Genomic DNA, 113,730 nt, shown 5'->3' with positions numbered 1-113,730 from the left:
AGAAGCTGCTCACCCCCGGAGACGGCGAAGCTACGGCAATCTGAGGACACACACTTGTGGAGGAGGTGTGATGTGCACCGTCTTCTGATGTGAGGTCTTGGGAGCGAGCCTATGTCTCACGTGACGTGCAGCACCTTGTCTAAACGAACGGTTTGCGGAAGCCGCGCCGCAGCAACGGGCATCCCCACGAACGGCCACTATGGGCCGCGTTCTTTCGCTGCGCCTGCATTCGCTGCGCAGGAAGCGAATGTCGGTGATGGGCTCTTCGCGTCGATGCTGCGCCGACTGCTGACCGTCCGCTTTCGTCAATCTAGCAAACCCGAGAGGCAGACTGCCTGATAGAAAAGGCAGAGCTATGTGCCACAGAACATCGGGTGCCAGGGGGCAGATAGTCCTGCCTTCAGTGGTGGGGAAAATTGCGTGAAATCAGTGGGGCCTTTTCCCGATGCGAAGGCATGCTTGCCTTTCCTGTCACAAAGGTTTGCCTCTGATGAGTTGCAGCCCAATCTCTGCCCCGTGTTCCAAACTGGTCCGACATGTCGCGGCGCTCCTTCCTGTTCCGCCAGTGGCGAAGCCATCGCTGCTTTTCACTTTGGATGACCTCATGTCATCCGAAGGGCAAAGCAGGGTGGGCGCAGCCCGACCTGCGGCCGGACGGCGATCAGACACACGGGGCCGGAGCGGTGAAATTGGGAGGGACCCGCGCGCTTGCGCGTGGGAGGAACCGGATTTCTCCGTGGAGGCTGACGCGCAGCGGCACCAGAGCCCGTGTTCGGATCGCCGGCCGGATGGCAGGCGGAAAAATGAAATGAAAGATCGTCAGCCGTGCCAGAGCGAAGCGGCGGCGCGGCTGTCTTCTGGATCAGCGATCGCGGTGCCCGCGATCACCATATCTCTGAAAAAAGCAGCCTCTCGACTGCCAGGCAGCATCGACGCGAAGAGCCCATAGCGGCCCTTTGCGGTCGGTCGAGACGCTCTCGGCGATGCAGTGCGGCTTCCCCAAACCGGCCGCTCATACTTGCCGCAGCGAAATCGACAGGGCAATGTCGCTGATAGCGGGACGAAGCAGCCGCTCGCGGATGCGAACGGCTACGTAAGTGCAACCTCCCCTTAGCGTCACGGCCAGACAGGTGCCCCGTCCAATCCTGCCGTCTCAGCAAGCCCACAAATCAGGTTCGCATTCTGCACCGCGTGTCCAGCGGCTCCCTTACCGAGGTTGTCGACCACGCCCATCGCAATGACCAAATTCCGCTCCGGGTCGGCTGCATAGCTGACAAAAGAGAGGTTTGAACCAGTAGCCCATTTGGTCTGTGGCGGCCTGTCGGTCACTCGGACGAACGGCCTGTCCGCATAAAAACTCCGGGCCGCGTCCATGCACTGCTCAGTGGTCGCAGTGCCCCGGCAGTAGATGGTGACGAGCACGCCTCGGGTCATCGGCACCAGATGCGGTGTAAACACCAACCCGGCAGCGCTGCCACCGCTGAGTTGCTCAATGGTCTTGGCAATTTCGGGCATGTGGACGTGCTTGAGCAGGCCATAGGGCTGCAGGTTCTCATTGCTTTCTGCATAGCCGAACTTGCTATCACCACCGCCCCGGCCTGCGCCGGAAATGCCCGTCTTGGCGTCGATGATGATGTTGCCGGGCTCGATGAGCTTGTGGGTGAGCAGCGGCGCCAGCGCATTCAGCGTCGCGGCAGGAAAACACCCAGGGTTGGCAATGCGGCGCCGGTTCTTGATCTGGTCAGGCCAGACGTCGGCCAGTCCATAGCCCCAACCCTCGACATAGCGGTGGTCGCCTCCAATATCGACGATCTTCATCTGCTCAGGAACACGCGCCAGCGCCTCGGCCGAGGTGCCCGTGGGCAGCGAGGCAAAGAGCACGTCGAGTTTTGGCAGGGCGGCAAGGTCCCACTTCTCGATCACCAGATCAGCAAGCTTGTCCGGCACGCCGGGGAAGCGATCCATCAACCGACTGCCAGCACTACCCTCACCTGCAGCGTAGACCAGCTCGAACGACGGGTGGCTGGCGATCAGGCGAAGCGCTTCGCCGCCGCCGAAACCGCTGATGCCGACAATGCCGACGCGAATGCTCATGGTAGTGTCCTCTTCAAGCTTGAGAAAATAAAAGCCCCCGAAGCCGACGGCTGCGGGGGCTCAGGAAAGCGGGTCGGATCTGCTCTTGGAGGAGTGGGCTATATAGCGAGTCCGCTAATACAGCACAGGACGCTGATCGACGCGCAGCCTAAGAGCCGCCGCATGGGGGCGCTGCGTCGGCGTCGATCAAAAAGGGTCTGGCTCCTGAGCATGCCTTGAGAAATGTCGCTATCGCCCATCACAGTCAAGCCGCTTGACTGTTCCGCTGATGCCGCAAAGCGATTGTCTGATTTTAGGGTGGAATGACCGCTTGGGGCTCTTCGCGTCGATGCTGCCGGCCCTGGTGCCGCGAACGGCGCGGGCCTTCAAGGCTAACTTAGGCGGCGGCGTTGGCTGGATATTTGCTTCAGCATCAGCGGCAGGCGAGTTGACCACAGGAACGCGAAGACACCAACAAATGCAGTAGCACTGGCGAGACCCTTCATTAGATAGGTGTTGAAGATGACGCCCTTGCCAGAACTCATCCAGGCGAAGGCCAGTGCCAAACCCAACGCACCAAAGTAAATCCAGAAGAATATGAGCTGCCCACTCGCCAAGGTGTCTTCATCTTGTCGCACAACGTTTGTCATACGACTTGCCTCCCCGTCCGCGCCCGCAACCCTTTCAGAGACCGCGAATGGCGAATTTAGAACCGCAATAACAGCAAGTGAGACACCGACAAAAATGGATATGATGGTTGCAAGCAAGCTAACGACGCCTGAAAACTTCTCAGGGTTCGTCCACGCCGAAAACCCCGCACAAGTGGCAGCGCCAAGAGAGATAAAGAACCATATGACAGCACCACGGCTAATCATCCCGTCACCTTAACAGGTTCGCAGCGGATAGGTCCTTGTAATATTGCTCAAGTGCCTTTTTCGCGTGGTCAAATGAGAAGCTATTTGCATGGCGCGGTAGTAGAACGATTTTTGATTTTCTTAGCATGGAGTTTGAAACTTTAGTTCCGTCTTCAAGCGTCAAGGTGAAGCGATCAACGGCATCGGCGTCAGCGAGTTCCACGCCAATGTCGGTAAGCCAATCATCCTTACGAACCTCATCCTTCTCAAACCGCCCGCGTTTCAAGACGATCTTCCCGATAGCGTTGGCCCGTCTTTTTACTTCCCCCCCATCGGCTGGCTTTCCGAAAATCATCTGGATGATTCGTGAGCCTGTATGCTCACGCTCTGAGACCGTGAGGTTTTCCATGAAGTTGTTGATTGAGAAGTCCACTTCGCTGACGCCAATTTCTTCGATGCGGCTAAGTGTGGTCTGATCTGGCACATCAGCTATCCTCAACTTCGTATCATTCGACAGGACGCCGCAGCTTTTCGCAAGCTCTAGCACGTTCGTTGCCAATGTTCCAGCTTTGTTCTTCAAGTTGCAAGCTAGGATATGGTTGCGAATGATGTAAAAGACCATTTCCTCTTTGAGAAACTCTTGCTTCTCTGGGTGGAAAAACTCCTCCACCGCCGCAGAAGGGTCCTTTGTTTCAAAGTTTATTACGCCTACAGCGGACTCTACCTCCAAAACCCTTAGGAAAATGCCTATGCCATCATGTGGTCTCTGGATGCTGGCGAAAAAGAACTTGGAGAAAAAATCAATATCAAGGAGACGGTTTTCAACATCGCCCAACTTTTCAAATGAGCGTTCCAGCACCTCTTCTAATGTGCTGTTAAAGCCGTCGTGAAAATACGCCCGTTGAAGCGAAAGAGTTTTTGACCTGTAAGACATTCATAACCCTAATGTGGCTCGAGGTTATCCTCCCCAAAAGGCTGCCGTGTAGCAATGCCTTTGTTGTCCAACAAGCGGTTCGTGTGGCTATGAGACCTCCCTTGGATACGTCAAAGAGAAGCCCCGGTCGGGTTAGTGGATGAGTGCGGCAACCTTCCTGACGCTGTTCAGGATGCCCCCGGCCAGATTGATCAGATCAGGCAAGTGACGGCGCCAGTGGTGCTGCGGTGTGAACGAACGGCCGCTTCTGCGTCCTGAATCTTCTGATTCACCACGTCGCGGGAGGGCTGCTTCCCGCCCGAGCGCCACGACTCGAAGCCTCAACTGTGGTATCCTCTCTTGGTCGGCGTGACCGAAGAAGGGTGGGTCAGGTGGACAGGAGGCGTTCTCATGTCCGTCGATCTTCTCCCCGCCCTTCGCTCTGCCCGCGTTGCCTGGAACAAGGGCCGCATTATCGGGCAGAAGCGCCCGCTCCTGCCGCGGCATGTCTGGTCAATCCGCGTCCGGCTTGAAATGGCGGACAACGCTCGTGACCTTGCGCTTTTCAACATAGCAGTCGACAGCAAGTTGCGCGGGTGCGACTTGGTCGCCCTTCGCGTCCGGGATGTCTTCGCAGCCGGGCGCATCAAGGAACGTGCCTCTATGATCCAGAGCAAGACGGGCAAGCCGGTCCGGTTCGAGATCACCGAGGTCACGCGCCAGTCCTTGGAGTGCTGGATCTTGGACCCCGAAATGATCGGCCTCGAGTTCCTTTGGCCGAGCCGGATCCACGGCAGCCCACACCTGTCGACGCGGCAGTATGCGCGGATCGTCCGGGGGTGGGTCATATCTTTGGGTCTGGAGCCGAGCGCCTACGGAACCCATTCGATGAGGCGCACGAAGGTGGCGCAGATCTACAAGAAGACGGGCAACCTTCGGGCGGTGCAACTGCTGCTGGGCCATACGACAATGGACAGCACTGTCCGCTACCTTGGTGTCGACATTGAGGACGCACTGTTACTGTCAGAGGGGATCGACCTTTAGCCCTCCTATCGACCGGCATCTTCCGTGCCGGTCGGCCCATTCTGGCCGGTCGGGACGGCATTCTTGCCGCCGTGCAGCTTCCCAGGAGCAGACGTTCGTGTCTGCCGCAGCGCAATTGACCATGCACAGTCTGCTCTGCTGGACCATACAGTCGTTCGCTGCACCTGCAGCCCTATATGGAAGCGTCAGGCAAGGTCGGGTCCTTTAGAGCAGCAACAGACTTACGGAACTGCAGCATTTCCCTGCTAATTCGGCTTGAAAGGCTTCTTCTTCAGCATGTCCTTCACCCGCCAACGTGAACAGGGCGCGGCGATCGCAGCCGCCGCGCCCTGTTCACAGCTGCTGGGCAGTTGGACGGAAGATGATTTCGTTGACGTCCACATCCTCGGGCTGGCTGATCGCGAAGGCAGCCATGCGTGCGAAGCTGTCGGAGGGGATGCCGACTTGCCCGACGTAGTCACTGTTCGCGGCCTTCACCGCGGGGTCGGAGATCTGCTCCAGCAATTCGGTCCTGACCGCTCCGGGGCAGAGGATCGTGGAGCGGATGTTGTAAGGCTTCACCTCCTGGCGCAGGCCTTCGCAGATCGCGCGGACCGCGTGTTTCGTCCCGGAGTAGACTGCGGATGCCGGAAAGACGRGGTGGCCCGCCACAGAGGATGTGGTGATGAACTGCCCTGATGCCTGCGTCTTCATATGCGGCAGGGCCGCGGCGATTCCGTGCAGGACACCCTTGATGTTGACGTCGATCATCCGGCTCCATTCGTCCACCTTCAGGCTTTCAATGGCGGAAAGTGGCATGATGCCCGCATTGTTGATCATCACGTCGATACGGCCAAAGCGGCCGACTGCGCCGTTCACCAGCGCCTGAACGTCCTCGAGACGGGTAACATCGGTGGTCTGTGCCAGCGCTTCGCCACCGGCGGAGGTAATCTCGGACACCAGCGCGTCCAGCCTTTCGATCCGGCGGGCACCGAGGACCACTTTGGCGCCTTGCTGCGCCAGGTGCCGTGCCGCCGCCTCGCCCATGCCGCTGGAGGCGCCGGTAATGACGATGACTTTATCCTGGACGTTATTGCTCATTTTCAGTTTCCGAATGGGTGTTGGAACAGCGGAAGCGACCCGGCCGTCCTGTCTTGTGATGGCTTTTCGGAAATGGGCTTGCCTGAAGCATTGCCTCAGGCAGATGCGGGTGGTGGTCAGTCCGCAGCCTCAATCCGCACGGTGACGGGGTCGGCATTGTCGAACATCGACACGTCGTCCAGCACCTGGCCCAGGATCACGATCCCTGGAGAGGGGACCCGCCCATCGCGATAGTAGATGACGAAATCGCGGGAACTCCACAGCCCGAGCGTCCCTGTCGAAAAATCGCGCTGACGATCGCCTGCAGGAAGGGCTTGCGGCAGATCGCCGGTCTTTTCCTGACGTAGATGGTCAGTCATGGCCAAGTCCAGCGGCAGCATCGCCAGCAGCGCCTGCGCAGCGGGGCTGTCGTTCAGCTCTGCCATGACCGAACTCTGCGGGCTGGTGATGCGGATGATGTCCTGGGCCATGGCGGGCAAACCTGCGCAAAGGGTGAGGGTCAGGGAAAGCGTGGTGCAGCGAAGCATCTGCGGTCCTCTCGATGTTTGGGGTCAGCAGCCCGACGATTGCGGGACCTGATCGTGCGCAACGTGTTCCATCCAGGTCGTCCCAACGCCATCCAGGCTTTCGAGAAAGGCCAGATGGGCCATGCCCTGATCCGAGGTGGCTCCGTGCCAATGCCGCACCTCGGGCGGGATCTGGACGATATCGCCCGGACCGGCGGTGAGGACATCCTGCCCTTCGGACTGGATCAGCGCGCACCCTTGCGTGATATACAGCGTCTGGCCCAGAGGGTGGCTGTGCCAGGCGGTGCGGGCGCCGGGCTGAAACGTCACCAGCGCGCCGCTGACCCGGGCATCACCCGGCGCTTCGAACGACGGGCCGACGGTGACGCTGCCGGTGAAGGTCTCGGCTGCGGCCTCAAAGGTCTCGCCACCCGCGCGCACGATGGAGATGCTGTCCGGCGTTTCCACTGCGGCCTCGTCGGTGGCGATGTCGCCGCGGGCCTCGAAGACCTGCCGCATAGGCGTTAGCGCCGAAAAGCTGCGCGGCCAGCCCGCGTAATAGGCCAGCTGATGGGGGATCTCGGCGGCCTCCTCGAAGGTCAGGCCGTTGTCCATGGCGCGGTTCAAGTGGAAGGGCAGTTGTTCGGCCTGACCGTTTGCGATCAGCGCGGCCACCGTCACCAGGGACCGGTCGCGGGGCGCAAGGCCGGGGCGGCGCCACAGGTCGGCAAACAGCACCTGGTCCGTGGCATCGGCCAAGCCTGGCGACACCGGACGCGCGGTCTGGTCGACAGTGGCCAAGCGCGCAGCCTCGGCCTCGCTGTCATAGGGCAGCAGTTCGGGGTCCAGTGACACATCCGCGGCGATTCCGCGATTGGTCAGCACCGCCGCGATTTGGTCCAGCGCCTGCAGCGCCACGGGCCAACCTGCATAGAAGGCCAGATGCGTGACCAACTCCGACAGCTCCTCGGGGGTGACGCCGCTGTCCAGTGCGGTGGCAATATATCGGTCAAGCTGGTCCGCACGCCCCGTGGCGACGAGGGCCGAGACGGTCAGCAGCGACCGGTCGCGCGTCGTCAGCCGGTCCTGATCAGCCCAGAGCCGGTCGGCCAGAACGTCCTGGGTATAGCGGCCGAGTTGCGGGGCAATATGGGAGACCGCGTCAGGTGTGGCCGCTTCCTGCGCATTCAGGGGTAGTGCATAAAACGTGGCAAGGGTGATGGCATGGGGCAGACGTGTCATGTCGATCCTTTCTTCGATGCCGGGCGATCCGCCCCGCATCCGGCAGATTGGGTGGCGAAAATGGTCGTCGTTCAGGAATGGACAGGGGCGGCGCGTGGCCGCCCCCGTAGATCAGGCCAGATGGCTTGCAAAGAACTCGGCCAGTCGGTCGAAGGGAATGATGTCGGTCTGATCATAGAGATCGACGTGATCGGCACCGGGGATGACCATCAGTTCCTTCGGCTCGGCAGCGGCGGCAAAGGCATCTTCACTGAAATACAGCGAATGAGCGTTCTCGCCGGCGATCAGCAGCATCGGGCGGGGCGATATCTGGTCGATATAAGTCAGGATCGGCATGTTCATGAAGGACAGCGGGTTCGTGACCGTCCAGCCGGTGGTCGAGTTCACCGAGCGTTCGTGAAATCCACGTGGCGTCTTGTAGTAGTCGAAATACATCCGGATGACCGGATCATCGACGCCGTCCAGCGTCTCGGGCAGGCCGCCAGCCAATGTAGGGATGCCTGTCTCGGCATCGGTCCACCGCTGGCGGCTCATGTCGGTCAACGCCAGACTGCGCTGTTCCGGGGTCATCGCGTCGTCATATCCCCGCGCCATCACGCGGGTCATGTCATACATGCTGGTCGTGGCCACGGCCTTGACGCGCTTGTCCACGGCCACCGCATTCAGCGCCATGCCGGCAAAACCGCAGATGCCGATGATGCCGATCCGCTCGCGGTCGACCTCAGCGCGCAGGCCCAGGTAATCGACGGCGGCGCTGAAATCCTCGGTGTTGATGTCGGGAGATGCGACCTGGCGGGGCATCCCGCCGCTTTCGCCGACGAAGGACGGATCGAAGGCGATGGTGGCATAGCCACGCTCGGCCATGGTCTGGGCATACAGACCTGCCGACTGTTCCTTGACCGCGCCGAATGGTCCGGCGATCGCCAGCGCCGGCAGCGGGCCGGAGCGATCACGCGGCAGATACAGATCGCCCGACAAGGTGATGCCATAGCGGTTGGTGAAGGTGACCTTCTCATGGTCAATATTTTCGCTTTGCTGGAAGGTCTTGTCCCATGCGGCGTCGGTTTGGGCGGCGGCCCGGCCAGGCGCCATCGACACCGTCGTCAGGGCGGCCAGCCCCATTCCGGTCAACTGCATCAGCGCGCGGCGGTCGATTCCAGTTTTGGTCATGGCATGTCCTTTCGACAGGGTTGTTGGTCGCGGGAAAGCGAGGCGTTTCAGGATGCGGTGGTTTGGTTCGGCTTCATAAGGCCGCGGCCCGTGCCGATCAGCGCCAGTGCGGAGACAGCCAGGGCGACACTGCCGGCAAGAACCGCCTTGATGGAGATGCCATCCAGCAGCAGCCCGCCCAGCACCGCCCCCAGCATGATCGAGGCCTGGACCCCGGCGACCATCAGGCTGCCCCCGGCCTCGGGCGCGTCGTCCACGTTGCGCGCCATCCAGGTCATCCAGATCACCGACATGGCAGTGTTCATCGCACCCCAGATGGCCAGCAGGATGGCCGTGCCCACAACCGATCCGCCAAGGAACGGCAGCAGGATCGTGCAGGCGCCCATCACCAGCGCGGGCAGTTTCAACAGTGGCGCGATCCGGGGGCCGATCAGCCGGGCCGAGCCCCAGGTGCCCAGAAAGCCCGCGCCGCCCAGCACCAGCAGCAGGACCGACAGGTCGTCACATCGACCTGCGTCACCTGCTCCAGGAACGGGCGCAGATAGGTGAACATCATGAACGCCGACCCCCAGGACAACACTGCCGACAGCAGGCCGCGCGCGAAATAGGGGCGGCGCAGGACCGCCAGCAGCGAGCCGAAATCTCCGCGCTTTTCAGCGGGCAGCGACGGCAGGGCAGCAGCCAGCCACATCAGGTTCAGCGCGACGATGGGCACCAACGCCCAGAAGACCTCGCGCCATCCGAACAGGCCGCCCAGATAACTGCCCAACGGCGCGGCGAAGGCCGCCGCGATGGCCTGTCCGCCATACATTAGCGCCAGCGCGCGGGGCACATCATCCGCAGGCACCAGCCGCATGATGACCGCCGTCGCCAAGGCCCAGAACCCACCGATGCACAGCCCCAGCAGGGCGCGGCCGATGATCAGCACCGTGAAGTTCGGCGCCAGCGCGACCAGCACCAGCGACACCAGCATCAGCGCCGTGATGCCCAGCAGCACGCCCTTGCGGTTCAGCGTTCCCGCCACCGTGGTGATCAGCAGGCTGGCGATGACCGCGAACAACCCGCTGATCGAGATGGCCTGCCCGGTCTGCCCGGTGGTCGCGCCCAAGCCCTCGGCCATCGGCGTCAGCAGGCTGACCGGCATGAACTCCGACGCGATCAGCATGGCCACACACAAGGACATGGCCAGAACCGCACCCCATGCAGCACCCTGGGTGCTGGTGTCTTTCAATGTCATGTCCATGGGGTGTCCTGCGTCGGTCCGGGTTGGCAGGAACCTAGCCCCATGAGATCATCGCGATTAGCGGGCCAGTTCCGCATGGACTTATCGATGAGGTCGATTAGTCTGTGGCAAAGCCAGGCAAAGGGACATGATGCGCAAACCCGACTTCAACGACCTTGTCTGGTTCCAGGCCGTGGCCGAACTGCGCAGCTTTACCAAAGCCGCGGCCCGGATCGGCGTGGCCCAATCCACCCTTAGCCACACAATCCGGCAGCTAGAGGCGCGGATGGGCTTTCCCCTCCTGACGCGCACGACGCGCAACGTGGCCCTTACGGCAGCGGGCCAGCAGCTTCTGGACACCGTCACCCCCCGCCTTGCAGAGATCGAGGACGAGATCGCTGCATTGTCGGCCCTGCGCGACAAGCCGTCGGGGTCGCTCCGGCTGACCTTGTCCGACCATGCCTTCGATAGCGTGGTGTGGCCCAAGCTGAAGCCGATGCTGGCCGCCTATCCCGAGATCAGCGTCGAGTTCAGCCTCGACAGCAGCTTCCGCAATATCGTCGAGGAAGGTTTCGACGCCGGGGTCAGGCTGGGCGAGAGCATCGAGAAGGACATGATCGCCATACGCATCGGCGCGGACTGGCGACTGGTGGCGGTGGCCTCGCCCGATTACCTCGCCAGCCGCGGGATGCCCAGGCATCCGCAAGATCTGCTACGCCATAGCTGCATCAACATGCGCCATATCACCGCCGGTGGTCTCTACGCGTGGGAGTTTGAAAAGGACGGCCAGCCCCTGCGCGTGCGGGTGGATGGCCAGCTGACCTTCAACAACTCCTACGCGATGATCGATGCTGCCGTGGCTGGGCTGGGCATCGCTTATGTGCCCGAGAACATCGTCGCAGCGCAGTTGGAGGCAGGAACCCTTGTCCTGGCGCTGGACGAGTGGTCCCCGTTCTTTGAGGGGTATTACCTCTATTATCCAAGCCGACGTCAGAACATGCCGGTGTTCAAGGCGCTGACAGATGCGCTTAGGCACAAGGTTTGATGTGTCTACTCACATGTTTCCTGTCTGCGACGCCCAGGATGCATCTTCCTGCTCGATTGGACGTGCCCCAAACGCACTTTCACCTCATGGCGACAGGCTGGAGGTCAATTAGCCAATGTCGAAGTGACCAACTTAGAGATCCTCATAGCAACGCTGCTAAGCAGCATCTGCAAACTTTGAATGACCGCTTCGGGCTGTCTCTTGCCGCACCGGCAGTTTCTGCAGGTAGCCTGAGCGTCGGTGATGTGCTCGTGGCGTTGATACTGCCGCCGTTGCCGACAGGAGTCCTTCGCCCCCCCTTCAGTCGGTATCCTGCCGCTCCTGATGCCGGCTTGAGCGCAGACGCCGAGCCCGCGGGATGATATGCTTGCTTTGTCGACACTATCGAAGAAGGGCGGGCATGGCGGACAGGAGGTGTCATCATGTCAGTCGATCTTCTTCCCGCCGTCAGGCCTGCGCGCGTCAGTTGGAACAAGGGCCGCATTGTTGGTCAAAAGCGGCCGCTCCTGCCGCGGCACGTCTGGTCGATCCGGGTCAGGCTTGAGATGGCAGGCAATGCCCGCGATCTCGCACTGTTCAATATGGCGATCGACAGCAAGCTCCGCGGGTGCGACCTCGTGGCTTTGAAAGTCCGAGACGTTTTCGGGGCGGGGCACGTTAAGGAGCGCGCCTCGATGATCCAGAGCAAGACGGGAAAACCCGTCCGGTTCGAGATCACTGACACGACCCGTCAATCCCTGGACCGCTGGATCCGGAACCCCGAGATGATCGGGCTCGACTTCTTGTGGCCAAGCCGGATCCACGGAAGCGCGCACCTGTCGACACGGCAGTATGCCAGGATCGTCCGGGGCTGGGTCATGTCGCTTGGTCTGGAGCCGAGCGCCTACGGCACCCATTCGATGAGGCGCACCAAGGTTGCCCAGATCTACAAGAAGACTGGTAACCTGCGCGCTGTCCAGCTGCTGCTTGGCCACACTAAGATGGACAGCACGGTGCGCTATCTCGGGGTCGATATCGAGGATGCGCTGTCGCTGTCAGAGGCGATAGACCTGTAGCCATCCTATCGGCCGGGGCTTTCCGCCCCGGTCGGCCCATTGCGGACGGTCGACATACGCCAGGCGGCACAGTGCAGCTTCTCCAGACCGGACGTTGGTTCATGGCGTAAGCGACCACAAATACACCGTGTTTGTTTTGGGACTTTCAAGTCATTCGCCGCAAGCCCCACGGCCATGCGATCTAATCCCCATCCGAGAGGAAGTTGCCGCCGTCACGGCTACTTGTCAGTTCCAAGCAGTTCCCTGAGCTGTTCGACCTTTAGCCAAGGCCTAATTGTATGGATGGCCCGATGACAGTTCGGGCAGACCATTTTTAGGTCTGAAGGCTTTGTTTCCCCGCAGTGCTGAGGACTAGACAGCCACAGATCGTGGTGCGCTTCGATAATGCGGTCGCGCAGCTTTTTATCTCCAAAATACTCCTCCGGTTCGAAATCACACGCTTCGCAGAAAAGCCGCCCATGCTTGCGAATGAACCGCTTCTTAGCCTGCTCGACAACGGCCCGGCTCCGCTCGCGTGATTTGTGAAGCCTTTCAAGCAGAGGCCCTTCCAGGAAGCTTGACTCCTCCTCTTGGTCAAGGGACGAAAGCGTATCAGGAAGCAGAGCCCGCTCTTTCAGCGCGTAATATTGATCTTCAGTCAAATCGAGCGGGTAGAAACCCGGATGGGTAACCTTGTAGATATCTGACGGCATCGGGACCGGCTGCACGAGGACGTGCAGGTCCTGAGGCGCGACGGAAACCCGATAGTCGACAACCTCCTTCTTCAGCAGCTTCACAATCTGCTTGACGGATTTTCCACCATATCGAGATCCGAGGCTTTCGTCTTCGTTGAGTGCAAATAGCTCCTGAGCACGCCTTTGGAGAACCTGATCTGGCAATTCTGAGAGGCCAAAAGTTGCATTCTCAACAAAACCGATAATCATCGGAAGTGGCCTGGCATGCGTCCCGAGGACAAAATTAAAATGAGCCTTATCAAATCCGGCAGGAGTTCCTCTGAGATAAAGATGGTAGCGCCCGTCCTTCCAGACATCCTTAGCGAAATTCCAATCCTCGTGTCCTAGACCCTCCTTCCCGAGATAATCTTTTCCACCCATGCGGCCACCATGCGGCCGCTTCCAACCGAGGTCATTACCTGCCATCCGGATGTATCTGAAATTGCTCATGCCTAGTTTCCTAGCTGTTCGTTGCACTTGAGCCGCCTGACGCAATTGTCTGTCAAGAGCGAGGGGTGGTGGTGTTGGCTATACACCTTGAGGCGATCCCAGCAGCTAGAACGATTGGTTAGTTCGGGTTCTGAAGCATTCATGTTGCGACCGGCGCGTAGGAGCCGCCAGAAAGCTACGTTGCCCGCGGCCCTCTAGTATAGTTCGATGAGCAGGGGGGTTCACGTCCAGTAGTGATGGCGGACGGAACAATCTCCCACCACCGCTTCCACCTGATGGAGGACCTGCAGATGCTCACGACCCGCTACGACCTCATATGCTGGCCCAGCCTTGACGAGATCATACAGGTCTTCCGGAAAGATGCCAACTTCGCTGCCATCGGGGCAACAGACCAGTTGTCGCGGGCCGCGAGGACCGGGTAGCCCGGGTTCACGCCGAGCGACGGGACGCTCGTGTCCCTTACACGCCGCGCGTTCGATCTCGGCACATAGTATCTCTTCGACGAAACCTATGTCCAGAAGAAGCGCAAAGGACGAGAGAGGCCTAAATGAGAAAACAATCTCATTAGATTTTAAGCGACAACGATACAAGACTGCGCAAATGTCGTTACTATCCTGCATAGAGTTCGGGATCAGGGGGGGGGCATGCAGGTCAGGATGGTGCAGCACGCGGTTGGCCAGGGTGGACTGTTCAGTGGTGAACTGACGTCGCAGGGAAAGCCGCTGCGCTGGGTCTATGACTGCGGTTCGAACCAGAGGGACGCGCTACGACGGGAAATCAAGACGGTCACAGATGGTGGCGACATCGACATGTTGTTCCTGTCGCATCTTGACAGTGATCATGTCGGCGGTGTCGATGAACTTCTTAGCCAAATCAAGGTTCGCGAGGTCGTCCTCCCCTACCTCAACGAGAGTATATTACTGGCCATCATGGCACGGGATGCCTCGAGCGGCGCTTTGTCCGGCACGTTCATTGAAGCCACAAATGACTTTTCCGCGTGGTTCGGTAGCCGCGGCGTCGAGACTATCACCTTCGTAGGCGGAACTGCCGACGATGATGACGAAGACGGGCCGTTCCTGCCGTTCGATCCTAGTGACGACCGAGCTGGCGAGTGCTCTCCGAAATGGACTAGGCCGCCGGAAGCGGCGACCGAGTTGGTTCTCGATCCTATTCTGCATGGTTTGTCCGAGCGCGTCGCGATTATGCAAGCGCCGCCCGGCGCTGCCGTGCAATTGATGACACCGAAGGGTGCGCTCAACTGGGCACTGATACCCTACGTCCATCTACCGTCCGCAAAGCAGATGCGCGCGTTCGAGCAGGCGCTAGAGAATGCGTTCGGCACACCGCTCGATAAGAGGGCCATCGTCGCGAATGCCAAAAATTCCAGCGTTCGGGACAAATTGCGCGACTGCTATGACTCGCTGTGGCTGGACCACAATCTGATCACGATGACGCTCTATTGCGGTCCCGTAATCGCGCACCGCGGTGATGTGTCGCTTTCGAGCTTCCGTTACCATCCCCGCTGGAGGCATGAAGCCGGCGGCTGGATGCTGACCGGCGACGCCCATCTCGACGGCTTGCGGCGGCGCCAGCGCTTCTTAAACTACTACCGGCGTGTCACGCCGCTCACAAATGTGCTGATGCTTCCACATCATGGTGCGATCAACAATCACAGCGACCTGGTTCTAGATGCAATGCCCAACTTAATCGTCGGCTATGCTGCCGCAGGCCCGAATAGCTATGGTCATCCTCATAAGGACGTAAAGGATGCGGTCAACGGCCTCCCGCGGGCGCAGTTTCACCGAGTTTCCAAGCACTGCTCCCACCGGCTTAAGATAACCGTCGACGTTCCCTGAGCAACCGCCCCGGGGGGCTTAAGCTGCCTTGCATCAACCCGCGCACTCCTTTTTGGCCGACTAAGACACTCTCGCACGGAAAGCGCAAATTGATCGGCGGACGCGTTACCGAACTCTCGAGCGCGTAGAGATCTGCAGATCATTCATCGGAGCTCGGTTGCGCCCGGACTTACCATACCGCTCACGCTGCTCTGCGCTTAGTTCGGCGTTCTGAGCTGCTGCCGGTTTCGTGGACACGAAGATAAGATCGCGACCAAGGAACTGGAGAGTGGATATGACGAGACGAAAGTTCAGCCGTGAGTTCAAGACAGAGGCCGTGAGGCTGGTAACCGATCGGGGCGTAGCGGTGTCACAGGCCGCACGCGACCTCGACCTGTCCGAGAGTGTGCTGCGCCGCTGGATGAGGGAATTGAGCGCAGCCCCGGCTGCTGCATTTCCCGGGAATGAGCAGATGCGTGCCGATCTGGCCGAGATCGCCGCCCTGAAGAAAGAGGTCGTCCGGCTCCGGGCGGAGCGTGACATCCTCAAGAAGGCGACAGCTTTTTTCGCGCGCGAGGCGACATGAGGTTCGCCTTCATTGCCAAGCACCGGCACATTTGGCCGGTCAGTTGGCTCTGCGAGGCGCTGGAGGTTTCGCGCTCCGGCTTCCACGCTTGGATCAACCRCCCGACCAGCACCCGCGAGATCCATGATGCCAGGCTCGTCATGGCGATCGAGACGAGCTTCAAAGCCAGTGATCGAACCTATGGCGCGCGTCGCGTGTGGCGCGATCTTTTGGAAGAAGGACTGGCCTGTGGCCTGCACAGGATCGAGCGGCTGATGCGCTGCAACGCTTTCAGGGCACGGCCCCGGCGCCGTGGCAAGCCCAAGGACGATGGCGATCGCTCGGTCATTGCGGACAACATCCTGGATCGGGATTTCCAGGCAGATCGGCCAAACCAGAAGTGGCTGGCCGATTTCACATACATCTGGACTGCCGAGGGCTGGCTGTATGTCGCAGTCGTTCTCGACCTGTTTTCCCGCCGCGCGGTCGGTTGGTCCATGAAGGCAGATCGCGATGCGTCACTGGTCATGGATGCCCTGATGATGGCGGTCTGGCGCCGAGGGAAGGCTGACGCGCTCCTTCATCATTCCGACCAGGGATCCCAGTACACGAGCGAGCAGTTTCAGCGCCTGCTGGCGGACAACGGTATCACATGCTCAATGAGCAGAGCGGGCAATGTCTGGGACAACTCGGCGATGGAAAGTTTCTTCTCAACGCTGAAAACTGAACGCACCGCCCGAAAAGTGTATCGGACCCGAAATGAAGCCCGCGCCGATATCTTCGACTACATCGAACGCTTCTACAACCCGCGGCGGCGCCATTCGAAACTGGGCTATCTCAGCCCCATGGAGTTCGAGGCCCGCGCTATGCTAGCTTAACCTGCTGCCCACAAAACCGGTAGCAGCTCATCGCACCAACTTAACTCGTTACGATCGATGAAGATTATGCAGTTCAAAAAGCGCCATTCGTCGACCCTTGGCTTCCCGTGGCTCTCGGGAAAAAGCAGCTTCAGCCGCTCTATCTGCGCGTCGTTGTTCATTTCCACTACCCTCAGTTCGGGATCTTGAACCACGCAAATCGCGAAACCTCACCCAGACCAATAGGTTCTGACCCTAAATCAATGAAACAAAAAGGCTCGGCTGATGGATACGCTTTACTGCATGGCACCCATTCAACAATTTCTTCAATTTTACTTACGCAGGGTGCGCTGGATATGCACTCATGAATAGATAATGGCGTGTCGCATCGTAAAGTACGATATACCCCTGCTACTCAAAACCATATAATAATGATTATGACTCAAAATGAGGTGGTTTCGACCATTGCCTAGCACTACATTGCATCAGGATAACTCGTGCAGAATGCGTTCATCAAGACTTTCAACGGGCCGTTGCGAGACGAGTTTCTGTTCTCTGCCCTGACCAATGCCTGAGCCCAGATCATCGCCTAGAAAGAGGATTACAACCACCAAAGACTTCATCAGGCTCCTAGAAACATCCCACCATGAGAGTTTGCCGTGAAGATCAGACTGAAAGTGATGCCTACCTAGGCCCGAAAAGCATGCTCTTCCCCCTAGAAGCTGGGCCGTTCGAAGCTAGAGTTTTTGGCTAGCATTCCCTGGCTGGGAGAGGAGGTGCGAACGATGAAGGCATCGAGGTTCATGCAAGCGCAAGACAGGCGTTTGTCCTAAAGCAGGGTAAGGAAGGCACGCCGGTGGCCAAGGTTTGCCGCAAGGCCGGGATCAGCCAAGCGGCGTGTGAAAGCCAAACTGCGTGACGACCGTGCGGAAGCCGTTGGGCCGAACAATGTCTGGGACATGGACTTTGTCCATGACTAGCTGGCCTTAGGCAAGAAGCTGCGGATCCTGACCATCGTCAAAACCCATTCCCATTATTGCCCGGCGACGGACGTGCGCTAAACCTCTCGCGGCGAGGATGTGGTCCCGACCCTGGACCGGGTCTGTGCCCAGATCGGCTACCCCAGGACAATCGGGTCGACAATGGCAGCGAGTTCATCTTGCGCAACCTCGACCTGTGGGCTTGTGCCAACGAGGTTATTCTGGACGCCTCACGACCTGTGGAAGCGCCCCGCTACCGATGGTATGCCGTTGGAAGCCCTGCCACACCGGATCACGGGGGAGCTGCTGCTGGCCTAGCGGTATAAGGTTCTGGCCGATACCGCATCGGAACCCTGCTGATAAGCTATACCACCGAAGCGTTGATCAACTGGTCGCGGTCTCGCGATTTCTTCGTGCTGGACGACAGCGGACTGTCCCGGGGTGGCTTTTCATTGAAATAGCACAAGGCATACCGTTTCCTGCGGATCGATGAAGGCCGCTACTCGGTCGAGTAGCATGACGGCGAAAAGCAGGATGGCGAGCCTGTACAGCCGACCGCCCGCGGTAGGGCGGGCGTCACGGACATTCCGCTGGCGGTCATGGGACCGCAGGATCTGTCCGTATCACCTCAAGTGCCACCGCTGACCAGTGGAGCCCGCGCCGCGCTGACCGGCTGGACGCAGACTATCCGCACCAGCTTTACGTTAAGAGCAAAAAGAGGCTGGTCATCATCAACGGCGACGCGCCTGCAGATGTCTGCGCCGGGGTCGTCATCAGCTTCACCGCAAGCGGGAAGATCATGCACACGATGCCAAGTATGTCGGTCCGACGTGAACGGGCATCTAAGCGCATCAAACTGCGATCCTAGACGAGAGAAAAAACGCCGCGTCGGCGGCAGTATCAGCTATGGGACCTATCATGAGAGCCTACAGCACAAAAAAGTCCCACGGCAGAGCGGACCTGAGCAAGAATTTGCGCTCATCGCTCACAGAAGGGCCGGTGGGAACGACGGCATCTACTCTTTGACTATTGGCTTTCTTAACATTTTAGTAACTAGCCGTGAAGTACCATTAACAGCCCAAAATCATGAGGAGACTGCTGGAAATGACAAAAAGGTCGCTTATCGCATCGACCATGCTGTTCGCAGCTATTTCAAAAGGAGCTTTTGCAGAAGTTTCCTTGTCGGGCATCCTGACGGATGTTGAGGATGGGAACAGGTTCTTCACACGGCTTGGGGGTGAGGCTCAGGAAAATCTAACGCTCACTGGTCTTATAGAGGGCGTAGACTATGTACTGACAACCGCGCTGATTGATGCAGTTTCCGAAGAGGAGGTTGATAGTGCTGAGACTACTTTTACAGCCGAAAGCACAGAAATGGACCTGTCAGTTAATCTGTTGGTTCCCCGCAACGAGGGTGACCTAAATATTGACTATATCACCCGTAATACACTGCGCACCGTAGATGTTAAAGCTGCCTTGATCGATGTAAAGGGTGAAGCTGCCGATCCGGCCCGTGGCATTCAAGTGCATTCGATTCAACGTATGAATGTTATTTCGGTAGCGGATGCGTCGGACGGAAACGACCGTCTTCACAGCGACGGTGGTAAGGTCGAGGTAACGGTTGGATACGAAAATATGGTCGAAGGCTACAATTACACCATCTGGGGCCAGATGCTTACACCATCGGGTCAAAGCCGAGGCATCTTTGCGTCAATTGCGAAATTTGTACCGACCACTAAAGCAGGCGAACTCTCTCTAGTGTTTGACATTCCGCTTGGCCTCGATGGTACAAGTGTGACGCCAAGCGTGGGCATTTATCATCAGAACCGTATTGAGATCCGTGAAGATGGAAATCTCATCTGGCTGCTTGATGCTCCGAAACCGGTGATGATTGCCTCAGATACCGACCTGGACGACAGAGCTCTGATGATTGAGATCGGTGTGCCGTTTGGTGAGCACGACTACGCAGCGGACAACTAGCTATCAGCTGTAGCACTATCCCAAACACGAGTTGCACCAACCAAATCGTTCCGCAATTTTTTAGCAGCCTCCTAAGGCAGCTTTTTAATACGTGAAAGGCAGGCTTAATTGAAAGGAGTGAGCTGATTGCTCTCAAAACCGTTCTTAATAACCTAGACAACATTTTAGACACTCTTTGACCGTGTCAAGAAAATATAAAGACCACCAACTGAGGAACCAATAGTAATTTATGGGAAACGGGATGGACCGACGCCGGAGTTTCGGCGTGAAGTGGTGCGGCTGGCACTGAACAGTAGCCGGATGCGGCGGGAGATAGCGGAGAATCTGGGCATCCGGTTATAGACGCCGACGGGCGGGCTGCGCCGCCGCGACAATGCAGGCCGATCAGGACGTGATACCCGATCGCGCGATGGGGTCGGGCTTTGTTGTCGTGCCCACGCCAAGTCTTCAGGCTTTCCTGCGCATCCGCATGGCTCATGAGAATGCCATTGCTGCGCCACCGGTCCGAGCGACAATGGCGATAGCCGCAGCGCACCTGCGTTTCGCAGATTTCCCGGATCCTCAGGTCCAGTGCGGCCTGCCCGGTTTGGCGGGACTTGTCGTGGTAGCGCGACAGTTCAAGCGCAAAGTCTCACATGCCCGGCGGATCGAGACGGCCCAGTCTACCAACATCCCGTCGACGAGTTTCCGGGTACGGGCAGTATGAGCCAGCCGGCGCGACCGGTTTAAGCAAGCTGGCGAACGAGCTTTCGACGAATGACGTGCCTCACAACATCTCCCGGTCGAGGGTCAGGTTGGCAACGATCTTCTTGAGCCTTGTGTTCTCATTCGGCGCGGCGCTCGGACCCATGGCGCGTGCGCATCATTCCAGCGCCTCTCATCCGGCAGCGGAATGCCATGCCGTTTCTACCAGTTGAAATGGGTCGCCTGGCTGATCCCGGCCTTGCGGCAAACCTGGGCTACCGGCGTGCCTTCCTTATCTTGCTTCAGGACAAACGCCTGTGTTGCGCCTCTATGAACATCAATGCCTTTATAGTTCGCGCCTCCTCTCCCAGCCAGGGAATGCTAGCCAAAAACTCCAGATTCGAACGGCCCTGCTTCTAGGGGGAGGAGCAACTCGCAACGTCGTAAGCCGCAGCGTGAAACGCGAACTCAAGCCGCTGCACCTTGCCGAACAGGGTCAACAGTTCGGCGGAACGGGCTTCTGAAAGATCACGCCCAAAGGCATCCACCTTCTCCTTCAGCCATTGTGCTTGGGCGCGAAACTCCGGTGCCGCATGAAGGGCGATCCAGTCCTGACGCATGGGGTCGCTCAGCGCGGCGTCTCGATGCGCAGTGCACCATGTCCAGTACATCCACTCGGCGGCGAACATCGCGGTGATGATGTCGGCGAAATCGCCATCGCGGGCGATGGCCAGCATGCCGTCGCGGAACCCCGCCACACGCGGGTCGGCCTGCAGGGCCGGATCCGAAGCAAGTCCGCGGCGCGCATAGGCGTCGCGGAAATAGTCCATCTGCCCATGGGCCAGTGCATCCAGCGACGCAATCAGCTTGCGTCGGTCCTGCAGGTCGCCGGCCTTGGCGACCGCATAACCGAAGATCGCGATGGCAGTTTCGACGAACGCCCCCTCGATCAGCAGATAGCGGTCGAAGGCCGCGTCCGGCAGGGTGTCGGCCGCCAGATCGCGGACGAAGGGATGGGTGACCATCGCGTCGAACGCCGCGGCCTCCTCGGTCAGCATCCGCTCGGACAGGGTCACAGCCCCGCCTCGGCGGCGGCGACGAAGCGGCGGACACGTTCCGGCTCGACGGGATTCCACCAGACACCGCCCTCCTTCAGCGACGACGCCACGATCACGCCATTGGTCCGGCCCAGGATGGCCACGATATTGTCCTCGGTCACGCCCGAGCCGACTAGCAGCGGCAGATGCGTCGCCCCGCCGATCTCGTCGATCTCGTCCATGCTGGCGCTGTCGCCGGTGCGCTGGCCGGTGGCGATGATGCAGTCGCTGTCGAAAAAGCCCAGGTCGCGCGTCAGTTCGGGGATGGACCGGTCCGCCACGATGGCGTGGCTGCCGTGCTTTACATGCGCGTCGGTGAAGATGCGGACATGTTCGGCGCGCAGCAGCGACCTGTAGCGCAGCGCCTCTGCCGCGCGCCCCTCCATGAAGCCCTCGTTCGCGACATAGGCATTGGCCCATTGGTTCACGCGGATGAAATCGGCGCCCCCTGCCACGGCGGTTGCCAGCGCCGGAAGCGGGGCGTTCGCCAGCACGTTGATGCCGATGGGCAGGCCGAAGGCGCGCTTGATGCGGTCGGTCACGACGGACAGGAAGGCCGGGGTCTCGGGGCCGATGTCGTCGGGCTTGGAAAAGGGAATGTCGCCGTGATTTTCGACGATCAACCCGTGCATTCCCCCTTGCACCAGACGTTCCGCATCGCGCATGCAGATGTCGTAGATGTCGTCCATCGACGCACCGCGATACCGCGGCGCACCGGGAAAGGCAGGGCAATGAATCATTCCGATCAAGGCCTTGTCTCGTTCGAAGATGTCGCGGATGGCCCCTGCGGGTCGGTCGGAAATCAGTGTCATGGGTTGACCTTTCAAGAAAGCGGAGAGTGGTGATGAAGGCATTCGTGATCGGGAACGCGGCGCTGGACGAGACCGTGTCGGTCGACGACTTTCCCAGACCGGGTGCCTCGATCTTCGGGCAGGCGCTGTCGCAGGATCTGGGCGGCAAGGGGGTCAATCAGGCGGTTGCGATGGCCCGGACCGGGCTGGCATGTCACCTGATCGCCGCGGTGGGCCAGGACGCCCGCGGGCGCGAGATCGCGGCGCGCCTGGCGGCCGAGCCGGTGATGGCGCAGCTGATCGCCCTGCCCGGCGTGGCGACCGACAATTCGATCATCCTGATGGCCGGTCATGGTGAAAATGCCGTGATCACCACGCGTGCCGCGGCAGGAGCCATGACCCCGGACCACGCCATCGCCGCATTGGAAAAGGCCGCACCGGGCGATCTGCTGGTCCTGCAGGGCAATCTGGGTGCGGCGACGACCGGCGCGGCATTGCGCGCGGCCCGAGCGCGCGGGATGCGCACCGCGCTGAACCCCTCGCCCATGCAGGATTACGTGGCCGAACTGTGGCCTCTGGTCGATTGCGCCTTCGTCAACGAGGACGAGGCCGCGATGCTGGGGGGTGACGCGGCGCTGCTGGCGCAGGGCGTTGCCGAGGTCGTGCTGACGCTTGGGGCGCGCGGCGCGGCCCTTGTCCGTCCCGGCGCACGGATCGACGCGCCGGCATCCCCCTGCGTGGTCGTGGACACCACCGGGGCGGGCGACTGCTTCATGGCGGTGGCGCTGGCCTCGGCCGCGCTGCGGGGCGCACCCCTGGACGCGCGCGCGCTGCGCCATGCGGCCATCGCGGCGGCCTGGACGGTGGGACGCGCGGGCACCGTCAGCGCCTTTCCAGACACAGGCGCGATGCGCGCGATCCTGGCGGGCGACTGATCGGGTCACCGCGCGACCAGCCAACCGAACAGGTTCTTCCACAACGTGCCATAGCCCGGCCAATCGCAGAATTCGGGCGACAGCCAGTGCGGCCCCACATCAGACGTCCAGGCCGCCGTGCGCCCCTGCCCGTGCTGGCCCAGGACCAGCAGCGGATGGCCGCCCTGATCAAGGGGCAGGCGCGCCACGACGGTCGCGCCGTCGCGGACCATCACCTCGTTCACGCCCAGGATCGGCGGCCAGGCGGCGGGCATCTCCGCCATCACCGGATGGTCGGGCAGCAGGATGTCGGCCTGCGCACCTTCGGGGATCTCGACGCGGTCGTCCCAAGGGTGGCAGGTGACGGGCAGCGTGTCCTCGACCGCGGTGCCCCGCCAGCGCGCCCGACCGTCGATGCCCTGGAACGAGAAATACCCCCCGATCATCAGCAGGTTGCCCCCCTGCGCCACCCACTCCTTCAGCAGCCGCAGCCGGTTCGGCACGGTCCTGGACCGCAGCCAGACATCGGGCGGCAGCAGGAAGGTGTTCGCGCCGATGTCCGACAGGATGATGATATCATAGGGCGCCAGCCCCTCCATCGCGAAGGGGAACCCTTCGGCAGCGTCATGGGCGGTCATGTAGTCGATCTGGAAATCGCTGTCCTTCATCGCCTCCAGCAGGGGCGTCGCCCCGGTATGGAACCGGACCGAGCCGAACTGGTCAAAGCCCTTATAATGCGTTTCCGAGGTGGTCCAGCTTTCGCCCACCAGAAGCACGCGGGTTGTCATGGGTCGTTCCTTTCGCGAATGTCAGAAGGTGGCGTCGAAGACGCGGCGCGGGTTGGTCACCATCAGCCGGTCGCAGTCGGAGGCCGACAGGCCGTGTCGCATCAGGCGCGGCAGGAAATGGCGGGTCACGAATGCGTAGCCGTTGCCGCCATAGCGGGTCAGCATCATCTTGATGAACACGTCCTGCGACAGCAGGATGCGGTCCAGGAACCCCTGTTCGGCCAGGCTCAGGATGGCGCGGGCCACCTGGTCGTCCGACGGGCACTGCACCCCCTGATCGGCATAGAAGAAATCCATCCCGATCATGTCGAATTCGACAAAGGCCCCCCGCTGCGCCAGCGTCGCCTGATAGACCGGATCGTCATGCGAGGGGTTCATGTGGCACAGCACCGTGTGGCGCAGATCCCCGCCCTCGGATTCGACGACGTCCAGCACCCGGTGTCCAAGCCGGAACCAGCCCGGCAGATGCACCATCAGCGGCAGCCCGGTGCGCGCCTGCGCCCGCGCCGCGCCGCGGAGCGACTTCTCCTCCTCGGGCGTGAAATCGGACGACACGCCGATCTCTCCGATCAGGCCGATGCGGGCATCCGTGCCGTCGGTGCCGGTCAGTGCCTCGGCCACGATCTGGTCGGCGATGGCGTTAATGGACAGGCGCGCCACCGTGTCGGGCATGGAGCTGGCCAGGTAATAGCCCGCGCCCATCACGATGTTCAGCTCGGTCTCTGCCGCGATCCGGCGCAGGGTCGCGGGGTCGCGCCCGATGCCGCGGCAGGTCGGGTCCACCACGCTGCGCCCGCCCGCGGCGGTGAAGGCGCGCAGTTCTGCGATCGCTAGGTCGGGGTCGTCCAGCGCGATGTTGTGGCGGTTCACAAAGGGGTCCTGGCGCAGTTCGGACAAGATCTCGATGCCGACAGGGCTGTCGGCGAGATATTGCCGCGCCGGGTCCGTGGGCGCGTTCCACCAGCAGCGACAGTCGTTCTGCAGATGCTCGTGCATCAGCGTGTGGCCCAGATCGGCCGAGGGGATCGGGCCAGTGACGGTCATCACCCGGCCCGACCGGACATGGCAGGGGGACAGCTCGCTCATCCGCGCGCCCTCCCGAAGCGGAAGCCCCGGTCGAACAGCTTGGTGTTCAGCCAGATGGCGACCAGGATGATCGCGCCCGTCACGATCTGCGTGAAGAACGGAGAGATGTGCAACAGGATCAGCCCGTTGCCGATCACCGCGATGGTTATGGTGCCCAGGACGGTGCCCAACATCGAGGCCTTGCCGCCCATCAGCGACGTCCCGCCCAGCACCACCGCCGCGATCACCTGCAGCTCGAACCCCTGCGCCGCGTTCGACGACCCGGAGCCGAGCCGCGCGGCAATCAGCATCCCCGCCACGGCGGAGGCCAGCCCCGCCACCACATAGACCGAGGCCAGCACGCGTTTCGCGGGCATGCCCACGCGGCGCGCGGCCTCCATGTTGGATCCGACCGCGATAACCTGGCGGCCATATTGCGTGCGCAGCATCACGACAAAGCCCAGGCCCGCGATCAGCAAGGCGATCAGCGCAGGCACCGGAAAGCCCGCCAGCGTGCCGCGCCCCAGCCAGAAGAAACCCGGCACGTCGGTGATGGGGATCGAATAGCCCTCGGTCAGGTACAGCGCAAAGCCGCGCAGGATCGACAGACCCGCCAGTGTCACGATGAAGGCCGGGATGCCCTGGTACGAGATGAACCACCCCTGCACCGCGCCGACCCCCGCGCCCAAGGCCAGCATCAGTAGCACGACGACCGGCCAAGGCAGGCCCGCGCCGATGGCGATGGCGCAGACCGCGTTGACCAGTGCCACCTGCGATCCGACCGACAGGTCGATCCCGGCGGTGGTGATGACCATGGTCATGGCGACTGCCACGATCAGGATCGGTGCCGCCTGACGAAGGATGTTCAGCAGGTTGCCCGCGCTGAGAAAGGTCGAACTGGCCATCCCGAAGATGGCCATGCACAGCAGAAAGAACATCGCGATGGACAGGACCTGCGCATGTTCGCCCACGAAATCGGCCAGGGGCGACCCGGCCTTGCGTTCGGTATAGACAGCCATCAATGGCCTCCCTTGCCGACGATCAGGTCGACCAGTTCCTGAAGGTTCGTGTCGGGGGTCAGGCGTTCGGCGACCTTGGTGCCCTCGTACATGACGGCGATGCGGTCGCAGACGCGGAACAGGTCCTGCATCCGGTGCGTGACCAGCACCACCGCGACGCCGCGCGCCTTGACCCGGTTGATCAGGGCCAGCACGGCCTCGACCTCGGCCACGGCCAGGGCCGAGGTCGGCTCGTCCATGATCAGCACCTTGGGATCGAAGCTGGCGGCGCGTGCGATGGCGATGGCCTGGCGCTGACCGCCCGACAGCTTCTCCACCTTGGCGGTCAGGCGCGGGATGCGAATCTCCAGCGCCGCCAGCATGCGTTCGGCCTCGGCCAGCATGCGCGGCTGGTCCAGGAACGGGCCACGCTTCAGCTCGCGGCCCAGGAACAGGTTTCCGACGACATCGACGTGATCGCACAGCGACAGGTCCTGATAGACCATCTCGATCTTCTGCGCGCGCGCCTCGGACGGCGTGGAAAAGCGCACGGGCCTGCCGTCCAGCAGGATCTGCCCGCCATCCGGGACATAGGTGCCCGACATCACCTTGGACAGCGTGGACTTGCCGGCGGCATTGTCGCCGATCAGCCCAAGGCATTCGCCGGCGCGGATGTCCAGGTCCACCCCGCGCAGCGCCTGGTGCGACCCGAATGTCTTGGTGATGCCCTGCAGGGACAGGATCGCGGGGTGACCTGCAGGGGGATGATCCCCCTGCCTGAACTGATGGACCGCTGCGATCACTGGAACGCGGCCCGATAGGGTTCGACGTTCTCCTGCGTGACGATGGTAACGGGGACCGAGATCACCGGCTCGACCGTGCCGCCATCCGCCAGCGTGCCAAGCGCGGTCACGGCCGCCGCGCCCATGCCCGCCGGGTCCTGCTGGATCACCGCCTTGACATAGCCCGCATCGATCCCGGCAATCGCCTGTGCGGTCAGGTCCCAGCCATAGACGGCGATGTCGGCCTGCCGTCCCTGGCTTTCCACGGCTGCCACCGCGCCAAGCAGTGCGGGCTCTCCCGTCGCATAGATGGCGGTCAGGTCGGGGTTGGCGGTCATCAGGTTCTCGGCCGCCCCCAGGGCGGTGTCTTGCACGTTCTGGCCGTCCACCGTGCCCGCGATGCTGACCTTGGCGCTGTCCAGGGCACCCGTGAACCCGTCCATGCGCACGTTCTGGATGAACGAGTTCAGCGCGCCCACAATGCCCAAGGTGGACCCTTCGGGCAGCGCGTCGTTGACCACGGCCGCCAGGTCGGCGCCGGCCTGGGCGTTGTCCACGCCGATCTGGGCCGATTGCGGCCCTTCGGGCAGGATGGCGTCGATGGCCACGACCGGGATGCCGGCATCGACGGCCTGCTGGACCGCGGGCATGATGCCGTTCACGTCGATGGCCACGACGGCGATGCCGTCCACGCCCTCCTGGATATACGTCTCGATCGCGCTGTTCTGCGCCGCGGGATCGTTGTTCGCGTTGAAGATCAGCAGTTCGGCACCCGCGGCATCGGCGGCCTCCTGCGCGCCGCGGTTCATGTCGTTGAAGAACAGCGCCTGCTGGTTGATCTGGACCAGCGCAAAGGTCTTGCCGTCCTGCGCCAGCGCGGGCAGGGCCGCAGCGATCAGGCCGGTCGTCATCATCGCACCCAGGGTGCGGCGGGTCAGGGTCGTCATGGTCATTCCTCGCTGTTGGGGTTGCGGTGGAAGGGGCGGACCGGCGGCGCAACAGAGTTCCGCTCGATCAGCGTGACATCCAGCAGCACCTCTGACGGGTGATTGGCCAGATCGGCATTGTCCGTCGCCAGCAGCAGCTTCAGCGCGTGCTGGCCCAGGTCGCGGACAGGCTGACGCACCGCGGTCACGGCGGGTGCGAAAAGATGCAGCGGCCCCACGTCGTCGAACCCGACGACCGAGACCTCATGCGGAATGGGAATGCCGGCCTCTGCCAGAACCTCGTACAGGCCGATCAGCAGTTCGTCGGACGTGGCAAAGATGGCCGTCGGACGGGATGCCGGGTCCCGCGCGACGAAGGCCCGGCCGGCCGCGCGTCCGGCAGAGACGGTGTAAAGCCCGCTGATCCGGTCGATCGCATGATCCGGCCCCGACACCTCCGCGATCCCGGCAGAAAAGCCCTCGAAGCGGCGGGCGCCGCTGACCATCTCGTCGACGCCGCCGACGAACAGCACGTGCCGATGGCCCTGTTGCGCCAGATGACGCCCGGCCAGCCAGCCGCCGCGACGGTTGTCGCAGAAGATCTTGGGGGCGGTCGTGCCCACGACATCCTCGTCCACGACCACGCAGCGAGGAAGGTGGTTGATCTTCTGGGCCAGCCTGTCGGTGCCGGCATGGTTGGTGACGAAGATCAGCCCGTCGGCATGGCCGGTCCGCACCAGGTCAAGATAGGAGAGTTCGCGTTCCGGAGAGTTCAGCGTCGCATAAAGCGCCAGTGCCAACCCCATGTCGCTTGCTTCGGCCTCGACGGCGCCTACCAGCGCGGCAAAGAACGGGCTGGAGATGTCGGGAACGATCAGGGCGATCGTGTCCGACCGCCCGAGGCTCAGGCGCCGCGCATGGGGATTGGGCGTATAGTTCAGCGTGCGGATCGCCGCATCGATCAGGGACGCGGTCCGTTCGGGCAGTTCCAGAGAGCCGTTCAGATAGCGTGACACCGTCGCCTTGGAGACGCCAGCCGCTGTCGCAACATCCTGAAGATTGGCCAAGCGAGTTCCCCAAAAGCTTATAAAGCGGTTTAGTAAACTGGTTTATAAACCGACGATGCCGTGGTGATTTCAGTCTGTAAAGATAATTATGAAGGGTCGGCACATGTCGCCGGTTTTTTCAGCAGCACCCGATGTGCAAGTCGATCGTCGCTATCCTGCACGCCCTGTCCGGTACATGTCCTTGTTGCGATGCAACATTCCGGCGATGCCGTGTGCCGGGAACCGCCCGTGCGATCTTTGAGTGCACCTGAGGGTGACGGGCGCCATCCGTTGGACTGCGTGCTTTCGAACTTGGTCAGGCTCATGCGGTGCGCGTTGCGGGATGACGCCAGGCCGAAAATGGTGGTCATGCACTAGATCGGGCGCCCTGTCCGCGTCAGACGCACCCGATCTGCGTCACGACGACAACACCTCCGTTCCGCATCGAGAGACTGCAAGGTAACCTTGTCATCCCCGTCATGCGCAAGGTGTTACCACATGTCGCACTCCACCCTGAGGCAATCGGGTCCTTAAAGGATCGCCACCCCACGTTGCCGCACAGGCGATGGAGCAAATCTCATTCGATCCGGGAAATCCCCAAGGAATTCCGCACCGCGCACCATGCGCCTGCGCAGATTTCTCAGGAACGATGCGCCCGCGTAACGCTTGACCCCAGTATTTCAAGACCAAGAGGGCAAAGCATAAAAAGACTGGCACAGCATCTGGGCCTGCGGGTCGATCCCACGATCTTCTTCATATCCGCAGGCCTCAGCCTGATCTTCGTCGTCCTGCTGGTGGCGATGCCCGGTCCCATCGGGGCCGCGTTTTCCGTCAGCCGGGCCTGGATCGTGACCAACCTGGGCTGGTTCTTCATCCTTGCGGTGAACGTCTGGCTGGGCTTTCTGATCTATGCGGCGATGTCGCGCCACGGGCATATCCGTCTTGGGCCGCGCAACTCTCGGCCCGAATACTCCAACCTCTCGTGGTTCACGATGCTGTTCGCGGGCGGCATCGGCACGGTGCTGATGTTCTGGGGCGTGGCAGAGCCGATCAGCCATTATCAGTCGCCGCCCTTGCCGGGGGTCGAACCCTTCACCCTGGTCGCGGCTCAGGATGCCATCGCGATATCGCTCTATCACCTTGCGCTGCATACCTGGACGATCTTTGCCCTGCCCGGGCTGGCCTTCGCCTATTTCATTAACCGCTATGACCTGCCCGTCAGGGTCAGTTCCGTCTTCTACCCGCTGCTGCGCGAGGGGATCTATGGCCCCGTGGGCAAGACGATCGACATCGTCTCCATCCTGGGCACGCTGTTCGGGGTCGCGGTCTCGCTCGGCCTAGGCTCGTCGCAGGTCGCGGCGGGACTGTCGGCGCTGTTCGGCTGGTCGAACGACACCGGGTTGCGCCTTGCGATCCTGGGCAGCCTGACGATCGTCGCCACGATCTCGATCGTCGCCGGCCTGGACAAGGGGGTGAAGCTGCTGTCGAACGTCAACATCGGCATGGCCGTGGGCCTGATGCTGTTCGTGCTGGTGACCGGATCGACCCTGTTTCTTCTGCGCGGCGTCGTCGAGACGATCGGCCTGTACCTGTCCAACCTGCCACGCCTGGCCTTCTGGAACGACATGCTGCATGGCGGCGGGATGGATACCGGCGAATGGGGCTGGCAGGGCGACTGGACGGTGTTCTACTGGGCCTGGACGGTCACCTGGTCGCCCTTCATCGGCCTGTTCGTGGCGCGGATCTCCCGCGGGCGCACGGTCCGTGAATTCGTCTTCGGCGTCCTGCTGGCGCCGTCGCTGTTCACCGTCATCTGGTTCGCGATCTTCGGCTGGCAGGCGATGGCCATCGACGGACTGGGAGAGGCGGCGCGTGCCGCGATGGGCCCCGCCGCGGGCAGCATCAGCAACGCCGTCAGCGAATCCGTCCCGCTGGCGATGTTCGCCTTCTTTGCGGAACTGCCCTGGGCACCGCTGATGCAGGGGCTGGCCGTGCTGGTCGTGGCGATCTTCTTTGCCACCTCGTCGGATTCGGCGTCGCTGGTCGTGGACATGCTGTGCACGGGAACGGCGGAACCCGGACCCGTCCGCCAGCGCGTCTTCTGGGGCCTGGCCGAAGGCGCCATCGCCGGAACGCTGATCCTGCTGGCAGGAGAGGCCGGGCTGACGGCCCTGCAGGAGGTGATCACGGTCGTCGGGCTGCCGATCTTCCTGCTGGTTTCGATGATGATCCCGGCCCTGATCCGCGGATTCGCCGCAGAGGAGATCGACCACATCACGATCGGCAAGCGTCCCGCACTGAGCGAGTTCGACCCCGCCGCCACCGACGAGGCTGACGCCCCGGCCAGGTGACGGGTCGCCCCGTCCCCCGGCCGAACGCCCGCGGCTCAGTCGCGGGCGTTCGCCTTGCGCAGCCGCCACAGGCTGGCGCCCAGCACGATGATCGCCATGACGGCATCCGATTTGGGCGTCGGCGCATCCGTCGCGTCACGACCCGTCCCGGACAGGCCGATGGCCTTCTGGCCCGACGACGTGGCGGGCGTCCCGTGACCGGGCGGCGGGGTGTCGGCCTTGACGGCATCGCGCTGGCCCATCGGTTCGGGGGCACCCGTGGTCGTGTCCTCGGAGGTCTGCTGTTCGATCTCGGCGTTCAGCTCCGCTCCGGCCAGCACGATGAAGGCCGACAGCCACATCCAGGTCAGCAGCATGATGACCCCGCCCAACGTCCCGTACGTCTCGGTATAGTCGTCGAAGTTCTGGACATAGAGCGAGAACGCCGCCGTGCCCAGGATCCACAGGACCGTGGCCGCCACGGCACCGACGCTGACCCACCGCCACTTGGGATCGGCGCGCGACGGACCAAAGCGATAGATCGCCGCCAGCCCGATCATGGTCAGCACCGCCATCAGCGGCCATTTCAGCCATTCGGCGGCGGTCTCCAGCGTCGGTGACAGCGGCAGGAAGGCGATGACCGACGGCAGCACGATCAGCAGTGCGATCGCGACCGCCAGGCCCAGGATGGCGCATACCGTGATCAGAAGCGCGCTGAGATACAGCTTGATGAAGCCGCGCCCCTCCTCTTCGTCATAGGCGATGTTCAGCCCCTCCATCAGGGTCATGACGCCCTTCATGGCGCCATAGATCGCGATGGCCAGACCAAAGGCCGCGACCAAGCCGGTCGCCGTCTCATCGCCGCTGGTGACCTTCAGGACCTGTTCCTGCAGCACCGCCCCGGCGCTTTCCGGGATCAGGGCCATGACCGTGTCCAGCTGGCTGGCGATGTCGGCGGGGTCCAGCACCAGACCCGCGATCGAGATCAGCGCGGCAAGGGCCGGGAACACCGACAGCAGCGCATAGAACGCGATGCCCGCCGACACGACCGAAATGTGGTCGCTGGCGATCTCGGTCTTCACGCGAACAAGGATCTGCTTCCATTCCACCATGGAAAATCGTGTCGGAGAGGCTGTCCCCTTCTGGTCTGTCGAAAGGGTCGTCTTGGTACGGGGCACGTGGTTCTCCAGCGCTGTAATGGGCAGGGTCGGCAGGTCCGCAAGCTCACGAATCTGTCATCTGTGCAGACGTAAGGCGATCACCGCGACCGGGGTTCCTTGCGCAATCGATGCCCTGCCCGACCGTTGCCCTGTCGCACCGTTCCGCCGCCGCCGACGATCGGACATAAACGGGTGACCTGTGTCTGCCCGGCCTGTCCTCGACTGCTGTCACGACCGGGGAGGGTGCCGCTGCCGGGCCGTGGGTGACGTGACCTGCCGTCGGGGGCGATGAGGCAAAGGGCTGGAACATTCACGCCATCCCCTTGTTGGACCCCTGCTCGATCACGGGCCCAGAACACAAGGAAAGGCCCGCCCATGCATCGTCGTCCCGACACGCCACCCCTCGTTCCCGGCACCGCGCGCAGGTCGCGGAACCACGCCTGATGCGCCGTTACGCCGCCGCAAACGCTGCCCCCGACGGCGTCCAGCCACCACGCAGCCTGCTGGACCTCGGTGCTGGAGGCGGTCATGGAGATGACCGGCGGCATCGGTGCCGACGCGGTCATCGACGCGGTCGGGATGGAGGCGCACGGCTTTGCCCTGGATACGGTGATGGACAACCTCAAGCAGGCCGTGGGCGTCGGTGCGGACAGCGGCCACGCCCTGCGCGAGGCGCTGATGGCGGTGCGCAAGGGCGGCCGCGTGTCGGTCCCCGGCGTCTATGGCGGCTTCATGGACAAGTTCCCGCTTGGCGCGCTGATGCAGAAGGGGCTGCAGCTGCGCACCGGACAGACCCATGTGCAGGCCTATACCCAAGACCTGCTGCGCCGCATCCAGGAGGGAGAGCTGGACACGACCTTCATGATCTCTCACCGCCTGCCGCTGGAGGAGGCCGCCAAGGGCTATGAGGGGTTCCGCTGGAACCAGAACGACTGGACCAAGGTCGTCCTCAAGACCTGACCCCCGTTGCGGTCGCCGGCAGGCATTGCCGGACCGGACCCGCGTCCCCGGATCGTCGTGCCCCTTGCCCGGGCGCCCCGATCCGGGGGCAGTCGTTTCCCGAAGGCCCTGTCTGCTGCCACGCCTGCCCCGGCATTCGGGGTCACCTGTTCCACGGAATGGACGATGCCCATGCTTCCGCTTCTGCGATCCCTTGCGCTGGTGTTTCTGGTCGCGATGTCCCTTGGTCCCGCGGCCGCGCAGGACGCGACGTTCGAGACGTCAGCTCTGAACCCCGGCCTTGGCACGCCGCCGGACCGGATCAACCGCGAGACGCCCCGCGCCACCATGGCCAGCTTCCTGCGCGCGTCCGAGGAGGAGGACTGGGAGGCGGCGGCGCATCTGCTGGATCTGGGCGAACTGCCGGTCGATCGGCAGGCCGAGCTTGGGCCGCGCCTGGCCCATCAGCTTTACGACGTGATCGACCGCAAGGTCGTCCTGGACTGGTCGACCCTGCTGGACCGCCCCGACGCCCTGCAAAGCCAGGGCGGCGACACCGAAGCGATGGCCGGATCGCCGCGTCGGTCGCTGCGGCTGCGCGACCTGCCCATGGACCCCGTCCCGGCCGAGATCCGCCTGAACCGCGTCCAGCCCGACGGCGCCGACCAGCCTCTGTGGGTCTTTCCCGCCGAAACCGTCCGCGACGTCCCTGCCCTGCATGCCGATTACGGTCCGTCGCGGTTCGAACTGTCCCTACCCCCAAGCATGCGGGAAAAGACGCTTGGCGGCCTGATGCGATGGGAGTGGATCGGCCTGCCCATCCTGATCGCGGCCGCGGTGCTGCTCAGCTGGATCGTGCACCGCACGCTCAAGGTGCTGCGCCATCACGCCCGCGGGCAGATCGCCACCGGGATCCTGGCGGCATCGTCCAAGCCGCTGATCATCGCCAGCGTCACGGCGCTGGTCTGGTGGGTCACGGGCAACATCTTCGTCTTTTCGGGCCGCATCGACGTCTTCGTCACGCCGGCCATCGCGACGGGCGTGGTCACGGCGCTGCTGCTGTTCATCGTCGGCAGCGTCGAGGCCCTGCTGAACGGCCTGGTCGCCCCCGGAGAGGACGTGGACCTGACCGCCGCCGAACAGGCCGACGCCCGCATCCTTGCGACCCGGCTGAACGCCGCGCGCCGGGTGCTTGTGGTGGTGGTGTTCCTGATCGGGGCCGGCGTCGTCCTCTCCTCGGCCGACCTGGCGGCCAATCTGGGGCTGTCGCTGCTGACATCTGCGGGGGCGTTGACCATCGTCCTGGGCTTTGCCGCGCGCAACGTGCTGGGCAACATCATGGCCTCGCTGCAGATCGCGTTGAACCAGTCCGCGCGCGTGGGCGACCGCGTCGTCTACAAGGGAGAGCTGTGCCATGTCGAACGCATCAACATGACCTTCGTCCAGCTGCGCAACTGGGACAGCACCCGCCTGATCGTCCCGGTCGAGGAATTTGCGTCCGAGACGTTTTCGAACTGGACCCTGCAGGATCCGGCGATGCTGCGCGTGCTCAAGCTGAAGCTGGACCCGCGGGCGGATATCGACATGCTGCGCCGGACGTTCAAAGAGGTTCTGAACCACGTCGCCACGCTGGAGATCGGCCAGAACCTGGGCGATCTGGACGATTCCAGCGTCAGCGTCGCCGATCAGGACATCTTCGGGATCCTGGTCTGGTTCAGCATCCCGTGCCGCGACCCGAACACCTCGTGGGAGGTCGCCTGCGCGGTCCGCGAACGCCTGCTGGCCGAAGCCGCGCGGATCGAGCGCGAGACCGGAAACCCGGTCTTCCCCTCCCCCGTCGCCGCCGGGGCCGCCTGACCTCATGCGCTACAGCGTCCGTTGACGTTGCGCTGAACCGGTGCCGCTTTCGGCAAGGCGATGCCGCCCGCGGGGAAGGCCAGTGTTTTGTCGCGGGAAATGCGCATTCGACTGTTCGCATGCTTGGACTGGATGCTGGAAACTGCTTGCGATGCTGTCGTTCTAGCTCGCCATCATATCGGTTCTTTGCCCGATCGTGCCGTCCAAGCTGCCAGTCGAAACGACCTTCATCGAACAGGCTTGCATTGTCGGGTCAGCGATCCGCGTCGAGTTCGACGAATGACGCGCGCGGCCAGCCACGTTGCCGCAATGCGTGATGGAAGGCAGCAGAACCCGGGCGCGGATCAGGCTCGTGACGGAGCTTAGCCTTATGAAAGTTTCTTCGCAACGGTTTGACCGACTGTATCCATGCTCGCCGACAGCGAGGCTACTGGACGCAAGACATTTGATGAACAGTTGCACTTGAAAGAACAATCGTATGCGTCAACAGACACTTATGACAACAACCTCGGCGTTCTCGACCCGCCAAATCCGCCACATTCCGACGCAAGCCAGTACCATTGACATGTCTGGACGCCCCGACCGCGGCGTCCAGACGTGTCACGTCGATCAGTTGGACGATGCCGACAAGCCTGCGGGCGCATCGTTGCCCGTCGCGCCCTCGATCTTGTCATGGGTGGAGGGCACGCCCGCCTTCTCGCGACGCGTGTCGTTGTAGATCGCCTTGAGCAGGGCGACCGCCATCAGCGCCATGACGACCGAAAACGGCAGGGCGCCGATCACCATCGCCGTCTGGATCGCGGTCGTCCCGCCGGAGATCAGCAGCCCGGCCACGACCATCGCCAGCGCCACGCCCCAGAACAGGACATGCGGCCGGGATTTAGGTCCCTCGTCGCCGGCGGCGTTGATGGTGTTCACGATCAGCACGGCCGAATCCGCAGAGGTGACCAGAAAAGTCAGCAGCAGCACGACGATCAGCACCGCCATGCCCCAGGCCAGCCAGTCCCCGATCGGGGCCAGCATGAACTCGGTCATCGCAAAGATTTTGTCGCCGTTCGCGGCATCGAAGATCACGCCGTTGGCGCCGCCGTTCATCTCCAGGTCGATGGCCGTGCCGCCCGCCCAGGAAAACCAGACAAAACACATCAGCGCCGGGACGATCAGCGCGCCCAGCACGAATTCCCGCACCGTCCGCCCGCGCGAGATCCGCGCCAAAAACAGCCCCACGAACGGCGCGAAGGCGATCCACCACGCCCAGTAGAACACCGGCCACCAGCCCTGCCACTGGGCCAGCAGGAACGCCTCGGACCCTTCGACGCCGTCGGATCGGAAGACGTTCACGCTCATCTGCGGCAGGGCGATGACATAGTGCCACAGCCCCGTGAACATCGCGTTGAATCCGAACCAGGTCGCCCCGAAGATGATCAGAAAGCCCAGCAGGATGATGGATAGCACCATGTTGATGTTGGACAGCCACTTGATGCCCTTGCCCACGCCCGACAGCGCCGACAGCGTCGACAGCCCCATGATGACCAGCAGCGCGACGACGATGCCGGTGGTGGTCGCGGCCCCGTCCGCATCGGCCAGCCCGCCGATGCCGATCCGGCCCAGGCCCGCGACCAGCTGATCGACGCCGAAGCCAAGCGTCTGCGCGACGCCCAGGATGGTCGCGACCACGGCCACGATGTCGATGACATGGCCAAGCGGCCCCGACAGGCGCTGACCGAACAGCGGCGTCAGCCCCGACCGGATGGTCAACGGCAGGCCGCGGCGATAGCTGAAATAGGCCAGCGACAGGCCGCACACCGCATAGCATGCCCACGCGCTGAACCCCCAGTGCAGGAACGACCACTTGAACGCCATCGCCACGTTGTCGGCGCCGCCGGGGGTGGTCAGGCCCATGATCGATTCCGGGGTCGTGCCCAGATGTGTGACCGGTTCGGCCACGGCCCAGGTCAGCATGCCCACGCCGATCCCCGCCCCGAACATCATCGAGAACCACGAGAACCGGGTGAATTCCGGCTGGTCGTCGTCCAGCCCCAGGTTCAGCCGCCCGGCCGCCGGCCATGCCGCCAGCGCCAGGCAGACGACGATGAAGAACGCCACGACCCAGGTGTACCAGGCCGCAAAGTTCTGCAGGATGAAACCGTTCAGCCCGGTCAGGATCGCGCCCGACTGGATTGGCCAGAAGATGGCCCAGACCACGATGACCGAGATGATGATCTTGGCCGGCACCGTCACCGCGATCGAGAATCCGTTGTAGAACCCTCCGGTGGTGGTGTTGATGTTCAGCTCTGTCAGAGGGGGGCTGATCTTTTCGTCATTCGACACCGCATGTTCCTTTGTCGTTTCCAGGCCTTCGTTCCGATCGGTCCCTGTCGGCCCCGCCATCGTCCGTCGGACGACCGCCTGATCCGCCAAAATCCTCAGCGTCGTGCCAGCACGTCGCGCATCGCGGCGACCAGCGGGGCCGCGATGCCGCCCGTCTCCCATGCGTAAAGCGATGCGACCATCGCGGGTTCCGCCCCAAAGAGCGTGTTGCGCCGCAGATCGCGTCCGACCGCCGCCCGCACCGGCAGCAGAGACATGCCCAGACCGGCCTCGACCGCGGTCACGACGTTCGACAGGCTGCTGCCCGAAAAGGCCACGTACCAGCGCCGTCCAAGGTCCTCGGCCCGGCGGAACATCTGGTCGCGATAGAGGCCCCCCGGCGGGAAGGTCACGAAGGGCAGCGGATCGGGGGCGTCGGGGGCGCCCGGCCCCTGGAACCAGCCGATGGGTTCGGGGACGCTGGCGCGGCAGTCGGGTTCGGGCGCGGTCTCCTTGATCACGATGATGTCGAAATCGCCGTCGCGATAGCCGCGCGTCAGGGCAAGGCTGAGGCCCGCAGTCACGTCCAGCCGCACCCGGCGGTGCGTTGCGGCGAAATCGGCGAACAGCCGGGCCATGTCGGGGGTCATGATGTCCTCGGCCAGCCCGATGCGCAGCGACACGCTGCCCGACGGATCGCCAAGCGCCAGCGTCGCCTCATCCTGCAGCGCCAGGATGCGGCGGGCATATCCGGTCAGCCGCTCTCCGGCCGCGGTCATGCGAACGGGGCGGGCGTCGCGGTCCAGCAGCGGCTGGCCCAGCTGATCCTCCAGCCGCGATATCTGCTGGCTGATGGTCGATTGCGACATGTTCAGCTGTTCGGCGGCGCGGGTGAAGCTGCCATGGTCGATCACCCCCACAAGGGCACGCAGCAGGCGGGGATCGATCATCCGATTCATGCATGAATCCTATTTGAACATTTAATTTCTTGATACGCCTGTGCCGGTCTAGATTTTCCCGAACCGCCAGCAAAGGGGAAAGACGATGACGAACCGCAGACAATTCCTGTGCCGCACCGGCGGCATCATGACGGCGGGCGCCACGCTTGGGCTTGCCCCCGTCCATGCCGCCGCGCCGGACCAGACCGGCGTGTCGGACATCCCGCATGATCACTACCTGCTGACCGACGTGCTGCTGGAGACGGGCGTTGAGCGCGACGGCGACACGGTGGTCGGAACTCGGACCCAGACCCATACGCTGGAGATCAGGGGCGGCCGCATCGCCGCGATCCATGACGCGCCGACCGGCACCCTGCCCCGCTACAGCGCCCAGGGCATGCTGGCGCTGCCACCCATGCGCGACATGCACATCCACCTGGACAAGACCTTCTATGGCGGCCCCTGGCAGGCCCCGCTGCCGCGCAAGGGCAAGACCATCATGGACATGATCGCGCGCGAGGAGGTGCTGCTGCCCCAGCTGCTGCCGACCTCGCAGGAGCGTGCCGACCAGCTGATCCAGCTGCTGTTGTCGCACGGCACGACGACGGCGCGCAGCCATTGCAACATCGACCCGGTCAGCGGCCTGAAAAGCCTGGAGCACCTGAACCTGGCCCTTGCCGCGCGCAGGGACGATTTCGACTGCGACATCGTCGCCTTTCCCCAGCACGGCCTGCTGAATTCGGATGTCGACGGGCTGATGCGGGACTCGATGGACCTGGGCGTGACGCATGTCGGGGGGCTTGACCCGACCAATGTCGACGGTGCGATGGAGGCATCGCTGGACGCGATGTTCCAGATCGCGCTGGACCACGACAAGGGCGTGGACATCCACATCCATGAATCGACCCCGGCCGGCATCGCCGCGCTGCATTACATGGTCGACACGGTCGAGGCGAATGCCGCGCTGCGCGACCGGGTGACCTTCAGCCACGCCTTTGCGTTGGCCAAAATGGACGAAGGCGCGCTGGACGAACTGGCGGGCCGCATGGCCGCACAGGGGATCAGCGTCGCCACCAGCGTGCCGATCGGAAAATCGGTGATGCCGCTGCAGGTCCTGCGCGACAAGGGGGTGGCGATCATGGCGGGCACCGACAGCGTCATCGACCACTGGTCGCCCTTCGGCACCGGGGACATGGTCGACAAGGCCAACCTCTATGCCCAGCTTTACGCGGGCAGCGACGAGGAAAGCCTGTCGCGGTCCCTGTGGATCGCCACGGGCGACGTCCTGCCGCTGGACGCGCAGGGCGAACGGGTCTGGCCCGCCGTCGGCGACGCCGCAGGGTTCGTTCTGACCGAGGCCAGCTGTTCGGCCGAGACGGTGGCCCGATGCTCGGCCCGCCACGCGACGTTCCACAAGGGGCGGCTGGTGTCCGGGCGGGTCCGCACCGCCTGAGGCGCGTCCCTGGCCGCCGCTCAGGCCAGATCGGCGGCCAGGGCCCGGATCACCGCCAGGACCCGGTCCAGCCGGGCGCTTGGCGGATGGCCGCGGGGGATGATCGTCCACAATTCGTGGTGGCGGCGCTGCGGCAGGGCCGCGATGCGCAGGCGGTCCGCCTGAGAAAAGGCCGCAAGCCCGCTGCGCGGCAGCAGCGTATAGCCGATGCCCTGCGCCACCGGCGCCGGGATCTGGCCGATCTGGTTCACGCGGCTGCGCACGCGCAGCCTGTCGGCGCCGTCGAATTCGTCAGGAAAGTTCAGCGCGAACAGATCGTCTGCATAGCGCTGGCAATCCGGGTGATCGATCAGCCCAAGCGCCTGCAGGTCGGCCAGGCCCGAGGGCACCGCATGTCCCGCGGGCAGCACCAGGCACAGCTCCTCCTGCCCGATGCGGTCGGCTGCGATGCGGGGATGGCGCGGATCGCGGTCGGTGACCCCCAGATCGAACCGCCCGTCCAGCACCCCCTCCAGGACGCGTGCCTGCGGCGCGGCCTCGACATGGATGGACAGGCGCGGGGCGGATTGCATCAGCGCGATGGCATGCGGATAGAGCAGCATCGCAAAGCTGCCCGAACAGGCGACGCGCACCAGCCCGGCATCCGGCCGGTCCGGGGCGATCGCCTCGCGCAGGGCGCGTTCCTGGGCCCGGCGCGCCAGCCCCAGATCGCGCAGGCCAGCCCCGGCGGCGGTCAGCGTGAACCCCTTTCCCGACTGCACGATCAGCGGCTGGCCCAGCTGCTGTTCCAGCTTGCGCAGATGCTGGGACACGCCCGGCTGCGTCATGTTCAACCGCTGCGCCGCACGGGTGAAATGCCCCTCCTCGGCCAGGACGGTAAAGGTCTCGATCCAGGTGGCGTTCAGCATCGTCGATAACAGTTCGTATGGATCATCATGCGGAATGATAATTTCACATGCGGGCATCGCCTGTCTAGGTGGGATGGACCAGACACAGGAGACTGCCATGACCCCCACCCCCCGAACCTTTTCCCATATCGGCCTGTCCGTCCCCGACCTGGACGCGGCTGTCGCGTTCTATTCCGGCGTCCTTGGATTCTATGTGCTGATGCAGCCCAGCACCGTGACCGAGGATGACAGCGCCATCGGCGTGATGTGCACCGACGTCTTCGGCCCCGGTTGGGACCGTCTGCGCATCGCGCATCTGTCCACCGGCGACGGGATCGGGATCGAGCTGTTCGAGTTCGCGGGCAACCACGCCGCTGCCGACAATTTCGACTTTCGCCGCCACGGCACGTTCCATTTCGCGATCCAGGACCCGGACCTGGAGGGGCTTCTGGCCCGCATCGTCGCCGCGGGCGGCAGGCAGCGGATGCCGGTGCGCGAATATTTCCCCGGCGAAAAACCCTATCGGATGGTCTATGTCGAGGACCCGTTCGGCAACGTGTTCGAACTCTACAGCCACAGCTATGAGCTGACCTATTCGGCAGGCGCCTATTCCTGATCGGACCGGGCGGGCGCGTCCTGACGCGGCTGGCAGAAGGCGGCATAGAGGGCCTGCATCAGCACGTCCAGGTCAGGATCGCTGATGCGGTAGTGGATGGTCTGCCCCTCGCGGCGGGNGGCGACCATCCCGGCCTCGCGCAGGCGGGCCAGATGCTGGCTCAGCGCGGACTGGCCCAGGCCCACCGCCGCCTGCAGCGCGCCGACCGGACGTTCGCCCTTGGCCAGTTCGCACAGGATCAGCAGGCGTTTCGCATTGGCGACCAGCGCCAGCCGCGCCGCCACGTGGTCGGCCATGTCCTGCAGCGCCACGACGGAGGGATCGGGGAGGTCGTCCAATATATTAGCTTTGACTTATTTAGAGGAATCGAATATACAGCTTAGCAGACGCGCCCACCGGCGCAATCCCCGCTGACAGGACAGGCCGACATGCTGACCGAGACGACCTTTACCCCCTGGGCCTCGCTTGGCGGCGGCATCCTGATCGGGATCAGCGCCGTGATGGTGATGGGCCTGTTCGGAAAGATCGCCGGCATCGCGGGCATCACCCAGGGCGCGCTGGCCCTGCCCGGTGCCGCGCGCGACCGCGACTGGCGGATCGCCTTCGTGCTGGGGCTGATGGCCGCGCCGCTGGCGATCCTGGCCCTGGGCGGGGCGGTCGTGCAGACGGTGCCCGCGAACCTGGGGCTGATGATCGCCGCGGGGCTGCTGGTCGGGACGGGGACCGCGCTTGGGTCGGGCTGCACCTCGGGGCACGGGGTCTGCGGGCTGGCACGGCTGTCGGGACGTTCTCTGGCGGCGGTCGCGACCTTCATGGCGGCGGGGTTCGTCACCGTGTTCGTGCTGCGCCATGTGATCGGAGGGCTGTGATGCGCGCGTTGTGGGGATTTCTGGCCGGGCTGGTCTTTGGCCTGGGGCTGATCGTGTCGGGCATGGCCGATCCGGCCAAGGTGCAGAACTTTCTGGACCTGGCCGGGGCGTGGGACCCCAGCCTGGCGTTCGTGATGGGCGGCGCGACCATGACCGCCTTCATCGGTTATCGGCTGGTCTGGCGGCGCGCGGCACCGTTCCTGAACCCGACCTTCGACGTGCCGACCAACCGCCGGATCGACCGCCCGCTGCTGACCGGCGCGGCGCTGTTCGGCGCGGGCTGGGGGATCGGCGGGTTCTGCCCCGGCCCCGCCCTGACCGCCCTGCCGCTGCTGGCGCCGGGCACCCTGGCCTTCGTTCCGGCGATGATCCTGGGGCTCTGGATCGGCGCCCGCCTGAAATCCGCACCCGTCCTGAGGGTACCCGCATGAGCCTGCTGAAAGACCGCGTCGTCCGCCATTCCCCGTCCACCGGCGCGAACAGCCCGGATGTCTGGGGCATCTACGAACCCGATACCGGGTCGATCCAATATGTCTGCGCCGACCCGGCCACGAAACAGGCCGCGCTGATCGACGTGGTGTGGAACCTGGATCCCAAGCATTACCGCTTTTCGACCGGCAGCATGGACCAGGTGCTGGCGCTGGTGGCCGAACAGGGGCTGACGGTGGCCTGGGTGCTGGACACGCATCCGCATGCCGACCACGTCATGGCCTCGGCGCAGCTGGGGCGGCGGACGGGGGCGCCCACAGCCATCGGCGACCGGGTCGGCGACATCGCCCGCATCTGGGCGGGGCTGTACAACCTGCCCCAAACCTTTGATCCGGCCCGCGACTTCGACCGCCTGCTGGCACCCGGAGAGACGATCCCCCTGGGCGATCTGTCCATCCGGGTCATGCTGTCGCCGGGGCACACGCTCGGCTCGGTCACCTATGTCTGCGGCGATGCGGCCTTTACCCATGACACGCTGATGCAGCCCGATGCCGGCACCTCGCGCGCGGATTTCCCGGGTGGCGACAGCTGCCAGCTGTGGGCGTCGATCCAGGAGATCCTGTCCCTGCCGGGCGACACGCGCCTGTTCGTGGGCCATGACTATGGCACCAAGGACCGCGACGCGCCGCAATGGGAGGCGACCGTGGCCCACCACCGGGCCGAGAACCGCCACGTCCGCGACGGCACCCGGCGCGAGGAGTGGATCGCCCTGCGCGACGCCCGCGACGCGACGCTGCCCCTGCCCGACCGGATCATGGCGGCGCTGCAGATCAACCTGCGCGGCGGCCGCCTGCCCCCGGCAGAGGATGACGGCCACCATTACCTCAAGGTTCCGGTCAACCGGTTCTGATCACCCGGCGGGCCGGTTCGGCCCCTGTGTGCAGTGCGGTCCAAGCGTCGTATTGCGACAGGAAGACCCGGCCCGTCAGCTGCTGCAGGAAATCGCAGGTCTTCAGGCGGTCCATGACCGGACCCTTGACCTCGGACAGGTGCAGCGTGACGCCCATCGTCGCCAGGCGGTGGGCGATGGCCTCCAGGCTTTCCAGCGCGCTCAGGTCGATGTCGCTGATGGCCGAACACATCAGCACCACGTGCTTGACCTCGCAATCGGGGGTCACGCGGTCGGCGACGTAATCCTCCAGAAAGCGGGCATTGGCGAAATACAGGCTTTCGTCGATGCGCAGGGTGACCAGGGACGGATCGGTCAGCACGTCGTGGCGCAGGATGTTGCGGAAATGCTGGGTGCCGGGGACCAGCCCGACCTCGGCCACGTGCGGGCGCGAGGATTTGTACAGGTGCAGCACGATGGACAGGATGACGCCTGCCGACACGCCCGCCTCGACCCCCACGCCAAGCGTCACCACGATCGTCGCCGCCACCGCGATGAAGTCGGCGCGGGAATAGGCCCAGGCCCGGCGCAGGATCGCAAGATCGACCAGCGACAGCACCGCCACGATGATCGTCGCGGCCAGCGTCGCGATGGGCAGGTGATAGATCAGCGGCGTCAGCGCGACGGCGGCGACCGCCAGGCCCACCGCGGTGAAGGCCCCCGCCGCCGCGGTCGCCGCGCCCGCGTCGAAGTTCACGACGGACCGCGCGAACCCGCCCGTGACCGGCATGCCGCCCGTGAAGGCCGCGCCCAGGTTCGCCGCCCCCAGGCCGATCAGTTCCTGGTCGGGGTCGATGCGCTGGCGTCGCTTGGCGGCCAGGGTCTGCGCGACCGACACCGATTCCACGAACCCGATGACAGAGATCAGCGCCGCCGGCACCAGCAGCATGCCGATCAGATCGGCCGACAGCGGCGGCAGCGTCAGGGGCGGCAGGCCCTGCGGCACCGTGCCCACGATGCGCACGCCCATCTGGTCCAGGCCCAGCCACCGGACCGCCAGCGTGCTGACCACCACCGCCAGCACCGGCCCGGCCTTGGTCGCGATGTCGGCGGCGCGGGCGCCCAGGCCCATGCGGCGCAGCAGCGGCCGCAGGCCGCGGCGGACCCAGAACAGGAACGCCGTCGCCGCCACGCCGATGCAGGCGGTAACCGGGTTGACCTGGGGCAGGCCCCGGACCAGCGACGCGATCATCTGCGGCAGGGTGTGGCCACCCGCGCCGATGCCCAGGACGTGGCCCAGCTGGCTGGTGGCGATCAGGATGCCCGACGCGGTGATGAAGCCCGCGATCACCGGATGCGACAGGAAGTTCGCCAGAAAGCCCAGCTTCAGCACGCCCATCACCACCAGGATCGCCCCCGACAGTCCGGCCAGCGTCAGCGCCGCCGCCGCATAGCCCATCGAGCCCTGCTCCGCGACGGTGCCGATCGCCGCCGCCGTCATCAGCGACACCACCGCCACCGGCCCCACCGCCAGCACCCGGCTGGTTCCGAACACCGCATAGAGGATGATCGGCGCGATCGAGGCATAGAGCCCCGCCTCGGGCGGCAGCCCCGCCAGCAGCGCATAGGCCAGCGATTGCGGGATCAGCATGATCGTCACGATCACGGCGGCCAGCAGGTCGTCCGACAGGGTCCGCCGGTGATAGCTGCGGGCCCAGGACAGGATCGGGAAATAGGCGCGGAAGGGCTTCACCGGCAAGGGTCCGTTCTTAGGGGGCGGAAGTTCTGTTGGGTTTGGCCATCCATTCATGGCCGCGCAGCATGCCGCGCCAGTAGACCGGCGGAAGGATGCGTTCCTTGAGCAGCCATGCAGCGCGGCTTGGGCGCGTGCCGTCGATCAGGGCCTTGGGAAAGCTTGGCAGCAGCTTGCCGCCATAGCCGAACTCGGCCAACACGATCTTGCCGCGCTCGACCGTCAGCGGGCAGGAGCCATAGCCGTTGTATTGCGCGCGGGCCGGACGGCCGTCGATATCGGCCACGATGTTTTCCGCCACCACGGGTGCCTGGATCCGCGCCGCGGCCGCCGTCTTGGCATTCGGCGCATTCATCACGTCGCCAAGCGACCAGATGTTGTCATGCGTTCTGTGACGCAGCGTGGCCTGGTCGACGTCCACCCACCCCGCCGCATCCGCCAGCGGCGACACGCGAATGAAATCCGGCGCGGTCTGAGGGGGCGTGACATGGATCATGTCGAATGCGACCTCGACCCGGCGGACAGGCGTGTCGGGTGCCGCGACGTCGAACCACGCGGTGCGCGCCGGGCCGTCGATCCGGACCAGGTTGTGAAAGAAGTTCAGCGTCGCGTCGTATTTTCGCACATAGTTCATCAGCGCGGGGACATAGTCCTTGACCCCGAACAGCACGCCCCCCGCATTCATGAACTGGATGTCGATATCCTTGAGCACCCCGGCCCGATGCCAGGCGTCGCCTGACAGGTACATCGCCTTCTGCGGCGCGCCGGCGCATTTGATCGGCATCGGCGGCTGCGTGAAGATCGCGCGGCCCCGCCTCATCGCCTGGACCAGTTTCCACGTGTAGGGTGCCAGATCATAGCGGTAGTTGGACGTGACCCCGTTCTGGCCAAGCGTCTCGAGCAGACCGGGGATGCGCGCCCAGTCCAGCTTCAACCCCGGACAGACGACCAGCCTTTCATAGCCCACGACCCGGCACCCTTCCAGGATGACGGCGTTCGAGGCGGGCTCGAACGCGGCGACCGCGCCCTTGATCAGCGTGACGCCTGACGGGATCAGCGAGGCCAGATCCTTTGCCGTCTGGTCGGCCGTGAACACACCCGCGCCCACCAGGGTCCAGCCGGGCTGATAGTAATGCACGTCGGCCGGGTCGATGATGGCGATGTCCAACCGTGGCTTTCGGGACAGCAGGCTGGCCGCGACCGAAATCCCTGCCGCCCCCGCCCCCACGATCACCACGTCATGGGTCGCATCGGGCCGGGCCACGGGTGTGCGGCCGCCGTTGGCGATGCGTCGGACCACGCCGGACAGGTCGTATCCGGCGGTGCTGGTGGCCGCCAGGATCTGCGGCAGCGACATGTCGTCGGCCTGCGCCAGCGACCACAGCGTGGCCGACCGCATCCCCGACCGGCAATAGGCCAGCACCGGCCCCGGCATGGCGCGCAGTGCGGATCGAAAGGCCTCGACGTCGTCGTCGCCGACCATGCCGCCGCTGATCGGAATGTAGCGTGCCTGCATTCCGGCAGCATGGGCCGCGGTCTCGATCTCGGCAAAGGTCGGCTGATCGGCGCCTTCGCCGTTCGGACGGTTGGCGATGATCGCGCGATAGCCCTGGGCCTTCAGCGCAGGAATGTCCTGCGGGGTGATCTGGGGCGCCACCGCGAATTGCGGCGAAAGGGTCCTGGGGTCCATCTGTTCCTCCCTGAACGTCTGGAGATGGCGGGGTCAGAGGCCGTTGACCGGCACCTTGAGCATGGGACGCCCATCCTTGTCGGTGGGCATGACGCCTGCGCGCATGTTGACCTGTAGCGAGGGAATGATCAGCTGCGGCACCGCCAGCGTGGCGTCGCGTGCGGTGCGAAAGGCCACGAATTCCGCGCGCGTCTTGCCGCCGCCGACATGGATGTTGTGGGCGCGTTCCTCGGCCACGGTGGTCTCCCACCGGATCTCGCGGCCGTTGGGACCGTAATCGTGGCACATGAACAGACGGGTCGCGTCGGGCAGCGACAGCACCTTCTGGATGCTGTCATAGAGGACGCCCGCATCGCCGCCCGGAAAATCGGCCCGTGCGGATCCGCCATCGGGCATGAACAGCGTGTCGCCCACGAATGCCGCATCGCCCATCACATGCGTCATGCAGGCCGGCGTGTGGCCGGGCGTATGCAGGGCCACGACCGGCATCGTGCCCACATGATAGACGTCGCCATCCTTGAACAGCGCGTCGAACTGGCTGCCGTCGCGCTGGAATTCCGTACCCTCGTTGAAGATCTTGCCGAAGGTGTCCTGCACGACCATGATCCCATCGCCGATCCCGATCCGGCCGCCCAGGGCCGCCTGGATATAGGGCGCGGCGGACAGGTGGTCGGCATGGACATGGGTTTCGATGATCCATTCCAGGGTCAGGCCATGCTCGCGGATATGGGCGATGATCGCATCGGCATGATCATAGGTGATCCGCCCCGCAGCATAGTCGATGTCCATCACCGAATCGACCACCGCACAGGCGGTGGAGCCCGGATCGCGCACGACATAGCTGATGGTATGGGTGGCCGGATCAAAAAACGGGGTCACGATGGGCGCGACGGACATGTCGATCGGATAGTCGGTCATGATGGTCCTCAAGTCGAAAACGGGCGGTATCAGCGGCGGCAGGTCCGCATCCCCAGCAGCGTGTAAAGCGGGCAGACCCTGACAGCGGCGGTGAGCATCAGCACGACGCCCGCGATGACCGCCAGGGCGCGCGGAAGACCGCCTTGAAACGCGGGCCAACCGCTGGCCAGGGCCACAAGGATCAGGGCCGCCCCCAGCACCAGGCGAAGGGTTCGGTCGGCGGGTCCGATGTTGCGTGTCATGGCGGGATCCCCGTGCTGGCTTTCGACCGTGATACAGGATTTCGCGACGCCGGTCGGTGACAAGATCACCAAGTCCCCATCAGGGGCGCGACCCACCGCCGTCCTGCGCCGCCAGCCGTCCGATCGCGGCCGCGTCCAGCAGGTCGACCACCCCCCGCGCCTGCCCGATCCAGCCGCGCCGCTGAAACTCGCCCAGCTGCCGAGAGATCACCTCGCGCGCGGTGCCCAGTTCAGCCGCCAGCTGCTGATGGGTGGCCCTGATCTGCCCCGTGTCGCGGGCCAGTTCGATCAGCTTCTGCGCCAGCCGGATATCCAGCCGTTGAAAGGCGATCTCCTCGATCACCATGAACAGGTCGGACATGCGCCGCGCATAGGCGGTGAAGATGAAGGTCCGGAATTCGACCGACCGCGACGCCAGATCGTCGAACAGCGCGCGCGGAATCGCCGCCGCGCGGACGTCGGTCTCTGCGATCCCCTCGGCAGAGTAGTCCTCGTGCGCCAGCAGGCAGGCCGTGGTCATCACGCAGCTTTCCCCGGCCGCCACGCGATAGAGGACGATCTCGCGGCCCTCTTCCGACGTCTGCTGGACCCTGACGCGGCCGTCCAGCAGCAGCAGCAGATGCTCGGGCGGCTTTCCGGGACCAAAGACGACGGTGCCGGCCGGAACCGTCAGGATCAGGCTCTGCTTCAGCAGCGTCGCGCGCAGGTCCGGTCCCAATCTGGCCAGTCCGGGAAACTGCGAAAGCCAGTCTTGTGCCATGGTGCCCCCCTTCGCATTCCCCGACCATAGGTCGGACGGTGCGGCGATGACAGGGTGGTCCTAACGGTGGCCGATCCAGCCACGATCATCGGTGAAGGCGCGTCCGGCCGCCAGCCGGACCGGACCGTATTCCGCCGGATAGGCGTCCACCGGGCCAAGCGGCGCGTCCGCTGCCGCCAGCATGATGTTGGCCAACCCGCGGTCGCTGACCGGACCCTGGACTGCCTGGACGTGGGGATAAAGCTCGCTCAGGATCGCGTGGATGCCCCGCGCCAGCGGACCGTCGGGTGCGTCGATCAGGTTCACGTAGACCGGGCCGTCGACGATGTCGCGCAGACGGGCATAGGTTTCCCGCGTGGCCAGGTGCGCAGGCACCGACCCCGACGAGAACGCGTCCATCACCACAGCGTCGAACCGCTGTTCGGTCCGGTTCAGGAACACCCGGCCGTCCGCATGGACAATGCCAAGACGCGCGCCCTCCTCGCGGTCGATCATCGCGCCGGCCCAAGGCAGGCTGTCGCGGACCACGCGGGTGATCAGGGGATCGATCTCGACCGCGACGGCGCGGGCATCGACGCGCGATTCCAGCAGCATCGCGGGCAATGAATAGCCGCCCCCGCCGATGAACAGGACCGACGGCGCCGCGCCCAGGTCGCGGTCCATCCGCGACCAGATCCAGTCCGTATAGGCAAGCGTCAGGCGGTCGCCCCCATCGGCCGCAACGCGTTCGGCGGCCTGCTGGGTGCGGTCGGAATAAAGGCGCACCGCGCCGCCATGACGCTGTACGTCGATGCAGGACATCCCCGATTCGTAACGGCACAGCGGCCCGCTGGCGGTGATCGCCGCGACCGCCACCGCGCCTGCCGCGACCGCGATCACGGCATCGGGCCGCGACAGGCCGCCCGCGCCCCCCTTGCCGCCAGCCCGCACCAGCACCGCGCAGATCAGCGCCCCCGCGCCGCATCCGGCAAAGGTCGCCACCGATCCCACCAGCGGCAGCGTCACGAACCCCGCCAGCACCGCGCCCGCGATCGCCCCAAGCGATCCGGCCGCCAGGACCATGCCCAGGGACGACCCCTCGCGGCCGGGACGGGCGTCGACGGCCATCTTGGCCAGGAAGGGCGACGGAAAGCTGACCAGCACGGATGCGGGAAAGAAGGCCAGGATCACCGCCAGAAGCATCCCCCCGGTGTCGCGCGCACCCAGGGCATAGACCAGCCCCAGGACCGCGGGCGAGGCCGCCATCAGCGCCGCCGTCGCCACCAGCGCCAGCCTGACGCTGCGCACGGCCACCGCGGGGTCGCGTTCGGCCACCAGCCCGCCAAGCGCGCTGCCAAGCGAGAACCCGGTCAAGATCGTGGCGATCACCGACGTCCAGGTCACCAGCGAGGTGCCGAAGAACGGCGCCAGCACGCGGCCTGCGGCGATCTCGTATGTCAGGCCGATGGCCGACAGCACGAGGATCAGGGTGATCGTGGTCCAGAACCGCATCGGGGTCTCCTTCCGGGGGCATCGTGTCGGGTCGGGTTGCCCTGCCATGGAACGCGGCGCAAGGGAATGGGTGCCCCTGTCACGGCGCCGCCATGCGGCCGCGTTAGCTTGACCGGCGCCCGTGGCGCGGGCTAACCGCGCGGGACATGGCTTGCAGAGGACCCGTGATGCCCGACCGCGCCTATCCGACCCTGGCCCAGGCCGCGCGCATCTGGGCGCGGATCGGCCTGCTGAGCTTTGGCGGCCCCGCGGGCCAGATCGCCCTGATGCACCGCATCCTGGTCGAGGAGAACCGGTGGCTGGGTGAACGGCGGTTCCTGCACGCGCTGAACTACTGCATGCTGCTGCCCGGTCCCGAGGCGATGCAACTGGCCGTCTATATCGGCTGGCTGATGCACCGCACCCTGGGCGGGATCATCGCCGGGCTTCTGTTCGTGGTGCCGGGCATGGTGGCGATCATGGCCCTGTCCTGGATCTATGCGATCTGGGGCGATACCGGCGCGTTGGAGGGACTGTTCTTCGGCCTCAAGGCCGCGGTGCTGGCCATCGTGGTCCAGGCGGTGATCCGCATCGGGTCGCGCGCGCTGAGAAACCGCGTGATGGTCGGCATCGCGGCGGCGTCCTTCGTCGCGATCTTCGCCTTTGGCGTGCCGTTTCCGGTGATCGTCCTGGGTGCGGCCCTGGCCGGGTTCCTCGGCGCGATAGCCGGGCTGGCGGCGTTTCGGGGCGGCGGCGGGCACGGTGCCGCGGGCGGTGCGCCTATTGCGGATGCCGACACGCTGCTGGGCGACGGCACGCCCGATCACACGCGGGTCAGCGCCGGATGGGCCGCGCGCATATCGGCGGTGTTCCTGGGCCTGTGGCTGCTGCCGGTGGCCGCGCTGTTCCTGGCGCTTGGGCCCAAGGACGTCTTTGCACAGATCGCCGGGTTCTTCAGCGTGATGGCGGTGGTGACCTTCGGCGGCGCCTATGCCGTCCTGGCCTATGTCGCCCAGCAGGCGGTCGAGACCTATGGCTGGCTGGCACCCGGAGAGATGCTGGACGGACTGGGCATGGCAGAGACCACGCCGGGTCCGCTGATCATGGTGACCCAGTTCGTGGGCTTCATGGGCGCGCTGCGCGAGGCGGGCGGCCTGCCGCCGCTATTGGCCGGGACCCTGGGGGGGCTGCTGACCACCTGGGTCACGTTCCTCCCCTGCTTCCTGTGGATCTTTCTGGGCGCGCCCTTCATCGAACGCCTGCGCGACAACCACGCGCTGACGGCGGCGCTGACCGCGGTGACCGCGGCGGTGGTGGGGGNGATCCTGAACCTGGCGCTGTGGTTCGGGCTGCATGTGCTGTTCGAACAGCTGCGCCCGGTGGGCGCGATGGGGCTGGACCTGGACCTGCCGGTCTGGCGGACGCTGGACCCGGCGGCGCTGGTGCTGATCTTGGCCGCGATGATCGCGGTCTTCCGCCTGCGCGCAGGGACGGTCCCGGTGCTGGCGGGTTGTGCCCTGGCCGGGTTGGCGCTGCACCTGGCGGGGATCGTCTGAGGCGCGGCGGATTTTTTCGACGCAGCCGGGAAGAGAACCGCGGCCGGTTGCGTCTATGACTGTATCATGACCCGGACACGCGACCCCATCCTGGATCTGCTGGCGCCGCTGCGGCGCTATGCCTTCGCGCTGACCCGCGACAGGGCCGAGGCCGACGACCTGGTCCAGGACGCCCTGCTGCGCGGCCACGAACAGCGCCGCCAGCTGGCCCCCGGCAAGGCGCCGGGACCGTGGCTGCGCGCGATCCTGCGCAACCGGTTCCTGGACCGCCGCCGCCACGACCAGGCCCAGTCCCGCCGCGAGGCGCAGTTCGCCCAGCTGACCCCCCTGGCCCAGGACGCGCCCCAGGACGACGCCCTGCGCCTGTCGCAGCTGCGCCAGGCCTTCCTGGACCTGCCCGACGACCAGCGCGAGGCGCTGGCCCTGATCGCGGTCGAGGGGCTGTCCTATGCCGAGGCAGGCCAGCTGCTGGGCATCCCGCCCGGCACGGTCATGTCGCGTGTGTCGCGCGCCCGCGCCCGGCTGCGCGCGTTCGAGGACGAGGCCCCCGCACGCCCGGCCCTCAAGATCATCGGAGGACGCGATGCTGAAGGATGATCCGCAGATCGGCCCCGCCGACCTGGATGCCTATGTCGACGACCAGCTGACCCAGGCCCAACGCGCCCAGGTCGAGGCGCATCTGTCGCGCCATCCCGACGCCGCCGCCCACGTGATGCGCGACCTGTCGCTGCGCCGCGACCTGCGCCGGGCGCTGGCCGCGCCGTCCGCGCCGCGTCCGCTGCTGGGCGCCGCGCGGCGGCTTGCGACGGCGCGTCGGCGCGATGCGCAGCTGCGCCGGGTCCTGCGCATCGTGCCGGCCGCGCTGCTGGTGGGGCTGGGCTGGCTGGCCCATGCCGGCCTGGGGCCGCTGTCGGTGCGCGAAGGCGTCGCGGCATCGCCCGCCCCCGCATCGGTCACGGCGGCCCTGTCGGCGCATCAGGTCAGCCTGCTGCGCCTGGACATGACCTCGCAGCCCGGCATCAGCCGCCTGGACCCGGTCGAGATGCGCGCCGCCACCGGCATCGTGCTGCCCCGGTTTCCCGACGACTGGACGGTGCGCGACGCGCAGGTCTTCCCCTCGCCCCAGGGTCCGGGGATCGAGATCCTGTTCGACACGCCCGATCTGGGCACGATCAGCCATTTCGCGGTCCGCGCCGGCAGCTTCGACGTGACCCTGCCCCGCCTGCACCAGACGCCCGACCACGGCATCGCCTGGTTCCAGATCGGAGAGATCGCGCATGTGCTGGTCGCGGGCGACGACCATGCCGACCCGCTGCTCGCGACATCGGTCGCGCTGTCGGACACGCTCTACTGACATCAACCAACCGGAGGTTTTCATGCAACCCATCCGCCAGACCGGCCGCAGCGCCGGTTTCGCCCCCGCCGCCGTCCTGGACGACGGCCTGCGCGCGCACATGCTGCGCATCTACAACTACATGGGCCTGGGCCTGCTGGTGACCGGGCTGGTCGCGGTCGCGGTGGCCTCGGTCCCGGCGATCTACGTGCCGATCTTCAGCTCGCCCCTGCGGTGGGTGGTGATGCTGGCGCCGCTGGCCTTCGTGATGTTCCTGTCCTTCCGGATCGAGACCGTCTCGGCCGCCACGGCGCAGACGCTGTTCTGGGCCTTCTGCGCGGTGATGGGCCTGTCGCTGGCCTCAATCTTCCTGGTCTTCACGGGCACGTCGATCGCGCGCGCCTTCTTCGGCGCCGCCGCCATGTTCGCAGGCATGAGCCTCTATGGCTACACGACCAAGCGCGACCTGTCGAAGTTCGGCAGCTTCCTGATCATGGGCCTGATCGGCGTCATCATCGCCAGCATCATCAACATCTTCCTGGGCTCGTCCGCGCTGCAGTTCGCGATCTCGATCATCGGCATCCTGGTCTTCGTCGGCCTGACGGCCTGGGACACGCAGTCGATCAAGCTGGCCTACAGCGAACATCACGATGCCGAGACGCACCAGAAACTGGCGGTCATGGGCGCGTTGTCACTGTACCTGAACTTCATCAACCTGTTCCAGCTGCTGCTGAGCCTGACCGGCCAGCGCGAGGAATGACCGAAAGAGGACCCGAACCCATGGACCAGAACGACCGCCACGCCATCGAGGGGCTGTTCGGCAAGCTGGGCCAGGCTGCCCAAGCCCAGCCCCATCGCGACCCCGAGGCCGAGGCGCTGATCGCCGACCTGATCGCCCGCAATCCCGGCGCGGCCTATTACCTGGCCCAGACCGTGATCATGCAGGAACAGGCGCTGAACGCCGCCGAACAGCAGATGCAGCAGGTGCAGGCGCAGCCCGCGCCGGCCTCGGGCGGGCTCTTCGGCAAGCTGTTCGGCGGCAGCAAACCCCAGCCCCGCCCGATGGCCCATCGCCCCGCGCCCCAGCCCTACGGCCAGCCCGCCCACGGGCAGCAGCCGCAGGGGTCGGGACCGTGGAGCAGCGGCCGCCCCTCGGGCGGTGGCTTCATGGCCGGCGCGGCGCAGACCGCGATGGGTGTCGCAGGCGGCGTGCTGCTGGGCAATGCCATCGGCGGCATGTTCGCAGGCCCTGCCGACGCCTCGGAGATGGAGCAGGAGCCCGCGATGGAGGAGGACGCCGGTTTCGACGACCCGGGCTTTGACGACGGCGGTTTCGAGGAATGATCACCACGGCGCCCGGAACCCCCGGGCGCCGCCTTTCGGCAGATGGCATGGCGATGCGCCCTTGCCGCATTGGCGTTCCGCGCTGTCGTTGACGCGCCACGACGCAATCAGCACGATCGACTTCGCCCCGCAATCCGGAGCCCGCGGCATCGGTGCTGGTGACACTGCGACCTGCAATGCCGTGATCGCTGGCAGCAGTGACACCCGGGCAATGCGTGCCGACGTCCTTCCATGATACGACTGAACTTATCGGTCCGTTTCGGCGTTTCCCCGGAAAGCAGGAGGATGTCATGGCGTCACGTGCGGTCTGGAAGGGGCAGCTGCGCTTGTCCCTGGTGGCCATCCCGGTCGAGCTGCATGCCGCGACCAAGACCGGGGCGCGCGTGTCCTTCCGCCAGATCCACGGCCCCTCTGGCAAGCCTGTGCGCTATGAGAAGACCGTGGCCGGCATCGGGCCGGTCAAGAGCGACGACATCCTGAAGGGATACGAGACGGGCGACGGCAACTATCTGCTGCTGGAACCCGACGAGATCGACGCGATCAAGCTGGACACCAAGAAGACGCTGGAACTGGTACAGTTCGTCGACCAGTCCGAGATCCCGCCCCTGTACTACAACAAGCCCTATTACGTGGTGCCGACCGACGATCTGGCCGAGGACGCCTATCGCGTGGTCCGCGACGCCCTGCGGGCCGAGAAGAAGACCGCCCTGGGCCAGTTGACCATGCGCGGCCGCGAATACCTGTGCGCGATCCGACCCTGCGGCGACGGGCTGCTGCTGGAAACGCTGCGCTATGAGGACGAGATCCGCGAGGCGGAGCCGCTGTTCGCCGCGATCGAGGACGCTGCCAGCGACGCCGACCTGCTGGAGGTCGCGACCCAGCTGATCCGGCGCAAGTCCTCGGCGTTCGATGCCGATGCGTTCCGCGACCATTACGACCAGGCGCTGCGCGCGCTGATCGAGACGAAGCGCAAGAACCGCAAGACCCCCCGCGCCAAGGCGGCCGAGGATGACGACCGCCCGTCGGGCGGCAACGTCGTGGACCTGATGTCCGCGCTGAAGGAGAGCCTGAAGAAGGACGGCGGCAAGGCCAAGGCCAAGCCCGCCGCAAAGCCCGCCTCCAAGCCGCGTGCCAAGCCCAAGTCGAAATCCGCCTGACATGGCCGATCTGGGCGCCTATCTGGACAAGCGCGATTTCGGGGCGACCCCCGAACCGCAGGCGGACGGCACCCCTTCGGCGCTTGGGCTGCGCTATTCGATGCAGAACCACGACGCCACGCGGCTGCACTGGGACCTGCGGCTGGAATGGGACGGGGTGCTGCTGTCCTGGGCGGTGACGCGGGGGCCGTCGCTGGACCCGGCCGACAAACGGCTGGCCGTGCGGACCGAGGATCACCCCCTGTCCTATCTGACCTTCGAGGGCACGATCCCGAAGGGCCATTACGGCGCGGGCACCGTGATGCTGTGGGATCTGGGCTGGTGGCAACCGCTTGAACCCGCGGCGCGCGGGCTGGCCAAGGGGCACCTGAAGTTCCGGCTGCACGGTCGGCGGATGACCGGCGACTGGAACCTGATCCGCATGGCGCGCCGGGACAAGCGCGACAACTGGCTGCTGGTCAAGATCGACGACGAGGCCGCGGGCCAGCGCGACCCGGTGGCGCGCTATCGCACCAGCGTGGCGTCCGGGCGCAGCTTTGCAGCGATCCGCGCGGACAAGGCCGCCTGCCTGCCCGACCATTCCGGCACCCGTCCCGGCCACCGGCCCGTGCAGCTGGCGACGCTGACGGACGATCTGGCCGATCACGCCACGCATTGGCACGAGCTGAAGCTGGACGGCTATCGCGCGCAGGTGGCGCTTGGCGCGGGCGGCCCGCGTGTCTTCACGCGGGCGGGCCATGACTGGACCGACCGTTTCGCCGACCTGATCCCCGCCCTGCGCGACATCCCCTGTGCCTCGGCGCTGATCGACGGAGAGATCGTGGCCGGCGCCGGGCTGCAGGGGTTCGGCACGCTGCAGGACGCGATCGCGGTGGGCGGGCCGTTCGGATACGTGGCCTTCGATCTGCTGCATCTGGACGGGCGCGACCTGACGGACCAGCCCCTAACCGAACGCCGCGCCGTGCTGGAGGGCCTGCTGCGCCCCCTGCCGCCGATGGGCGCGGTGGCGCTGTCGCCCGTCATCCACGGCCCGGCGGACGAGGCGCTGGCGCTGATCTGCGGCAATGCCGGCGAGGGGGTGATCGCCAAGCGGACCGATGCCCCCTATCGCGGCGGGCGCAGCCGCGACTGGCTGAAGATCAAGTGCCGCAGGCAGGGTACGTTCCGCATCGTCGGCTGGCAGGCCAGCACCAGCCGCGGCAGGCCCTTCGCCTCGTTGGCGCTGGCCTGCGACCGGGACGGGGGACTGGCCTATATGGGCAAGGTCGGAACCGGGTTCGACCAGGACACGATGGCCGACCTTGCCCGGCGCATGGAACCGCTGGTGCGCAGGGACGCCCCCGTCAAGGCCCCCCGCCGGGAGGTCGCGGGCATGACCTGGATCGACCCGGACCTGACCGCCCGGATCGATTACGCCGAAACCACCGCCCAGGGTCGCCTGCGCCATGCGGTGTATCTGGGCCTGCACGATGAGGGTCCGCCGATGCGAACGCCTGCCCCGACCGTCGCGATCAGCAGCGGCGACCGCGTGATCTTTGACAAGCCGCGCCTGACCAAGGCGGGGCTGGCCGAGTATTATCGCGCGGCCGCACCGCTGATGCTGCCCGAACTGGCCGGGCGGCCCCTGTCCCTGCTGCGCCTGCCCGACGGCATGGCCGGCGAGCGGTTCTTTCAGAAGCACCCCGGCAAGGGCTTTCCCGCCGCGCTGAAGATCCAGCAGATCGCCGACAAGGACGGCGCGACCAGCCCCTATGCCTTTGTCACCGACGTCGACGGCATCCTGGGCGCGGTGCAGATGGGCACGGTCGAATTTCACATCTGGGGCGCCCGTCGCGACCGGCTGGACCGACCCGACCGCATGGTCTTTGACTTGGACCCCGACGAGGGCCTGGGCTTTGCCGCGACCCGCCGCGCCGCGCTGGAGCTGCGCGACCGGCTGTCGGGGCTTGGCCTTCGGTCCTGGGCGATGCTGTCGGGGGGCAAGGGCGTCCATGTGATCGTGCCGCTGCGCCGCACCGCGGCCTGGGACACGGTCAAGCTGTTCAGCCGCGGCGTGGCGATGCTGACGGCACAGGCCCATCCCGACCGCTTCACCGCCGAGATGTCCAAGGCAAAGCGCAAGGGCCGCATCTTCGTCGACTGGCTGAGGAACGAACGCGGCGCGACGGCCATCGCGCCCTTCTCCGTGCGCGCCCGCCCCGGCGCGCCGGTGGCCTGCCCGGTCAGCTGGGACGAACTGGGGCGCATCCGCAAGGCTGGGGCGTTCTCGACCGTGCAGGCGCTGGAGCGGGGCTGGGCCGACACCGACCCGCCGCCCGCCCAGACCCTGTCGGCGGCCGTGATCGCGGCGCTGGACGCGGCGCTGACGGCATGATCCTTACGCGGCCCTTACGCCCCCGGCCGGGATCACGCATGGCATCCTGACGCGCGCCTGCGGGATGATCGGACATCACTCATCAAGGGGATGTTCATGTCCGACATCATCTATCTTCTGCTTGGCGCAGGCGGGTTTCTGGCCATGATGGCCGGAACACGCGCGCTGGCTCGTTCGTGACGGGGCGCCGATGGTCGACCTGGTTCTTGGCCTTGCCGTCGCGGCGGGCCTGTTCGCCTATCTGGTCGTGGCGCTGATGCGTCCCGACCGGTTCTGATGGGGGCGCGTCCATGTCCCCCTTTCTTGTCTTCGCGCTCTACGGCGCCGTCACGGTCGGCCTCGCCTGGCTGCTGGCCGGTCACATGCACCGCGTCTTTACCGGTCGGCGCGTCTGGTCCAGCCCGCTGATCGCCCCGGTTGAACGGGCCTTCCTGTCGGCCGCGGGCGTCACCGCCGGGCGCGGCCAGACCTGGTCGGGCTATGCCATGGCCGTGCTGGTCTTCAACCTGGCGGGGTTCCTGCTTCTCTATGCGATCCTGCGGCTGCAGGGCATGCTGCCGTGGAACCCCCAGGGCATCGGCCCAATGGCGCCGGACCTGGCCTTCAACACCGCGATCAGCTTTGTCACCAACACCAACTGGCAGGCCTATTCCGGAGAGGTCCAGCTGTCCTACCTATCCCAGATGGTCGGGCTGACGGTGCAGAACTTCGTCTCGGCCGCCACGGGCATGGCGGTCGCGGTGGCGATCGTGCGCGGCTTTGCCGCCAAGGGCGACGGCCGCTTGGGCAATTTCTGGGTCGATGCGACGCGGGCGGTCCTTTATATCCTGCTGCCGCTGTCGATCCTGGCGGCCGTGGTGCTGATCTGGCAGGGCGTGCCGCAATCGCTGTCGGCCTATGTCCGCGCGACCACGCTGGAGGGCGCAGGCCAAGTCATCGCCCAAGGCCCCGCCGCGGCCCAGATCGCCATCAAGCAGCTGGGCACCAACGGCGGCGGCTTCTTCGGCGTCAATTCGACCCATCCGCTGGAAAACCCGACGATCCTGTCGAACATCATCCAGTCCGTCTATCTGCTGCTGATCCCGGTCGCCTTCTGCTTCCTCTTCGGGCGCATGGTGGGCGACCGGCGGCAGGGCTGGGCGATCTTCGCCGCGATGGGCGTGCTGTTCGTGGCGGGCCTTCTGCTGATGAACGCCCCCGAACAGGCGGGCAACCCCGCTTTGGCCCAAGCCACCGGCATCACCGGCCCCAACATGGAGGGCAAGGAGGTCCGCTTTGGCGCCACCCTGTCAGTGCTGTGGGCCGAGGCCACGACCGCCGCGTCGAACGGGTCGGTCAACGCGATGCATGACAGCTTCATGCCCCTGTCCGGCCTTGTGATGATGCTGAACATGCAGGTTGGAGAGGTGATCTTCGGCGGCGTCGGCTCGGGCCTTTACGGCATGCTGCTCTATGTCGTGCTGGCGGTGTTCCTGGCCGGGCTGATGGTCGGGCGCACGCCGGAATACCTGGGCAAGAAGATCGAGGGGCGCGAGGTCACGCTGTCGGTCCTGGCCTTCCTGTCGATGCCCTTGGGCATCCTGGTCTTCGGCGCGCTGTCCGTGGTCATCCCCGCGGGCCTGGCCGCGGTGCAGGACGCCGGGCCGCACGGCCTGTCCGAGGTCCTTTATGCCTACAGCTCGGCCACCGGCAACAACGGCTCGGCCTTTGGCGGCTTCGGGGCGGCGGCGCCGTTCCACACCACCCTGCAGGGCATCGCGATGATCCTGGGACGCTATGCGATCATCGTGCCGATGCTGGCGGTCGCAGGATCCCTGGCCCTGAAGTCGCCGGTCCCGGCCACGGCGGGGACGTTCCCCACCCACGGCCCGCTGTTCGTCCTGCTGCTGGTCATCACCGTGCTGATCCTGGGCGCGCTGACCTTCTTTCCGGCCCTGGTCCTGGGCCCCATCGCCGAGCATGTGTCCATGCTGGGCGGGCAAACCTTCTGAGGCGTTCATCCATGTCGAAACATTCGCTTCCCGTGCCGTCGATGGGGGCGCTGGCCCCCGCGGCGGCGCGACAGGCGCTGGCCAAGCTGGCCCCGCGCCTGCTGCTCAAGAACCCGGTCATCTTCGCCACCGCCGTGGCGGCGCTGATGGTCAGCGTGCTGGGCCTGCGCGACCTTGCCCTGGGCGTGTCCGGCGGCGGCGTCGCGGTCCAGATCGCGTTCTGGCTGTGGGCGGCCGTGCTGATCGCCAACTTTGCCGAGGCCCTGGCCGAGGGGCGCGGCCGCGCCCGCGCCGACAGCCTGCGCGCCACCAAGTCCGACACGATGGTCCGCGTGCTGCCCGCCCCCGATAGCGCACATGACGTCGCCACGATCGTCCCGTCGGCCAGCCTGAAGCAGGGCCAGATCCTGCTGGTCGTCGCGGGCGACATCATTCCGGCCGATGCCGAGGTGATGCGCGGCGTGGCATCGGTCGACGAAAGCGCGATCACCGGCGAAAGCGCCCCGGTGATCCGCGAATCCCGCGGCGATTTCAGTTCGGTCACGGGCGGCACGCGCATCGTGTCGGACTGGCTGGTGCTGCGCGTCACCGCGGAACCCGGGCGCAGCTTCCTCGATCGCATGATCGCGCTGGTCGAGGGTGCCGAGCGTGGGCGCACCCCGAACGAGATCGCGCTGAATATCCTGCTGTCAGGCCTGACGCTGATCTTCCTGTTCGTGGTGGTCACGCTGGAGCCTTTCGCGCGCTATTCCGGCATCTCGATCCCGGTGGTGTTCCTGGCGGCGCTGTTCGTGACGCTGATCCCCACGACCATCGGCGGGCTTCTGTCGGCCATCGGCATCGCGGGCATGGACCGCCTGGCCCGGGCCAACGTGGTCGCGAAATCCGGCCGCGCGGTCGAGGCCGCGGGCGACGTGGACGTGCTGCTGCTGGACAAGACCGGCACAATCACCTTCGGCAACCGCATGGCCGACGCGCTGATCCCGGCGCAGGGCGTCTCGCCGGCCGATCTGGCCCGCGCCGCCCTGGCCGCCAGCCGCGCCGACGACACCCCCGAGGGCAAGTCCCTGGTCGAGCTGGCCCGCCGCCAGCCCGGCGCGGACGCGCCCCTGGCCGACACGGCCGAGGCCATCGCGTTCTCGGCCCAGACCCGCCTGTCGGGCGCCGACCTGACCGATGGCACACAGCTGCGCAAGGGGTCGGTCGATGCGATCCTGCGCCATACCGGGGCGGCGATGGATGCCGCGCTGGCCGCGTCGGTCGACCAGATCGCGCGGTCAGGCGGCACGCCGCTGCTGGTGTCGCAGGGTGCGCGCATCATGGGTGCGGTGCATCTGAAGGACATCATCAAGCCCGGCGTACGCGAACGGTTCGGGGAATTGCGCGCCATGGGTATCCGCACGGTGATGATCACCGGCGACAACCCCCTGACCGCCGCCGCCATCGCGGCCGAGGCGGGCGTGGACGATTTCCTGGCCGAGGCCACGCCCGAAAACAAGCTGGAGCTGATCCGCGCCGAGCAGGCCAAGGGCCAGCTGGTCGCCATGTGCGGCGATGGATCGAACGACGCGCCCGCGCTGGCCCAGGCCGATGTGGGCGTGGCGATGAATTCCGGCACCTCGGCCGCCAAGGAGGCCGCGAACCTGATCGACCTGGACAGCGACCCGACCAAGCTGATCGAGGTCGTGTTGGTGGGCAAGCAGCTGCTGATCAGCCGCGGCGCGCTGACCACCTTCAGCATCGCCAACGACGTGGCGAAATACTTCGCCATCCTGCCCGCGCTGTTCATCGCCGCCTATCCCGGCCTGGCCGTGCTGAACGTGATGGGCCTGGAAAGCGCGCAGAGCGCGATCCTGTCGGCGGTGATCTTCAACGCGCTGGTGATCCTGGCGCTGATCCCGCTGGCGCTGCGGGGGGTGAAATACGCGCCCGCCAGCGCGGCGGCCCTGCTGCGGCGCAACCTGACGATCTATGGCCTGGGCGGCCTGATCGTCCCCTTCCTGGGCATCAAGGCCATCGACATGGCCGTGACCGCCCTGGGCCTGGCGTGAGGAGACAGCCATGATCGACCATATCCGACCCGCTTTGGCGACCCTGGGCCTGATGACCGTGCTGACGGGGGTGGCCTATCCGCTGGCCCTGACCGGGCTGGGCCAGACGCTGATGCCGCACCAGGCCAATGCCAGCCTGATCGTCCGCGACGGGCAGGTCATCGGCTCGGCCCTGGTGGGGCAGGCCTTTGCCGCGCCGGGATACCTGCATCCGCGCCCGTCCGCGGTCGATTACGACGCGGCGGCGGCGGGGGCCTCGAACCTGGGGCCGACCAGCGCGGCGCTGATCGCCGATCAGGCGGGGCGCGCGGTGGATTTCGTCGCATCGACCGGGGCGGCCAGCGTGCCGGTGGATGCCGTCACCGCCTCGGGCAGCGGACTGGACCCGCATGTCTCGCCCGAGAACGCGCGGGCGCAGGCCGGGCGCATCGCCGCGGCGCGGGGCGTTCCCCAGGCCCGGGTCGCGGCGCTGATCGAGGCGCAGGTCGAGCCGCGCTGGCTGGGCCTTTTTGGGGAACCGCGCGTGAACGTGCTGGCCGTCAATCTGGCCCTTGACGCGGCCTTCCCCGCGGCCCCCACTGGACCCCGAACCGAAGGCTGATCCATGACCGAGCTGCGCCCCGAACCCGACGCCCTGCTGGCCCAGGCCGAACGCGAGGGGCGCGGGCGGCTGAAGATCTTTCTGGGCGCGGCCCCCGGCGTGGGCAAGACCTATGCCATGCTGGAGGCCGCGCGCCGTCGCGCGGCCGAGGGCGTGGACGTGGTCGCCGCCGTCGTCGAGACGCATGGCCGGGCCGAGACCGAGGCGCTGCTGCAGGGGTTGGACCTGCTGCCCAAGCGGGCGCAGTTCTATCGCGAGCGCATCCTGCACGAGATGGATCTGGACGCGCTGCTGGAGCGTCGCCCGCAGCTGGCCCTGATCGACGAACTGGCCCATTCCAACATCCCGGGATCGCGCCATGACAAGCGCTGGCAGGACGTCGAGGAGGTGCTGGCCGCGGGCATCGACGTGCTGACCACGCTGAACGTGCAGCACCTTGAGACGCTGAACGACCGAGTCGCGCGGATTTCGGGCGTGCGCGTGCGCGAGACGGTGCCCGATGCCGTCCTGGCCCGCGCCGACGAGGTCGAGCTGATCGACCTGCCCACCGAGGAGCTGATCGAGCGGCTGCGCGCGGGCAAGGTCTATGTCCAGGACCAGATCGCGCGGGCGGTGCAGAACTTCTTTTCCAAGGGCAACCTGACGGCACTGCGCGAACTGGCCATGCGCGCCGCCGCCGACCGCGTGGACGCGCAGCTGCGCGAGCACATGCGCGCCAATGCCATCGGCGGGCCGTGGCCCGCGCAGGAACGCATCCTGGTCGCGCTGACCGAAAGCCCGGTCGCACGCACGCTGGTGCGGACCGCGAAACGCATGGCCGACCGCGCGCGGGTCGAATGGGTGGCGGTCACCGTGACCTCGGCCCGGTCCGAGGCCCTGTCCGATCCCGACCGGGACGCGCTGGCCCAGGCCCTGCGCCTGGCCGAACGCCTTGGCGGCGAGGTGGCGACCCTGTCCGCCGCGGGCCCCGTCGCCGACGAGATCCTGGACTATGCCCGCCGCCGCAACGTCAGCCGCATCCTGCTGGGCCGCCCGCGGCCCCGTCCCTGGTGGCGGCGCATCGGCCGCCAGAACGTCGCCCGCGCCGTGACCGAGGCCGGCCGCGATTTCGAGGTGACAGTCGTCTCGGATCCGCAACGGACACCCACCCCGCCGGCGGTGCGCCACTGGTCCGTGGACCGCGACCCGCGCGCCTATGCCAAGGCCACGCTGACGGTGATCGCGGCCAGCCTGCTGGCCCTGTCGGCCGACCGGATCTTTCCCGTCACCTCGCTGTCGCTGATCTTCATGACAGGGGTGATCGTGGTCGCGGTGCGCCAGGGCCTGTGGCCGTCGCTTTATGCGTCCTGCCTCAGCTTCCTGACCTACAACTTCTTCTTCACCGATCCGCGCAACACGTTCCTGGTGATCCGCCAGGACCAGATCATGACGCTGCTGCTGTTCCTGATCGCCTCGGGGCTGACCGGCAACCTGGCCGCGCGGCTGCGCGACCGGGCCCTGGCACAGCGCGACATCGCGATGCGGACGAACCTGCTGTACGATTTCGCGCGCCAGGTCGCCGGCGCCGGATCCGCGGTCGAGGTCCTGCGCGCCGCCGCGATCCATGTCGGCGCGGCCCTGGGATGCGACACCGTGGTGATGCGCCCCGGCCCCCTGGGCCGCCCGGTGATCGAGGTGGCCGAACCGCCCCGCGACACGCTGGCCCTGCGCGACGCATCCGCCGCCGATTACGCCTGGACCCGCGGCGAGGAGGCCGGGCGCGGCTCGGGCACCCTGCCCGCCAGCGACTGGCTGTTCCTGCCCGTCGGCACCGAGGGGCGGCGGCTGGCCGTCCTGGRCATCGCCTATCCCGACGGGCGCAGTCTGGCGCCGATGGACCGCCGCCTGCTGGACGCGATGACCGATCAGACCGGCATCGCGCTGGAACGCATCGCGCTGCAGGCCGACCTGGAACAGGCGCTGGTCACGTCCGAGGCCGAACGCCTGCGCGCCGCCCTGCTGTCCTCGGTCAGCCATGACCTGCGCACGCCTTTGGTGTCGATCATCGGCGCGGCATCGTCGCTGGCCGATCCGGCGCTGGACCTGGCCGCCCCCGCCCGCGCCAGCATGGCCGCCACCATCCGCGACGAGGGCGAACGGCTGGACCGCTACATCCAGAACCTTCTGGACATGACGCGGCTTGGCCACGGCGCGCTGGTGCCCAAGCGCATGCCCGCCGACCTGCGCGAAATCGCGGGCAGCGCGCGGCATCGCCTGCGCGGCGCGCTGCGCGATCACCGGGTCGAGGTCGCGGTCCCCGACGATCTGCCGCAGGTGCTGGTCGATCCGCTGCTGATCGAGCAGGTGGTGATGAACCTTCTGGACAACGCCGCGAAATACGCCCCCGAGGGCAGCCGCATCGACGTGACCGCACGTGTCGACGGGGCACGGGCCGAACTGTCGGTCGGCGACGACGGCCCCGGCATCCCGGCCGACGCGCGCGGCCGGGTCTTCGACATGTTCTATCGCGTGGCCGAGGGCGACGGTCAGCGCGCGGGCACGGGCCTGGGTCTTGCCATCGCGCGCGGCATCGTCGAAGCCCATGGCGGCACCATCGCCGCCCACCCCGCCCGCGCGGACGGGCGCGGCACCCGCATCACCTTGACCCTGCCGCTGGACACGCCCGCATGACCCTGCCCGCCCGCATCCTGATCATCGACGACGAGGCCCCGATCCGCCGCTTCCTGCGCGTCGCGCTGGAGGCGCAGGGCCATCACGTGACAGAGGCCGCCACCGGCCGCGACGGCATCGAGGCCTGCGCCCTGACCACCCCCGAGGCGGTGATTCTGGACCTGGACCTGCCCGACATGGACGGGCGCGCGGTCCTGGCCCGACTGCGCGAATGGAGCCAGGTCCCGGTCCTGGTCCTGTCGGTCCGCGCGTCCGAGGCCGACAAGGTCGCCCTGCTGGACGCCGGCGCACAGGACTACGTGACCAAGCCCTTTGGCATCGGGGAACTGCTGGCCCGACTGCGCGGCCTTCTGCGCGACCGGTCGGGTGCGGCTCCGCAGGGGGCGGCGCTGCAGGTGGCCGACCTGACCATCGACGCCGCCGCCCGGACGGTCCTCAAGGGCGGCACCGAGATCCACCTGACCCGCAAGGAGTTCGACCTGCTGTGGCTGTTGGCGTCGAATGCCGGGCGGCTGGTGACGCAGGGCATGGCGCTGGAACATGTCTGGGGAAAGGCCCATCTGGAGGACAGCCACTATCTGCGCGTCTTCATCCGGCAGCTGCGCGCCAAGATCGGCGACGATGCGGGCAACCCGTCCTACATCTTCACCGAATCCGGGGTGGGCTATCGCTTTGCATCGGGGTCGTGACGCGTCGGGCCTGCGGCCTTGGCGCATCTTCCCTTTGGTTTCGGGCTGCGCTATCGATGCCGCGCATTCCGGGAGACAGCGTTGATCCGTCGCGATTCCCAGACCGACAGACCGCAGCGGGCCCGGCTGACGCCGGGGCGTGCACTGCGCTGGCTGGTGCTGGTGCCGTTCCTGATGCTGGCCACGATCAGCCAGGGCACGTTGATCGAGGCCGCCCCCGCGGGCGGCGTGCGGATCGTTCTGTGCACCGGCACCGGCATGGTCGACGCGATCATGACCCCCGACGGGCAGGTCCATCCCGACGACCAGCCGGGTCGCGGCGGCCATCCCGGCACCCCGCCCTGTGACTGGGCGTTGCACGGGCAATCGATGCTGGCCTCCCCCGCCGTCGACATGGCGTCGCCGCGGTTCTGCGAACTGGACGCCGATTTCGGGACCGACATCCCCCTCCATCTTCGCCGGGCCGAGGTTCTGACCCCCGCCGCCCGCGGACCACCCGCCCTCGTCTGAGACCGACGCGACGACCGGGCCCGCCCGGCACCGCGACCGTCCGGCCGCCGCATTCCGGCCGCCGCGAACACGACCGTTCACAGATGAGACATGCCATAACGACCTTTCCCTTTCTGGCCGCGCTTGCGGTCGCGACCCTGCTGGCCCCTGCCGCATGGGCGCACGGCACCGGCGACGGTGCGGACCATGCGGGCCATACCGCTGCCCATGCGGCGCCCCTGTCCCTGCCCGGCCCGGATGCGGCGTGGCAGGTCGGCGAGCTGACCGTCACCGCGCCCTATGCCCGCGCCACCCTGCCCAATGCCCCCGTCGCGGGCGGCTTTCTGACGATCGCCAATGAGGGCGCCGCGGACGATCGCCTGGTCGCCGCCACATCTGACATCGCCGGACGGATGGAGATCCATCAGATGACCATGTCGGGCGACATCATGACGATGGGCCCGGTAGAGGACGGCCTGCCGATCCCGGCCGGACAGACCGTGGCGCTGCAGCCCGGCGGCTATCACCTGATGTTCCTGCAGCTGGCGGCCCCGCTGGTCCAGGGCGACAGCATCGGCGTCACCCTGACCTTCGAGGGTGCCGGCGACATCACCGTGCCGCTGTCGATCCAGGCGTTCAACGCGCGCGCGGCGGGCGATGCCCCGCAGGGCGCCGATCCGCACGCGGGGCATTGACCATGACCCGACAGACGCTTCGCCTGGTACGGGTGCTGGCCTGGACCGCGGTCGTGGTGGCCGGCGCCGCGCTTCTGTGGGCCACGGTCCTGCGGCCCGCGCTGACCGACCACCAGGTCGCCATGCAGCAGTTGGGCAAGGGTGATTACACCCTTGTCACCGCGGATGGCCAGCCGTTCACCCAGGCCGATCTGCAGGGTCAGCCGACCGCCGTCTTCTTCGGCTTCACCCATTGCCCCGACGTGTGTCCCACCACCCTGGGCGAGGTCACCGCCTGGCAGGACGAGCTGGCCCGGGACGGCCAGACGCTGCGCACGCTGTTCATCACCGTGGACCCCGAACGCGACACGCGCGAGGTCCTGGGCGAATACGTGTCCTGGGTGCCCGGCGTCACCGGCATCACCGGAGAGCGGGCCGAGATCGACAAGGCCGTCGCCGCCTTTCGCGCCTTTGCGCAGCGGGTGCCGCTGGAGGGGGGCGACTATACCGTCAACCACTCGACCCAGGTGCTGCTGTTCGACGATGGCGGCGATTTTTTCGGCCTCGTCTCCTATCAGGAGGACCACGACCGCGCGATGGGCACCATCCGGCGCCTGCTGGCCAGCTGATCCCTGGGCGGCGCGGGTCCGCGCCGCTGCATCCCCACAGAACCAACAGGGAAACCCATGTCCGATGCGACCCTGGACGCCTCGCCCCGCCCGCGCGCGGCCGTGTCCGATCTGTACCGCGCCGTCTGGCGCTGGCATTTCTATGCGGGACTGTTCGTCCTGCCGTTCCTGATCACGCTGGCCGTCACCGGCGCGGCCTATCTGTTCCGCGACGAGATCGACGCCATCATCCATGCCGACATCAAGCGGGTCGAGGTCGCGCAGACCGGCACGCTGAGCCCCGAGGCGATCGTCGCCTCGGCCGTGACCGCGGTGCCCGGCCGCGCGGTCAAGTACACCGACCCGCCAACGGCCGCCGCCTCGGCCGAGGTGACGGTCGCCACCGACGACGGGCGCCGCATGGCGGTCTATGTCAACCCCTACGAGGGTTACGTCCTGGGCGCGCGCCCCGACCGCAGCACGGTCATGTGGACGGTGCGCTATCTGCACAGCCTGCGCTATTTCGGGCCCGTCGCCCGCGGCGTGATCGAGATCGTGGGCGGCTGGACGATCCTGCTGGTCGCCACCGGCATCTATCTGTGGTGGCCGCGCGGCCAGGCGGGGGGCGTCCTGTCGGTCCGGGGCGACCGGCGCAGGCGCGTCTTCTGGCGCGACACCCATGCGGTGACCGGCATCGTGGTGGGCGGCTTCATCGTGTTCCTGGCGGTGACCGGCATGCCCTGGTCGCAGGTCTGGGGCGGCAAGGTCAACGAATGGGCCAACGGGCACAACTTCGGCTATCCGTCGGGCGTGCGCGTCGACGTGCCGATGTCGGACCAGCGCCTGACCGACACGGCACAGACATCGTGGTCGCTGGAGCAGGCGCGCGTTCCCGAAACCCCGCCCCCGGCCCAGGGTGCCGTACCCATCGGGCTGAACGCCGCCGTGGCGGCGTTCGAACGGCTTGGCCTGCATCCGGGCTTTTCGGTGGTGCTGCCGTCATCGCCCACCGGGGTGTACAGCGGGTCGGCCTATCCCGACGACCTGGCCCAGCAGCGCGTGGTCCATCTGGACCAGTACAGCGGCCGATCCCTGGTCGACATGAGCTATGCCGATTACGGCCCCATGGGACGCTGGCTGGAATTCGGCATCAACACCCATATGGGCCAGCAGTTCGGCCTGGCGAACCAGATCCTGCTGCTGGCGGTCTGCGGGGGCGTCGTCCTGCTGGCGGTGTCCGGCGGGGTGATGTGGTGGAAGCGTCGCCCGTCGCGGTCGATGGGCGTGCCGCCGATGCCCGCCGACCGTCGGGTGTTCCGCGGCCTGTTGGCCATCCTGGCGGTGGGTGGCATCCTGTTCCCGCTGACCGGCGCATCGCTGCTGGTGATGCTGGCGCTGGACACCGCGATCCGACGCCTGCGCGACACGGGGTCGCACGCCGCCGCCTGACACTTCGCGGGGCCGCGCCCGGTTTCGGCGCGGTCCCGGCACGGTCATGGTACATCCGGGCGGAACATCGCGGGCATTTGGCGGTTCTATTGATCATAATGCATTTCACGAAAGCGATCCCATGGCCGCAACCGCCTATTCCCCGCACCCCATCGGCGCGCGGCGCCCCGTTCCGGGACTGTCCGTCCTGACCCATATGTCCGCGGGCCTGCTGGCCCTGCCGGTGGTGACAGATTACGCCTATCTGCAGACCACCGTCCTGATGTGGAAGGACTTTTCGTCCTGGCTGCTGTTCTTCGGCCTGATCGTTGCCGGGGTCGGCTGCGTGCTGTGGCTGATCGGCCTGCTGACGCGCCGCCCCGGCCCGTCCTGGGGCGCGGTCGGGATGTATGTGCTGGTAATGCTGGCCGCCTTCTTCAACAGCCTGCTGCATGCGGGCGACGGCTGGACCGCCATCATGCCCTGGGGCATCACGCTGTCCGTCGTGACCTGCGTGCTGATGCTGCTGGCGGCGGTGCTGAACCGTCGCGCCACCGCCCCCCTGTCCCTGCGCACCGCCTGAAAAGGACGCCATCATGACCATCCATACCTCCACCCTGCGTCGCAGGCTGATGCTGTCCGGTTCCGCCGTCCTGACGCTTGGCCTTGCCATGCCGATGGCCGCCGCCGCGCAGGATTCCGAAGGGTTCGACATCACCAGCCAGATCGGTCCCGATCCGGTCCTGCCCGAACCGAAATTCGTCAATCCGCTGCCAAGCGTGAACGTGGCCGAGGTCGTGGGCTGGGCCGACGGCCAGACCCCGGCCGTCCCCGAGGGGCTGACGATCAGCGCCTATGCCACCGACCTGGTCAATCCGCGCACCGTCCATACGCTGCCCAACGGCGACGTGCTGGTGGTCCAGTCGCGCGCGCCGGAGGGTAAGCCGAAATACCGCCCCAAGGATTTCGTCCGGGGCTGGATCATGGCCTTTGCGGCGGGCGGCGGTGACGCCCCCCCGGCGGAAAGCAACCTGATCACGCTGCTGCGCGACACCGACCGCGACGGCACGGTGGACGAACGTCACGACCTGCTGACCGGGCTGCATTCGCCCTTCGGCCTGGCTTGGATCGACGACACGCTGTATGTCGCCGCCGCCGATGCGGTGATCTCCTATCCCTATGCCCTGGGCGACACGGTGATCGATGCCGAACCCACGACGGTCACGCCGCTGCCGGGCGGTCCGCTGAACCACCACTGGACCAAGGATCTGGCGCTCAGCCCGGACGGAACGATGCTGTACGCGTCGGTCGGCTCGAACTCGAACGCCGCCGAGAACGGGATGGAGGCCGAAAAGGGCCGCGCCGCCATCTGGCAGATCGATCGCGAGACGGGGGCGTCCAAAATCTATGCGTCGGGGCTGCGCAACCCGAACGGCCTGACCTTCAACCCTGACAGCGGCGCGCTGTGGGCGGTCATCAACGAACGTGACGAACTGGGGCCGAACCTGGTGCCCGACTACATGACCTCGGTCCAGGAAGACGCGTTCTATGGCTGGCCCTACAGCTATTACGGCGATCACGTGGACGCCCGTGTGCGCCCGGCGCGGCCCGATCTGGTCGAGACGGCGATCGCGCCCGATTATGCGCTGTCCAGCCACGTGGCGGCCCTGGGTCTGGTCTTCACCAATGGCGCAGCGATGCCCGACGCCTTTGCGAACGGTGCCTTTGTCGGTCAGCGCGGCAGCTGGAACCGGGACGAGTTCAACGGCTACAAGGTGTCCTATGTCCCCTTCGCCGACGGCCGCCCGGACGGGATGATGCAGGATGTCGTGACCGGTTTCCTGGTCGACGGCAAGGTGCATGGGCGCCCCGTGGGCCTGGGCATCGACGGGACCGGCGCGCTGCTGGTCGCGGATGATGCCGGCAACACGGTCTGGCGCGTGGCCGCGACCGATGGCACGGTGATCCCCGAACCGATCGACACGGACCGGATCGAAGCACCGGCCGAAACGCCGGCGCCGACGCCCGCCGAACCGGAGGCCGCGCCCGAGACGCCCGCGCCGGCCTCCCCGGCGCCCGCGCCTGTGCCGGCGGCACCCGCGAACTGATCATCCTTGCGATCCGATGCCGCCATGCGATCATGGCGGCATCGTCATGTTGAAAAGGGGGCGCCATGTCGTTCAGCAGCTGGAAGGCCGACAAGGCCAAGACCGCCCTCATCGACGAGGCGCAGGCTTTGGCCGACAGGCTGGCAGACGCCAAGCCGCATTTTGTCGAGAGCCAGGCCGCCGCCGCATGGTTCTGGCAGGCCTTTCATCTGGCCGACGGCCAGGACCTGAACAGCCTCTCAGACTGGCCCCCCGCCGCGCGCAAACGGTTCGTGTCAGGCGCCGTCACGCGGATCGCGGCCCTGCGCAAGGCGCGGGAATATGACAGCAGCGACGGGCTGGCGATCTGGATGCACACCGCCCGTGCCCTGTCCGAACCGCAGATGCTGCCCGCCGTCCGCGCGATCTGGCAACATGTCCGGAATGCCCCGCTGAACGCCGACTCCATGGCCCAGGACCTGATCGAGGATGCCGGCCTGACCTATGTCCCCGGTCGCCGGGTCCCGGACGGTTTCGGGCCGGACGACTAGGGCGTCTTGTCGCCCAGACCCTTGAACCAGGTGGCATAGGGGGTGTTGTGGACCATGTGTCGTCCCAGATCGGGGGCCCCATCCGTCCACCAGACCGGGCCTCGTTCGCCCAGCAGAACCTTGGCCGCATCCACGGCGCGGCGTGCCTAGGCCAGTGCCGTCGCATCATTCGTTGCCTTGGCCGCTTTGACCGCCCGCCGCGCATCCATCAGGGCCGCGACATGGCGGGCGCGCATGTCCGGGTCCAAGCCCGGATCGGATGCCCGCCGATGTAACGCCCGTCCGGCGTCTGCAGGACCGAACCGCGATCAGCCATGACGCGCCATCCTGCCGCCCAGCCCCGCCGCCAGCATGGCCGGCACGGCCAGTGCTGCCAGCAGGGCCACCGCGAAGGGGACCATCCCGTCGCCCCGCGACCACAGCAGCATCGCGGGCAGCTGCGCCATCGTCAGCATCAGCCCGGCCAGCCACGCACGCCGCACAAGCCACGCCCCCGCAAGCCCCGATGCCAGCAGCAGCGCCGGATAGGCCAGCGTCCAGTAGAGGCCGGCATCCCAAGGTTCGGCCACCCCCTCGACCGCGGCAAAGCCACCCCACAGGACGATGCCCGCGATGCCAAGGCACAGGGGTCTGACGATGTCGGGCGGGATCATGGCGGACCTTCGGTTGCGATGCATCGCCATCGAAACACAGATGCGGCCTGGTTGCACCCCGCCTATGCGATGCGGGCCAGTGACGCGTCGGGCCGCAGGGTGAACCGCGAGGTCGCGGGGTCGACCTGATACAGCCCGGCCCACCGCGCGGCGTTCCGCGCGAGGTCATCGACCGCATCGATGATCCGGTCGGCCTTGGCATCGTCCAGCAGCACCGAGAAGTTCAGCCGCACCCAGCCCGGCTTCTCGGTGTCCGCTCCCTGCGCGATGCGGGCGAACAGGGCGTCCGACTGCACCCGGTCGATCCCCAGCAGCCGGTGGGCATAGCTGCCCGCGCAGGCGCAGCCGCCGCGGGCCTGCACGCCATGGATGTCGGACAGCATGCGTGTGAACAGCTGGTGATGGACCAGCCCGCCCCGCCCGTCGTGGATGCGGAAGGACAGGATCGGCAGGCTGTCGGCCGGCGCATCGGGGGCCATCACCTGGATGGCCGGGTTGCCGCGCCACGCGGCCAGCGCCCGGTCGCGCAGGACGCGCCCGCGGGTGGTGATGACATCCTGACCCAGGGCCTCCTTCGCGATCATGGCCAAGGCCACGCGGATGTCGCCGATGACGTTGGGCGTTCCCCCCTCCTCGCGCGCCGACAGCGAGGACGCATAGGCATGCCCCCAGGGCGACACGAAACTGACCGTGCCGCCGCCCGGCAGCGTCGGCGTCGCCCGTCGCGCGATCGCGTCGCGGACGACCAGCACCCCCGATGCCCCCGGCCCGCCCGGAAACTTGTGCGGAGAGAACACGATGGCGTCCTTGGCCGCATCCGTTCCCGCCCGCATCGACATCGGGACATAGGGCGCGGCGGCGCCGTAATCCCAGATCGCCACCGCGCCATGCGCGCGCAGGATGCGGGTCACCGCATCCGTGTCGGTCAGGATCCCGGTCACGTTCGAAGCCGCCGAAAAGCTGCCCACCAGCAGATCGGCCCCCGCCTGATCGGCCAGCACCGCCTCCAGCGCGGGCAGGTCGGGCCCGCCGGTCGCAGCCTCGGGGATCTCGATGACCACGGCACCGCTTTCGCGCCAGGGCAGGATGTTGGAATGATGCTCATAGGGGCCGATGACCACCACGGCCCGGCCGCCGCGCGCCGTGATGCCCGCGATGTCCAGAAGACCCACCAGCCGGTTCAGGCCTGCGGTCGACCCCGACCCGGCAAAGATCGTGCTGTATCCCGGTCCCGCGCCGACCATCCCCGCCACGCAGGCCCGCGCCGCCTCCCTCAGCCCCGAACAGTAGGCGCCGACAAAGGACGCCTGCGTGTGGGTGTTGGCGTAATAGGGCAGCACGCGGGTCAGCACGAACTCCTCGACCTGGCGCAGCGCGCGGCCCGAGGCCACGTAATCGGCATAGATCATCGGCACCGGACCGAAGGGCCCGTCGATCACCACGTCATCACCGATCAGCCCCGCCCGCAGGCCCCCGACGGCGTCGCCGGCCGTCAATGTCGCCCGAAACTCGTCCAACTGTGCCATGAAAACCCCGATCCGGCCTGCGTTTCGCAATAACTATTCCCGCGGCAGCGCAATTTCATTCCTTGTTTCTTGCATTCCGAAAGCGATATTGGGTCATATGACCCATGAACCGGGGGAACGGCGTGGACCGCATCGACAGGCGCATCCTTGAGGAGCTGCAACGCGACAGCGCGATTTCGCAGCGCGTGGTGGCGGAGCGGGTCGGGCTGTCGCAGAACGCCTGCTGGCGGCGGATGCAGGCGCTGGACAAGGCGGGCGTGATCCGCAACCGGACCGTGACGCTGGACCGCGACAGGCTGGGCATGGGGCTGGTCGTGTTCGTGATGATCAAGACCCGCCACCATTCCGCCGACTGGCTGGCGATGTTCCGCAAGCACGTGTCGGCAATTCCCGAGGTGATCGACTTTTTCCGCATCGGCGGCGAATACGACTATATGCTCAAGGTGGTGACGCAGGACATGGGACGCTATGACCTGTTCTATCAACGCCTGATCTCGGGCATCGAACTGCACACCGTCACGTCGCATTTCGCGATGGAGGCGATCGAGGAACAGCGACCCATCGCGCTTGCCTGACGGACCGAGGGCCCCATGAACCAGAACACCGACATCGTCCAGCGCCTTGCCGCCCGCCTCAAGGAGGCGCGCCGCGCCAAGGGCCTCAGCCTGGACGCGGTGGCGCGGCTGTCGGGCGTCAGCCGGTCGATGGTCAGCCAGATCGAACGCGCCGAATCCAGCCCGACCGTCGCGACCCTGTGGAACCTGACCCAAGCCCTGCAGGTCGATTTCGCCGGCCTGTGGGAGGCGCGGGCCGAAAGCGACATCCGCGTGGTGCAGGCCGCCGCCGCGCCGGTCATCGCCGACCGGGGGCGCGACGTGGTGATCCGCATCCTCAGCGCGCCGCAGACCGTCGGAGAGCACGAGATCTACGAGATCCGCCTTGGCCCCGGCGCCGCGCTGGAGTCCGCGCCCCACCGCACTGGCTGCCGCGAGGATGTCGTGGTGCTGGAGGGCGCGGTCACCATCACCTCGGGCGACGAACGGGCGGCCCTGGCGCAGAACGATGCCGCGAACTATGCCGCCGACCGCCCGCACAGCGTCACGGCGGGCGATGCCGCCGCCCGCGTGCTGATGATCGTGCGGGACAGTTGATCCGTCATCACGGACGGATTTCTTTTATCTTGCCCGGCGGAGGCAAAGGCCCTAGCCTCCGTTAAAACGGAGGTACTGACCACATGACGGATACAAGCGCGTTTCTGGACAGCGTCAGCCAGCAGTTGGACCAGATCGGCCAGGAAGGGTTGACCAAGCGCGAACGCCTGATCACCGGGCCCCAGGGCAGCCGCGTCGCGGTGGCGGGGGCGCCCACGATCAACCTGTGCGCCAACAACTATCTGGGGCTGGCCAATCATCCCGCCCTGCGCGCGGCGGCGGTCGCGGCAATGGACAGCCACGGCTTTGGCATGGCATCCGTGCGGTTCATCTGCGGGACGCAGGACCTGCATCGCCAGCTGGAACAGCGCCTGGCCGGGTGGCTGGGCCATGACGACGCGATTCTGTTCGCGTCCTGTTTCGACGCCAACGGCGCGCTGTTCGAACCGCTGCTGGGCCCCGAGGATGCGGTCATCTCGGACGCGCTGAACCATGCGTCGATCATCGACGGCATCCGTCTGTGCAAGGCGCGTCGCTATCGCTATGCGAACGGCGACATGGACCAGCTGGAATCCCGCCTGCGCGAGGCGCGGGACGGCGGGGCGCGTTTCATCATGATCGCCACGGACGGCGTGTTCTCGATGGACGGCCATCTGGCGCCCCTGCCCGCGATCCGCGATCTGGCCGACCGCTATGGCGCGGTGGTGATGGTCGACGACTGTCACGCGGTGGGCATCATGGGGCCGAAGGGCGCGGGCACGCCGCAGCACCTGGGCGCGCGGGTCGACCTGCTGACAGGGACGCTTGGCAAGGCGCTTGGCGGCGCGCTTGGCGGATACATCGCCGGGCCGCAGCCGGTCATCGACCTGCTGCGCCAGCGGGCGCGACCCTATCTGTTCTCGAACGCGCTGCCGCCGTCGATCGTCGCCGCGGGGCTTGCCGCGATCGACCTGATCGAGGGCGCGGACGACCTGCGCGCGGACCTCGCGCGCAAGACCGCGCATTGGCGCAAGGGCCTGACCGATGCGGGGTTCGATCTGCTGCCCGGCCAGCACCCCATCGTGCCCGTCATGCTGTCCGAGGCCCCCTTGGCGCAGGCCATGGCAGCCGCGCTGGAACGGCGCGGCGTCTATGTGGCGGGGTTCTTCTTTCCGGTCGTGCCGCGCGGTCAGGCCCGTATCCGCACCCAGATGAACGCCGCCATCGACATGGCCGACCTGGACACCGCCCTGCAGGCCTTTGTTGAGGCGGGTCGCGAAACCGGAGCGATCCGATGAAGGCGCTGGTCAAGACCGGCCCCGGAGAGGGGCTGGCCCTGCAGGACCGCCCCGTGCCCCAGATCGGCCCGTCGGATGTCCTGATCCGGGTGCGCAAGACAGGCATCTGCGGGACGGACGTGCATATCTGGAACTGGGATGAATGGGCCGCCCGCACCGTCCCCGCGCCCATGATCACCGGCCACGAATTCGCCGGAGAGATCGTCGAACTGGGCCGCGACGTCACCGGCCTGACCCTGGGCCAGCGCTGTTCCGGAGAGGGCCACCTGATCGGCCATACCAGCCGCCAGAGCCGGTCGGGCCAGTTCCACCTGGACCCCGAAACCCGCGGCATCGGCGTCAATGTCCCCGGCGCCTTTGCCGAATACCTGGCGCTGCCCGCCTTCAACGTGGTGCCGCTGCCCAACGGCGTGTCCGACCGGATCGGCGCGATCCTGGACCCGCTTGGCAATGCCGTGCACACCGCGCTCAGCTTTCCGCTGATCGGAGAGGACGTGCTGGTCACCGGCGCAGGGCCCATCGGCATCATGGCCGCCGCGGTCGCGCGCCATGTCGGCGCGCGTCACGTGGTCATCACCGACGTGAACCAGACGCGGCTGGACCTGGCGGCGCGGGTGGCCGACGTGGTCCCGGTCAACGTCTCCTCCGAGGACCTGCCGTCGGTCTGCGCCCGCCTTGGCATGCGCCAAGGGTTCGACGTAGGCTTGGAAATGTCGGGAAATGCCGCGGCCTTCGACCAGATGGTCGGCGCGATGGTGATGGGCGGGCGCATCGCCATGCTGGGCATTCCCGCCGCGCCCACGCTGGTCGACTGGAACCGCATCGTGTTCAAGTCGCTGGTCATCAAGGGCATCTATGGCCGCGAGATCTTCGAGACCTGGTACAAGATGCTGGCCATGCTGGAGAACGGCTTGGACGTCAGCGCCGTCATCACCCACGATCTGCCGATGGCCGAATTCGAACAGGGCTTCCGCACCATGAAGGCCGGCCAGAGCGGCAAGATCGTGCTGGACTGGGACCAGGTCTAGCCCACCGTCTGGATGGCCTCGACGACCGCGTTCAGGCGTTCGCGTTCCGACGGCAACATCTGGTCGCGGCATCGCGCCATCGCCTCGGCCGAGTGGCGCCGGGCAGAGGCCGCGAACCGGTCCGGGGCGATCTGCGCCAGCGCCAGCAGCGATTTCTGCAACCGCATCTGCACCGCGAAGATGGCCGAACCGCCGCGCGCGATGGGCGGGAAGACGTCGTCCAGCAGATCCTCGACCGCCAAGGCGGGCACCCAGACCCGCGGAAAGTCCAGCGCGATCTCGCGCGCGTCGGCGCAGGCGGACAGCAGGCGGACCGACCGGCCCAGGATGTCGATCGCGGTGCCCGGGTCGTTGACGGCGGGCGAGAGGGCGCGTTCGGCGATCTCTGTCAGGACGGTCAGGCCGAACCGCGGGTCCTGGTCATAGGTGCGGCTTTCCGCGACGGTCAGCGCCTTGCACAGGGCCTCGTCATCGGGTTGCTGGTCGGACGCGGTCTGGCGCGCGATCCACAGGGCCGGGAGGCCGGGATGCAGGAACCTGCCCGGCAGGGCCGCCAGGTGGATGTCCACGCCCGCGTCGTCGGCCATCGCCTGCAGCGCCGGCATGTCGACATGGACCAGATAGCCGATCTGGTCGTGATGGACGGCACGGGCGCCGGGCGGCGGGCCCGACCCCTCGTGACCGCCCAGGAAGGGCGTGTCCAGCCGGTGGTCCAGCGCGCTGCGGGCGGCCTCCTCGACCTTGCGGATGGAATCGTCCATCAGGCCGAAGACGGTCAGGTGCGCGATCCAGCGCAGGATTGCGATGACGATGATGACCACGACCAGGATCGTGGCCACGAACAGCACCAGCCGGTCATTGTCGGAATAAAAGCCCGCGTTCAGCGCGATGATGCCGATCAGGCTGAACAGGAACGACCCCAGGAAGGTCGACAGGACGCGCTGAGTGGTGCGGTCCGATTTCAGCAGCTGCGTCGCCCGCGGCGTGACCGACCCGGATGCCGCCGTGAAGGCCGACACCATGATCCCAAGCGAGAAGGTGACCACCGACAGCATCGAGCTGGCCAGGACCGACAGCACCGCCTCGACCGCGCCAGAACCCAGCTTGTCGCCCAGCCCGTCGGGCAGCATGGGCCCGATCAGCGGCGCGACGAAGGCCGTGCCGATGCCCATCACCGTGTAAAGCGCCGCGACCACCCAGATCTTCTGGGAGATCCTGACGATGAACCACCTTAACCTGGACGACATCCGCACCCTTGCCCGCTGACCCTGTACCCCGCCGCGGACCATGACCCGGAACGGGGTGCGGGGTCCAGATGCCGCAGCCGCTTTCGCGCCTATGCGCGCGGCGTGACCCGAAGTGGCTGAAAGATCGGACCGTCCGGACCGTCCGCCAGATGCGCGGCGATGCCGAAGACCCGCGCCAGCAGGTCGGAGGTCAGCACGGCGGCGGGCGGTCCGCCGGCCACGATGCGGCCCCCGTCCAGCACCACCAGCCGCGTGCAGTGCCGCGCGGCCAGCCCCAGGTCGTGCAGCGACGCGACCACCCCCCGCCCCTGCCGCGCAAGTCCCGCGAACAGGTCCATGACGCCGATGGCGGCGGCGGGGTCCAGCCCGGCGATGGGCTCGTCCGCGATCAGCAGGGGGGTGTCCTGCGCCAGCGCGCGGGCGATCAGCACGCGGGCCTGCTCGCCGCCTGACAGGGTGGTGGCATCGCGGTGACGAAGGGCCGTCAGGCCCAGGGCCTGCAGCGCGTCGTGGACCGCAGGGTGGTCGCGCGGCGCGGCGGCATCGGGATGGGCAATGCGGCCCAGGGCCACGACCGCCTCCACCGGCATCGGCCAGGCGATGTCACGGCCCTGCGGCAGATAGGCCGCCTGGCGCGCCCGGGCGTCGGGGGCCAGCGCCGCCAGCGATGACCGCCCCGTCGCCGGCAACAGGCCCAGGGCCGCGCGCAGCAGTGTCGTCTTGCCCGCGCCGTTCGGGCCCAGCAGGCCCACGAACTCGCCCGGCCCCACGTCGAGGTCGATCCGGTCCAGCACCGGCACCGCGCCGCGCGACAGGGACAGGCCGTACAGCCGCATGAGGGTCATGCCCGCGCCCTCAGCCGCAGGATCAGCTGCAGGAAGAAGGGCGCGCCGATCAGGGCGGTCAGGACGCCCAGCTTGAGGTCGCGCCCCGGAAGGATCACCCGCACCGCGATGTCGGCCGCCAGCACCATCGCCGCCCCGCCAAGCGCCGATGCCCCCAGCAGCCGCCCCGGATCACCGCCCACCGCGCGGCGCAGCAGATGCGGCACGACCAGCCCGACGAAGCCCACGGTGCCCGCCACCGCCGTGGCCCCGCCGACCAGCGCCGCCGTGCCCAGCACCAGCCGCAGCCGCAGCGCGCGCAGGTTGACGCCCATGCTGGCGGCGGCGTCCTCTCCCAGGCTGAGGGCGCGCAGGGCACGGGCGGCGGGCCACAGGATCACCGCGCCCGCGATCATCACCGGCACAGCGATGCGGACATGCAGCATGGAGCGGTCGACCAGCGACCCCATCATCCAGAAGACGATCTCGTTGGCGGCAAAGGGGTTGGGCGACAGGTTCAGGACCAGCGACGTCGCGGCCCCGGCCAGGGCCGATATGGCGATCCCCGCCAGGATCAGCGCCAGCGCGCCGCCGCGCGGGCCCGCCAGCCCCATGACCAGCCCGACCGACAGCGCCGCCCCCGCCAGCGCTGCCAGCGGCAGGCCCAGGGGGAAGGCCGCGGCCAGCCCGGTCTGGATCGCCAGCACCGCCCCAAGCGCCGCCGTGCCCGAGGTGCCGATCAATCCGGGTTCGGCCAGGGGATTGCGCAGAAAGCCCTGCATCGCGGCCCCCGCCAGCCCAAGCGATGCGCCCACCGCCGCGCCCAGGATGGCGCGCGGCAGGCGCAGTTCCTGCATGATCAGGACCAGCAGCGGATCGCCCCGCCCGAACAGCGCCGCCAGCGCGGGCCCGGGCGGCTGCCAGCTGGTCCCGATCATCAGCGATGTCACGACCAGCACCCCCACAAGCGCGCCAAGCGCGGCCGTCAGCCTCATGGCGCGACCTGGCGCAGCTGTGCCACGGCGCGCAGGACATGCGGCGTGCCACAGGCCCAGTCCCGGTCGGGCGCAGTGACGACCTGCCGCCCCGGCGTGATGGCGCGCAGGACGGGATGGTCCATCACCTCCTCGGCGCGCGAGGCACGGGGCTGACGCTGGCCGGTCACGATCAGGTCGGGATCGGCCATCACCAGATCCTCCAGCGGCACAAAGCCTCCCTGCGACAGGCCCAGTTCCGTCGCCACGTTCGTCAGGCCCGCCGCCGCCAGGATCGCCCCGGCCACGCTGTCCTGACCCGAGCTGTAGCCGTTCGCCCCATACAGCGCCGCGCGGCGGTCGGGGCGCGGGTCCGCCTGCAGTGCTGCCAGGTCGCGGTCGAACTGCGCCACGATGCGGTCGGCGCGGTCCCGTTGGCCCAGCACGTCGCCCATCAGGCGCAGGTTGGTGCGGATGCTGTCCAGGTCCGTCCCCATGTCAAAGGTCGCCACGCGCAGGCCCAGCCTGTCCAGCATGTCAAGCGTCGCCGGAGAGGAATAGGTGCCCGCCAGCACCAGATCGGGCTGCAGGGCCAGGATGTCCTCGGCCTGGCCGCGGTTGGTGGGATAGGCCGCGGCCTCGCGCGCCATGGCCGAAGAGACCGGGTCCTGCGCCAGATAGCTGACCGAGGCCAGCTGTCCCGGCGCCGCCACCAGCATCGCCAGCTGATCGGTGCACAGGTTGATCGACACCACCCGCGCGGGCGCGTCGGCCCATGCGGGGGCGGCCATCAGCGCCAGCCCGATCAGCCCGCGGATCACCAGCGCGCCTGCAGGCCGATGGTGCCGGTCCGCCCCTGGTTCGCAAAGCCCCAGACATCCGAATAGTCGCGGTCGAACAGGTTCACCACCCGCGCCGTCGCCCGCACGTTCGGCGTCAGGTCATAGCCCGCGGCAAGGTTGACCACGGTATAGGACGGCAGTTCTTCTACGATACCGTCGTTCCATATCTGGGCATCGAATGTGCCCGCCACGTGACGCAGATCGCCCGTGACCGACCCGCGCCCGTCCAGGATTGCCAGCGTCGCGGTCAGGCCGGCCTCGTGCCGGGGGCGACGGGTCTTGACGCTGCCGTCGGGGTTTTCCGCGTCCAGATAGGTATAGCTGGCGCCCAGGGTCAGATCGTCCGACACCACGATGCGGGCTGCTATTTCCACCCCGTGGCGGGGGCTTTCGCCCGAAAGGTTGAGATAGGAATAGAATTCAACTCCGTTCCGAACCCCGACTACATAGTCGTCAATCTCGTCCTCCAGCGTCTCGTTAAAGTAAGTGATGTCGACGATCCCGCGACCGTCGGGCAACTGCGCCTCGACACCAAGATCAAAGCCACGGTTCTTTTCAGGGCGCAGACCAGGATTGCCCTGATAGACTAGGGTTCCGTAATCGGCATCGGCATACAGCTCGAAATAGGACGGGTTCACCAACCCCGTCCCGGCGGATGCGTGCAGGCGGAACGGACGGTCGGGCATCTGCCAGGACAGACCCAGGTTCCAGCTGGTGAAATCGGCAAAGACGCGGTTCGCGTCGTGGCGCAGCCCGGCCTGGACATCCAGTCCGCTGGCCAGCATCGCGCGGTATTCCAGCGCGACCGACGACATCTCCCGGGACTGCCCCGGCGCAGTCGAGTTGCTGTCGCGCTGATGTTCCGCCAAGAGGTTCAGCAGCTGCGAGGCATCGGCGGCCGACCCGTCCAACCCCAGGCTGGCGCGATATTTCAGCTTTTCGGTCTGGCCGCGCCGGAACGGGCTGTTGTCCTGGCTCTGCCGGGTGTTGCTGTGCTGATAGTCCAGGCGCTGGACCAGGCGGCCGTCCAACGCGGTATGTTCCGCCCAGACCCCGCCCTGAAACTCGTCGCGGCGGCCGAACAGGTCGGCATCGACCAGATAGCTTTCGGCATCGGTCGCGGCAAAGTTCTCGGCGTCAAAGCCGTAATCCTCGGTGGACTGGCGCAGCGCCACCCCAAGGCGCAAATCGTCGGTGGCCTGGACGTCGCCGGACAGGACGGCGGTCTTGCGGTTGATCCCGTCCTTGCCGCCGCCATCGCCCGACTGGTCATAGCCCAGATCGTCGCGCGCCGACAGCGACAGCCGCAGCCCGCCCCGCTCCCCGCGACGGCTGACATGGATCGAGGCCGCCCCGCCGTTCCCGGCCTCGACCGAGCCGCCATAGGACAGGCCCTGGGGCGCGTCGCGGGTGATGATGTTGATCACCCCCGCCGAGGCGTTCGATCCATAGAACACCGATTGCGGCCCGCGCAGCACCTCGATCCGGTCGATGTCGGTGGTCTCCAGCCCGGTCAGGACGTATTCGTCCTCGCCCCCCGCCGCCTCGATGCCGTCGATCAGGATCAGGGTGTGGTTCGCCTCGGCGCCGCGGATGCGGACCTGTGCGATGCTGGCGCCGCTGCCGCTGACCGATACGCCGGGCAGCGCGCGCAGTGCGTCCTGGACGGTGGCGATGCCGCGATCCTCGATCTCGGTCGCGGTCAGGACGGTGTGGGCGCGGGCATAGCCGTCCTGGGCCACGGGCGTGATGCCGGCGGTCAGCACGATCTCGTCCAGCAGGATGGGTTCCCCCGGTGCCGGACCTTGCGCGGCGGCGGTCACGGGAAGGGCGACAAGCGTCGCCAGAAGACAGATCGGACGGCGCATCGGCACGGACCTTTCAAGGCAGGCACGGCCTGCGGCAAACAGAAATGCCCGGCACACGGACCCGGTGGGTCGCGGCAGGACGGTGACTGTCACCACTGCGGATCAGCCGCTTTCCTGGCACGCCCCGCGCCGGAAATGGGTGAGTGCTGCGGCAGGTCTCCTGGCTTGCGGGTCGATGCCTTGGCCGGCCTTCCCGGATCGCTCCAGTGGCATGATCGGCCATCGCTCTCCGCTTACAGTTGCGGGGGCAGCCCCGGATTGTCACCGGTGTTCCCTTTTGATCCGGCATGCAGGCCGGAACCGTAGCGGCGCCCTTGTGGCGCAGAGGCCCCGGAGCTGTCAACGGGATTCGCCCACCCGTTCCACGCCCGGCAAAAGTCGGTCAGCGCCCGCCCCGGCCCGATCCCAGATCGGCCGAAATCCGTTCCGCCGCGGTGGCGACCAGGCCGCCGATGCGGTCGACGGCGGCATCGGTCATGCGGTTCGTGGGGCCCGACACCGACACCCCGGTCACCGCCTCGCCATAGCTGTTGACGATGGAGGCCGCGACACAGCGCATTCCCAGGGTGCGCTCCTCATCGTCAAAGGCAAAGCCGCGATGGCGGATCAGGGCGATGTCGGCCTGCAGCGCGTCCGCGTCGGCGATGGTCTTGTCCGTGAACCGGGTGAAGGTCGCGTCGCGCAGGAACACCGCCAGCCGCGTCTGATCGAACGCCGCCAGCAGCGCCTTGCCGATTCCCGATGCGTGCAGCGGAGACCGGGTGCCGGGCGGGAAAAACGCGCGGATCGTCTGATGCGTCTCGACCTGGCTGACAAACAGCACGTCGCCGTCGCGTTCGATGCCCAAGTTGGCCGTCTCTCCGGTCAGGGCCATCAGGTCGCGCATCACCGCACGGCTGCGTTCGACGATGTTGGTGCGGCGCAGGAAGGCCGAACCAAGGCGGAACGCCTCGGGGCCGATGAACCACTCCTGCCGGTCGGGATTGTTCTCGACATAGCGACGGTGTTCCAGGGTGGCCAGGACGCGGTGCATGGTGGCGGGGGACTGGTCCAGATGCGTGGACAGCCCGGTCAGGGTGATCCCCTCATGCGCGGCCAGGGCCTCCAGCACGTCCAGCCCGCGGTCCAGGGCCTGGATGCTGGCGGCGGGCTGATCAGCCTTGCCGCCTTTTGGCCGTCCCCGCTTGCGCACCGGCTGCTGCATCGGAATCACGCCCCTTCCGTCTGTAACACCACAGAAAAATAATTTCATGAAAGCCGTTTTCCAGCAATGAAAAAATATTGCAGCCATGATTTCGCTGCGAAACCTGCATTAAACCAGATTTCCGAAAAACGATTTCAAAAAAATTTACCGGTTTGCGGACCCGTGCTACACCTTGTCGCATCAAGGAGGAGCCGACCGTGAGCACCCAGAACCCGATCTTCATTCCCGGCCCGACGAACATCCCCGAGGTGCTTCGCAAGGCCGTCGACATGCCCACCATCGACCATCGCAGCCCGATGTTCGGAAAGATCCTGCATCCCGCGCTGGAGGGGGTCAAAAAGGTCCTGAAATCCACGCAGGCGCAGGTCTTCGTGTTCCCCTCCACCGGCACAGGCGGGTGGGAGACGGCGATCACCAACACGCTGTCGGCGGGCGACGCGGTTCTGGCCACGCGCAACGGCATGTTCAGCCACCGCTGGATCGACATGTGCCAGCGGCACGGCCTTGACGTCCAGATCGTGGACCAGTCCTGGGGCGAAGGTATCCCCACCGACCGGTTCGAGGAGATCCTGACCGCCGACACGGCCCATCGCATCAAGGCGGTCCTGGCCACGCATAACGAAACCGCCACCGGCGTCCGGTCGGACATCGCCGCGGTCCGCCGCGCGCTGGACCGGGCGGGCCATCCCGCGATGCTGTTCGTGGACGGGGTCAGCTCCATCGCCTGCTATGACTTCCGGATGGACGAATGGGGCGTCGATGTCGCCGTTACCGGGTCGCAGAAGGGCTTCATGCTGCCCCCCGGCCTGGCGATCGTCGGCTTTTCGCCCAAGGCGATGACCGCGGTCGAGGGCGCGGGCCTGCCGCGCACCTTCTTCGACATCCGCGACATGGCGCGGGGCTATGCCGCGAACGGCTTTCCCTATACGCCGCCCGTCGGCCTGCTGAACGGGCTGAAGGTTGCCACCGACATGCTGCTGGACGAGGGGCTGGAGAACGTCTTTGCCCGCCATCACCGCATCGCCGAAGGCGTCCGCCAGGCCGTCGCGGCATGGGGCATGACGCTTTGCGCTGCGCGACCCGCGCTGTATTCCGACAGCGTCAGCGCGATCCGCACGCCGGACGGGTTCGACGCCAACCGCATCGTCAGCCATGCGCTGAACACCTATGGCGTGGCTTTCGGCACGGGCTTGGGCGATGTCGCGGGCAAGGTCTTCCGCATCGGGCATCTGGGGATGCTGACCGACGTGATGGCCCTGTCGGGGCTGGCCACGGCAGAGATGGTGATGGTCGATCTGGGCCTGCCCGTCACCCTGGGCTCCGGCGTCGCCGCCGCCCAAGCGCATTACCGGCACAGCGCGGGCCAGGCCTGCAGGCAGGCTGCGTGATGGACGCGATCCCGACCCTGGACGACATGCTGGCGGCCCGCGACCGCATCCGCCCGCATGTCCACGTCACCCCCGTCCTGACCAGCCGGATGCTGGACGAGCTGACGGGCGCGCAGCTGTTCTTCAAGTGCGAGAACCTGCAGAAGGCCGGCGCCTTCAAGGCGCGCGGCGCCAGCAACGCAGTCTTTGGCCTGTCGGATGCCCAGGCCGCGCGCGGCGTCGCCACCCATTCCAGCGGCAATCACGGCACCTGCCTGTCCTATGCCGCGGGACGACGCGGCATTCCCTGCACGGTCGTCATGCCCCGCACCGCCCCGCAGGCGAAGAAGGACGCGGTGCGCGGTTATGGCGCGCGCGTCGTGGAATGCGAGCCCTCGACCAGTTCGCGCGAGGCGGTCTTTTCCCAGGTCGTGGCCGAGACGGGGGCAGAATTCGTGCACCCCTACAACGACCCGCGGGTGATCGCCGGACAGGCCACCTGCTCGGCCGAGATGCTGGAGCAGATCCCCGATCTAGACGCGGTCATCGCCCCCATCGGCGGCGGCGGCATGGTGTCGGGCACCTGCCTGACCCTGTCCGCGCTGGCCCCCGCCACGCGCATCTATGCGGCCGAACCCGAACAGGCGGACGACGCGGCGCGCAGCTTTCGCGCGGGCCATATCATCGCAGACGACGCGCCCGTGACCGTGGCAGACGGGCTCAAGGTGCCACTCAAGGACATGACCTGGCATTTCGTCCGCAACCACGTCACCGACATCCTGACCGCGTCCGAGGACGAGATCGTGGCCGCGATGCAGCTGATCTGGAAACGGCTGAAGATCGTGGCCGAACCCTCCAGCGCGGTGCCGCTGGCGACCATCCTGAAGAACCGCGACGTCTTTGCCGGCCAGCGCATCGGCGTCATCATCACCGGCGGCAATGTCGATCTGGACCGCCTGCCCTGGACCAACGGAGATGCCCAATGAACGCCCACGCAGAATTCGCAGGCCTCGAGGTCGGATACGACATTCCCGCCCTGCCGGGGATGGACGAGGCCGACATCCAGACCCCCTGCCTGATCCTTGATCTGGACGCACTGGAACGCAACATCCGCAAGATGGGAGATTACGCCCGCGCCCACGGCATGCGCCACCGGGCGCATGGCAAGATGCACAAGTCGGTCGACGTCCTGAAGCTGCAGGAGCGGTTGGGCGGCGCGGTCGGCGTCTGCTGCCAGAAGGTGTCCGAGGCCGAGGTGTTCGTGCGCGGCGGCATCCGCGACGTGCTGGTGTCGAACCAGGTCCGTGACCCGGCCAAGATCGACCGCCTGGCGCGCCTGCCCTTGCGGGGCAGCCGGATCATCGTCTGCGTCGACGACATCGCCAACGTGGCCGAACTGTCGGCAGGGGCGCAGCGCCACGGCACCACGCTGGAATGCTTTGTCGAGATCGACTGCGGCGCCGGCCGCTGCGGGGTCAGGACGACCGAGGCGGTGGTTCAGATCGCCCAGGCCATCGACGCCGCCCCCGGCCTGAAATTCACCGGCATCCAGGGCTATCAGGGCGCCATGCAGCACATGGACAGCTTTGACGACCGCAAGGCCAAGCTGGACGCGGCCATCGCCCAGGTCCGCGAGGCGGTCGAGGCGCTGACCGCGATCGGCCTGACGCCCGAACTGGTGTCGGGCGGGGGCACGGGGTCCTATTACTTCGAATCCAACTCGGGCGTCTTCAACGAGCTGCAATGCGGCAGCTATGCCTTTATGGATGCCGATTACGGGCGCATCCTGGACCGGGACGGCACGCGCATCGACCAGGGTGAATGGGAAAACGCGCTGTTCATCCTGACCAGCGTCATGAGCCACGCCAAGCCGCATCTGGCGGTGGTCGATGCCGGCCTCAAGGCGCAGTCGGTGGACAGCGGCCTGCCCGTCATCCATGGCCGCACGGACGTGAAATACATCAAGTGTTCCGACGAACACGGCGTGGTCGAGGACCCGGACGGCGTGCTGGCCATCAACGACAAGCTGCGCCTGATCCCCGGTCATTGCGATCCGACCTGCAACGTCCACGACTGGTACGTGGGCGTCCGGGGCGGCAAGGTCGAGGTCGTCTGGCCGGTCTCTGCCCGCGGAAAGGCCTATTGATGCAGACGCAATCCCCCCTGCTGATCGTCCCCGAACACCTGATCGCGGATTTGATCTCGGCCCAGGACTGCTTTGCGGCGGTCGAACAGGTCTTTGCCGCGATGGCGCGGGACACGGCCTACAACTTTCCGGTCATCCGCGAGGCGATCGGCCATGCCGACGCGCTTTACGGGTTCAAGTCGGGGTTCGACCGGGAATCGCTGGCGCTTGGGCTGAAATCGGGCGGGTTCTGGCCGCGGAACGCCGACAAGGGCCTGACGAACCATCAGTCGACGATCTTCCTGTTCGACGCCGATACCGGGCGGTGCCGGGCCGTGGTGGGCGGCAACCTGCTGACCGCGCTGCGCACGGCGGCGGCCTCGGCGGTGTCGATCCGCCACCTGGCGCGGCGGGATGCGCGGGTGCTGGGCATGATCGGGGCGGGGCATCAGTCGACCTTCCAGCTGCGCGCGGCGCTGGATCAGCGGGACTTCGACAGGGTCGTCGGCTGGAACCTGAACCCCGCCGACCTGGACCGATTGGCCAAGGTCGCCGATGAACGCGGCATCCCGTTCCAGGCGGTCGACCTGGATCAGCTGGGCGCGCAGGCGGACGTGATCATCACCATCACCTCGTCATTCGCGCCCATCCTGCAGGCCGCCCAGGTCCGGCCCGGCACGCATCTGGCCTGCATGGGCACCGACACCAAGGGCAAGCAGGAGGTCGAGGCCGCATTGCTGGGCAAGGCGTCGGTCTTTACCGACGAGGTCGCCCAGTCCGTCACCATCGGAGAGGCCCAGCACGCCGTGGCCCAAGGACTGATCGCACCGGACGACATCACCCAGATCGGTGCGGTGATCAACGGCGACCGACCGGGCCGGGTGTCCGACGACCAGATCACCCTGTTCGACGGCACCGGGGTGGGACTGCAGGACCTGGCAGTCGCATCCGCCGCGGTCGATCTGGCGGTCGAACGCGGGATCGCCATCGCGGTCCAGATCTAGCGTCAACCCCGCGCGCCCCACAGCGGACGCGCGGGGACGCGGTCATTTCGCCTGGCGCGCGATCCAGTCGTCGATCCCGGCCTGCGCCACCGCCTGGTCCTGGGCCGGCGTCCCCGAGGACACGCCGATGCCGCCCACGACCTCTCCGTTCCAGATGACGGGCAGACCGCCGCCGACCACCATCAGCCGCCCGCCGATGGCCGAGGCGATGCCATAGGCCGGCGCGCCGGGCTGGCTGGCCGTGCCATAGTCGTGCGTCGCCTTCTTGGCCGCGGCCGCGGTGAAGGCCTTGTCGATGGCGATGGTGGTCGAGGTGACCTTGCCGCCCTCCATCCGCTGAAAGGCGATCAGCTGGCCCGCCTCGTCGGTGATGGCGATGCACATCGGGACGCCGATCGTCCGGGCATGGGCCTCGGCACCGGCCATCAGGATGCGGGCGTCGTCGAGATCGAGTCGGGTCAGGGTCTGCATCGGAATTCCTTGGCTGTTGTCCGGGTGCCCGGCCGCAGCGGAACGACCCGAAGGTCGGCGACGCGGACGGGCAATGCTTAGCAGGCGGGTCGCGGACGGCCACCCCCAATGCGCAACGCGCGCGGGGCGCCGCCGCCCGGATCACGCTAGCGCGACGGTTTCGGTTGCGGAATCATCCGCGACATAGAAGACTTTCCACGTTCCATTGAAAGCGGGCCAACGGCGATGTCCTATCTTGAAAGCTTGCGGGTCTTCGTGCGGGTGGTCGAACTGGGCTCGATCACGGCGGGGGGGCGCGATCTGCGCCTGTCGCCCGCGGTCGCATCGAACCGGATCAAGGATCTGGAAAACCGCTTTGGCCTGCGCCTGCTGAACCGCACCACCCGCAAGCTGACCACGACCGAGATCGGCCGCGCCTTCTATGACCACGCCCGACGCGTGATCGAGACCCTGGACGAGGCCGAGGCCCTGATCGGCAGCTTTTCGGGCAAGCCGCAGGGCGTGATCCGCCTGACCGCGCCCCTGGGCCTGGGACGGCGGCTGGTCGCGCCGCTGATCCCGCCCTTCTGCGCCGACAATCCGGGGATCGAGATCCGCCTGCGCCTGTCCGACCGCAACGTCAACATCGTCGAGGATGCCATCGACCTGGCCTTCTTTCTGGGAGAGCCCGCCGATTCCGCATTGAAATGGCGCAAGATCGCGGAATGCCCGCGGGTGCTGGTCGCGTCGCAGGCCTATCTGGACGCCGCGGGCACGCCGCTGCGGCCGGACGACCTGGCGGGTCACAACTGTCTGTTGCTACGCTATCCCCGCAGCCCGGAATATTACTGGACGCTGCAGACATCGGATGGACCGCGCAAGATGATGGTGCAGGGGCGGTTCGACACCGACGACGGCGACGTGCTGCGCGATTGGGCGCTGGCCGGGCACGGCGTCGCCAACCGCCCGCTGTACGAGGTGACGCAGGACCTGGCCGACGGTCGCCTGGTCGAGGTCCTGCCCGCCAACCGCCCCCTGCCCGCGCAGTTCGGCTGCCTTGCCCCGCACAGGCGTCTGCAGGACCCCAAGGTCCGCATGTTCGCCGACCACGCGGTGCGGGAGCTGCGTCCGCTGTTCTAGGCCGGGGCAAGGACTTTACAGCGACGATTGATAATCGGCACGGGACGAACGCACCACCGCGGGTTTTGTCGTTGATCCGCCTGCATATTCCACGGCCTGTCCGTCCGGTGGGTGATGGCCCGGCGCGTCGCACGCCGCGGGGCATTAACTAATATTTCTGGACGGATTTTCCATCGCATGCGACGCAAAAGAGGTGACCCGACACCGGGTGATCAAGGAGAGACCGCAATGGCCGACCCGACCCGCCGCCGTGGCCGCCCCTGTGCCGACGGACCCGATCGCCCGCTGACCGTCCAGGCGCTGGACCGCGCGCTGGACATGCTGGACCTGCTGTCGCTGCATCCCGGCCTGACGCTGAGCGAGGTCGCGCAGCGCACGGGGCTGCCCGCATCCGCCACGCATCGCATCCTGCAGACCCTGGCCCTGCGCGGCATGGTCGAACGCTGCGCCGCGACGCAATGCTGGTCGGTCGGGCCATCCAGCTTTCGCCTTGGGGCGGCCTTCCTGCGGCGGTCGGGGCTGATCGCGCGGGCACGCCCGATCCTGCAGGACTTGGTCGCGCGGACCCAGGAGACGGCCAACTTGGGCATCCTCAGCGATGGTGGCGTGCTGTTCGTGTCGCAGGTCGAATCCGACCAGCCGATCCGCGTGGCCTTTCCACCCGGAACGCGCGCGTCGCTGACCGGATCGGGCATCGGGCGGGCGATGCTGGCAATCAATGCGGGGCCTGCGCCCGACGCGGCCTGCTCCGATCTGGCGCGCATCCGAAGGCAGGGCTTTGCGTTCGACGATCAGGGACGGATGGCGGGGATGCGCTGCGTGGCCGCGCCCATCGTGGACATGGCGGGGCGCGCGGTGGCCGGGCTGTCGATCAACGCCCCCGCGCATCGGATCGGAACGCGCCAGGTCGGCGCCATCGGCGCGGCGGTGGCCGAGGCCGCCGCTCGGCTGACCGCCGTCACCGGCGAGCAGCTGCACCTGTAGAAGCCCGCCCCGCGGACGGGACGGGCCTTGGTTCAGCTTTCGGACTTGAACCCCAGGCTGCGGCCGATCCGCGAGGCATAGAACTCGCCCACCAGGCCGCGCCGGAACAGCAGCACGCAGACCATGAAGACGACCCCGGTGATGACCGTCACCGGCAGCGGCGAGGTCGCCAGATAGTTCTGCAGCGTCACCACCAGCCCCGCGCCGATGACCGGCCCGATCAGCGTGCCGATGCCGCCCAGCAGCGTCATCAGGATCACCTCTCCGGACATCTGCCAGCCGACATCGGTCAGGGTCGCGAACTGGAACACCAGGCTTTTCACGCTGCCCGCCAGACCGGCGATCGCCGCCGACATGACGAACGCCGCCAGCTTGTAGCGCGCCACGGTATAGCCAAGCGACGTGGCCCGCGCCTCGTTCTCGCGGATGCTTTTCAGGATCATGCCGAAGGGAGAGTTGATGATCCGCCAGATCGCCAGCATCCCGGCCAGGAACACGCCCAGCACGAAGTAGTACATGTTGATCTGGTTCGACAGGTCCAGCACGCCCAGGAAGGTGCCGCGCGGGACGGACTGGATGCCGTCCTCTCCGTTCGTGAAGGCGGCCTGCAGGCAGAAGAAGAAGAACATCTGCGACAGGGCCAGGGTGATCATGGCGAAATAGATGCCCTGACGGCGGATGGCGATCAGCCCCATGATCAGGCCCAGCCCCGCCGCGCCCGCGACCCCGACCAGGATCCCCAGTTCGGGCGACAGGCCCCAGACCTTGACCGCATGGGCGGTGAAATAGGCCCCGCCGCCGAAGAAGGCCGCATGCCCGAAGGACAGAAGGCCGGTATAGCCCAGCAGCAGGTTGAACCCCGCGGCGAACAGCGCAAAGCACAGGATCTTCATCAGGAAGATCGGGTACAGGAACATGGGCACCAGCAGCAGGAACCCCAGCATGGCCAGCAGGATGACCGCCTTGATGCGGCCGGCTGCCGGGATGGTCGCGGGGGCCGCGGGGGTGGTTGCGTCGGAATGGCTCATCTTACACGTCCTTTCCGAACAGGCCCGCGGGCCGCAAGATCAGCACGATCGCCATGATGACGAAGATCACGGTGTTCGATGCCTCGGGGTAGAAGACCTTGGTCAGACCCTCGGCGATGCCCAGCATGTAGCCGGTGACGATGGCACCCAGGATAGACCCCATGCCGCCGACCACGACCACGGCGAACACGACGATGATGATGTTCGTGCCCATCAGCGGCGACACCTGATAGATGGGCGCCGCCAAGACGCCCGCGAATGCCGCCAGCGACGCGCCCAACGCATAGGTCAGCGTCAGCAGCAGCGGCACGTTCACGCCGAAGCTTTGCACCAGCACCGGGTTTTCGGTGGCCGCGCGCAGGTATGATCCCAGCTTGGTCTTCTCTATCAGCAGCCACACGGCGATGCAGACCGCCAGCGACGCCACGATCACCCAGCCCCGATAGATCGGCAGGAACATGAAGCCCAGGTTCACGCCCCCCGCCAGCGCCGGCGGCGTCGGATAGGGCTGCCCGCTGGAGCCGAAGAAGTACCGGAACGTCCCCTCGATCGTCAGGGCCAGGCCGAAGGTGAACAGCAGGCCATACAGATGGTCCAGCTTGTAGAGCCGCGACAGCATGGTCCGTTCGACCAGCGCGCCGAAGGTGCCCACGATCAGCGGCGCCAGGATCAGCGCGATCCAGTAGTTCACGCCGGTCCAGGTCAGCAGCAGCAGGGCCACGAACGCGCCCAGCATGTATTGCGCGCCATGGGCGAAGTTGATCACCCGCAGCAGGCCGAAGATCACCGCCAGCCCAAGCGACAGCAGCGCATAGAACGACCCGTTGATCAGGCCGATCAGCAGCTGCCCCATCAGGGCAGCCATCGGCACGCCGAATATCATCGTCATGTCAGACCCCCAGTTCGCGATTGAGCATGTCCATGTTGGCGGGCAGCTGGCCCACCGGGAATTCCGCGGTCATCTGGCCGTGATCCATCAGATAGAAGCGGTCGGCGACCTTGCTGGCAAAACGGAAGTTCTGTTCGACCAGCACCACGGTCATGCCGCGTTTCTTCAGTTCGCCCAGCACGGTGCCGATGTTCTGGATGATCACCGGGGCCAGCCCCTCGGTCGGCTCGTCCAGCAGCAGGCAACGCGCACCGGTGCGCAGGATGCGCGCCATGGCCAGCATCTGCTGTTCGCCCCCCGACAGCTTCGTGCCGGGGCTGTTCCTGCGTTCGTGCAGGTTCGGGAACAGGGCATAGATCTCGTCGACCGACATGCCGCCCTTGGCCACCACCGGCGGCAGCATCAGGTTCTCCTGCACCGACAGGCTGGCGAAGATGCCGCGCTCCTCGGGGACGAAGCCTAGGCCGGCGCGGGCGGTCTTGTGCAGCGGCATGGTCATCATGTCGCTGCCGGCAAAGGTGATGCTGCCGGTGCGCTTGCGCAAGATGCCCATGATCGACCGCAGCGTGGTGGTCTTGCCCATGCCGTTGCGGCCCAGGATGCAGATCATCTCGCCTTCGTTCACGTGCAGGTCGACGCCGTGCAGGATGTGGCTTTCGCCGTACCAGGCGTTCAGCCCGGCGACATTCAGAAGCGCGCTCATGCGTCGGTTCCCATATAGGCGGTGCGCACGCGGGGATCGGTGGACACCGTGGCGTAATCGCCGCTGGCCAGGATCTCTCCGCGCTGCAGCACGGTGACGCGGTCGCAGATGTCGGCCACGACCGACAGGTTGTGTTCGACCATCAGGACGGCCCGGTCGCGGGCCACGTCGCGGATGATGCCGGCGACGGTGCGCACGTCCTCCAGGCCCATCCCGGCCATCGGCTCGTCCAGCAGCAGGACCTTGGGGTCCAGGGCCAGCGTGGTCGCGATCTCCAGCACGCGCTTGCGGCCATAGGACAGGTCCATCGCGCGGGTGTCGCGATATTCCGTCAGGCCCAGCTGCGCGATCAGCTCGTCCGCGCGCGGGTTCAGCCGGTCCAGCGACGACAGCGACCGCCAGAACTGGGTGGCCAGCCCGTTGGGCCGCTGCAGCGCGACGCGCAGGTTCTCCAGCACCGTCAGATGCGGGAACACGGCCGAGATCTGGAACGACCGCACCAGGCCAAGCCGCGCCACCTCGGCGGGCTTTCTGGCGGTGATGTCCTGGCCCAGCAGCGTGATCGACCCGCGGGTGGGCGTCAGGAACTTGGTCAACAGGTTGAAGACGGTGGTCTTGCCCGCGCCGTTCGGGCCGATCAGCGCGTGGATGCGGCCGTGTTCGACATCCAGGTCGACATCGTTGACGGCGGTGAAGCCGGCGAAATCCTTGCCAAGGCCGCGGGCGGATAACACCACCCGCGGCTGGTCCTGTTGCACAGGCATTGCTGTCATGGGTCCGTCCGCGCCCTAGTTCGCCGCGACCAGCGCGCAACCGCTTTCGGCCGGATCGATGAACGCCTCGGACCCGGGGATGGTCGCCAGGACGTTGAAGTAATCCCAGTCCGTGGTGATGTCGGCCGGTGCCTTGACCTCCAGCAGATAGACGTCGGTGATCAGGCGTCCGTTCGCGCCCACCGTGCCGCCCTGAGAGAAGACGTCGTTGACCGGCAGCGTATGCAGCTGTTCGGACACGGCGGCGGTCTCATCGGTGCCGGCGGCCTCGATGGCCTTCAGGTATTGCAGGACGGCCGAATAGGTGCCGGCATGGACCATGTTCGGCATCGCCTGCGTGCGCTCGAAGAAGCGCTGCGCGAATTCGCGGCTTTCGTCGGTCCGGTTCCAGTAGAAGGATTCCGTCAGGGTCAGGCCCTGCGCGGCCTCGGCGCCCAGGCCGTGGACCTCGGCCAGGGTGAACAGCAGCGCCGCCAGGCGCTGGCCGCCCTGCACGATGCCGAACTCGGCCGCGGACTTGATGGCGTTCTGGGTGTCCAGGCCGGCATTGGCCAGGCCGATGACCTTGGCCCCCGATGCCTGCGCCTGCAGCAGGAAGGACGAGAAATCATTGGTGGACAGCGGATGGCGGACCGACCCCAGCACCTCGCCGCCATTGGCGGTGACATAGGCGCCGGTCTGCTCCTCCAGCGAATAGCCGAAGGCATAATCGGCGGTCAGGAAGAACCAGCTGTCGCCGCCCTGCTCGACCAGCGCGCCGCCGGTGCCCACGGCCAGCGCGTGGGTGTCATAGGCCCAGTGGAACCCGTTCGCGGTGCATTGCGCGCCGGTCAGTTCGGTGGTGGCGGCACCGGTGGTCATGGTGATCTTGTCGGCCTCGGCCGACAGCGCCTGCACGGCCAGCGCCACGGACGAGGTGGTCAGCTCCATGATCGCGTCGACCTGTTCGGTGTCGTACCACTGCCGCGCGATGTTCGATGCGACGTCGGGCTTGTTCTGGTGATCGGCGGTCACGACCTCGATCGGCATGTCCAGCACGGTGCCGCCGAAATCCTCGACCGCCATCAGCGCCGCCTGATAGGAATAGGTGCCGCCGAAATCGGCATAGACGCCCGACTGGTCGTTCAGGATGCCGATCTTGACGACGTCATCCGATACCTGGGCCATCGCGGCGGTGGCCGTGGCGCCCAAGATCGCCACCGATGTCAACAGTCTAGCCATGGTCTTCTCTCTCCCTCGTGTCGGACCGCAGGCGTGTGGACGGGCCACCCGCCGGGTCGGCGGTCCGGTTCATCGTTTCCGTGAATGACTGGCGACCCTCTCCCCAAGGTCGCGCTTGGGAAAGGTTGCAGAATAGGTTTGCCTTGGCAAGGACGCTTGGACCGCCCTGCGGCAACTTGCACAGGCTGCAATCCGCCAGCGGCGCGGGCGGCGGCGGGCCGGGGGTTGGCCTGCGGTCCACAGCCCCTATCCTGACCCCCTGAACACGGGGAGGAGACCACCATGACCTGTCATCCGACACGCCGCATCGCCGCGATCCTGCTGGCGGGCACGCTGTTTCACGCCCAGGCCGCCGCGGCCCAGGACCCTGCCGGTCCCGGCGCGCCGCCGCGCGACGAGTTCTTCTGGCTGGGCCAGATGAACAAGGCCAGCCTGGTCATCAACAGCCAGGAGGGGCTGTTGGACCCGGCCCTGGCCCCGGACATAGCCGAGGCGCTGGCGCAGGTGATCGCCGCGGGCGACGCGCCTGACGGGGAACGCCCCCGCACCGTCATCAGCTTCGAGCCGCTGCTGATCGATGCGGGCGGTCCGCAGGTCACCCTGCTGCATGCCGGGCGGTCCAGCCAGGACATGCACGCCACCTTCCGCGCCGCGATGCTGCGCGACAAGATGCTGGAGCTGGCCGATCAGCTGCACGCGACCACGACCACGATTGTCGACCTGGCCGAACGCCATGCGGGCACCATCGTGCCGAACTATACCAACGGGGTCGCGGCCCAGCCCAACAGCCTGGGGCATTACCTGCTGGGCCATGCCGCCGGCCTGGACCGCGACGCGCAGCGCATCCGCGAGGCCTATGCCCGCATCGACCGCAGCGCGATGGGCACCACCGTCCTGAACGGCACCGGCTGGCCGCTGAACCGCCAGCGGATGGCCGAATACCTGGGCTTTCCGGCGCTGGTCGAGAACGCCTATGACGCGTCGCAGATCTCGTCGATGGACCACCCGGTCGAGGTTGCCGGCATCGTCACCTCGGTCGCGCTGCACAGCGGCAACCTGGTTGAGGACATCATGACCCAATACGCTCAGACCCGCCCCTGGATGCTGCTGGAGGAGGGCGGAGAGAACACCTATGTTTCCTCGGCCATGCCGCAAAAGCGCAATCCGGGCCTGCTGAACAACACGCGCAGCGATGCGTCGCAGGCCATCGCGCTGGCGATGGGGCCGGTCCTGCAGACGCACAACATCACCCCCGGCATGCCCGACCCCAAGGATGTCGCCGACAATGCCGCGATGGTCGATGCGGGCATCGCCACCCTGTCGCGGCTGGACGCGGTCCTTCAGGCGCTGGTCATCGACCAGGATCGCGCGCTGGAGGAGTTGAACAGCGACTGGACCGCCTCGCAGGAGATCGCCGACCGGCTGATGCGCGACCACGGCCTGCCCTTCCGCGAAGGCCATCACGTCGCCTCCGAGATCGTGACACATGCGCGTCAAAACGGGATGGGTCCGCTGGACTTTCCCTATGCCGAGGCGCAGCGCATCTATGCGGATGCCGTCGCAGGCACCGACGCCCCGGCCGATCTGCCCCTGACCCAGGAGCAGTTCCGCCAGGCCCTGGACCCGGCCGCGATCGTCGCCGCGCGCGCCACCTCCGGCGGGCCGCAACCGCAGGAGATGACGCGCATGATCGGCACCGCCCGCGCGCGGCTGGACGATCACGCCGGCTGGATCGCCGCCCGGCGCGGCCATGTCGATGCGGCGCTGGACCGGCTGGACGCGGATTTCGACAGCCTGACGCGGGAATGACCCGTCAAGGCATGGGCTGGCGGTCGATCCAGGATGTCGCGGCCTCGTAGGCGCGGCCCAGGTTCAGCACGCAGGCATCGCGCCTGCGATGGCCGATCAGCTGCAGCCCCATCGGCGTGCCGGACGGTCCGAACCCCGCCGGCACGCACAGCGCCGGCAACCCGGTCAGCGATGCCGGCACGACCACCTCCATCCAGCGGTGATAGCTGTCCATCTGCCGTCCCGCGACCTGGCGCGGCCAGGTCCAGTCCGCGTCGAACGCGAACAGCTGCGCCGACGGCAGTGCCAGGATGTCCACGTCCATCCCTGCCGTGTGGCGGAACCAGTCCGACCGGATCGTGCTGGCACGGCGCAGGTCGGCGGCGGACAGGGCCAGGCCGCGCTCGATCTCCCACCGCAGTTCGGGCTTCACCTGATCCGGGGCGCTGTGCAGCAGTGGGCCAAGGCTGCCTGCGATGGTCCAGCTGCGCAGCGTCGTCCAGGCCTCCCACAGGGCGGCGGCCGAAAAGGGTGGCGCCATGGGCACCACGTCATGGCCCAGATCGGCCAGCACCTGCACGGCGGCCCCGCACAGGTCCAGCACGCCCGGCTCCATCGCATAGGCCCCGCCCCAATCGCCCAGCCAGCCGATGCGCAGCCTGCCCTTGAGCGGCGCGGGGCGATAGGGGCCGCTGGAATGCGGATGCATCGGATCGGGGGCGGACTGGACCGCCAGCAACAGCTCCAGGTCACGGATCGACCGCGCCATCGGGCCCTCGGTCGACAGCTGGGACAGGAACAGGTCGCCCGGGTTGGACGGCGCGACCAGGCCATAGCTGGGCCGGAATCCGAAGACGTTGTTCCACCCGGCCGGGTTGCGCAGCGACCCCATCATGTCCGACCCGTCCGCCAGCGCCACCATGCGCGCGGCCAGCGCTGCCCCCGCGCCGCCGCTGGACCCGCCCGCCGACCGCGACAGGTCATAGGGGTTGCGCGTGACGCCATAGACCGGGTTGTAGCTATGCGACCCCAGCCCGAATTCGGGTGTGTTGGTCTTGCCGATGATCACCGCCCCGGCCCGGCGCAGGCGCGCGACCATCGGGCTGTCCGCCACCGGCACGTGGTCGCGAAACGCGGGCGAGCCATAGGTCGTGACGATCCCCGCCGTGTCCGCCAGATCCTTGACCGCCATCGGCAACCCCTGCAGCGGCCCCGCAGGCGCCTGCGCGGCCTCGGCCAGCAGGGTGTCGCGGTCGCGCAGCGCGACGACGGCGTTGATGGACGGGTTCGTCGCCGCGATCCGGTCCAGCGTCAGCGCCATCAGCCCGACCGCATCGATGGTGCCCGCGCGCAGGGCCTCCAGCTGGCTTGTCGCATCCCCGGTGATCATCCGATGTGCCCCTTTTCCTGATCTCGCCGTCACCGTGGGGCGAAACCGCGTGCCCCACAACCCCCGCGGCCCGTGCCGATCACGGAACCGTGTGCATCCATGACATCGGCGTTGGAACGGAACATCGGGCGCATGCTGCGGTTGTGCCCCGACACCAACAGGAGAACCCGATGAAACAGACCCTTGCGATCCTTGCCATCTGCGCCACGCCCGTCGCAGCCCTTGCCCAGACCGAGGGAGAGTTCTCGCTGCCCGACCTGCCCTATGCCGCGGACGCGCTGGACCCGGTCATCAGCGCCGAGACGATGGGCCTGCATCACGACAAGCACCACCAGAGCTATGTGACCAACCTCAACACCGCCATCGCCGAGGGCGACGCCCCCGCCGGCACCGCGCTGGAGGATCTGGTGGCCAATGCCGGCACCTATCCCGACCGCGTCCGCAACAACGCCGGCGGTCACTGGAACCACACGTTCTTCTGGGAGTCGATGGCCCCGGCCGACCAGACCGGAGAGATGTCGCCCGAACTGACCGAGGCGATCGAGGCGGCATTCGGTTCCGACGAGGAGTTCCGCACCGCATTCCAAGAGGCCGGTGCAGGCCAGTTCGGATCGGGCTGGGTCTGGCTGATCGTGAACGATCAGGACGAGCTGGAGATCACCTCGACCCCGAACCAGGACAACCCGCTGATGGACGTGGCCGAGACGCAGGGCACGCCGCTTCTGGGCAACGACGTGTGGGAACACGCCTATTATCTGACCTACAACAACCGCCGGGCCGAATACCTGGAAAGCTGGTGGGATGTCGTGAACTGGGGTGCCGTGTCCGAACGCTATGACGCGGCACTGGCCCAATAAGCCACGGCCATCCCCAATCTTACGACGGGCGGCACGGCAACGTGCCGCCCGTCTTCTTTGCGAAACCAAAATAGCGCGCGACGGGCCAGAAACGACGGTGCGAGGCGTCGGAGCCGTGCAATGAGCCGGTCATAACCTGTTCCGGCGGGCTAAGCGTCTGGCACGACGTCGGTATCAGGGCATCCCATTCAGGCCCCTGCCTTTCAGGTGGGCGGGGCGGCCCGCGTCTTGCGCGTGGTCCTGTGGGACAGGAAGAACCGCAGCATCTGGGCCGAGGCATCGGGCCCGCCCGGATCGACGAACCGACCCGCACGCGAACCGCCCGACCAGGCATGGCCCGCGCCCTTGACCAGCCAGTGTTCGACCCAGGACCGGCCCTGCCCCACCCGGTGGCTGGTGCGCACATAGGCCCGTCCACCCGGCACGGTGCGGGTCAGTTCCACCGCGTGCAGGCCGGGGAACGTCTCGACCGCGCGGATCGCCACGAAGCGGCCGTTGCGCGGGGTCACGATGTGGTCGTCGCTGCCATGAAAGATGATCGTGGGGACGGGCGTGGCAAGGCGGCGGCCGGGGCTGCCCTGCTTCATCGCAATGATGGCCGAGGTCTTGTCTCCCGCCGCGCCCGGCGGCAGGCCGGAATGGCATCCGACGGCGGCGAACAGATCGGGATAGGCATGCGCCAGCAGCATCGCGGTCGACCCGCCCGCCGACAGGCCCGCGACATAGACCCGCGCCGGATCCGCCCCATAGCGCGCCAGCATGTCCCGCGTCAGGCTGGCCAGCAGGGCGGGTTCACCGCCGTCGCGGCCCTGATCCTCGGGGCGGAACCAGTTCCAGCAGCGGTTGGCATGCGCCTCGCGCGGCTGTGCGGGATAGACCACGATCACGCCCCGCTGTTCGGCCAGCGCGTTCATCCCGGTGCCCTTGGCGAAATCCTCGGGCGTCTGGCCGCAGCCATGCAGCATCACCAGCAGTGGCAGCGGCACCCCCGCCCCGATCGCCGAGGGCAGATAGACGCGGTACTTGCGCGTCCCATGGGCGCAGGTATGGGTCCCCGTCTCGAACCGCGCCGATCGCGGGGCGGCGGCCCGCGGCTTTGCGGCAGGCTTTGACTTGGCAGGCTTGGGCTTTGCCGCCTTTGGCGGCTGCACGGCGGCGGTGGCCGCCTGCGTCATCGCCTTTGTGGCCGTCTTCATGAAGGCGCCCATCAGGCCCGCCATGGCGTTGGCGCCGGATTTTCGGCGACGGGTTCCGATGCGAAGTCTGGGGCGCCTGGTCACGGGGTTCGGGGCAGCGTTCGGGTGCACATGACCTCTGCGTCGCATGCGCCCCCGGATTGGGCAAGCGGCAACCCCGGTTCCGCCGGTCATGGCTGCCATGACGCGCTGACAGGTCCGGGCGCGCTTGCCCATTCGGGCGGCGTTTGACATTTTGCGGGCAGACGCCCCGGCCCCCGCCGCGCCGCAATGAAAAGGTCCTGCCGATGACGGCCGCCATGCTGACGCTTCTGGACTGGCTGGACCGGCGCACGTCCGGGGTGGGCCTGGTCACCGGCGCGCTGTTCGTCGCGGGCTCGCTGACGCCCAGCCTGATCCCGCGCAGCCCCCAGATCCAGGGCATCCTGGCGGGGTTCTGCTTTGCCGCGGGCTATGGGGTGGCGGTGCTGGCCGGCGCGCTGTGGCGCTATCTGCAGCTGCCGCGCATGACCGACCGCCAGGCGCGCCTGCTGGTGCCGGCGATGGGCGCGGTGGCGCTGGTCATCGTGACCGTGTTCCTGCTGCGGTCCGCGGAATGGCAGAACGACATCCGCGCCGCCATGACCCTGCCCCCGGCCGAGGGCGTGGCCCCCTTCGTGGTGGCGGGGCTTGGCACTGCGGTCGCGTCGGTCCTGCTGATCCTGGGCAAGCTGCTGGTGGCGCTTGGCCGTTATGTCAGCGCGCGCATCGCGCAGGTCCTGCCCCGCCGGCAGGCGCGGGTTCTGGGCGTGCTGCTGACGATCCTGGTGACCTATCAGGTCTTCAGCGGCGTTCTGGTGCGCAACGTCGTCTCCAGCATCGACCAGTCGGCGCAGGCGCTGGACGACCTGATCCCCGCCGAACAGATCGCCCCCGACCGGCCCTGGCAGACAGGCAGCGCCGAATCGCTGGTCGCCTGGCAGGATCTGGGGCGCGAGGGGCGCAATTTCGTCGCCACCACCCCCGACCCGCAGGCCATCGCCCGCGTCACCGGAAAGCCCGCGCGGCAGCCGCTGCGCGTCTATGTCGGGCTGAACGCGGCGGACACGCTGACCGCGCGCGCCGATCTGGCGGTGCGCGAACTGGAACGCGCGGGCGGGTTCGACCGCAGCACGCTGGTCGTCGCCATGCCCACCGGCACCGGCTGGATGGACCCCGCCGCGATCGAGCCGCTGGAGCATCTGAACCACGGCGACGTCGCGACCGTGGCGTTGCAGTATTCCTATCTGCAAAGCTGGATCTCGCTGCTGGTGCAGCCCGAACAGGCGGCCGAGGCCGGGCGCGCCCTGTTCGGGGCCGTCCACCGCCGCTGGCAGCAGCTGCCCGAGGAGACGCGCCCCCGGCTGTATCTCTATGGTCTCAGCCTGGGCGCGCACAGCTCTCAGCAGTCGTTGCGCCTGCACGAGATGCTGGATCAGCCCATCGACGGGGCGCTGTGGGTCGGGCCGCCCTTCGTTAGCCAGCTGTGGCAGACGCTGACCGCCGAACGCGACCCCGGATCGCCCGCATGGCTGCCGCACCTGACCACCGGAGAGGTCGTGCGCTTTACCGACGGTCGCCAGTCGGTGCATGACGGCGGCCCCTGGGGCGAGGTGCGGATCGTGTTCCTGCAATACGGCAGTGATCCCATCGTGTTCTTCCGGTCCGACAGCGCGATCCGCCCGCCCGAATGGCTGGCCAGCCCCCGCGCACCCGAAGTGTCGCCCGACCTGCGCTGGTATCCGATCATCACCCAGCTGCAGCTGGCCTTCGACATGGCGATCGCGCTGGAGGTGCCGATCGGGCATGGCCATGTCTATGCCCATGTCGATCACATCGACCCCTGGCTGGCGATCACCGACCCGCCCGGATGGACCCCCGAACGGCTGCAGGCGCTGCGCGACCATTTCCTGGCGCGGCAACAGGCGGTCACGACACAGCCCGGCAGTTCGGGCTGACCCAGGNCCGGCCGCCGCGTGCGGCGACGACGGCGTCAGGCGCGGCTGTCGGCGATGGCGCGCCAGCGCGGATTGTCGTCGCCGACATGGCGCCGCGCGCCCCAGAAGCCGTAACGGCTAGGGCCGTATACCTCAACGAAAGCGTTGAAGAACGCCCCGCCCGCCGCGCCAAAGCCGTCGATGGCGCGCCGGTAGAGCGCGCCCATCTGATTCGAATAGTGGAACCGCTCGATGAAATCGAACAGCTCGGGATCGCCGTCGATGGCGGCCCGGTCGGGGACGATGTGGCTGCCGCCCTCGTACATGACCAGGGACAGGCCTGCCTCCTGGGCGATGGCATGCTGGGCGGCCCAGACCTCCTCCAGCGTGGCGATGGTAGTGCCGCCCTCTTCACCCGCAATATGGCGCCCGTCGGCCAACTGTTCCGCCATCAAGTCGAACGCCCGCGCATCCCCCATGTCGCGCCAAGACCGGATCAGCGGCAGGCTTGCAGGATGCCCGATGCCACCGTCAAAGTAGCCCGTCACCGCATAGGCGTCGAAATGGGTCTTGGGCGCCCGGCGGTCCGGACCATCCGCCACCCACAAGGGCGCATCCAGCATGGCATGGTTCAGGTCGATCCAGGCGGTATGGGCGGTGATGACCTTGCGCAGGCGGTCGGGCGCATCAGCATAGACCGCGTCCAGCAGCACCGCCATTTCAGCCGCACGGCCACCGTAATACTGCATCCAGCCATCGCCCTGGCCGGGCCATTGCGCCTCGGCCTGCTGCAGGGCCCACTGGGTCTGGCCGAACTGGAAATTCCACACCTCGTTCGAGAATTCGTACCAGGCGGTCAGGCCCGGATCCAGGCTGTCCCGGACCAGCATGGCAAAGCGGGTGATGTGGTCGTCGGTCGCCAGATGCGGAAAGCAGAACCACGGATCGATGCCCAGCTGATTGGCCAGCGCTACCATCACCTCGATCGGCACGCCCAGGGTCCAGGTGGCCGAGGTCAGGCGCGGCCGGTCGTCCCATTCGGACAGCGTGCTGTCATTCGTGGCCATCCAGTCCATGAAGCGGATCGCCCGGAACCCGCCGATCAGCGCCAGCCATTCGGGGCGAAAGATCTTGCCTGCGTTATAGTCCGCCTGGAGCGCCTGATGAATGCACCGAAAGTTTTTTACAGGATCGGTCGGATCCTGCCTGACGATGTCGATCGCCACGATCCCCGTGTCCGACGCGACATAGTCGAACTCGGCCCATCCCGGCCCGGTGGTCACGTTGGTGCCGGTCCCGTTGATGCGCACGTCGCCGGTTCCGTCCCAGGTCATCCGGTAATGGCCGTTCACACTGATATCGTCGGCGGACAGGTCGCACAGGATGATCGTGCCCACGGCAGTCGAGCCGTCGGGGATGCTGATAGGCCAGCCGTCGGCATCCAGATGCCCGCCCTCGCGCAGCTGGGCGTTGGTATGGGACACGAACTCGGCCTCGGACCGGCCCATCCATTCACGGCTTTGACGCATCACGTCGATGAATGGCTGAGAGGCCCCCCAGTCAGAAATACCCGACAGCCCCACCGCAATGCCCCCCGGTTCGGTGCGTGTCGCGGCCCGCGCGGTCAGTGGCATCCCGATCGCGGCCTGCAGTCCGAAGGCGGCGCCAAGCATCAATACGGAACGTCTTTTCACTGGCGGCCCTCCATGCGCGCCCCGACAAAGGGGACCGTCAACTTCTAACAGCGCGGTGCGCATCCGGGCAAGGCGTTTACCGGCAGGGGGATTTCCGGCTCGGTGACAGCGCAGGGCGGCTTGAACATGGTTCAATAGCCGCATTCATATTATTGAAAATACGTGATAATATTGGGACCCTCCCGCCGGCTTACAGATGCCGTCAAAAGGTCGGGTCATGCATTCAAAGCGATCGGGGACCGCCTGCACGGATCACGATGCCGCAAGGTCGGACCGGCGCCCGCAGCACCGATCCGACCCGCGCGCAACCGTTGCGCGACTGTATCTGGTCCACAGTCATCCTGCGCGGCGCATAGGAATTTTTGGTGACGGGCGCAGCGGTTCGTAAAAACGGGGGCGCCGGATTGCAGCGCCCCCCGAGGCTTGATCAGTCTGCGCTGCGTTCGCCCAACTGCAGGCCGGCGGGGGCAGGAACCAGGTCGCCCACGGGACGAGCCTGTCCGACGGGCCGACCCGCCAGGGCGGCGTCGAACTGGTCGCGGTCCAGCGCGCCTTGCCAGTGGCTGACCACCACAGTGGCGACCGCGTTGCCGATGAAGTTCGTGACCGAGCGGCATTCCGACATGAAGCGGTCCACGCCCAGGATCAGCGCCATGCCCGCGACCGGCACGGTCGGGACGACCGACAGTGTCGCAGCCAGCGTGATGAAGCCCGCTCCGGTGACGCCCGCGGCACCCTTCGACGACAGCATCGCGACCAGCAGCAGCAGGACCTGTTGCTGCAGCGACAGGTCGGTGTTCGTGGCCTGGGCGATGAACAGCGCGGCCAGCGTCATGTAGATGTTGGTGCCGTCCAGGTTGAAGCTGTAGCCGGTCGGCACGACGAGGCCCACGACGGGACGGGCGCAGCCGGCCTTCTGCATCTTCTCCATCAGCGAGGGCAGCGCCGATTCCGACGACGAGGTGCCCAGGACCAGCAGGATCTCGGCCTTGAGATAGGAGATCAGCCGGAAGATGGAGAAGCCGTTGACCATGCAGACCGTGCCCAGGATCACGACGACGAACAGCGCCGAGGTCAGGTAGAACGTGCCCACCAGCGCCGCCAGGTTCATGACCGAGCCGATGCCGTACTTGCCGATGGTGAAGGCGAAGGCCCCGAAGGCGCCGATGGGGGCGGCCTTCATCAGGATGTCGACCACGCGGAAGATCGCGAAGCTGGCCGATTCCATCACCGACAGGACCGGCTTGGCGCGGTCGCCGACCATGATCATGCCGAGGCCGAACAGGATCGCCACGAACAGCACCTGCAGGATGTTGCCCTCCACGAAGGCCGAGACCAGCGTGGTCGGGATGATGTCCATGACGAAGCCCACCAGGCTGGTCTCATGCGCCTTCTCGGCATAGCCGGTGACGGTGCTGGCATCCAGGGTGGAGGGGTCGATGTTCATGCCGCGGCCCGGCTGGATGACGTTCGCCACGATCAGGCCCACGATCAGCGCCAGCGTCGAGAAGGTCAGGAAATAGGCGAAGGCCTTGCCCACGACCGATCCCACGCCGCGCAGCGTGCCCATCCCGGCCAGGCCGGTGACGATGGTCAGGAAGATGACCGGCGCGATGATCATCTTGACCAGCTTGATGAAGGCGTCGCCCAGGGGCTTCAGCGCCTCGCCGGTCTGGGGGTAGAAATGCCCGATCAGCGCCCCGGCGATGATGGCGCAGATCACCTGGACATAGAGATGGGCGTAGAAGGGCTTCGGGGCATGCGCAACGGGATGCGCGGGGGCGTTCAACTGCATCGGGTCTCCTCCGACCGGCATGTGACGGTGATGTGACGCAGGATAGCGCATCGGGCAGCGCTGCCCGTTTTCCGCGCGCATGGCAGCAATGCGTTGATTTCATGGCTTTCTATGGCCGACCTGCCCTCAGAACCGTGTGGTTTTCCGCACAGTCCCGCCATGCTAGTGTGGAAACCGAAACAACCCCGGAGACGGCCATGGCCGAGATCGCCCTGCCCCGCGAATCGCGCCGGCTTCTCCATCCGGCCCTGTGGCTGCTGGTGCTGGCGCTGATCGCGCTGCCCTGGGGCGCGGGGCGGGTCACCCAGGACCGCATGCTGGCACGGCTGGACCAGGATGCCCAGATCGCCGCCGAAAGCGCCGCGCTGACGCTGGACAGCATCCTGGACCGGCAGCGCGCGGTGGCGACCGTGCTGGCGGTCGATGCGCAGGTCATCGACCTGCTGGCGCAGGGCGGGGCGGATCGCGGCAACGCGGTCTCGGCCAAGATGGACCTGCTGCGGGCCGAGACGCAGAGCGACGTGATCTATCTGCTGAACCGCGACGGACGGGCGGTGGCGGCGTCGAACTGGGACCAGCCCGCCAGCTTCATCGGCCACGACTATGGGTTCCGCGCCTATTTCCGGCAGGCCATGGCGCAGGGCACGGGGCAGGAATACGCGCTCGGCACGGTCAGCGGGCGGCCCGGCCTCTATCTGGCGCATGACGTGCGCGCCGGGGGCGCGGTGCTGGGCGTGGTGGTGGTCAAGGTCGAGTTCGACGCGCTGGAGGCCGCATGGGCGCGCGACAGCGGCGCGACCCATGTGCTGGATGCCGAGGGGCGCGTGGTGCTGTCGGGGCAGCCCGCCCTGCGCTTCGGTCCCCTGCCCGAGGCGCGCGCTAGCCTGGAGGCACGGGCCGCGGTGCGCGGCACCGACTGGCGGCTGCCGCGACCTCTCCGAGGAGATGCGCGAGCGGCGCGCCGCCGAACAGCGCCTGGTGCAGATGCAGTCCGATCTGGTGCAGGCCAACAAGCTGGCCACCCTGGGCCAGGTCAGCGCCGGTTTCGCCCATGAGGTGAACCAGCCCCTGGCCACGATCCGCCTACTGGCGGAGAACGGCCGCGCGCTGCTGGACCGCGACCCCGCGCCGGTGGCCGCGAACCTGGACCGCATCATCGGCATGACCGACCGGATCGGCCAGATCACCGCCGAACTGCGCAACTTCTCGCGCAAGGCCACGGGGGCGGTCGGGGCGGTGGCGCTGGAGGACGCGATCCAGGCCTCGCTGATGCTGACGGCCAGCCGGCGGCGGACCAGCGCGATGGCCTTCGACCTGCCCGACCTGCCCCCGGGCCTGGCCGTGCGGGCCGAGGCCGTGCGGCTGGAGCAGATCCTGGTCAACCTGCTGACCAACGCCCATGACGCGCAGGAGGGCCGCCCCGACCCCCGCATCGCCATCACCGTGCGGGCCGAGGCCGACCGGGTGGCGCTGACCATCCGCGACAACGGTCCGGGCCTGGCCCCGGCGATGGCCGCGCAGCTCTTCACGCCCTTCGCCACGGACAAGCCGCAGGGGCTGGGGCTGGGGCTGGTCATCTCGCGCGACATCGCCCGCGACTTCGGCGGCGAGCTGGACGCCCTGCCCCCGGAACCGGGCCAGGGGGCCGCGTTCCGCCTGACCCTGCCGCGTGCCGCATGACCGGGACCGTCCGCCTGATCGACGATGACGCAGACCTGCGTGCGGTGCTGGAGCAGACGCTGACGCTGGCCGGGATCGCGGTCGAGGCCTTTTCCGATGCCCGTTCGGCCCTTGCCGGGCTGGACGCGGATTATGCGGGCATCGTGCTGTCGGACGTGCGGATGCCCGGCATGGACGGGCTGCAGCTGTTTTCGCATCTGCGCGGGATGGACCCCGACCTGCCGGTGATCTTGCTGACCGGGCATGGCGACGTGGCGATGGCGGTCGCGGCGCTGCAGCAGGGGGCCTATGATTTTCTGACCAAGCCCGTTGGCGCGGACCGGCTGGCCGCCTCCTGCCACCGGGCGCTCTCGGCGCGGGCGCTGGTGCTGGAGAACCGCCGCCTGGTGCGGCGCGCGGGTCAGGACGCCGCCCGCGTCGCGCCGCCGCTGATGGGGGACAGCGCGGCGATGATCCACCTGCGCGACGGCCTGGACCGCGTGGCCGAGGCAGAGAGCGACGCCCTGATCACCGGCCCGTCCGGGTCCGGCAAGTCGCTGGTGGCGCGTGCCATCCACCGCCTTGGGCCGCGACGGGGCCGCGGGATGGTGGTGCTGGACTGCGCCACCGTGGACGAGGCCGGGTTCGACGCATTGCTGTCGGGAACCGAGACCCCGCGCGGTCCGCGCCGCCCCGGCCTTCTGGAGCAGGCCCATCGCGGCGTGCTGTGCCTGGAGGACGCGCCCGCCCTGCCCCCGCACCTGCAGGCCCGCCTGCTGAGCCTGGTCGAGGCGGGCGAATACTGGCCCGCGGGGGCCGCCGCCCCGCGCCCGCTGGCGTTGCAGCTGCTGGCCACGGCCCAGGACGATCCGCAGGGGCGGATGCATCCGGGCCTGTATTTCCGGCTGGCCCGTGCCCGCCTGTCGGTGCCGCCCCTGTCGGCGCGGCGCGACGACATCCCGGCGCTGTTCCGGCATTTCCTGCAGGCCGCGGCGGACCGGCTGTCGCGGCAGGTGCCGCCGCTGACGGACCTGGTTCTGGCGCGGCTGGCGGCGCATGGCTGGCCCGGCAACCTGCGCGAATTGCAGGCCTTTGCCGAAGGTCACGTACTGGGCCTGTCGCCCATCGGCCCCGCGGGTGACGGTCCCGACCGACCACCCCTGTCGGACCTGGTCGCGGCCTACGAGGCCGGCCTGATCCGCGACGCGCTGCGCGAGGCGCAGGGCAATGCCACCGGCGCGATGGCCGCGCTGAACGTGCCGCGCAAGACCTTCTATGACAAGCTGACGCGCCACGGCATCCGCCCCGCCGATTTCCGCCGCCGCGACATGCGCCAATCCCCCGATCCCGACGATCCGTCTTGACGGATCGACCCGCAGCCGACATGCGGGAACGGTCTGCCATCGAATTGAGAATACCGATGTCGAATCAAGCACTGCCCGCGGGATTGTCGGTCTATCTGATCAATCTTGACCGGGCCGTCGACCGGCTGGCGCGGATGACCGCGAAATGCGATGCCGTGGGCCTGCCCTTCGGACGGGTTCCGGCGGTGGACGGGTCGACGCTCAGCTTTCCGCATCCGGCCTTCGATGCCTGGGGCTATCGCTATCTGCACGGCCGCCGGGTGATCCCGGCCGAGGTCGGCTGCTATCTCAGCCATGTCGCCTGCGCGCAGCGGCTGCTGGACAGCCAGGACACGCATGCGCTGATCCTTGAGGACGACGTGGCCTTTCCGTCCGATTTCACCGCAATCCTGCGCGCCGCCATGGCCGAGGACGACAGCTGGGACATCCTGCGGCTGAGCACGATGAACACCGGGCGCAAGTTCGGCTTTCGCGACCTGCCAGGCGGGCGCCGCCTAGCCAAGGCCTTCACGCGCGAAAAGGGCGCCGGCGCCTATGTCATCAACCGCGCCGCGGCCCGGTGGATCACGGGACGGCTGATGCCGATGCGCCTGTCCTATGACATCGCCTTCGACCTGGAATACCTGGCCGGGCTGCGCGCGGTCTTCGTCGACCCGCCGCCCGTCGACCAGCGCGACGAACCGGCCTCGCAGATCCAGATGAACCTGCGGGCGTCGAAATATCCCGCAACGCGCTATCTGACCGTCCTGCCCTATCGCGCCTGGCTGGAGATCAGCCGCTTGGTCGCGCGCAGCGGCCAGTACGTCTATGCCCGCGCGCATTACCTGCCCTACAAGACCGTCCTGAAGGTCGCGTCCTTCGTGCTGGCCATCACCCTGGGCATCGACGAGATCTTCGACAACATGTAAGGCCGCGCCGCCCCGCGCGGGGGCGGCGCCTTTCGTCAGACCACCGTGACACGGATCGCGCCGACGCCCTCGATCCGCGCGTCCATCACGTCACCGCGGGTGACCGCGCCCACGCCCGACGGGGTGCCCGTCATGATCACGTCGCCCGGCTGCAGGTCGAAATAGCGCGACAGTTCGGCGATCATCTCGGGGATCTTCCAGATCATCTGGTTCAGATCGCCGGTCTGGCGGCGTTCCCCGTTCACGTCCAGCGTCACGGCGCCCGCATCAGGATGGCCGATCCGCGATGCCGGCACCAGCGGGCCGCAGGGGCCGGACTTCTCAAAGCTTTTGCCGACCTCCCACGGGCGGCCCATCTTCTTGGCCTCGCCCTGCAGGTCGCGGCGGGTCATGTCCAGGCCGACCCCATAGCCCCAGACATGATCCAGCGCCCGGTCGGCCGCGATTTCGCGGCCGCCGGTGGACAGGGCCACGACCAGTTCGACCTCGTGGTGCACGTCGGATGTCAGGGTCGGATAGGGGAAGGTGCCGTCCGACGTCAGGTTGGACGGGCTCTTGAAGAAGAAGAACGGCGGCTCCCGGTCGGGGTCGTGGCCCATCTCGACCGCGTGGGCGGCATAGTTGCGGCCGATGCAGAACACGCGATTGACGGGAAAGTGCTGATCGCTGCCCTCGACCGGCAGGGTCGCGGGGGGCGAGGGGGCGATCACGTAATCGGTCGGCTGGTAAAGATCGTTGGGCATCAGTGTCTGACTCCTGCGTAGTATTGAACACGTTTTTCAAGGCGCGCGACGACTTCGGCAAGGGTCAGCGCGCAGGTGAAGAGGATGACGACCAGCGCCCAGAAATGGGCCATCAGGAAATTCTGCTGGTACAGAGAGAACAGCGCCCCCACCCCGATGATCGATACCAGCAGCTGCCCGATGACGACGCCCTTGACGCCGCGCACCATGCCAAGGCGGACCCCGGCCAGGATTTCGGGCAGGGCCGACAGCACCATCATGCGGGTCCGCTCGAACCGGGTGGCCTGAAAGCTGTCGGCCATCTCCATCAGGGACGGGGTGATGTGGCGAACGCCCGCGCGGGTGTCCAGAACGATGATCCATACCGCGAACATGAACACGGTCACGATGACCGTGGGCGTACCCAAACCGAACAGGATCATGAACACCGGAACCAGCGCCGACAGGGGCGCGGACAGGAAGGTGTTAACCCACATGTTCAGCATCCGGTCGGCCGCGGGGACCAGACCCATAAGGAACCCAAAGGGAATGCCCACGACCAGCGCCAGCGCAATGCCCGCGAAATAGGACAGCAGCGTGATGCGCATCGCCTCTCCGAAGCTGCGCGAGGTCACGACCTCGGTCATCGCGGCCAGCACCTCGGAAAAGGGCGGGAACAACAGGACAAGGTCGAACCGGCCGACGATCTCCCACAGGATCACCCAGATCAGCAGCGATGCCATCTTGGGGACGTGATATCCGTGAATGGTCATCGCCCTACTCCACGTATTGCTTGATGCTGGTCCAGATGCGTTCGACCGTGTCCAAATAGGCCTCGTCGCGGCGCAGCTCGTCAGGGGTGATGCCGGCGCGGATCTGCGGGTCGATGATCTCGGATATGCGGCCGGGGCGCGGCGACAGCATCACGATGCGGTCCGAGACATAGACCGCCTCCTCGATCGAATGGGTCACGAACAGGAAGGTCTTGTTCTCGACCTCGCGCAGGCGCATCAGGTCCTCTTGGAACTTGCGCCGGGTCTGTTCGTCCACGGCCGAGAACGGCTCGTCCATCAGCAGGATGTCGGCATCGACGGCCAGGGCGCGGGCCAGGCCCACCCGCTGGCGCATGCCACCCGAAAGCTCGTGCGGGTACTTGGCCTCGAACCCCGACAGGCCGACCTCGGCGACATAGTGGCGGGCGCGCTCCTCGCGGTCACGACGGCCCACGCCCTGCATCTTCAGCCCGAAGGCCGCGTTCTCCAGCACACTGGCCCACGGCATCAGGGCGAAATCCTGGAACACGAAAGCCCGTTCGCGCCCCGGCCCGGTGACAGGCCTGCCATTGACCAGGATCTGTCCCGATGTCGGCTGCAGCAGCCCCGCCACGATCTTGAGCAGCGTGGTCTTGCCGCAGCCCGACGGGCCCAGCAGGCTGGTCAGGTGGCCGCGTTCAAAGGACAGATCGATGTTCTGCAGCGCGGTCACCGCGCCGTAGGTCTTGGAGATTCCCCGGATTTCGACGATAGGGTCGCGCACGGCGCCTTGGGTGACGCGGGTGGCATTGGTTGGCATCGCGTATTGCTGCATCATGACCCCCTTCTTTCGGGACGGAACAGTTTGGCCTCGACCCACTGAAGCGAGCTGACGGCAAGGATGGCGAACAGCACGATCGACACGATCGTGGCGTACATGTGGGCAAAGTTCGCGACCGACCGGTGGAACGTGATCAGGTCGCCGATGCCCGTGGGGGTGATCAGCAGTTCGGCCAGCACCGCGCCCGAAAACCCTTCGGCCACGCCAAGGCGCAGGCCCGCGAACATCATCGGGCTGGCGGCGGGCAGAATGATCTGGGTGACCTGCTGGGTCCGGCTGCCGGTAAAGGACGCGCACATCGCGACCATCGACGGCGGCACGTTGCGCACTGCCTTGTAGCTGTTCATGGCGATGACCGGCATCGACAGCATGACCACCGCCAGCACCTTGGATGTCAGCCCGATGCCATAGACGAAGGTGACCAGCGGGATCAGCGCCGCCATGGGTGCGGCCTGCATGACGATGAACACGGGCAGCGTGATCCATTCGACGGTCTGGCGCAGCCCCATCGCGACGCCTGCGCTGATCCCCACTGTCAGCGAAATGACCAGCCCGATCACCAGGGGCTCCATCGTGCGTAGATAGGCAGCCCCCATGGATCCGTCGGCAATCATCGACCACAGGGCGGCCATGGTCGCGGTGAAGGTGGGAAAGGCAAAATTGAAGCCGGACCTGGCAGCGAATTCCCAGATCAGGGCAAAGATGGCGACCGAAAGGATCTTCCAGTGCAGGCCCGACTGCCA

At 66.7% G+C, this 113,730-nt stretch carries 104 protein-coding genes, 3 pseudogenes and 1 riboswitch (2 of these 108 cut by a window edge); of the genes and pseudogenes, 54 read left to right on the top strand and 53 right to left on the bottom strand.

Annotated elements, in window-relative coordinates:
- Positions 1-44 carry the end of an MBL fold metallo-hydrolase gene (locus GBO37_RS14830; protein WP_252929834.1) on the top strand. It extends 838 nt beyond the left edge of the window, so 44 of the gene's 882 nt are visible here — the last part of the coding sequence; the start codon falls outside the window, past its left edge; its stop codon occupies positions 42-44.
- Between the two features lie 1,072 nt (positions 45-1,116).
- On the opposite strand, the gene argC is transcribed toward GBO37_RS14830, so the two are convergent.
- From argC to GBO37_RS14815, 3 genes are all read right to left on the bottom strand, one after another.
- A complete protein-coding gene (argC, locus tag GBO37_RS14825) occupies positions 1,117-2,094 on the bottom strand; it encodes an N-acetyl-gamma-glutamyl-phosphate reductase (RefSeq protein ID WP_252929833.1) in 978 nt (325 codons plus the stop codon).
- A gap of 371 nt (positions 2,095-2,465) precedes the next feature.
- Positions 2,466-2,948, bottom strand: a complete 483-nt coding sequence (locus GBO37_RS14820) for a hypothetical protein (RefSeq protein ID WP_252929832.1) — start codon at positions 2,946-2,948, stop codon at positions 2,466-2,468.
- Positions 2,949-2,952: 4 nt separating this feature from the next.
- Positions 2,953-3,861, bottom strand: coding sequence for a hypothetical protein (locus tag GBO37_RS14815; RefSeq protein WP_252929831.1), 909 nt, complete (start codon positions 3,859-3,861; stop codon positions 2,953-2,955).
- Between the two features lie 390 nt (positions 3,862-4,251).
- Between GBO37_RS14815 and GBO37_RS14810 the strand changes: the two genes are divergently transcribed.
- Positions 4,252-4,884, top strand: coding sequence for a tyrosine-type recombinase/integrase (locus tag GBO37_RS14810; RefSeq protein ID WP_252929830.1), 633 nt, complete (start codon positions 4,252-4,254; stop codon positions 4,882-4,884).
- A 333-nt stretch (positions 4,885-5,217) separates the two neighbouring features.
- Here the strand turns inward: GBO37_RS14810 and GBO37_RS14805 are convergent, their stop codons facing one another.
- From GBO37_RS14805 to GBO37_RS14780, 6 genes are all read right to left on the bottom strand, one after another.
- Complete coding sequence (locus GBO37_RS14805) at positions 5,218-5,964, bottom strand: SDR family oxidoreductase (RefSeq protein ID WP_252929829.1); 747 nt, start codon at positions 5,962-5,964, stop codon at positions 5,218-5,220.
- Between the two features lie 116 nt (positions 5,965-6,080).
- Complete coding sequence (locus tag GBO37_RS14800; RefSeq protein ID WP_252929828.1) at positions 6,081-6,434, bottom strand: cyclophilin-like fold protein; 354 nt, start codon at positions 6,432-6,434, stop codon at positions 6,081-6,083.
- 81 nt (positions 6,435-6,515) lie between these two features.
- Positions 6,516-7,712, bottom strand: a complete 1,197-nt coding sequence (locus GBO37_RS14795; protein ID WP_252929827.1) for a carboxymuconolactone decarboxylase family protein — start codon at positions 7,710-7,712, stop codon at positions 6,516-6,518.
- 111 nt (positions 7,713-7,823) lie between these two features.
- Entirely contained in the window at positions 7,824-8,882 is a 1,059-nt protein-coding gene (locus GBO37_RS14790) for an alpha/beta hydrolase (protein ID WP_252929826.1), read from the bottom strand.
- A 47-nt stretch (positions 8,883-8,929) separates the two neighbouring features.
- Positions 8,930-9,361: a hypothetical protein gene (locus GBO37_RS14785; protein ID WP_252929825.1), complete on the bottom strand. Its 432-nt coding sequence runs from the start codon at positions 9,359-9,361 to the stop codon at positions 8,930-8,932.
- Positions 9,313-10,119: an MFS transporter gene (locus GBO37_RS14780; RefSeq protein WP_252929824.1), complete on the bottom strand. Its 807-nt coding sequence runs from the start codon at positions 10,117-10,119 to the stop codon at positions 9,313-9,315. The genes GBO37_RS14785 and GBO37_RS14780 overlap by 49 nt, the downstream gene beginning before the upstream one ends.
- 133 nt (positions 10,120-10,252) lie before the next feature.
- Between GBO37_RS14780 and GBO37_RS14775 the strand changes: the two genes are divergently transcribed.
- Together GBO37_RS14775 and GBO37_RS14770 are read left to right on the top strand one after the other, a co-directional pair.
- Positions 10,253-11,149, top strand: coding sequence for a LysR family transcriptional regulator (locus GBO37_RS14775; RefSeq protein WP_252929823.1), 897 nt, complete (start codon positions 10,253-10,255; stop codon positions 11,147-11,149).
- Between the two features lie 422 nt (positions 11,150-11,571).
- Positions 11,572-12,204 carry a tyrosine-type recombinase/integrase gene (locus GBO37_RS14770; protein WP_252929822.1) on the top strand — a complete coding sequence of 211 codons (633 nt, stop codon included), beginning with the start codon at positions 11,572-11,574 and terminating at the stop codon, positions 12,202-12,204.
- A gap of 218 nt (positions 12,205-12,422) precedes the next feature.
- On the opposite strand, the gene GBO37_RS14765 is transcribed toward GBO37_RS14770, so the two are convergent.
- Positions 12,423-13,367 (bottom strand): hypothetical protein, encoded by a 945-nt coding sequence (locus GBO37_RS14765; protein WP_252929821.1) that lies wholly within the window; start codon positions 13,365-13,367, stop codon positions 12,423-12,425.
- A gap of 644 nt (positions 13,368-14,011) precedes the next feature.
- Between GBO37_RS14765 and GBO37_RS14760 the strand changes: the two genes are divergently transcribed.
- From GBO37_RS14760 to GBO37_RS14740, 4 genes and pseudogenes are all read left to right on the top strand, one after another.
- Positions 14,012-15,223 (top strand): MBL fold metallo-hydrolase, encoded by a 1,212-nt coding sequence (locus tag GBO37_RS14760; protein WP_252929820.1) that lies wholly within the window; start codon positions 14,012-14,014, stop codon positions 15,221-15,223.
- A 274-nt stretch (positions 15,224-15,497) separates the two neighbouring features.
- Positions 15,498-16,645 (top strand): IS3 family transposase gene (locus tag GBO37_RS14755; RefSeq protein WP_252929965.1). Its coding sequence is split into 2 segments (ribosomal slippage): positions 15,498-15,759 and positions 15,759-16,645, totalling 1,149 coding nucleotides; the frame shifts between segments, so codons are not numbered across the junction.
- 854 nt (positions 16,646-17,499) lie between these two features.
- Positions 17,500-17,843, top strand: a pseudogene (locus GBO37_RS14745) (transposase family protein); the annotation flags it as partial.
- A gap of 847 nt (positions 17,844-18,690) precedes the next feature.
- A complete protein-coding gene (locus GBO37_RS14740; RefSeq protein WP_252929819.1) occupies positions 18,691-19,584 on the top strand; it encodes a hypothetical protein in 894 nt (297 codons plus the stop codon).
- 517 nt (positions 19,585-20,101) lie between these two features.
- Here GBO37_RS14740 and GBO37_RS21660 read toward each other — a convergent pair.
- The 3 genes and pseudogenes from GBO37_RS21660 to GBO37_RS14730 all read right to left on the bottom strand — a co-directional run.
- Positions 20,102-20,618: pseudogene (locus tag GBO37_RS21660) on the bottom strand (transposase); the annotation flags it as partial.
- Positions 20,619-20,684: 66 nt separating this feature from the next.
- Positions 20,685-21,344, bottom strand: a complete 660-nt coding sequence (locus tag GBO37_RS14735; protein ID WP_252929818.1) for a TenA family protein — start codon at positions 21,342-21,344, stop codon at positions 20,685-20,687.
- Complete coding sequence (locus tag GBO37_RS14730; RefSeq protein WP_127899748.1) at positions 21,341-22,177, bottom strand: BtpA/SgcQ family protein; 837 nt, start codon at positions 22,175-22,177, stop codon at positions 21,341-21,343. The genes GBO37_RS14735 and GBO37_RS14730 overlap by 4 nt, the downstream gene beginning before the upstream one ends.
- A gap of 32 nt (positions 22,178-22,209) precedes the next feature.
- Here GBO37_RS14730 and GBO37_RS14725 point away from each other — a divergent pair, with 32 nt between their 5' ends.
- Entirely contained in the window at positions 22,210-23,091 is an 882-nt protein-coding gene (locus GBO37_RS14725; RefSeq protein WP_252929817.1) for a PfkB family carbohydrate kinase, read from the top strand.
- A gap of 5 nt (positions 23,092-23,096) precedes the next feature.
- Here GBO37_RS14725 and GBO37_RS14720 read toward each other — a convergent pair whose 3' ends face one another.
- Genes GBO37_RS14720 through GBO37_RS14695 form a run of 6 tightly spaced genes read right to left on the bottom strand, consistent with a single transcriptional unit; the run spans position 23,097 to position 28,696 of the window.
- Complete coding sequence (locus GBO37_RS14720) at positions 23,097-23,858, bottom strand: glutamine amidotransferase (protein WP_127899750.1); 762 nt, start codon at positions 23,856-23,858, stop codon at positions 23,097-23,099.
- A 21-nt stretch (positions 23,859-23,879) separates the two neighbouring features.
- Positions 23,880-24,944 (bottom strand): phosphotriesterase, encoded by a 1,065-nt coding sequence (locus tag GBO37_RS14715; protein WP_252929816.1) that lies wholly within the window; start codon positions 24,942-24,944, stop codon positions 23,880-23,882.
- A complete protein-coding gene (locus GBO37_RS14710) occupies positions 24,941-25,942 on the bottom strand; it encodes an ABC transporter permease (RefSeq protein ID WP_252929815.1) in 1,002 nt (333 codons plus the stop codon). Before GBO37_RS14710 ends, GBO37_RS14715 begins: the two co-directional genes overlap by 4 nt.
- Positions 25,942-26,724: an ATP-binding cassette domain-containing protein gene (locus GBO37_RS14705; RefSeq protein ID WP_239441407.1), complete on the bottom strand. Its 783-nt coding sequence runs from the start codon at positions 26,722-26,724 to the stop codon at positions 25,942-25,944. Before GBO37_RS14705 ends, GBO37_RS14710 begins: the two co-directional genes overlap by 1 nt.
- Positions 26,721-27,650: a substrate-binding domain-containing protein gene (locus GBO37_RS14700; RefSeq protein ID WP_045983816.1), complete on the bottom strand. Its 930-nt coding sequence runs from the start codon at positions 27,648-27,650 to the stop codon at positions 26,721-26,723. The genes GBO37_RS14705 and GBO37_RS14700 overlap by 4 nt, the downstream gene beginning before the upstream one ends.
- A gap of 2 nt (positions 27,651-27,652) precedes the next feature.
- Positions 27,653-28,696 carry a LacI family DNA-binding transcriptional regulator gene (locus GBO37_RS14695; RefSeq protein ID WP_256480963.1) on the bottom strand — a complete coding sequence of 348 codons (1,044 nt, stop codon included), beginning with the start codon at positions 28,694-28,696 and terminating at the stop codon, positions 27,653-27,655.
- A gap of 680 nt (positions 28,697-29,376) precedes the next feature.
- Between GBO37_RS14695 and GBO37_RS14690 the strand changes: the two genes are divergently transcribed.
- Entirely contained in the window at positions 29,377-31,026 is a 1,650-nt protein-coding gene (locus GBO37_RS14690; RefSeq protein WP_252929964.1) for a BCCT family transporter, read from the top strand.
- Positions 31,027-31,061: 35 nt separating this feature from the next.
- On the opposite strand, the gene GBO37_RS14685 is transcribed toward GBO37_RS14690, so the two are convergent.
- Positions 31,062-32,117: a YihY/virulence factor BrkB family protein gene (locus GBO37_RS14685; RefSeq protein ID WP_252929813.1), complete on the bottom strand. Its 1,056-nt coding sequence runs from the start codon at positions 32,115-32,117 to the stop codon at positions 31,062-31,064.
- Positions 32,118-32,672: 555 nt separating this feature from the next.
- Here GBO37_RS14685 and GBO37_RS14680 point away from each other — a divergent pair.
- Positions 32,673-33,125, top strand: a pseudogene (locus tag GBO37_RS14680) (glutathione-dependent formaldehyde dehydrogenase); the annotation flags it as partial.
- A 171-nt stretch (positions 33,126-33,296) separates the two neighbouring features.
- Positions 33,297-34,961, top strand: coding sequence for a mechanosensitive ion channel family protein (locus GBO37_RS14675; RefSeq protein ID WP_252929811.1), 1,665 nt, complete (start codon positions 33,297-33,299; stop codon positions 34,959-34,961).
- 609 nt (positions 34,962-35,570) lie between these two features.
- On the opposite strand, the gene GBO37_RS14670 is transcribed toward GBO37_RS14675, so the two are convergent.
- On the bottom strand, positions 35,571-37,292 hold the full coding sequence (locus GBO37_RS14670) for a BCCT family transporter (protein WP_252929810.1): 1,722 nt from the start codon (positions 37,290-37,292) through the stop codon (positions 35,571-35,573).
- 95 nt (positions 37,293-37,387) lie between these two features.
- Complete coding sequence (locus GBO37_RS14665; protein ID WP_252929809.1) at positions 37,388-38,230, bottom strand: LysR family transcriptional regulator; 843 nt, start codon at positions 38,228-38,230, stop codon at positions 37,388-37,390.
- 85 nt (positions 38,231-38,315) lie between these two features.
- On the opposite strand from GBO37_RS14665, the gene GBO37_RS14660 reads away from it, so the two are divergent.
- On the top strand, positions 38,316-39,662 hold the full coding sequence (locus GBO37_RS14660; RefSeq protein WP_127899759.1) for an amidohydrolase: 1,347 nt from the start codon (positions 38,316-38,318) through the stop codon (positions 39,660-39,662).
- Between the two features lie 20 nt (positions 39,663-39,682).
- Here the strand turns inward: GBO37_RS14660 and GBO37_RS14655 are convergent, their stop codons facing one another.
- Positions 39,683-40,570 carry a LysR family transcriptional regulator gene (locus tag GBO37_RS14655; protein ID WP_252929808.1) on the bottom strand — a complete coding sequence of 296 codons (888 nt, stop codon included), beginning with the start codon at positions 40,568-40,570 and terminating at the stop codon, positions 39,683-39,685.
- Positions 40,571-40,667: 97 nt separating this feature from the next.
- Between GBO37_RS14655 and GBO37_RS14650 the strand changes: the two genes are divergently transcribed.
- Entirely contained in the window at positions 40,668-41,165 is a 498-nt protein-coding gene (locus tag GBO37_RS14650; protein ID WP_127899761.1) for a lactoylglutathione lyase family protein, read from the top strand.
- On the opposite strand, the gene GBO37_RS14645 is transcribed toward GBO37_RS14650, so the two are convergent.
- Positions 41,156-41,503: a helix-turn-helix transcriptional regulator gene (locus GBO37_RS14645; RefSeq protein WP_252929807.1), complete on the bottom strand. Its 348-nt coding sequence runs from the start codon at positions 41,501-41,503 to the stop codon at positions 41,156-41,158. The two genes, GBO37_RS14650 and GBO37_RS14645, sit on opposite strands and share 10 nt — an antisense overlap.
- Positions 41,504-41,593: 90 nt before the next feature.
- Between GBO37_RS14645 and GBO37_RS14640 the strand changes: the two genes are divergently transcribed.
- The 3 genes from GBO37_RS14640 to GBO37_RS14630 are packed head-to-tail and all read left to right on the top strand — an operon-like array spanning position 41,594 to position 43,373.
- A complete protein-coding gene (locus GBO37_RS14640; protein ID WP_045983390.1) occupies positions 41,594-42,034 on the top strand; it encodes a YeeE/YedE family protein in 441 nt (146 codons plus the stop codon).
- Positions 42,034-42,465 carry a DUF6691 family protein gene (locus tag GBO37_RS14635; protein WP_045983391.1) on the top strand — a complete coding sequence of 144 codons (432 nt, stop codon included), beginning with the start codon at positions 42,034-42,036 and terminating at the stop codon, positions 42,463-42,465. The genes GBO37_RS14640 and GBO37_RS14635 overlap by 1 nt, the downstream gene beginning before the upstream one ends.
- Positions 42,462-43,373 (top strand): MBL fold metallo-hydrolase, encoded by a 912-nt coding sequence (locus GBO37_RS14630; RefSeq protein WP_252929806.1) that lies wholly within the window; start codon positions 42,462-42,464, stop codon positions 43,371-43,373. The genes GBO37_RS14635 and GBO37_RS14630 overlap by 4 nt, the downstream gene beginning before the upstream one ends.
- Here GBO37_RS14630 and GBO37_RS14625 read toward each other — a convergent pair.
- The 6 genes from GBO37_RS14625 to GBO37_RS14600 all read right to left on the bottom strand — a co-directional run bounded on the left by GBO37_RS14625 (position 43,360) and on the right by GBO37_RS14600 (position 50,206).
- On the bottom strand, positions 43,360-45,105 hold the full coding sequence (locus tag GBO37_RS14625) for a sulfate permease (RefSeq protein ID WP_252929805.1): 1,746 nt from the start codon (positions 45,103-45,105) through the stop codon (positions 43,360-43,362). The two genes, GBO37_RS14630 and GBO37_RS14625, sit on opposite strands and share 14 nt — an antisense overlap.
- Positions 45,106-45,121: 16 nt before the next feature.
- Entirely contained in the window at positions 45,122-46,795 is a 1,674-nt protein-coding gene (locus tag GBO37_RS14620; RefSeq protein WP_252929804.1) for a bifunctional protein tyrosine phosphatase family protein/NAD(P)/FAD-dependent oxidoreductase, read from the bottom strand.
- A 33-nt stretch (positions 46,796-46,828) separates the two neighbouring features.
- Positions 46,829-47,713, bottom strand: coding sequence for an MBL fold metallo-hydrolase (locus tag GBO37_RS14615; protein ID WP_139599570.1), 885 nt, complete (start codon positions 47,711-47,713; stop codon positions 46,829-46,831).
- Between the two features lie 29 nt (positions 47,714-47,742).
- Positions 47,743-47,955 carry a DUF2892 domain-containing protein gene (locus GBO37_RS14610; RefSeq protein ID WP_252929803.1) on the bottom strand — a complete coding sequence of 71 codons (213 nt, stop codon included), beginning with the start codon at positions 47,953-47,955 and terminating at the stop codon, positions 47,743-47,745.
- A gap of 79 nt (positions 47,956-48,034) precedes the next feature.
- Positions 48,035-48,715 (bottom strand): Crp/Fnr family transcriptional regulator, encoded by a 681-nt coding sequence (locus GBO37_RS14605; protein ID WP_252929802.1) that lies wholly within the window; start codon positions 48,713-48,715, stop codon positions 48,035-48,037.
- A 60-nt stretch (positions 48,716-48,775) separates the two neighbouring features.
- Entirely contained in the window at positions 48,776-50,206 is a 1,431-nt protein-coding gene (locus GBO37_RS14600) for a fused MFS/spermidine synthase (protein ID WP_252929801.1), read from the bottom strand.
- A gap of 167 nt (positions 50,207-50,373) precedes the next feature.
- Between GBO37_RS14600 and chrA the strand changes: the two genes are divergently transcribed.
- The 20 genes from chrA (at position 50,374) to GBO37_RS14505 (ending at position 71,788) form a co-directional block, all read left to right on the top strand.
- Positions 50,374-51,741 (top strand): chromate efflux transporter, encoded by a 1,368-nt coding sequence (gene chrA, locus GBO37_RS14595; RefSeq protein WP_252929800.1) that lies wholly within the window; start codon positions 50,374-50,376, stop codon positions 51,739-51,741.
- A gap of 66 nt (positions 51,742-51,807) precedes the next feature.
- Entirely contained in the window at positions 51,808-52,338 is a 531-nt protein-coding gene (locus tag GBO37_RS14590; RefSeq protein WP_127899771.1) for a sigma-70 family RNA polymerase sigma factor, read from the top strand.
- Positions 52,325-53,095: an anti-sigma factor gene (locus GBO37_RS14585; RefSeq protein ID WP_252929799.1), complete on the top strand. Its 771-nt coding sequence runs from the start codon at positions 52,325-52,327 to the stop codon at positions 53,093-53,095. Before GBO37_RS14590 ends, GBO37_RS14585 begins: the two co-directional genes overlap by 14 nt.
- 22 nt (positions 53,096-53,117) lie before the next feature.
- Positions 53,118-53,834 (top strand): Bax inhibitor-1/YccA family protein, encoded by a 717-nt coding sequence (locus GBO37_RS14580; protein ID WP_045982107.1) that lies wholly within the window; start codon positions 53,118-53,120, stop codon positions 53,832-53,834.
- A 20-nt stretch (positions 53,835-53,854) separates the two neighbouring features.
- Positions 53,855-54,418 carry a DUF2076 family protein gene (locus GBO37_RS14575; RefSeq protein WP_252929798.1) on the top strand — a complete coding sequence of 188 codons (564 nt, stop codon included), beginning with the start codon at positions 53,855-53,857 and terminating at the stop codon, positions 54,416-54,418.
- Between the two features lie 290 nt (positions 54,419-54,708).
- Positions 54,709-55,575, top strand: coding sequence for a Ku protein (locus tag GBO37_RS14570; RefSeq protein WP_045982105.1), 867 nt, complete (start codon positions 54,709-54,711; stop codon positions 55,573-55,575).
- Between the two features lies 1 nt (position 55,576).
- Positions 55,577-57,949, top strand: a complete 2,373-nt coding sequence (gene ligD, locus GBO37_RS14565) for a DNA ligase D (RefSeq protein ID WP_252929797.1) — start codon at positions 55,577-55,579, stop codon at positions 57,947-57,949.
- A gap of 190 nt (positions 57,950-58,139) precedes the next feature.
- Positions 58,140-58,226 carry a K(+)-transporting ATPase subunit F gene (gene kdpF, locus GBO37_RS21655; protein WP_045982103.1) on the top strand — a complete coding sequence of 29 codons (87 nt, stop codon included), beginning with the start codon at positions 58,140-58,142 and terminating at the stop codon, positions 58,224-58,226.
- 13 nt (positions 58,227-58,239) lie between these two features.
- Entirely contained in the window at positions 58,240-59,940 is a 1,701-nt protein-coding gene (gene kdpA, locus GBO37_RS14560) for a potassium-transporting ATPase subunit KdpA (RefSeq protein WP_252929796.1), read from the top strand.
- An 11-nt stretch (positions 59,941-59,951) separates the two neighbouring features.
- Positions 59,952-61,991, top strand: coding sequence for a potassium-transporting ATPase subunit KdpB (gene kdpB, locus GBO37_RS14555; RefSeq protein ID WP_305884487.1), 2,040 nt, complete (start codon positions 59,952-59,954; stop codon positions 61,989-61,991).
- 10 nt (positions 61,992-62,001) lie between these two features.
- A complete protein-coding gene (kdpC, locus tag GBO37_RS14550; RefSeq protein ID WP_252929795.1) occupies positions 62,002-62,592 on the top strand; it encodes a potassium-transporting ATPase subunit KdpC in 591 nt (196 codons plus the stop codon).
- Between the two features lie 3 nt (positions 62,593-62,595).
- Positions 62,596-65,262, top strand: coding sequence for a sensor histidine kinase KdpD (locus GBO37_RS14545; RefSeq protein WP_252929794.1), 2,667 nt, complete (start codon positions 62,596-62,598; stop codon positions 65,260-65,262).
- Positions 65,259-65,951, top strand: a complete 693-nt coding sequence (locus GBO37_RS14540; RefSeq protein WP_252929793.1) for a response regulator — start codon at positions 65,259-65,261, stop codon at positions 65,949-65,951. The genes GBO37_RS14545 and GBO37_RS14540 overlap by 4 nt, the downstream gene beginning before the upstream one ends.
- An 81-nt stretch (positions 65,952-66,032) precedes the next feature.
- Complete coding sequence (locus GBO37_RS14535) at positions 66,033-66,461, top strand: hypothetical protein (protein WP_252929791.1); 429 nt, start codon at positions 66,033-66,035, stop codon at positions 66,459-66,461.
- A gap of 83 nt (positions 66,462-66,544) precedes the next feature.
- The gene (locus tag GBO37_RS14530; RefSeq protein ID WP_252929790.1) at positions 66,545-67,135 is read left to right on the top strand and encodes a copper chaperone PCu(A)C; all 591 of its coding nucleotides are present in this window, start codon (positions 66,545-66,547) and stop codon (positions 67,133-67,135) included.
- Positions 67,136-67,137: 2 nt separating this feature from the next.
- Positions 67,138-67,743, top strand: coding sequence for an SCO family protein (locus tag GBO37_RS14525; protein ID WP_252929788.1), 606 nt, complete (start codon positions 67,138-67,140; stop codon positions 67,741-67,743).
- A gap of 57 nt (positions 67,744-67,800) precedes the next feature.
- Complete coding sequence (locus GBO37_RS14520) at positions 67,801-69,171, top strand: PepSY domain-containing protein (RefSeq protein ID WP_252929786.1); 1,371 nt, start codon at positions 67,801-67,803, stop codon at positions 69,169-69,171.
- A 121-nt stretch (positions 69,172-69,292) separates the two neighbouring features.
- Positions 69,293-69,733, top strand: a complete 441-nt coding sequence (locus GBO37_RS14515; RefSeq protein WP_139598017.1) for a DUF2231 domain-containing protein — start codon at positions 69,293-69,295, stop codon at positions 69,731-69,733.
- Positions 69,734-69,746: 13 nt separating this feature from the next.
- Positions 69,747-71,258: a sorbosone dehydrogenase family protein gene (locus GBO37_RS14510; RefSeq protein WP_252929784.1), complete on the top strand. Its 1,512-nt coding sequence runs from the start codon at positions 69,747-69,749 to the stop codon at positions 71,256-71,258.
- Positions 71,259-71,323: 65 nt separating this feature from the next.
- A complete protein-coding gene (locus GBO37_RS14505) occupies positions 71,324-71,788 on the top strand; it encodes a hypothetical protein (protein WP_252929782.1) in 465 nt (154 codons plus the stop codon).
- Here the strand turns inward: GBO37_RS14505 and GBO37_RS14500 are convergent.
- The 3 genes from GBO37_RS14500 to GBO37_RS14490 form a co-directional block, all read right to left on the bottom strand.
- Positions 71,785-71,922 carry a hypothetical protein gene (locus GBO37_RS14500; RefSeq protein ID WP_252929780.1) on the bottom strand — a complete coding sequence of 46 codons (138 nt, stop codon included), beginning with the start codon at positions 71,920-71,922 and terminating at the stop codon, positions 71,785-71,787. The genes GBO37_RS14505 and GBO37_RS14500 overlap by 4 nt on opposite strands.
- A gap of 174 nt (positions 71,923-72,096) precedes the next feature.
- Positions 72,097-72,441 carry a hypothetical protein gene (locus GBO37_RS14495; protein WP_252929778.1) on the bottom strand — a complete coding sequence of 115 codons (345 nt, stop codon included), beginning with the start codon at positions 72,439-72,441 and terminating at the stop codon, positions 72,097-72,099.
- A 62-nt stretch (positions 72,442-72,503) separates the two neighbouring features.
- On the bottom strand, positions 72,504-73,967 hold the full coding sequence (locus GBO37_RS14490; protein WP_252929776.1) for an aminotransferase class V-fold PLP-dependent enzyme: 1,464 nt from the start codon (positions 73,965-73,967) through the stop codon (positions 72,504-72,506).
- Between the two features lie 104 nt (positions 73,968-74,071).
- On the opposite strand from GBO37_RS14490, the gene GBO37_RS14485 reads away from it, so the two are divergent.
- The 4 genes from GBO37_RS14485 to tdh all read left to right on the top strand — a co-directional run bounded on the left by GBO37_RS14485 (position 74,072) and on the right by tdh (position 77,423).
- Positions 74,072-74,542 carry an Lrp/AsnC family transcriptional regulator gene (locus GBO37_RS14485; protein ID WP_045982091.1) on the top strand — a complete coding sequence of 157 codons (471 nt, stop codon included), beginning with the start codon at positions 74,072-74,074 and terminating at the stop codon, positions 74,540-74,542.
- A gap of 15 nt (positions 74,543-74,557) precedes the next feature.
- Positions 74,558-75,118, top strand: coding sequence for a helix-turn-helix domain-containing protein (locus GBO37_RS14480; protein ID WP_045982090.1), 561 nt, complete (start codon positions 74,558-74,560; stop codon positions 75,116-75,118).
- A gap of 83 nt (positions 75,119-75,201) precedes the next feature.
- Entirely contained in the window at positions 75,202-76,395 is a 1,194-nt protein-coding gene (locus tag GBO37_RS14475; protein WP_252929774.1) for a glycine C-acetyltransferase, read from the top strand.
- Positions 76,392-77,423 carry an L-threonine 3-dehydrogenase gene (tdh, locus tag GBO37_RS14470; RefSeq protein WP_252929773.1) on the top strand — a complete coding sequence of 344 codons (1,032 nt, stop codon included), beginning with the start codon at positions 76,392-76,394 and terminating at the stop codon, positions 77,421-77,423. Before GBO37_RS14475 ends, tdh begins: the two co-directional genes overlap by 4 nt.
- Here tdh and GBO37_RS14465 read toward each other — a convergent pair.
- From GBO37_RS14465 to bhcR, 6 genes are all read right to left on the bottom strand, one after another.
- Positions 77,420-78,670 carry a DUF2254 domain-containing protein gene (locus GBO37_RS14465; protein ID WP_252929771.1) on the bottom strand — a complete coding sequence of 417 codons (1,251 nt, stop codon included), beginning with the start codon at positions 78,668-78,670 and terminating at the stop codon, positions 77,420-77,422. The genes tdh and GBO37_RS14465 overlap by 4 nt on opposite strands.
- Positions 78,671-78,759: 89 nt before the next feature.
- A complete protein-coding gene (locus GBO37_RS14460; protein WP_252929769.1) occupies positions 78,760-79,515 on the bottom strand; it encodes an ABC transporter ATP-binding protein in 756 nt (251 codons plus the stop codon).
- Positions 79,512-80,489: an iron ABC transporter permease gene (locus tag GBO37_RS14455; protein ID WP_252929767.1), complete on the bottom strand. Its 978-nt coding sequence runs from the start codon at positions 80,487-80,489 to the stop codon at positions 79,512-79,514. The genes GBO37_RS14460 and GBO37_RS14455 overlap by 4 nt, the downstream gene beginning before the upstream one ends.
- Positions 80,486-81,289, bottom strand: coding sequence for an ABC transporter substrate-binding protein (locus tag GBO37_RS14450; RefSeq protein WP_252929765.1), 804 nt, complete (start codon positions 81,287-81,289; stop codon positions 80,486-80,488). Before GBO37_RS14450 ends, GBO37_RS14455 begins: the two co-directional genes overlap by 4 nt.
- Entirely contained in the window at positions 81,286-83,178 is a 1,893-nt protein-coding gene (locus GBO37_RS14445; RefSeq protein WP_252929763.1) for a TonB-dependent siderophore receptor, read from the bottom strand. Before GBO37_RS14445 ends, GBO37_RS14450 begins: the two co-directional genes overlap by 4 nt.
- A 132-nt stretch (positions 83,179-83,310) precedes the next feature.
- Positions 83,311-83,498, bottom strand: a riboswitch (cobalamin riboswitch).
- Positions 83,499-83,560: 62 nt separating this feature from the next.
- Entirely contained in the window at positions 83,561-84,382 is an 822-nt protein-coding gene (bhcR, locus tag GBO37_RS14440; RefSeq protein WP_252929962.1) for an HTH-type transcriptional regulator BhcR, read from the bottom strand.
- Positions 84,383-84,579: 197 nt separating this feature from the next.
- Here bhcR and bhcA point away from each other — a divergent pair, with 197 nt between their 5' ends.
- Genes bhcA through bhcD form a run of 4 tightly spaced genes read left to right on the top strand, consistent with a single transcriptional unit; the run spans position 84,580 to position 88,878 of the window.
- On the top strand, positions 84,580-85,770 hold the full coding sequence (gene bhcA, locus GBO37_RS14435; protein ID WP_252929761.1) for an L-aspartate--glyoxylate aminotransferase BhcA: 1,191 nt from the start codon (positions 84,580-84,582) through the stop codon (positions 85,768-85,770).
- Positions 85,770-86,735 (top strand): beta-hydroxyaspartate dehydratase BhcB, encoded by a 966-nt coding sequence (gene bhcB / locus GBO37_RS14430; protein WP_252929961.1) that lies wholly within the window; start codon positions 85,770-85,772, stop codon positions 86,733-86,735. Before bhcA ends, bhcB begins: the two co-directional genes overlap by 1 nt.
- The gene (bhcC, locus tag GBO37_RS14425; RefSeq protein WP_252929758.1) at positions 86,732-87,895 is read left to right on the top strand and encodes a 3-hydroxy-D-aspartate aldolase BhcC; all 1,164 of its coding nucleotides are present in this window, start codon (positions 86,732-86,734) and stop codon (positions 87,893-87,895) included. Before bhcB ends, bhcC begins: the two co-directional genes overlap by 4 nt.
- A 17-nt stretch (positions 87,896-87,912) precedes the next feature.
- Positions 87,913-88,878 (top strand): iminosuccinate reductase BhcD, encoded by a 966-nt coding sequence (bhcD, locus tag GBO37_RS14420; protein ID WP_252929960.1) that lies wholly within the window; start codon positions 87,913-87,915, stop codon positions 88,876-88,878.
- Between the two features lie 42 nt (positions 88,879-88,920).
- Here the strand turns inward: bhcD and GBO37_RS14415 are convergent, their stop codons facing one another.
- Positions 88,921-89,349 (bottom strand): heme-binding protein, encoded by a 429-nt coding sequence (locus GBO37_RS14415; protein WP_252929757.1) that lies wholly within the window; start codon positions 89,347-89,349, stop codon positions 88,921-88,923.
- A 225-nt stretch (positions 89,350-89,574) separates the two neighbouring features.
- Here GBO37_RS14415 and GBO37_RS14410 point away from each other — a divergent pair, with 225 nt between their 5' ends.
- On the top strand, positions 89,575-90,468 hold the full coding sequence (locus GBO37_RS14410) for a LysR family transcriptional regulator (RefSeq protein ID WP_252929755.1): 894 nt from the start codon (positions 89,575-89,577) through the stop codon (positions 90,466-90,468).
- Positions 90,469-90,696: 228 nt separating this feature from the next.
- On the top strand, positions 90,697-91,452 hold the full coding sequence (locus tag GBO37_RS14405; RefSeq protein ID WP_252929753.1) for an IclR family transcriptional regulator: 756 nt from the start codon (positions 90,697-90,699) through the stop codon (positions 91,450-91,452).
- A 32-nt stretch (positions 91,453-91,484) separates the two neighbouring features.
- Here the strand turns inward: GBO37_RS14405 and GBO37_RS14400 are convergent, their stop codons facing one another.
- The 5 genes from GBO37_RS14400 to GBO37_RS14380 are packed head-to-tail and all read right to left on the bottom strand — an operon-like array spanning position 91,485 to position 96,066.
- On the bottom strand, positions 91,485-92,480 hold the full coding sequence (locus GBO37_RS14400; RefSeq protein ID WP_252929751.1) for a branched-chain amino acid ABC transporter permease: 996 nt from the start codon (positions 92,478-92,480) through the stop codon (positions 91,485-91,487).
- A gap of 1 nt (position 92,481) precedes the next feature.
- The gene (locus GBO37_RS14395; protein ID WP_045983482.1) at positions 92,482-93,369 is read right to left on the bottom strand and encodes a branched-chain amino acid ABC transporter permease; all 888 of its coding nucleotides are present in this window, start codon (positions 93,367-93,369) and stop codon (positions 92,482-92,484) included.
- 1 nt (position 93,370) lies between these two features.
- On the bottom strand, positions 93,371-94,072 hold the full coding sequence (locus GBO37_RS14390) for an ABC transporter ATP-binding protein (RefSeq protein WP_045983481.1): 702 nt from the start codon (positions 94,070-94,072) through the stop codon (positions 93,371-93,373).
- The gene (locus tag GBO37_RS14385) at positions 94,069-94,845 is read right to left on the bottom strand and encodes an ABC transporter ATP-binding protein (protein ID WP_045983480.1); all 777 of its coding nucleotides are present in this window, start codon (positions 94,843-94,845) and stop codon (positions 94,069-94,071) included. The genes GBO37_RS14390 and GBO37_RS14385 overlap by 4 nt, the downstream gene beginning before the upstream one ends.
- Before the next feature lie 15 nt (positions 94,846-94,860).
- Positions 94,861-96,066 (bottom strand): ABC transporter substrate-binding protein, encoded by a 1,206-nt coding sequence (locus GBO37_RS14380; protein WP_045983479.1) that lies wholly within the window; start codon positions 96,064-96,066, stop codon positions 94,861-94,863.
- 282 nt (positions 96,067-96,348) lie between these two features.
- Here GBO37_RS14380 and GBO37_RS14375 point away from each other — a divergent pair, with 282 nt between their 5' ends.
- Positions 96,349-97,875 (top strand): argininosuccinate lyase, encoded by a 1,527-nt coding sequence (locus GBO37_RS14375; RefSeq protein WP_252929749.1) that lies wholly within the window; start codon positions 96,349-96,351, stop codon positions 97,873-97,875.
- A 4-nt stretch (positions 97,876-97,879) separates the two neighbouring features.
- Here GBO37_RS14375 and GBO37_RS14370 read toward each other — a convergent pair whose 3' ends face one another.
- The gene (locus GBO37_RS14370; RefSeq protein WP_252929747.1) at positions 97,880-99,244 is read right to left on the bottom strand and encodes an amidase; all 1,365 of its coding nucleotides are present in this window, start codon (positions 99,242-99,244) and stop codon (positions 97,880-97,882) included.
- Positions 99,245-99,414: 170 nt separating this feature from the next.
- Between GBO37_RS14370 and GBO37_RS14365 the strand changes: the two genes are divergently transcribed.
- Complete coding sequence (locus GBO37_RS14365) at positions 99,415-100,101, top strand: superoxide dismutase (RefSeq protein WP_252929745.1); 687 nt, start codon at positions 99,415-99,417, stop codon at positions 100,099-100,101.
- 203 nt (positions 100,102-100,304) lie between these two features.
- Here GBO37_RS14365 and GBO37_RS14360 read toward each other — a convergent pair whose 3' ends face one another.
- Positions 100,305-101,297 (bottom strand): PHB depolymerase family esterase, encoded by a 993-nt coding sequence (locus GBO37_RS14360; RefSeq protein ID WP_252929743.1) that lies wholly within the window; start codon positions 101,295-101,297, stop codon positions 100,305-100,307.
- Between the two features lie 287 nt (positions 101,298-101,584).
- Between GBO37_RS14360 and GBO37_RS14355 the strand changes: the two genes are divergently transcribed.
- On the top strand, positions 101,585-103,273 hold the full coding sequence (locus GBO37_RS14355) for an alpha/beta-hydrolase family protein (RefSeq protein ID WP_252929740.1): 1,689 nt from the start codon (positions 101,585-101,587) through the stop codon (positions 103,271-103,273).
- A 35-nt stretch (positions 103,274-103,308) separates the two neighbouring features.
- Here GBO37_RS14355 and GBO37_RS14350 read toward each other — a convergent pair whose 3' ends face one another.
- Complete coding sequence (locus GBO37_RS14350; RefSeq protein WP_252929738.1) at positions 103,309-104,946, bottom strand: hypothetical protein; 1,638 nt, start codon at positions 104,944-104,946, stop codon at positions 103,309-103,311.
- Between the two features lie 427 nt (positions 104,947-105,373).
- Positions 105,374-106,741 carry a dicarboxylate/amino acid:cation symporter gene (locus tag GBO37_RS14345; RefSeq protein ID WP_252929736.1) on the bottom strand — a complete coding sequence of 456 codons (1,368 nt, stop codon included), beginning with the start codon at positions 106,739-106,741 and terminating at the stop codon, positions 105,374-105,376.
- Positions 106,742-106,938: 197 nt separating this feature from the next.
- On the opposite strand from GBO37_RS14345, the gene GBO37_RS14340 reads away from it, so the two are divergent.
- The 4 genes from GBO37_RS14340 to GBO37_RS14325 are packed head-to-tail and all read left to right on the top strand — an operon-like array spanning position 106,939 to position 110,672.
- Positions 106,939-107,796 carry a cache domain-containing protein gene (locus tag GBO37_RS14340; RefSeq protein WP_252929735.1) on the top strand — a complete coding sequence of 286 codons (858 nt, stop codon included), beginning with the start codon at positions 106,939-106,941 and terminating at the stop codon, positions 107,794-107,796.
- On the top strand, positions 107,687-108,421 hold the full coding sequence (locus GBO37_RS14335; RefSeq protein ID WP_252929733.1) for a sensor histidine kinase: 735 nt from the start codon (positions 107,687-107,689) through the stop codon (positions 108,419-108,421). The genes GBO37_RS14340 and GBO37_RS14335 overlap by 110 nt, the downstream gene beginning before the upstream one ends.
- A complete protein-coding gene (locus GBO37_RS14330) occupies positions 108,418-109,764 on the top strand; it encodes a sigma-54 dependent transcriptional regulator (protein WP_252929730.1) in 1,347 nt (448 codons plus the stop codon). The genes GBO37_RS14335 and GBO37_RS14330 overlap by 4 nt, the downstream gene beginning before the upstream one ends.
- Before the next feature lie 56 nt (positions 109,765-109,820).
- Positions 109,821-110,672, top strand: a complete 852-nt coding sequence (locus GBO37_RS14325) for a glycosyltransferase family 25 protein (RefSeq protein WP_252929728.1) — start codon at positions 109,821-109,823, stop codon at positions 110,670-110,672.
- 35 nt (positions 110,673-110,707) lie between these two features.
- Here the strand turns inward: GBO37_RS14325 and GBO37_RS14320 are convergent, their stop codons facing one another.
- The 4 genes in view from GBO37_RS14320 to GBO37_RS14305 are tightly spaced (at most 4 nt apart) and all read right to left on the bottom strand, a layout consistent with a single transcriptional unit that may run on beyond the window.
- Positions 110,708-111,415 carry a fumarylacetoacetate hydrolase family protein gene (locus GBO37_RS14320; RefSeq protein ID WP_252929726.1) on the bottom strand — a complete coding sequence of 236 codons (708 nt, stop codon included), beginning with the start codon at positions 111,413-111,415 and terminating at the stop codon, positions 110,708-110,710.
- A complete protein-coding gene (locus GBO37_RS14315) occupies positions 111,415-112,167 on the bottom strand; it encodes an ABC transporter permease (RefSeq protein ID WP_252929724.1) in 753 nt (250 codons plus the stop codon). The genes GBO37_RS14320 and GBO37_RS14315 overlap by 1 nt, the downstream gene beginning before the upstream one ends.
- A gap of 4 nt (positions 112,168-112,171) precedes the next feature.
- Positions 112,172-112,984, bottom strand: a complete 813-nt coding sequence (locus tag GBO37_RS14310) for an ABC transporter ATP-binding protein (RefSeq protein ID WP_252929722.1) — start codon at positions 112,982-112,984, stop codon at positions 112,172-112,174.
- Positions 112,981-113,730, bottom strand: partial view of an ABC transporter permease gene (locus GBO37_RS14305; RefSeq protein WP_252929720.1) — the 3' portion only. 63 nt of this gene lie beyond the right edge of the window; the window shows 750 of its 813 coding nt (coding positions 64-813); its start codon lies beyond the right edge, outside the window; it ends in the stop codon at positions 112,981-112,983. The genes GBO37_RS14310 and GBO37_RS14305 overlap by 4 nt, the downstream gene beginning before the upstream one ends.

It is taken from the genome of Paracoccus sp. 08 (assembly GCF_024105395.1).
Lineage (GTDB): Bacteria > Pseudomonadota > Alphaproteobacteria > Rhodobacterales > Rhodobacteraceae > Paracoccus > Paracoccus marcusii.
This window is presented reverse-complemented; position numbering and strand designations above follow the sequence as displayed.

Coding starts and splice junctions, on each gene's coding strand:
- GBO37_RS14675 (WP_252929811.1), top strand. CDS start 33,297: ATGCTTCCGCTTCTGCGATCCCTTGCGCTGGTGTTTCTGGTCGCGATG.
- kdpB (WP_305884487.1), top strand. CDS start 59,952: ATGTCGAAACATTCGCTTCCCGTGCCGTCGATGGGGGCGCTGGCCCCC.
- GBO37_RS14630 (WP_252929806.1), top strand. CDS start 42,462: ATGAGCCTGCTGAAAGACCGCGTCGTCCGCCATTCCCCGTCCACCGGC.
- GBO37_RS14590 (WP_127899771.1), top strand. CDS start 51,808: ATGACCCGGACACGCGACCCCATCCTGGATCTGCTGGCGCCGCTGCGG.
- GBO37_RS14640 (WP_045983390.1), top strand. CDS start 41,594: ATGCTGACCGAGACGACCTTTACCCCCTGGGCCTCGCTTGGCGGCGGC.
- GBO37_RS14635 (WP_045983391.1), top strand. CDS start 42,034: ATGCGCGCGTTGTGGGGATTTCTGGCCGGGCTGGTCTTTGGCCTGGGG.
- GBO37_RS14800 (WP_252929828.1), bottom strand. CDS start 6,434: ATGGCCCAGGACATCATCCGCATCACCAGCCCGCAGAGTTCGGTCATG.
- GBO37_RS14650 (WP_127899761.1), top strand. CDS start 40,668: ATGACCCCCACCCCCCGAACCTTTTCCCATATCGGCCTGTCCGTCCCC.
- GBO37_RS14515 (WP_139598017.1), top strand. CDS start 69,293: ATGGCCGCAACCGCCTATTCCCCGCACCCCATCGGCGCGCGGCGCCCC.
- GBO37_RS14795 (WP_252929827.1), bottom strand. CDS start 7,712: ATGACACGTCTGCCCCATGCCATCACCCTTGCCACGTTTTATGCACTA.
- GBO37_RS14810 (WP_252929830.1), top strand. CDS start 4,252: ATGTCCGTCGATCTTCTCCCCGCCCTTCGCTCTGCCCGCGTTGCCTGG.
- GBO37_RS14525 (WP_252929788.1), top strand. CDS start 67,138: ATGACCCGACAGACGCTTCGCCTGGTACGGGTGCTGGCCTGGACCGCG.
- GBO37_RS14700 (WP_045983816.1), bottom strand. CDS start 27,650: ATGACGACCCTGACCCGCCGCACCCTGGGTGCGATGATGACGACCGGC.
- GBO37_RS14345 (WP_252929736.1), bottom strand. CDS start 106,741: ATGCAGTTGAACGCCCCCGCGCATCCCGTTGCGCATGCCCCGAAGCCC.
- GBO37_RS14710 (WP_252929815.1), bottom strand. CDS start 25,942: ATGGCTGTCTATACCGAACGCAAGGCCGGGTCGCCCCTGGCCGATTTC.
- GBO37_RS14765 (WP_252929821.1), bottom strand. CDS start 13,367: ATGAGCAATTTCAGATACATCCGGATGGCAGGTAATGACCTCGGTTGG.
- GBO37_RS14480 (WP_045982090.1), top strand. CDS start 74,558: ATGAACCAGAACACCGACATCGTCCAGCGCCTTGCCGCCCGCCTCAAG.
- GBO37_RS14465 (WP_252929771.1), bottom strand. CDS start 78,670: ATGTCGTCCAGGTTAAGGTGGTTCATCGTCAGGATCTCCCAGAAGATC.
- GBO37_RS14490 (WP_252929776.1), bottom strand. CDS start 73,967: ATGGCACAGTTGGACGAGTTTCGGGCGACATTGACGGCCGGCGACGCC.
- GBO37_RS14505 (WP_252929782.1), top strand. CDS start 71,324: ATGTCGTTCAGCAGCTGGAAGGCCGACAAGGCCAAGACCGCCCTCATC.
- tdh (WP_252929773.1), top strand. CDS start 76,392: ATGAAGGCGCTGGTCAAGACCGGCCCCGGAGAGGGGCTGGCCCTGCAG.
- ligD (WP_252929797.1), top strand. CDS start 55,577: ATGGCCGATCTGGGCGCCTATCTGGACAAGCGCGATTTCGGGGCGACC.
- GBO37_RS14775 (WP_252929823.1), top strand. CDS start 10,253: ATGATGCGCAAACCCGACTTCAACGACCTTGTCTGGTTCCAGGCCGTG.
- GBO37_RS14585 (WP_252929799.1), top strand. CDS start 52,325: ATGCTGAAGGATGATCCGCAGATCGGCCCCGCCGACCTGGATGCCTAT.
- GBO37_RS14310 (WP_252929722.1), bottom strand. CDS start 112,984: ATGATGCAGCAATACGCGATGCCAACCAATGCCACCCGCGTCACCCAA.
- GBO37_RS14395 (WP_045983482.1), bottom strand. CDS start 93,369: ATGACGATGATATTCGGCGTGCCGATGGCTGCCCTGATGGGGCAGCTG.
- kdpC (WP_252929795.1), top strand. CDS start 62,002: ATGATCGACCATATCCGACCCGCTTTGGCGACCCTGGGCCTGATGACC.
- bhcR (WP_252929962.1), bottom strand. CDS start 84,382: ATGCAGCAGCCGGTGCGCAAGCGGGGACGGCCAAAAGGCGGCAAGGCT.
- GBO37_RS14790 (WP_252929826.1), bottom strand. CDS start 8,882: ATGACCAAAACTGGAATCGACCGCCGCGCGCTGATGCAGTTGACCGGA.
- GBO37_RS14445 (WP_252929763.1), bottom strand. CDS start 83,178: ATGCGCCGTCCGATCTGTCTTCTGGCGACGCTTGTCGCCCTTCCCGTG.
- GBO37_RS14495 (WP_252929778.1), bottom strand. CDS start 72,441: ATGATCCCGCCCGACATCGTCAGACCCCTGTGCCTTGGCATCGCGGGC.
- GBO37_RS14315 (WP_252929724.1), bottom strand. CDS start 112,167: ATGACCATTCACGGATATCACGTCCCCAAGATGGCATCGCTGCTGATC.
- GBO37_RS14375 (WP_252929749.1), top strand. CDS start 96,349: ATGACCTGTCATCCGACACGCCGCATCGCCGCGATCCTGCTGGCGGGC.
- GBO37_RS14460 (WP_252929769.1), bottom strand. CDS start 79,515: ATGACCCTCATGCGGCTGTACGGCCTGTCCCTGTCGCGCGGCGCGGTG.
- bhcC (WP_252929758.1), top strand. CDS start 86,732: ATGAACGCCCACGCAGAATTCGCAGGCCTCGAGGTCGGATACGACATT.
- GBO37_RS14520 (WP_252929786.1), top strand. CDS start 67,801: ATGTCCGATGCGACCCTGGACGCCTCGCCCCGCCCGCGCGCGGCCGTG.
- GBO37_RS14575 (WP_252929798.1), top strand. CDS start 53,855: ATGGACCAGAACGACCGCCACGCCATCGAGGGGCTGTTCGGCAAGCTG.
- GBO37_RS14335 (WP_252929733.1), top strand. CDS start 107,687: ATGCGCGAGCGGCGCGCCGCCGAACAGCGCCTGGTGCAGATGCAGTCC.
- GBO37_RS14400 (WP_252929751.1), bottom strand. CDS start 92,480: ATGAGCCATTCCGACGCAACCACCCCCGCGGCCCCCGCGACCATCCCG.
- kdpA (WP_252929796.1), top strand. CDS start 58,240: ATGTCCCCCTTTCTTGTCTTCGCGCTCTACGGCGCCGTCACGGTCGGC.
- GBO37_RS14770 (WP_252929822.1), top strand. CDS start 11,572: ATGTCAGTCGATCTTCTTCCCGCCGTCAGGCCTGCGCGCGTCAGTTGG.
- GBO37_RS14370 (WP_252929747.1), bottom strand. CDS start 99,244: ATGATCACCGGGGATGCGACAAGCCAGCTGGAGGCCCTGCGCGCGGGC.
- GBO37_RS14740 (WP_252929819.1), top strand. CDS start 18,691: ATGAGGAGACTGCTGGAAATGACAAAAAGGTCGCTTATCGCATCGACC.
- GBO37_RS14815 (WP_252929831.1), bottom strand. CDS start 3,861: ATGTCTTACAGGTCAAAAACTCTTTCGCTTCAACGGGCGTATTTTCAC.
- GBO37_RS14655 (WP_252929808.1), bottom strand. CDS start 40,570: ATGCTGAACGCCACCTGGATCGAGACCTTTACCGTCCTGGCCGAGGAG.
- GBO37_RS14360 (WP_252929743.1), bottom strand. CDS start 101,297: ATGAAGACGGCCACAAAGGCGATGACGCAGGCGGCCACCGCCGCCGTG.
- GBO37_RS14320 (WP_252929726.1), bottom strand. CDS start 111,415: ATGCCCAACGATCTTTACCAGCCGACCGATTACGTGATCGCCCCCTCG.
- argC (WP_252929833.1), bottom strand. CDS start 2,094: ATGAGCATTCGCGTCGGCATTGTCGGCATCAGCGGTTTCGGCGGCGGC.
- GBO37_RS14580 (WP_045982107.1), top strand. CDS start 53,118: ATGCAACCCATCCGCCAGACCGGCCGCAGCGCCGGTTTCGCCCCCGCC.
- GBO37_RS14665 (WP_252929809.1), bottom strand. CDS start 38,230: ATGAATCGGATGATCGATCCCCGCCTGCTGCGTGCCCTTGTGGGGGTG.
- GBO37_RS14455 (WP_252929767.1), bottom strand. CDS start 80,489: ATGAGGCTGACGGCCGCGCTTGGCGCGCTTGTGGGGGTGCTGGTCGTG.
- GBO37_RS14610 (WP_252929803.1), bottom strand. CDS start 47,955: ATGACACGCAACATCGGACCCGCCGACCGAACCCTTCGCCTGGTGCTG.
- GBO37_RS14390 (WP_045983481.1), bottom strand. CDS start 94,072: ATGAGCGCGCTTCTGAATGTCGCCGGGCTGAACGCCTGGTACGGCGAA.
- GBO37_RS14620 (WP_252929804.1), bottom strand. CDS start 46,795: ATGGACCCCAGGACCCTTTCGCCGCAATTCGCGGTGGCGCCCCAGATC.
- GBO37_RS14685 (WP_252929813.1), bottom strand. CDS start 32,117: ATGGTGGAATGGAAGCAGATCCTTGTTCGCGTGAAGACCGAGATCGCC.
- GBO37_RS14340 (WP_252929735.1), top strand. CDS start 106,939: ATGGCCGAGATCGCCCTGCCCCGCGAATCGCGCCGGCTTCTCCATCCG.
- GBO37_RS14330 (WP_252929730.1), top strand. CDS start 108,418: ATGACCGGGACCGTCCGCCTGATCGACGATGACGCAGACCTGCGTGCG.
- GBO37_RS14730 (WP_127899748.1), bottom strand. CDS start 22,177: ATGACACTGATTTCCGACCGACCCGCAGGGGCCATCCGCGACATCTTC.
- kdpF (WP_045982103.1), top strand. CDS start 58,140: ATGGTCGACCTGGTTCTTGGCCTTGCCGTCGCGGCGGGCCTGTTCGCC.
- GBO37_RS14485 (WP_045982091.1), top strand. CDS start 74,072: ATGAACCGGGGGAACGGCGTGGACCGCATCGACAGGCGCATCCTTGAG.
- GBO37_RS14510 (WP_252929784.1), top strand. CDS start 69,747: ATGACCATCCATACCTCCACCCTGCGTCGCAGGCTGATGCTGTCCGGT.
- GBO37_RS14720 (WP_127899750.1), bottom strand. CDS start 23,858: ATGACAACCCGCGTGCTTCTGGTGGGCGAAAGCTGGACCACCTCGGAA.
- GBO37_RS14405 (WP_252929753.1), top strand. CDS start 90,697: ATGGCCGACCCGACCCGCCGCCGTGGCCGCCCCTGTGCCGACGGACCC.
- GBO37_RS14355 (WP_252929740.1), top strand. CDS start 101,585: ATGACGGCCGCCATGCTGACGCTTCTGGACTGGCTGGACCGGCGCACG.
- GBO37_RS14415 (WP_252929757.1), bottom strand. CDS start 89,349: ATGCAGACCCTGACCCGACTCGATCTCGACGACGCCCGCATCCTGATG.
- GBO37_RS14780 (WP_252929824.1), bottom strand. CDS start 10,119: ATGACATTGAAAGACACCAGCACCCAGGGTGCTGCATGGGGTGCGGTT.
- GBO37_RS14410 (WP_252929755.1), top strand. CDS start 89,575: ATGTCCTATCTTGAAAGCTTGCGGGTCTTCGTGCGGGTGGTCGAACTG.
- GBO37_RS14725 (WP_252929817.1), top strand. CDS start 22,210: ATGAAGGCATTCGTGATCGGGAACGCGGCGCTGGACGAGACCGTGTCG.
- GBO37_RS14715 (WP_252929816.1), bottom strand. CDS start 24,944: ATGAGCGAGCTGTCCCCCTGCCATGTCCGGTCGGGCCGGGTGATGACC.
- GBO37_RS14530 (WP_252929790.1), top strand. CDS start 66,545: ATGAGACATGCCATAACGACCTTTCCCTTTCTGGCCGCGCTTGCGGTC.
- GBO37_RS14385 (WP_045983480.1), bottom strand. CDS start 94,845: ATGACAGCAATGCCTGTGCAACAGGACCAGCCGCGGGTGGTGTTATCC.
- GBO37_RS14660 (WP_127899759.1), top strand. CDS start 38,316: ATGACGAACCGCAGACAATTCCTGTGCCGCACCGGCGGCATCATGACG.
- GBO37_RS14570 (WP_045982105.1), top strand. CDS start 54,709: ATGGCGTCACGTGCGGTCTGGAAGGGGCAGCTGCGCTTGTCCCTGGTG.
- GBO37_RS14365 (WP_252929745.1), top strand. CDS start 99,415: ATGAAACAGACCCTTGCGATCCTTGCCATCTGCGCCACGCCCGTCGCA.
- GBO37_RS14820 (WP_252929832.1), bottom strand. CDS start 2,948: ATGATTAGCCGTGGTGCTGTCATATGGTTCTTTATCTCTCTTGGCGCT.
- GBO37_RS14760 (WP_252929820.1), top strand. CDS start 14,012: ATGCAGGTCAGGATGGTGCAGCACGCGGTTGGCCAGGGTGGACTGTTC.
- GBO37_RS14475 (WP_252929774.1), top strand. CDS start 75,202: ATGACGGATACAAGCGCGTTTCTGGACAGCGTCAGCCAGCAGTTGGAC.
- GBO37_RS14540 (WP_252929793.1), top strand. CDS start 65,259: ATGACCCTGCCCGCCCGCATCCTGATCATCGACGACGAGGCCCCGATC.
- GBO37_RS14615 (WP_139599570.1), bottom strand. CDS start 47,713: ATGACCGACTATCCGATCGACATGTCCGTCGCGCCCATCGTGACCCCG.
- GBO37_RS14600 (WP_252929801.1), bottom strand. CDS start 50,206: ATGCGGTTCTGGACCACGATCACCCTGATCCTCGTGCTGTCGGCCATC.
- GBO37_RS14325 (WP_252929728.1), top strand. CDS start 109,821: ATGTCGAATCAAGCACTGCCCGCGGGATTGTCGGTCTATCTGATCAAT.
- GBO37_RS14605 (WP_252929802.1), bottom strand. CDS start 48,715: ATGGCACAAGACTGGCTTTCGCAGTTTCCCGGACTGGCCAGATTGGGA.
- GBO37_RS14380 (WP_045983479.1), bottom strand. CDS start 96,066: ATGGCTAGACTGTTGACATCGGTGGCGATCTTGGGCGCCACGGCCACC.
- bhcB (WP_252929961.1), top strand. CDS start 85,770: ATGGACGCGATCCCGACCCTGGACGACATGCTGGCGGCCCGCGACCGC.